The organism is Bradyrhizobium sp. AZCC 1610, assembly GCF_036924515.1.
GTDB lineage: Bacteria > Pseudomonadota > Alphaproteobacteria > Rhizobiales > Xanthobacteraceae > Bradyrhizobium.
The window spans coordinates 5,403,058-5,517,599 of record NZ_JAZHRR010000001.1 but is presented as its reverse complement, the minus strand read 5'-3'; the positions used below and the strand labels follow the sequence as shown (position 1 = coordinate 5,517,599).

The following is a 114,542-nucleotide window of genomic DNA, read 5'->3' as shown; positions in this document are numbered from 1 at the left end:
GATCAGGCCGGCGGAGAGATCGGCGTCGATCGCCATCTGCTTGCCGGGCATCGAGTCCAATTGAAAGCGCGCCGCGACTTCGGCGATGCGGCCCGAACCCTTGGTGATGACGACGAAGTTCACGATCACCAGGATCGCGAACACGATAATTCCGATGACGAAATTGCCGCTCATCACGAAATTGCCGAAGGCTTCGATGACGTGGCCGGCCGCCGCCGTGCCCTCATGGCCATGCGACAGGATCAGCCGGGTGGAGGCCATGTTCAGCGACAGCCGCAGCATGGTCGAGATCAGCAGCACGGTCGGAAACGCCGAGAATTCCAGCGGCGTCTGGATGAACAGGGACGTCATCAGGATCAGGATCGACACCGTGATCGAGATCGCCAGGAACAGGTCGAGCACCACCGCGGGCAGCGGCAGGATCAGCACCACCAGGATGGTGAGGACGCCGAACGCCAGCGCCAGATCGCCGCGCTTTATGATATCTCCGATTTCGCCGAGGCTCGGAAACTTGCCGCTGGCGCCTGCGCCGCCCTGACCCGCCGTGACATCGACCATGGTAGCCGCTTCCCCCCGCGTATGGCGCCGGGCGCCAAACGTCTGCGCGGCGGCCGGAGTGCCACCGTTTCGAAAGTGAGGTACCGCACTGGCGTCCACGGGGTTCCTCCCGTTCTACGCGGCCGACGACACTCGACTTCACCCGGCAATTCTTGCCGGGTGTATGGTTAGCAAAGGGTTAACGGGGGGGGGTGCGCCGGTTATTCCGGGCGCCAGCGCCTGCCGTATGCCTCGTTGGCAGACGGGAGAGAGCACACTCCGCGGCGCGTTTCGCCCAAAGAGGGCGCAGGGAATGCCGGGTGCTTGCTGCACCCGCGGTCTCATGTGCAAGAGATGGAGTGAGATGCGCACACGAGCCATACAGGTACAGCCGGAGCACTCCGGCACTCCCTGCGCGTTTGGCAGCGTCGGTGCGTTAATCGCACGGCCCCCAACCCGCCGTCGGCGAGCGAGGCCATAGCGTTGGCGTCAGCGGCCAACCCGAGTTGGGATCGCGCTCTGACGAGGGCTAATGTGCCAAAAGAACGGGGCGTACCGAAGCGTTCTTAAGGATGTGGCGCGTGGCCCCGCCCAGAAGCATCTCGCGCAGGCGGCTATGGGAATAGGCGCCCATGACCAGCAGGCTGGCTTCATGCTCTGCCCCCGCCGCGAGCAGCGTATCGCCCACCGAGCGCAATTCCGGTGCAACCACCTGCGCGGTCGCACCGATGCCATGACCGCGCAAATAGGCAAGCACCTCGGCCTGCGAGGCTTGGCGATTGCTGGCGTCCCGATCAACGCTTATGACCTGCACTGATTTGGCGAGTTGCATGAACGGTATGGCAGCCGAGACCGCGTGCCAGCATTCCGGGCTCTCGTCCCAGGCGATCATTACGCTGTTGGTCAGATCACTCTGCGGACGAGCCGGCGCCAACAGCACGGGGCGACGGGTCTGCAGCAGCGACTGCTCGGCAATGGCCATGAGCGATTCCATCACGGTGGCGCTTGCGGCGACCATTAGGTCGAAGGCAGCGGCCCGTTGCGCCGCGATTTCCACATACGATCCCTCGGCTTCGCGCCAGGATGCTGCGAGCGGGCTGCCGGGCTCGTCGCTCGCCGATAGCATCGGGATGCCGACTACCGCGCAGGCCTGCGCGAAAACCTCACGCGCCTCCCGCGCTGTTCGCTCCCGTTCCTCGGCGTGCCGGTTTGCCAATGCGACGGTCGCCGTTCGTCCCATTTCGGTGGCCGTTAGGCCGCCACGCGTGACCGGCGGCGGCTCACTGATGAACAGTGCCTGGATGTGAGCCCCCAACGCCTTCGCGGCAGACAGGGCCGTTTCAATTTGACCGGAGTGACTGGCTGAGCCGGGAAGTGGAACCAGGATTCGCTTGATACTCATGAGAGCCTCCTGCGATGCTGCCGTTTGCGACGACAGACGGCAGATGTGCGTTGAGCCGAAAGCGAAATCTCGCAATACCGCTTAATTCATAACTCCCGGAATCACCCCAAAGTTCCGGAGACCCGCATGTGCCGGTTGCCGACTTTGGTCGTCGATGTCCGGTGGGTCCGCATTGGCGTTGGAATGCCTTTCGATGTCCGGTTAGCGGGCATCTTCCGACATAGTTGAGATCCTTTATTACTCGACCAGCCTCCCCAGCTCGGCGCTGCATTCGCAAACTGTAGTCTATTCGCTTGAGCGTCACCATAATTGGTGTCACCGCAAATCAGATCACAGGATCGCTTCGATTCCCTTGCGCCGGATCACATCGAGCAAGACCAGCGCCGGCCCGGTCGGACGTTTGACCCACGTTCAAGCTGCGAGACGTATCCCACCGTCAGGTTGAGGTAGTGCGCAAAAACCGCCTGGCTCAAATTGCGAATACGGTGATAGTACACCAATCATCCGACCGACATCACCCGCAGAGCGCTTGTTAAGTGCTGCCACCGTAACTCGAAGCCCACCCCTTCAATTCATTGAGGAGGTGGGTATCGCTTCGCTCCACCCATCCTACACGCTACCGCCCCAACGGCATCCGATCGATCGTCGTGGTGCCGGCTGCGGAGAACAGCCTGTCCGTTTGCACGAGTTCGAGAGCTTCCACGCAAAAGCTGTCGAAATTGGTCGTGCGATGGCGCGCGATTTCACGGATGAAGGGAAAGGATACCGGACCCGAAAAGCGGATCAGGTTCGCGAAGGCGAGTCTGCGAAACAGGAGATCGCGAAGCAGGCGCGATTCCGTTGCGCGCTGTCGCGTGTGACTGTCCCGGGTCAGGAGCGACAGCTTGCGTCTGAGGTCCGACAGTGAGCCGTCTTCTGGGAATAGCTGCAGAAAAACTGAATTGGGGGAAACACCGAGGCCTCGTGCCCTCAGGCTGAAGGGGCGGAGCGAGCCGATGCAATGGCGGAGTTGGGCGAGCAATTGCGGGCGATCGACGTCCTTCATGTTGTCGAAATTTCGGATCGTCACGTGAAGGGTATTGGTGGGGTAATAGTGGTGTGAAGAATCGCGACGCTTGAGCTCCGTCAGCATCTCGTCGATCCCGGAGGTGGCTTGTTGAGGAAGCCGGGCCACCAAGGTTAGATGCACGGCCGCGGCCGGGCCCGATGGTGGCAGGACATGTTGCTGACGTCGAACCGCAGACAGGCTCAGCGTCGCCATGCCAATCGTCCAAAGCGCGCCGAACCGTAGTGTGTCACGCGCGAAGGCGTTGGGATTCACGATGTGCTCTCCGGCCCACCTTTAGCAGTAGCCGATGGGCTTCGTCTTTGCCGGAGATTCGGTCCGTAGTCAGTAGGGTGGATCAGCCAAAGGCGTAGTCCACCATTTTGCCGTCGGACGGCGGATTACGCTATCGCTAATCCGCCCTACGGTCTCCCTTCTGTTCTTCAGCGTCACGATCGCAACCCCGCGCGCAAATCCGCACGGGCCTTGTCGCTCGGCCGCCGCGACGATCCTTTATGGTCTGGTGGTTGTTTCGTTTCCGCGCGGACGCGCGCTCTTCTTGGGGCGAGGGGAGTTTGGATATTGGGCGAAGGCATCGCGGTTGTCCTTCAGGAACGGGTCGCGGAAGCAGTCGCCGCCAATGCCCGCCGATGCCGCCTTGCATTGCTCCATCGTGTTAAATCCGCAGCCGGTCATGTGGCCGGTGACATCCTGCCGGCAAAACTCGCCCGCGTTCGCCTGATTTCCGGTCATCGCGCCAAGCGCAGCAAAGGCGACCATTGCCGCGACAGGCATGCCAACTTTCAAGAATGCTTTCATCATCGTCTCTTCATGCTGTTGGTCTGGTAGCCCCGGACCTCCAGCTATGTCACCAGACACGGAGGTGCGACCACGTTCAAGCGGTCTTGAAGGCATGACGGTCATGTGAAGCTTTGCTCGCAATGACAAAGCGCCGTAGCCCGGATGAAGCGAGTGCAATCCGGGATAAGTCCGCTGATTGTCCCCGGAATTCGCTTCGCTCCATCCGGGCTACGAAGAGGCGTGTCTCGCCGGCTTCACGGATTCCATCCGCCGCTGCCATACGGTCGGGTGATGACTTCAAGGAGGTGACCGTTGAGATCCTCGAAATAGACCCCGCGTCCGCCGTCGTGGTGATTGATCTCGCCCGGTTGCTTCCGCGCCGGATCGGCCCAGTAGGCGAGCTTGCGTTCGCGAACCCGGCCGAAAATCTCGTCGAATTCGGGTTCGCTGACCAGAAAGGCGTAGTGCTGCGGCGCGATTTCGTCGGTGTTCATGTAATCGAGATAGGCCCCGTTCTCGGTGATGACCATCTCGAATGGCCCCCAGTGCTTCGGGGCTGGAAGGTTCAACATCTCGGTCAGGAATTTCGCCGAGGCCTTGCTGTCGCGTGCCGACAGGATCGTGTGGTTGAAATGGACCGCCATGCCGCTTCTCCCTGGATAAGCGTTCTTGCCCAACGGCTCCAACGCTTAACCAGCGCACCTTCGGTTGAGTTCCATTTTTTTGGAAATGCGCACAAATCGCTTTTGGCTGCCGGGCAGTCGCGCAGGATGGGTAGAGCCAACGGGTCGCGCGAACGCGCGCCCGATGACAGGCTCCGCGAAACCCATTAATCGCGTGCGCGGAGGAGGTGATGGGTATCGCTTCCGCCTTCGCTCGCGGAGCTACGGCGGACAAGTCGCTCCACCCATCCTGCAGGCTTGAGGCGTCAGCGCTCAGTTTCTGGCTGTAGCGCCATTTGTTGACAGGCGGAAGGGTAAACAGGCCCTTAACGGCTGTTCGGCGGCGGATGTTGCCGGTTAGAACCGCTTGATTGGCCACGACGAGAAGCGCACGCTCGCGCTGGTTGCCAAATGCGGTTTCGCTTGTTGCCTTGTTCACCGAGACCTATCCGATCCCGATTGCAGCGGCGAAAATCGCGCGGAGGTCAAGCGCCATATAGCTATCCCCTCGCTTACGAGGTTGAACACGATGTTTACGTTTCGTGCATCGATCACTCTCGCGGTGATGACATTTGTCGTCGCGCTCGCTGCGCTGTTGATTGCCATTCAGGTTCAGTCATTGCACTGGGCCACGCGGGAGGCGGCGTCGGCCTATATGGACGCAGCCAGCACCAAGGCACTGGGTCGGCTGCAGGGCGAACTGAACGCGATTGCATCGCTGGTGAATGTGCTGGCGACCGGCTCGAGCGTGGCCGATTCGGATGAGAGGTCGGAGACAGACCGCGCGATTCCGCTGTTCAAGGCCGCGTTGCGGGAACTGCCGCAGATGGACAGCATCTATGCCGGCTTCGAGAACGGTGCATGGCTGCAGGTGCGGCGGATCAGCGACCTTACCGAAGATCAGCGCGGCCGGTTACGTGCACCGCCGCATTCCGAGCTGGTGATCAGCCTGGTTCGTCCGACCCCCGGTGGCGACCTGCCGATGCGGCGGGTTTTTTGGGATCGACAGGGCAACGAGATCGATGAAATCGATCTGTGGAAATACGGATACGACGCCCGCAAGCGCTCATGGTATTGGCAAACAATGAGAGCGGACCGTCCGTATGTCTCGGCGCCCTATCTCTCCTTCAGCCTTGCCGCCCCGGTGATCACGGTCAGCACACCCTTGCGGGGAAAGGTGCCCGGCGTGCTCGCTGCCGATCTCAAGCTCGATACCTTCAGCGATTTCGTCCAGGCCCAGCGGCCTGGACAGAATGGCACCGTCATGATCTTCGACGAGGCGGGATCGCTGATCGCCCATCGCGATTTTGCGGAGTTCGTCGCGGCTGCGATGACGCATCCTTCCCAATCGCAATTGCCCAGCATCGACGAGGTCAATTCCGGCGTCGCGGCCTCGGCCCTGCGAAGGTCACACAATCTCGACAAGAACGAAGGGATCGTCCGTGATGACGACGGACAGGATTACCTGTTCAGGTTGACGAAGTTTGCCCTCGGCGAAGGCTATAGCGGCAGCATACTCCTGCTGGCAGCCCAGGATGACTTTGTCCAGAACGTTCGGGATCTCCAGTTCAAGGGACTCGTCCTTGCGATCATCGTTGGCGCTGCCTTTATTCCGGCTGTCTGGATATTCGGCAGCAGGATGGCGCAAGCGCTGAAACGAATTACGGAGCAGGCAAGCCAGCTTCAGAGGCTCGCGGAGCCCAGCCTCGCGCCGGTTACCTCGCATATCCGGGAGATTCACGAACTCGGAACCACGGTCAATCTCGCCCAGCGCGCCATCTGGTCGTTCGCGCACTTCGTGCCCAAGGAGATTGTCCGCGGGGTAATCGACAACTCCATCTCTACCAGGCTCGGCGGCGTCAAACAGGAGATTACGCTGGTATTCACGGACGTTCGGGGATTCACGACGATCGCGGAGGCCGCCGACCCCGACATGCTGATGCTGCAGACGTCGCGATATTTCTCGGCGCTAACGGAAGCGTTCCTCGCCGAAGGCGGAACGGTCGACAAGTTTATCGGCGACGCGGTCATGGTGTTCTGGAACGCTCCCAATCCGCAGGCGGACCATGTCGCGCGCGCTTGCCGGGCGGCTCTTGCAGCCAGAGCGGCCGGTGAGAGGCTCAACGCCGAATTCGAGGCCGAAGGCCTGACGCCCTTCTTCACGCGGTTCGGCATTCATGTCGGGGAAGCCGTCGTCGGCAATGTCGGATCGACCGAGCGCATGAACTATACGGCTCTCGGCAACACCGTGAACCTCGCCGCCCGCCTCGAAGGGCTGAACAAGCAGACCGGCACCGCCGTCCTCGTCAGCGAGGACGTGTATTTGCGCGTTCGCGATCAATTCGAGTTCAATGCCCTGGATGCGGTTGTTGCCAAGGGCATGACAAAGGAAACCCGCATCCTTGAACTCGTCGGAGTATCGGCATGAACCTGGCTTGGACCTTGCGCAGGCTCCTCCCGGCGCTGCTCGTTCTCCATGTATCGGCGGCTCACGCCGCCGAGGACACCATCAAGGTCGGCATTCTGCACTCCCAGTCGGGCACCATGGCCATCAGCGAGTCCGTGCTCAAGGACACGGTTCTGATGCTGATCGCGGACCAGAACAGGAAGGGCGGGTTGCTCGGCAGGAAACTCGAACCGGTCATCGTCGACCCGGCGTCGGATTGGGGCGCCTTTACGGACAAGGCATACGAACTGCTCGCAAAGGAAAAGGTCGCGGTCGTATTCGGGTGCTGGACCTCCAGCTCCCGAAAGGCCGTTGTTCCTGTCTTCGAGCGGTTCAACGGTCTGCTCTTCTATCCCGTTCAATACGAAGGCGAGGAAAGCTCGCGCAATGTCTTCTACACCGGCGCTGCGCCAAACCAGCAGGCCATTCCGGCCGTTCGCTATCTGATGAGCAAGGAAGGTGGCGAGATTCGCCGCTGGGTTTTGCTTGGAACCGATTATGTCTATCCGCGGACCACCAACCGGATCCTGAGCGCCTATCTCGCCAACGAAGGCGTGGCCGCCGAGAATATCACGACGATCTACACGCCATTCGGGCATTCCGACTGGCGCGAGATCGTTGCAAGGATCAAGGCTTTCGGTTCGGAAGGAAAACGAACCGCAGTGATCTCAACTATCAACGGAGACGCGAACACGCATTTCTACAGGGAATTCAAGGCCCAACAGGTGAACGCCAACACCCTTCCCGTGATGGCACTCTCGGTCGGCGAACGCGAAATGCGCGACATTGGCGTGAGCGGTCTGGCCGGCCAGCTCGCGGCATGGAATTATTTCCAATCCGTCAGCTCGTCGGAGAACGATACGTTCGTGAAAATGTGGGCGGACTTCAACGGGCAACGGGACAAGACGACAAATGACCCGATGGAAGCCACTTTTATCGGCTTCAGGATGTGGGCCCAGGCCGTGACCCAGGCCGGCACGACCGATGTAAACGCGGTCCGGCAAGCCATGTACGGTCAGAGAGTAAAGGCGCCGAGTGGTTTCGAGGTGGTGATGAACACCAACCATCATCTTTCCAAGCCGGCCATGATCGGCAGGCTCAATTCCGCGGGGACCTTTGATGTGGTCTGGCGATCGATCAACCCGATCAAGGCCTCGGTCTGGAGCAGATATATTCCCGAGAGCGCAAGACTTACTGCCGACTGGACGTTCCCCTGGGTTTGCGGTGGATGCGCCGAGCCGACATTCAAGGAATGGTAGTGCGCTCGGGATAGGCGGGCGCGCATTGGCGCGACCGCGGCAGCGCGTATTTGCATTGATGGTCCGCAGATCGCAGCCGCCATCGATAAACTGGAACTTCGATCTGCGAAAAACGAATCACGCGCATTCAGTGCGTGAGCAGGAACCGAGCAATCTGGAGGAATTCTAGCAACCACCCATCGAACTCCGAAGAAGCCTGCGTTAGAGCGAAGCATCAAAAAATCATACCGGCCAAGCCGGCAGGCCTCGGGGTACCGTGTGACATCTACAGCGTTCCATTCGCTTTCCGCCACCCACCTTCAACTGATGCGAATGATCTGCCTCGGGGCAGTCAGCGGATTTACCCTCTGCCTGCCGACTGGCGTCGCGCTGGCGCAGTCATCGCTCCCTGCGGTCACCGTGGATGCGCCGCAGGAGCGCGCGCGTCCGTCGGCAGCCCGACCATCGCGCCGTGCTGCAACCACGCGCGCCGTGCGTACCAATCGTGCGGCCCGCGCGCCGCAAGCAGCGCCCGCTGCGGCAGCATCGGGCGCCGGCGCCGGCGAGCGCGCCAATGGTCCGGTGCGTGGCTTCGTCGCGACCCGCACCGGCACCGCGACCAAGACCGACACGCCGATTATCGAAACCCCGCAGTCGATTTCCGTCGTCACCACCGACCAGGTCAAAAACCAGGGTGCGGAATCTGTCGGCGCCGCGCTGCGCTATACCGCTGGTGTCAGCGGCGACGTCAATGGCGGCTCCGACACGCGCTTCGGGGGCTTGCAGATCCGCGGGTTCGACATGACCATGCCGGGCCTCTATCTCGATGGCCTCCGGCTGCCCAGCAGCCAATACGTGCACTTCCTCGGCCTCGAGCCCTACGGCGCCGAGCGTCTCGAAGTGCTGAAAGGGCCGTCCTCGGTGATGTACGGCGGCAGCGGCACCGGCGGCATTCTCAACTACGTCAGCAAGCTGCCCACGGCCTACCAGTTCGGCGAGATGTCGGTGTCAGGCGGCAGCTTCAATCGCTACCAGGGCCAGTTCGACGTTGGCGGCCCCGCCAACAAGGAAGGCACCGTGTTGTGGCGCTTGACCGGCGTCGTCCGCGACGGCGAAACCCAGGTCGATTTCACCAAGGACAACCGCGTCTTCGTCGCGCCGGCGGTGACGTTCAAGCCGAACGACGACACCACCATCACGCTGCTGGCCAACTATCAAAAGGAGACAACCGGCTGGGGCCTCCAGTTCCTGCCGGCATCGGGCACCGCGTTTGCCAATAACGGCCGCTTCATCCGGAATACTTTTTTCGGTGGTGAGCCGAATTTCAACCAGTTCGACACCGAACAGGCATCAGTCGGCTACCTGCTTTCGCACGATATCAACGAGGCCCTCACTTTCAGGCAGAACCTGCGCTATTCGTGGATGCACAACGAACAGCGCAGCTTCTACGGCACCGGCTACGCCTCGCCGGCCGACGAGGCCGCAGGCCTGATGTCGCGCTATGGCGCAGGCGGTGCATCGACTATCAACTCCTTCGCCGTCGATAACCAGCTGCAGGGCAAGTTCGTCACCGGCATCCTCAGCCACACCACGTTGTTCGGCATCGACTACCGCAACACCTCGTTCCGGGACGCCGCTTCAGGGTACAGCACCGGCAAGATCAACGTGTTTGCGCCTGTCTATACCAACACATGGACCAATGACGGGCCGTACGACGACAAGGGCGTCAAGCAGTCGCAGATGGGACTCTACGCGCAGGACCAGATCAAGCTCGGCCGGCTCTCGTTCCTGCTGGGCGGCCGGCAGGATTTCGCGACGACCGACCTCGACAATCACCTCAACAGGACTTCCGCCACGACGGACGCTTCGGCATTCACCGGCCGCGCGGCCGTGATGTACAATTTCGACAACGGGATCGCGCCGTATTTCAGCTACGCCGAATCGTTCCTGCCGGTGCTCAACGTCAACGCCGCGGGCGAACTGCTGAAGCCGGAAACCGGCGTCCAGTATGAAGTCGGCGTGAAGTACCAGCCGGTCGGGATCAATGCGCTGATCACACTGGCGGCCTTCGACCTGACGCGGTCCAATGTCGTCACCTTCGGGGCGCCCCCGGCATACATTCCCGAGCAGACCGGGCAGGTGAAATCGCGCGGCGTCGAACTCGAAGGCACCGCGACGCTGGTGGAAGGTTTCAACATCCGTGGCGCGTACTCCTACATCGACGCCGTGGTCACGCAGGATCCCGTGAATGTCGGCAAGGCACCGACCACGGTGCCGCTCAACCGGTTCGCGCTGTGGACCGACTACACGCTGCAGGGCGGCCCGCTCGCCGGCGTGCAGGTAGGTGGCGGCATTCGCTATGTCGGCTCGACCTTCGGCGATGACGCCAACACCTTCAAGGTGCCGGCCTCGACGGCGGTCGATGCACTGCTCGCCTACACCAAGGACAACTACCGCCTGGCGCTGAACGTTACCAACATCGCCGACACCCGCTATGTCGCGGCCTGCTACGGCTACACCAGTTGCTTCTATGCCGAAGGCCGCAAGGCGATCGCGAAGCTGACCTATCGATGGTGAACGGGCCGCGACACACTGCGACGACTTTGATAACTGAGGCAACCCCAACGGGGCGAAGGCCATGAGATCGATCTTCGGGCGACTGCATCGCTGGGCCGGACTTCTCACCGCCGGCTTTCTGCTTTTTTCCGGCATCACCGGCGCGATCATCTCGTGGGATCACGAGCTCGACGACCTCTTGAACAAGCATCTGTTCGATGTGACCAGCAGCGGCCCCGCGATTCCATCTGTCGACCTCGTCAAGCTGATCGAGCAGCGCGATCCGCGCGCCCGCGTCATCCACATGTTCATGACGCCGGAACAAGGCCACTCGCTGTGGTTCTTCGTGCTGCCGCGGATCGACCCGGCCACCGGCAAGCGGTTCAACCTCGACTACACATCAGATATTCCTCGATCCCAACACCGGCGCGGAACTCGGGCGGCGCTACTGGGGGGCGGTTTGGCCGGTGACGCGTGAGAACTTCGTCTCGTTCCTCTACAAGCTGCACTACACCATGCATATTCCGGAGTTCTGGGGCAGTGATCGCTGGGGCATGCGCATACTTGGCGTCATCGCCATCATCTGGACCATCGATTGCTTCGTCGGTTTCTATCTGACGCTGCCGTCCCGTCGCCGCGCCAAAGCAGAGCGCGCGCCTGCCGTTGAGCGCGAACTCGGCCGCGGCTTGTGGGCGCGCTGGGCGCCGGCCTGGAAGATCAAGACCTCGGGCAGCACCTATCGAATCAACTTCGATATCCACCGGGCCTTCAGCCTGTGGACCTGGGCGCTGCTGTTCGTGATCGCCTTTACGGCGTTCTCGCTCAACCTGTATTTCGAGGTGTTCTCGCCCCTGATGAAGACGGTGTCGGACTACACCCCGACGCCGTATGAGCAGCGTCCTTATCGGCATCTCGACGATCCGATCGAGCCGAAGGTCACGTTTGCGGATATCGCCGCGCGTGCGGCGGCCGACGGCAAGAGCCGCGGATGGACCACGCCGGTCGGCTCGATCAATTACGGCCCGGCCCACGGCGTATATGCCGCGGCCTTCTTCCACCCCGGCGACGATCATGGTGCCGGCGGCGTCGGCCCGGCGCAGCTGTATTACGACAGCGAGGACGGCCGCCCGATCGGCGCGAGACTGCCGTGGGTCGGCACACCAGCCGATATCTTCGTGCAGGCGCAATTCCCGCTGCATTCCGGCCGCATCGTCGGCCTGCCCGGCCGCATCCTGATTTCGATCATGGGGCTGGTGGTCGCGGTGCTGTCGGTGACAGGCGTCGTGATCTGGTGGCGCAAGCGCCGTGCTCGTGTCCGGAGGCGCGAGACTGCTGCCACACGTTCGACCGGACAGCTCGCGCCCGCGGAATAGCTCTGTCGAGCGCGTTCCGCGGCCGCGTAGGATGGGTAGAGCGAAAGCGAAACCCATCAATCAGCGTGCGCAGAGAGTGATGGGTATCGCTGCGCTCCACCCATCCTACCTACGTGCTTTACTCGCAGTAAGCCCACCTGCCATAGCCGTCGTCGCATCGCGCCCGCGCACGGTAGGGCACTGGCAGAGGCGGCCTCGGCGCATATTCCGGCGCATAGTCGTATTCCTGCGCGTAGTAGCGCTCGCGAGCGTAGTGACGCTCGCGGTCGACATAGACCGGCTGGGCGGCGTAGGCCGGTCCGTACTCGCCATAGACAGATGCCGGTGCACGGTATGGATAGCCCGGCGTCCCATAAGAGGGCTGCCGATATCCGTAACCGGGTTCCGCGTAAGGTCGATGGGCCGGTCCCGGACGCACATAGACATCAGCGGAAGGCGCGTAGATTCCGCCCGGCGCCACGTAGACGGATGACAGGTCGCTGGCCGCGCCAGCCGCGGAGTACAGCACAACAAAGGCCAGCGTGAGCGATGATCGGTACATGTGTGAAGCCTCCAACAACGCAGAGCCGCGCCAGCCAACATGATTAATTTTCGCTAAACAATTCGCAGGGCGCAATGATATTCTTCGCGAAGAAGTGTGCCATTTCTGGACTGCGCACATCTGCGCATCTGCATCACGAGCAGAGGACGCGCAAGACGTAGTGCAATCTTCGGGGAACAAATCGTCGTTTCGCTTTTCGTCATGACGACTGAAGACACACATGCGCGAGGATCGCCGTCCATGAACGCCTTCACCATCCGAACTATGCGGCCCGACGAAATCTCGCTCGCCATGGAGTGGGCTGCAGCCGAAGGCTGGAATCCGGGTCTCGCCGACGCCGCCTGTTTTGCCTGTGTCGATCCCGAAGGCTTCTTCATCGCAGAGCTCGATGGCGCGCCGGCCGCGACCGTGTCCTGTGTCAACTACGGCGCGCGCTTTGCCTTTCTCGGCTTCTACATCGTACGAGCGGATTTGCGCGGGCAGGGTTATGGGCTGCGCATATGGAATGCGGCCATCTCCCATGCCGGTCCACGCGTGATCGGGCTCGATGGCGTGACAGCGCAGCAGGACAATTACAGAAAGTCCGGGTTTGCGCTCGCTTACGCCAATGTCCGCTACGGCGGCACGGTTGCGGCGCCCGCCGCGCCGCAGGCCGGCGTCATTGCCTTGTCCGATGTCCCGTTCGCGGCTGTCGAGGCGGATGACGCCATCGTGTTTCCGGCGCCGCGGCCGGCGTTCCTGCGGTCCTGGATCGGCGCGGCCGGACATGCCGGTTGTGCGATCGTGCGCGATGGCCGGCTTGCCGGCTGGGGCGTGATCCGTCCGTGCCGGAAGGGTTTTAAGGTCGGCCCGCTGGTGGCCGACGACCGCGCCATCGCCGAAACGGTGCTGTCCGCTTTGCTCGCCAGGGTGGGCGGCGGGGAGATTTTTCTGGACGTGCCTGGCATCAACGGCGAGGCGATCGCGCTGGCGCAGGACTTTGGGCTCGCGCCGGTGTTCGAGACCGCCCGCATGTATACCGGCGCGATTCCGCCGCTGCGGCTGGAGCGGGTGTTCGGCGTCACCAGCTTTGAGCTGGGGTAGATGTGCAGGATGGGTGGACTGAAACCACAACAAATGTTGGATCCCGTCGCAATAAACCATCCGGTTCCAGGGAACGGGAGGCACACTCGCTCGTTAATGCCAATGGATCGTCTCTGTCTGCATATCATCTGTGCGAGCATCGTGCTGCTCGTGACGGCGTTTGCGCTGGGGACGCCTGGATTGAAACCGGACGGTCCGCCAGAGAAAGCACTTTTGCTGCGGGTTGCAAACCGATGAAGCGGCGGACGGTTCCAACGTTGCATCAGAACCGCGCCTCACGCTCTGCCGCCGGCGTCATCCCCTGACGCCCGCCCTCGATACGGCGAATATTTCCCAACTCACCATGAACATCGCCGCGATCAAGGGCCCGATGACAAAACCGTTCAGGCCGAACACTTCGATGCCGCCCAGCGTGGAGATCAGCACGACGTAGTCCGGCAGCTTCGAGCCCTTGCCGACCAGGAAGGGACGCAACAGATTATCCACCAGTCCGATGACGAGCACGCCATACAGGATCAATCCGATCCCCTGCCAGATGGCCCCGGCGGCCAGGAAGTAGATCGCGACCGGAAGCCAGACCAGCGCGGCGCCGATCGCAGGGATCAGCGACAGGAACGCCATCAGCACGGCCCATAGCAGCGCTGCGTGGATTCCGAGGAACCAGAACGCGATGCCGCCGAGCGTGCCTTGCGCCATCGCGACGAGAATGCCGCCCTTCACGGTCGCGCGAACGACGTCGGCGAATCTGGCGAACAGCGCCGCCTTCTGCTCGCCGCGCAGCGGAATGGCATCCCTGATCCGTTCTGCCAGCGCCCTGCCGTCACGCAACAGGAAGAACAGCAGATAAAGCATGATGCCGAGGCGGATCACGAAATCGAACGTGTTCACCCCGATGCTCAGGGCCTGCGGGGCGAGAACCTGCCCGCCCTTCATGAGGCCGGAAGCGAGCTTTTCGCGTAGCGCCGAAAAATCGGCGAGGTTGAGCCGCTCGAGCAATCCGGTGGCCCAGGCCGGCAGGGCGTCGAATATCCGCTGCAGGTAGCTGCCGAAATTGTACTCTCCCGACTGGATCTTTGCGAAAAGGCTTGACGCCTCCTGCACCAGCGACGCTGCGATCATTGTAAGCGGCAGGATGACGATGGCGATAATGATCAGAACGGTGACCGCGGCTGCCAGGCTCGGTCTGCCCTGCATCGATTGCAGCAGCCTTCGATAGACCGGCGCGAAAAGCACCGCCACGACGATCGCCCAGAGAACAGCGCCATAGAACGGGTACAGCACCCAGGCGAACGCCAGCGTGACGGCTGTGAGCAGCAACAGGAAACCTTGATGTTCGATCCTTTGCACGGCGGTCTCGTTTTCCCAGCTTTCGGATTGGACCCGGTTGTAGTGGATCAGGGGCGACGAAAACAGGAAACTTTTGCGCAGCTTGCCGCCTTCGCTTTACCTGTAGCTCATTTCACCGGACCTATTTCACCAGGATCTGGCCGACCATGCCGGCCTCGCGATGGCCGGGGATCAGGCACGAATATTCGAACGTGCCGGCGTGAGTGAACTTCCAGAGGATCTCGGCCGATTTCTTCGGTGCAAGCCGAACGCCGTTCGGTTCGTCATGTTCCATATGCGGGTTCTCCATCATCGCCTTGGCGTGTTTCAGATTTTCTTCCGCGGTGGCGAGCAGGAATTCGTGATCGTCGGCGCCGGTGTTGCGGATCACAAAGCGGATCTGTTCGCCGCGCTTCACCTCGATGCGGGCGGGCGCGTAGGCCATCTCGCTCATCCCGACCTCGATGGTGCGGGAAGGCTGTTTGGAATCGCCGGGCTCGCCCGCCGCATAGCTTTGGTGGGCGTGCTGCTCATGGCTGTGGGCCAGAGGCGGCAGGGCTGAAAGCGCTGTTAGCGCCAGCAGGATCGTCACAATGGTTTTCATTCGATGTTCCTTCTCGTGCTTTTTCCGAATGCGCTGCGCAACGGCGCGAGACGCCGTGAACTGCGCAGACATGATTGAATTCTCTGACGGACCACGGGCATGCGTACGCTGTCGCAAGCGCGGCTGCCGGCGTCGTTACGTCAGGTCAGGCGATGGGAGGGCGGTAGAGCAGAGGGGGCGCCTTGTCCGGCAGGCGCTGAAAATTCTCGGAGACGCAGAGCGAGATCGGCGGCGAGGGCTTTTCAACCGCAGGCGGATCGGCGGCGATCGCCGAAACGCACAGCATGGCGCAGCACGGACCCATAGAGCCCTTGCCGTCATGCTGATGCTTGGCGTGCCCGGGGACGGCGTGGCCGACATCGGCGCGATGCATCGCATGCTGATCCGCTTGCATCTCATGATGCTGGTGCGAGGCCGCATGCTGCGGTTGAGCACCCTCATGCACGTGCATGGTGGCGGCCGTTCCGAACTGGTGCACGAGACATGACGCGGCATCGCCAAGTGCGAGCGCAACACCCGGCGCGAGCACGCAAAACAGATAGAGCAGGGCGGCAAACCACCCCGCCTTGACGCGCTTCCGTCTCGTCAAGCGAACGAACATAGCGACAAGCTAATGCCAAGCGCCGATTGAGCCAAGGCACTGAGGGACGCTGTCCCTCCACATCTGCATGCCCAATATCGCGGCAATGTGGCTTGACGTTAGGCGATTTGCCCCCGAAGTTGCGCGCGCCGTGGCAATTTCTTCTGAAATCACCCGAGATTCCGACCTGTTCGTTCCCGATTCGCGTCGGGCATGGACCCGGCTTGCCGTGGCCGTGCTGATCGGTTCGCTCGGCAGTGTCGGCATGTGGTCGGTGGTGGTCGCGCTCCCCGTGGTGCAGGCGGAGTTTGGGGCGAGCCGGGGCGCTGCCTCGCTGGCCTTCACCATGGTGATGCTCGGATTCGGTTCCGGCGGGGTGCTCACCGGCAAGATCACCGATCGCTACGGCATCGTCACCGCGATCGGGCTCGGCATCGGCATTCTGGGCCTGGGTTACATCGTAGCCGGCATGTCATCCTCGATCTGGCACTTCATCCTGGTGCATTTCGCGATCGGGCTCTCCTCGTCGGCGACCTTCGGCCCGCTGATGGCGGAAGCCTCGCACTGGTTCGACCGTTACCGGGGGTTGGCGGTCGCGATCGCCGCCAGCGGCAACTACATCGGCGGCACGATCTGGCCGCCGCTGGTGAATTTCGGCATCGAGCAGATGGGCTGGCGCAGCAGCCATATCGCGATCGGCATCTTCACGGCGGTGGCGATGACGCTGGCGCTGGTTGGCCTGCGCATGCTGATGGGGGCGGGAGCGCAGCGCGATCACGAGAACGCGGCCCCGCCGCGCGTCGATTTGCGGCTCTCCACCAATGCGCTGACGGTGATCCTGTCGCTCGCCGGCATCGCCTGCTGCGTGGCGATGTCGATGCCGCAGGTTCACATCGTCGCCTATTGCGGCGATCTCGGCTATGGCGTGGCACGCGGCGCCGAAATGCTGTCGCTGATGCTGGGGTTCGGCATCATCAGCCGCATCGGAAGTGGCTTTCTCGCCGACAAGATCGGCGGCATCCGCACGCTCCTGATCGGTTCGGTCGCGCAGGGCACCGCGCTCTTGTTCTACCTGTTCTTCGACGGCCTGACCTCGCTCTATATCATCTCCGCGATGTTCGGCCTGTTCCAGGGCGGCATCGTGCCGAGCTACGCGATCATCGTGCGCGAGGCGATGCCGGCGTCGGAAGCCGCGACACGCGTGGGCATCGTGATCTTCGCTTCCGTGTTCGGCATGTCGTTTGGCGGGTGGATTTCCGGTGCGATCTTCGACGCCACCGGCTCCTACGGCGCCGCGTTCGCCAACGGGCTGGCGTGGAACGCGCTCAACATCGGCATCATGCTGCTGCTGTTGATGCGCGCCCGACAGCGGCTGGCGATGGCGTAGAATCTTTTTTTGACGCGTTTTCTTCACGCGAACCGGAAGCCGCTTCGCTCGAAAACGCTACCCTAAACCGCCTGTACCGCCTTCAGCAGCGAACAGCCCGTGATCGCGGCGGGGACTTTCGTTCCCGATCCGTTGACGGCACGGCGGAGAGGTTCTTTTGGAACCAGGGAACCGCCCAGTCACTTATCCGCTTGTTTCAAAGCGCCTGAATGGAGTCCTATGTTGCTTAACGGCACCTTGTGAAAACTCCAGGTGCAGCGCTAACCCGTCCATGCGGAAACCGGAGCCGAAGGGGGAGACCACACCTGAGGAGCAACAACATGACCCCACACATATCAGAGGAATTTTCCACCAGGTTGATCGACTGGAGTCCCTTCGTGATCATGGGCAACACGATGCCGCCCCGAGATCCTGAAGACGAAGAGGACGAGGACGAAGAGGAAGAGGACCCCGCCGACGAACCGCCGGTCGTGCGTGAGCCGGACGAAGACTAGGGCATGATGCTTTCAGGATTGGGCATAGCCTGAGTTTTTCTCCGGGCGGATAATCTCGATGACGCGCGCGCGCGGCAGGCCGCCTAGTGCGAGTGCAAGTCCAGAAACGGCGTATCGTTGGCGCTGACATAGAAGATGACGACCCTGGTCGTCTCGGTGGTGCTGCGGTTATAGCCGGTCATCGGCACCTTTGGCGGTTCGACCATCGCTTCGCCGGCCTTGACCGTGACCGGCGGGCGGCCGTCGAGCTCGAAGGTGAAGGCGCCTTCCAGCACATAGACCGTCACCGGAAAGCGGTGGGTGTGATAGACGGTCTTGTCGCCCGGCTTGAACGTCGCGGTCATGACCCGCACCGTCTGCTTGTCGCCGGTGGGCAATCCCTCGACGACCTGCTGCAGCACCATGTTGGGCTTGGCGAGATTTGGCGCTGCCGCGCCGTGTTGTTGCGCCAGTGCCGGATTGCTGAAGGCGAGACCGACAAGCAGAGCGCTGCTCGGGAAGAGATGGCTGCGCATACATAGCTCCTTTGTGCGTCAATCGCCGCGTTGTTTCGATGCCAAAGCCTAAGCGGCACGGCCCCACCGCGGGAGCCGCAAGATTGCTAGGCCCGGCTCCAGAAGTGCATAATGGGCGCATGTTTGACTGGAACGATTTGAAGTATTTCCTCGCCGTTGCGCGCCATGGCAGCACGATTGCTGCTGGCAAGGCGCTTGGCACCAGCCAGTCGACCGTGCACCGCCGGCTCGAAGAGCTCGAACGCCGGATCGGGCAGGCGCTGGTGACCCGGGCTGCGAGCGGCTATCGCCTGACCGAATACGGCACCACGCTGTTACCCTTTGCCGAACGCATCGAGGCCGCGGTCGGGGATTTCCAGCGGCGGGCAACCGATGTCGAGCAGGACATGAAGGGCGCGATCCGCGTCACCTGCCCGGAGCCCATCGTTATCCGCATGACGCAGTCGGGCCTGATCGACCGATTTCATGCCCGCCATCCGCATCTGCGCGTCGAATTCATCACCAGCGACCGCTATCTCGACCTGTCGAAGGGGGAGGTGGACATAGCCTTCCGCTCCGGCGATACCGACGACGAGCTGATCGGGCGCAAGATCGCGGATTCGTTCTGGGCCGTCTATGCCAGCCGTGACTATGTCGAGCGTCGCGGCAAGCCCGACCGCGTCGAGGACTTGTCGCAACATCTACTCATAGGCTTCGACGAGACGCTGGCTGGTCACCGCGCCGCAAAGTGGCTAAAGGACGTCGCACCAGAGGCCAGGATGCCCGTGCGCAACAACAGTGTGCTTGGCCTGGTCTCCGCGGTGAAATCCGGCGCAGGGTTAGGGCCGCTGCCGACGGCGCTCGGCGACGCGGAGCCGGATCTGGTCCGCGTGCTCGGCCCTGTTCCGGAACTGACGCGAAGCTGGCGGCTGTTGACGCATCCCGACATCCGCCGCGTGCCGCGTATTGCCGCGTTCTTCGATTACATCATCGAGCAGCGCGACGCGCTGAAATCGATTTTGACCGGATGAGGTCACAGATCGATCGTGATCTCGATCGTCGCCGCCTCGCCGAATCGCGCGCGGACATGCTGGCCGCCGCGCACCGGCAGCATGCCGGTCATCGAGCCGGTGCTAACAGTCTCGCCGGCGCGAAGCCCGTCGCCCCATTGGCGGCGCTGTTCGGCCAGCCACCACAATGGCCGCAGCGGATCGCCCATCACATCGGCGCCGATGCCCTCGCGCCGCAATGTCCCATCGATCTCGAGCCGGACTGGCACGGACGCAAGTCCCTCGCACCAGTTCTCGATCCTGTCGCCAAAGACATAGCGTCCTGACGCGCTGCCGTCGGCGAGAATGGCAGGCAGCGGCGGCAGGGCCTTTCTCGGATAGCGGCATTCCGCCACTTCGATGCCGGCGTGAACCTCGGCGATCGCCTCGATCGTCTCGGCAAGCGTCCAGGGTTCGTCTCGCGGCGGCAGGTCGCGCGCCAGCGTGACGAAGAACTCGCATTCGATCAGCGGGTCGAGCAATTCCGCCGCCTTGAAACGCATGGGCGAGGTGCAGGCGAAGCGGCGGAAGGTCCTGCCATAGATTGGTCCGTCCAGTTGCAGCTTGCCGCGCACGGCGTCCGTCGTGCCGGCAATCTTCCAGCCCAAGGGCTCCCAACCAAGCCGCTCCGCGACGGCCTGATTGACGGCGTAGGCGTCGCTGGTTGTTTCAGGTACGAGATCATCGGGCAGGGTCACCTGGCTGACGTTGCGCCGCGCCCGCACGAGCAGGTTCGCCAGTTCTTCTTGTTTTCCGGAAATTGCCTTCACGTCCGCCTCATCGTCCTTGAAACACCGCGGCGCGCCGCTCGATGAAGGATTGAATGCCTTCTCTTGCGTCGGCGCTGTTCAGCACGCGTTCGCGTACAGTCGGAATATAGGCGATGGCCGCCTTCTCGCCGTGCTCGACATACTTGAGTGCCGCTTCCTTGGTGACCTGAATCCCGAGCGGCGCATTGCGGGCAATGATCGCGGCAAGCGCCATCGCGCGTTCGATCTGCTGGCCTGCCGGCACCACTTCCTGGACCAACCCGATCTCGCGGGCGCGCGAAGCCGTGAATTCATCGCACAGGAACAAATGATACATCGCGTTGCCCCAGCCGGTGCGCGACAGGAAGCGGAAATGCGCCCCGCCGAGCGGCGCGATGCCGCGCTTGGATTCCATCTGGCAAAAGCGAGCGTCATCGGCGGCCACGACGATGTCGCCGGCCAGCATCAGCTCGATGCCGACGGTGAAGACGATGCCCTGCACCGCTGACACGATCGGCTTCTTGCAGCGTTTTCCGAGGCCGAACACGTCGACATTGCCTTCCCTGATATTCCGCTTCTCGGCGGTGGGGCCGAAGAATTTCGGCATGTCGAGGCCGGCCGTGAAATCCTTGCCTTCGGCGCAGATGACGCCGACCCAATAGCTGTCGTTGTCGTGCAGTTCCGTCAGGGCGTCCGACAACTGCTCCATCATGGTTGGCGAGAACGCGTTCTTCTTGGTGGGGTTATCGATGATGATTTTGAAAATGCGATCGTGGGATTCGGTGCGGATTTTTCCTTCGGTGACCATGATGTTCGTTTCCTCTGTCTGGATGTCTCGGATACCATCGTGCGCAGTTATCTCTCGTACTTCACCGCAAGCGCGGTGCGGATCGCCGCGGCGCGTTCCGGCGAAAAGTGCGATGCGCCGTGTTCGAGCAGGTCGACGAACGATAGCACGCCGCCGCGTGAGCCCCAGCTTCCTTCCTCGATGATGCGAAAATTGATCCACCAGGCGGGCGAGGGCGCCTTCATCCCGCAGGCCTCCGCAAGCGCGGCATGGATGTTGCGGATCACGGTAGCGCGGTCCTCGCGCGTCCAGCAGCAGTCCATCACAACGACATCGAGCACCATGACGTCGCTTGGCTTGTCCGACAGCAGTTCGCCGCCGTGCGCGATCATGTCCAGCGGCCGCTCGGCAAAATGCACCTGATAGCCGCGGCGCGCCTCGGGCGCGAGCTTGCCGACCTCCGGAACCAGCACGGCATCCGTCAGCGTCTTCGCCAATACGCGGCGCTGCTCGGCGTTCAGGCGCCCTTGCGGGGTCATCACATGGATAACGGTCATCGTGCATCCTCCCTGCCGGCTCATGCGGACGACTATGACAAATGGCATAATTCGATTGGGCTGGCTATGTCAAGCGTCATATTCTACAATGAGGCGACTCAAGAGGGAGTTCCGATGTCGTCCAATACCCGCGCCAAGATGGTGGCAGGCGCCGCCGACCTGATGAGCCGGCGTGGCGTCAACGCCACCAGCATGCGCGACGTGGTCCGCCATACCGGTACGCCGCGCGGCTCGATCGGCCATCATTTTCCGCGCGGCAAGCAGCAACTGATCGAGGACGCGCTTGTCTTTGCAGGCAAGCAGGTCAGCGGACCCTTGGGTCATCTGACGCGGGAGCAGGGGGCCATCGGCGGGCTTCGCGGCTTTATCGCGTTGTGGCGTCAAACGCTGGGGAAATCGAAATTCCAGGCCGGCTGTCCGGTGCTGGCGGTGGCGGTCGAGCAGTATGTCAACGATGCGACCGGTAGTGACGGCGTGCCGGATGAAGCCGCGCAAAAGCGACTGCTCGATCTCGCGGAGGGGGTGTTCGCCGACTGGCAAGCCATCCTGGTCACCGCGCTGCGGCGCGAGGGCGTGACGGCCGCCCGTGCGCGGCGGCTTGCGGCGCTGGTCGTTGCATCGCTGGAAGGAACGGTCGCGATGTGCCGCGCCGCACGCAGCGCCCAGCCGCTCGACGATGTCAGGCAGGAACTCGAACTGATTCTTTCCGGCGCGCTGGAGAAATAGAATTCTGCTCAGGCGGATGCGGCCAGTGCCTGCCGCATTTCAGCAGGGGTTGCCGGTTCGGCGCCGTGATCGCGCACCAGGCGCACGGCTTCTTCGACCAGCTCCAGATTGGTCGCCTGCGTCCCCAGCGGGGCATCTTCGAGGCCAACGCGGATATGGCCGCCGCATGCGATCGTATCAGTGAACAGCGGGCGAAGATCGGCGCTCACGCCCGCAATCATCCAGGGCGCGCCGGGTGCTTCCTCCTCGAGTAACGCCAGATAGGCCGCGAGTGCATATGGCTTTGGCGGAAAGCCGACCGCGACCAGATTGCAGAACATGAGACGATAGATCGGCACCTTGACGCCGGCTGCGCGCGCGAGCGCTGCGCCGGCACGCAGGAAGCCGGGCTCGTAGATGGCAAAATCGGTATGCAGGCCGTGGCGTGCTGCGAGATCGAGCGCATACCGGATCTGGGATTCAGGATTCATGTAGGTGCTGCCAGGCTGCGTGGCCGCCGTGATTTTTGTCAGGCTCAAATTGACGCTGCCGGGATCGATGACGGCAAAATCCAACAGGCCGCGCGCGGCAAGTTCTTCGATGTCGGCAAATCGGGCCGCGACGTCGGCGAGCGGGCTGCTGTCGATGCCTGTGGTTATGAAAGCCGGATAGGAGGGATAGACCGGCACATCGACCTGGTTGCGAATGCCTTCGATGATGCGGGCATAGACCTGCCAGTCGTAGGTCTGCGGGCCGCCGCCATCATAGGCATGGACGTGAACGATGGTGGCGCCGGCACGCGCGCAGGCGACGCCCTCGGCGATGATGGTCTCGACGGTATCGGGAATGCCGGGTTGGAGCGCGCGGCCCCACGAGCCGTTCAACGCTGCCTCGATCCAGACCTTGCGCACGCTATTACTCTCCTGAAGATTTAGTCCTCCCATCTATAGGGCATGTACTCATGACGAGCGATATCCGATTTTCCCGAAGCTCTGGAGACAACATCAGGTTGGAGGCACCGAAGCCGTTCCAATGAATCAGATTTCGCAGTCGGCTGAATTCAAAGCCTTGCGCAAGCCACCAAACGCGCTTAGCCGACAGGGCTCGGTGTCGCGGGCGGCCTTTCGCCGCTCGGAAACGGTAATTCGCTTGATAGCGATTTTCTTTGGCTTCGACTTAGGAGGGGCGGCGGTAGTGACCTTCTTTGGTTTTGGATCGTGCTTTGATTTTGGGTCGAGCCGATGACGGTTGATCACCCTCGGGGGCTCCGAAGAACCGATACTGATGTCTTCCGGCGGAGAAATGCTTTCGTCGACTAGAGCAGGCTGCGCCGGCGTCTCGCTGCTCGCAGCGGCAATTTCAAGTCGATCAGCCTTCGCCAGCGCAACATGTGAATCGGAAATGCCTACGGTTGTCTCGGCGAGGGGCTGGACGACCACTGCTGCGCTACGCACTGGAGTTCTGAGTTCCATTGCCGCTAGCACGCCTACACCCAATGGGATCAGGAGGCCCAACAACACCATCCTCAGCATGATGCTCCTCCGGCTTATATTTTAGTGCAGGTGAAATTCTCCGATCTAATGAGGCAACTTGGCGGCGGCACACGTAACAAACCGACCCGTTTGCCGACAAGGTTAACCGCAGGCTTAGATGTTCCTCACGCGCGAACGTTGAATGGAGGAACAGGATCGCTTCCGCCTTGCTCCATCAGAACGTCGGCGGCGTGCAGGCCGAGATCACTTCGCAGGCTTTGCCCCCGACGCAGCGAAAACGATGTGGGCGGCGGCTTTCGAAATAATAGGCGTCGCCGGGGTCGAGGATACGGCGCTCGTCGTCGACGGTTACCTCGAGCCGGCCGCTCACCACGATGCCGCCTTCCTCGCCGTCATGGGTCAGTGGCACTCGGCCGGTGTCGCTGCCCGGCTCGTAGCGTTCCTTGAGAATTTGCAGGCTGCGGCCGAACATGGTGTCGCCGACCTGGCGATAGGAAATCGGCTGCTTGCCGATCTCGGTCAGTTCGTCGGAGCGGTAGAACGCCTTGCGCGGGCGCTCCGGCTCGATCGCGAAGAATTCGGCGAGCCCCATCGGCAGGCCGTCGAGGATGCGCTTGAGCGCGCCGACGGAGGGGTTCATCTGGTTCGATTCGATCAGCGAAATCGTCGAATTGGTCACCCCGGAGCGCTTCGCCAGTTCGCGCTGCGACAGCTTGTGACGGGCGCGAACGAAGCGGAGTCGCCCACCGATATCGACGCTCATCGAAAATCCCTGTTGCAAGTGTTTCGGATCGAACAAATATGCCCTGGCCGGGCTAGCAAAATCAATGGGTTGCAGAAGTGAAGAAAAGGACTTGTTGTGCCTTCCCGAGCGTGGCCCGGTGGTACCTTGAGCTGCCAGCACAGGAGCTACGCCGTGACCCTTCATCAGAAGCCGAACACCTTGCAAACCGATTCGTTCTGGATGCCGTTCACGGCCAACCGGCAGTTCAAGAAAGCGCCCCGCCTGTTCGCTTCCGCCGAGGGCATGCATTACACGACGGTCGACGGCCGCAAGGTGATCGACGCTTCAGCCGGCCTCTGGTGCGTCAATGCCGGCCATGGCCGCCGCCAGATCGCAACAGCTGTCGAACGGCAGTTGATGAATCTCGACTTCGCGCCGTCGTTCAATATGGGCCATCCGCTGGCGTTCGATTTCGCCGAGCGGCTCGCCGAGATCGCGCCCAAAGGTCTCGATCGCATCTTCTTCACCAATTCGGGTTCGGAATCGGTCGACACTGCGCTCAAGATCGCGCTTGCCTATCAGCGCGCCATCGGCCAGGGGACGCGGACGCGTCTGATCGGCCGCGAGCGCGGCTATCACGGCGTCGGCTTCGGCGGCATGTCCGTCGGCGGCATGGTGGCGAACCGCCGCGCCTTTGCGACCCATCTGCCTGGTGTCGACCACATCCGTCACACCCATGATCTCGCGCGCAACGCTTTTGCGAAGGATCAGCCGGAGCACGGCGCTGAACTCGCCGACGATCTCGAGCGGATGGTGGCGCTGCATGGTGCCGACACCATCGCCGCCGTCATTGTCGAGCCGGTGCCGGGCTCGACCGCGGTGCTGCCGCCGCCCAAGGGTTATCTGAAGCGCCTGCGCGAAATCTGCGACAAGCACGGCATCCTCCTGATCTTCGACGAGGTCATCACCGGCTTCGGCCGCCTCGGCGCGCCGTTCGCGGCGGATTATTTCGGCGTCACGCCTGATATGATGACGACCGCCAAGGGCATTACCAACGGCACCGTTCCCTGCGGCGCAGTGTTCGCCAGCCGCAAGATCCATGACGGGCTGATGAACGGCCCCGAGGGCACGATCGAGTTGTTCCACGGCTACACGTATTCGGCGCATCCGGTCGCCTGTGCCGCGGGCCTTGCGACGCTCGACATCTACAAGGACGAGGGGCTGCTGACCCGCGGCGCTTCTCTTGCCGAATACTGGCGCGATGCGCTGCATTCGCTCAAAGGTCTGCCGAACGTCATCGACATCCGCAATGTCGGCCTGATGGGTGCGGTCGAGCTGTCGCCGCGCAGCGACGGCGTCGGCGCACGCGGCTATGACGTGATGGTCGATTGCTTCAATCGCGGGCTTTATTTCCGCATGAGCGGCGATTCCTTCGCGATGTCGCCGCCCCTGATCGTCGAGAAAAGCCATATCGACGACATGGTTTCGATCCTGGGCGACGCGATCAAGCGTGTGGCCTGATCCTTGCTCTCAAGGAAAGACAGAAGCCGCGGCGACGGTGCCGCGGCGGATGCGTGAGGGATCGTGAAAGTCATCGTTCTCGGCAGTGGCGTCATCGGCGTCACGACAGCCTATTATCTTGCGCGCGCCGGCCATGAAGTTATTGTCGTCGACCGTCAGGCCGAGCCCGCGCAGGAAACCTCTTTCGCCAATGCCGGCGAAGTCTCGCCCGGCTACTCCTCGCCCTGGGCCGGCCCCGGCGTTCCGGTCAAGGCGATCAAATGGCTGTTGATGCGCCACGGCCCGCTGGTGATCTGGCCGAAGCTCGATCCTGTCATGTGGATCTGGGGGCTGAAGATGCTGCGCAACTGCACGGCAGAGCGCTACGCCATCAACAAGAGCCGGATGATCCCGATCGCCGAATACAGCCGCGATTCCTTGCGCGCACTGCGCGCCGAGACCGGCATCAAGTATGACGAGCGCAGTCAAGGCACGCTGCAGCTGTTTCGTAAGCAGAAGCAGCTTGACGGCATCGGCGACGATATCGCGGTGCTCAAGCAATATGGCGTGCCCTACGAAGTGCTCGATCGCACCGGCTGCATTGGCGCCGAGCCGGCACTCGCCGGCGTGAAGGACAAGTTCGTCGGCGGACTGCGGTTGCCGCAGGACGAGACCGGCGATTGCCACATGTTCACGCAGGCGCTCGCCAAGGAAGCAGCAAAGCTCGGCGTGCAGTTCAAATTCAACACGATCATTGAGCGCCTGGTCGCGGATGGCGACAAGATCACCGGTGTCGTGACCAGCGCGGGGCTGTTGCAGGCCGATACCTATGTCGCGGCGCTGGGAAGCTGGTCGCCGCGACTGCTCAAGCCGATCGGCGTTTCAATTCCGGTCTATCCCGTAAAGGGCTATTCGATCACGGTCCCCATCATCGATCCCGATGGCGCGCCGGTTTCCACCGTGATGGACGAGAGCTACAAGGTCGCGATCACGCGGCTGGGGAATCGCATCCGCGTCGGCGGCACCGCGGAAATCTCAGGCTATTCGGACCGGCTCGATGCGGCGCGGCGCGCGACGCTGGATCACTCCCTGACCGACATGTTTCCGTGCGGCGGCGACCTCGGCAAGGCCACGTTCTGGAGCGGCCTGCGCCCGATGACGCCGGACGGGCCGCCGGTCATTGGCACTACGCGCTACAGCAATCTTCATCTCAACACCGGCCACGGCACGCTCGGCTGGACCATGGCCTGCGGCTCGGGGAGAGTGCTGGCGGACATGATGTCGGGGCGGAAGCCGGACATCGACGTAAGCGAACTCAGCGTGAGCCGGTACGATCACCGGTTCGGGTGACGGCCAGATGGCGTCCGCATTCGTCATGGCGACCGCTGGAATCGCCGTTCGACCCACTGCAAGTCGACCACTCTTGGCCAGAGGCGCGAGACGCGCTGAGTTTCACTCAGTGCAGCGCCTGCTCGCGGGCGCTTAGCGCCTTCTTCACCAGCTCCGGCAAGGTCCTGGCGTAGACCTCAATGAAAGTGGCATCACCATTGGAGCGAGGCGTGCGCGCGGCCTGCGCGGCGAGACGTGCGGCCTTGGCCTCGCACTTCGCGAACAGGTGCCAGAACCATTCCGGCTTTTTGTCCATCAACTCCTTGTGCAGCTTGATGACGGCGGCGCCTACTGCCGCCATGGCATTTACAGCCCCCGCGCTCATGGCGCTTAAGGCAGCCGAGCTCATGATATCTTCTCGGGCCTCGGCGGCAGCGGCTCGTGCTTTTCCGTGTTTCCCTCGGTTCGGCATGCTCGGCTCCTGATGTACCCATACGAACTCAGGGAAGCTTAGGCCGCAGGGATTGACGGCGTCTGAATCGACAATCCTAAGTTCGGATTTTCGATTTCATTCGGGTATGTCTAAATTCTTTCACGATGTTCCCCCGGTACGTGGGACAGCCGGTATGCGGGGTGTCGTCGTTGCCTCTGCATCAATCCTGATCGGGAGGATCAAAGGCGCGGATGGGCGGCAGCGCTCCCTTATACTTCTCGCACTCGACCACCGTCACCTGACCGCAGCAGCCTTGTGCCAGCCGCGATGTGCCGATGTCGCGGGTGAGCACGTTCGGATTGCCATGGACGCAGAGCGGATGCTCCGCCGCGCCGGGCGCCGGATCGTACCAGGCGCCGGTGGACAATTGCAGCACGCCGGGCATGACATCGTCCGAAACAGCGGCGGCGGCCAGGCACGCGCCCCGGTCATTGAACAGGCGGACGATGTCGGCATTGGCGATGCCGCGGCGATCAGCATCAACGGGGTTGAGGCGGACGGCTTCGCGGCCGGCAATTTTCTTGGATTGGCTGTAGGCACCGAAGTCGAGCTGGCTGTGCAGCCGGGTCGACGGCTGGTTCGCGATCAGCGTCAACGGATGGCGCGAATCCGGCGGTTCGGTCGACGGCAGCCATGCAGGGTGGGGCGGGCAATCGTCGTAACCGAAGCTTGCGATGGTCTTCGAATAGATCTCGATCTTGCCGCTTGGTGTCGGCAGTTTGTTGTTGAGGGGATCGTTGCGGAAGGCGCGCAGAAAGCCACCGTCATCGGGGGCTGACGGCAGCGCGAGTTCGCCGCGCCGCCAGAACTCATCGAAGTCAGGTGCATCCCAACCGGTATCGGCAAGCGCCCGCCGCGTCGGCTCGTAAAGATGGGCCAGCCATTGCCTGACGTCGCGTCCTTCCGTGAAGGCCTGTTCGACGCCCAATCGCCGCGACAGCGCGGCAAAAATATCGAAATCGTCGCGCGCTTCGCCGACCGGGTCCATGGCCTTGCGCATCGCGATCAGCCTGGGATCGGTGCCCGCGGCGCCGATATCGTCGCGCTCCAGCGTCATCGTCGCCGGCAGCACGATGTCGGCGAACTTCGCCATCGGCGTCCAGGCGCTTTCGTGCACGACGATGGTTTGCGGGACATTGAAGGCCCGCCGCAGCCGATTGATGTCCTGATGATGGTGGAAGGGGTTGCCGCCCGCCCAATAGACCAGCTTGATGTCGGGATACCGCATCGACCGGCCGTTGTATTCGAACGTCTCGCCTGGACGGAGGAGCATGTCGGCGACGCGTGCGACCGGGATGAAGTCGGCGGTGCCGTTCTTGCCTTGCGATAGCGTCGGAATCGGAACGGCATTGAGCCGGCGGCCGGTGTGGCCGAGCGCACCAAGCGCGTAATTGTATCCGCCGCCGGGCAGACCGATCTGGCCAAGCATGGCCGCGAGCACCGCGCCCATCCACACCGGCTGCTCGCCATATTGCGCCCGCTGCAATGAGTGCGAGACCGTGATCAAGGTGCGCCCGCGCGGCAGTCGGCGGGCGAGGTCGACGATCGTGGCAGCGGGAATGCCGGTGATCTCGGCGGCCCATGCCGCGTCCTTTGTCGTATTGTCGTCGCGGCCGAGCAGGTAGCGTTCGAAGATTTCGAAGCCGGTGCAATAGCGCGCGACAAAGGCGCTGTCACACAGATTTTCGACGAGGAGCGTGTGCGCGAGCGCCAGCATCAGAGCCACGTCGGTGCCGACCCTGATCGGCAGCCAGCGGGCGCCGGCCGCTTCCGGCATGTCGTCGCGCAAGGGCGCGATGCCGTAGAAGACGGCGCCGCGGCGCGCGGCCTTCTCCATCGCGTCGCGCTCGATGTGCCGGCTGATGCCGCCGCTTGCGACGTCCGAGTTCTTCAGCGCCATGCCGCCGAAGGCCAGCACCGTATCGGTATGTTCGGCGACCTGATCCCAGGTCACGTTGTGGCGCGAGATGCTTTCGTAGCCTCCGAGGACATGCGGCAGGATCACGGCCGAAGCGCCGGCGCTGTAGCTGTTCACCGAACGCACATAGCCGCCAAACGCTGTGTTCAGGAAGCGATGAACCTGGCTCTGCGCGTGGTGGAAACGTCCGGCGCTGGACCAGCCATAGGAGCCGCCGTAGACCGCGGCCGCGCCATGCTCGGTTCGGATCCGCGACAATTCGCCGGCAAGAAGATCGAGCACTTCGTCCCAGGGGCACGCGACGAATTTCTGGTCGAAGCTGCGCGCGCCGGGTGCGCGCCGGTCCAGCCATGCCTTGCGCACCATCGGCCGCAGGATACGCGCCTTGTGACGCATCGCCGTGGTGAAGTTTTGCAACATCGGGGAGGGCGCTGGATCCTCCGCGTAAGGCTTGATATCCAGCGTCGCGCCGTTCCATCGGGCCGAGAAGGCGCCCCAATGCGCGCTGTGCGGGCTCCAATCCTCTCGGGCTTGATCCATTTCTTGTCCCACACCGTCGTTCATGACGCCGCCGTCACGCAGTTCACCCACAGCACCACTGCTTTCGCATCTTCCGCGGGATTTGAGAAGCGGTGCGGGCGGCGGCTGGCGAAGCGAAAACTGTCGCCCGTCTTGAGCGACCAGGTCTCGGCATCCACCGTGAGCGTCATCTCGCCTTCCAGCACCAGGCCAGCCTCTTCGCCGTCATGGGTGTAGAGTTCGTCGCCGGTGTTGCCGCCGGGCTCCATGTGCACGAGAAACAGATTCAGGCGGTTTTCCGTTCCCGCCGGGCTCAGCAATTGTTTGGAAATGCCGGTGCGCCACAGTTTCAGTTCGGCGCGGTGCAACTGGCGCGTCACCACGCCGCCGGAAGCGGGATCATCGCTTGGCCGGGAGCCGAACAGCGCGGCGATGCCGACGCCGAGCACGTCCGCCAGCGTCGCGAGCACGCGAAGCGAAGGCGACGACAGCCCGCGCTCGATCTGGCTGAGGAAGCCGATCGACAGATCGGTGCGCGCTGCAATCGTCTCCAGCGACAGCTTGTGTTCCCGGCGCAGCTCGCGAATGCGCCGGCCGACGGCGAGATCCATCGCGGGCTCGGCCGGCCTTGCGACGGCCTTCGCCTTCGGCTTGCGTGCCACCTTTCCCGTGGCCCTTGCCTTGGCTTTGGGCGCCGGCTTCTTAATTCTCTTGCCACCGCTCACGTCAGCCTGCTTCCTTCATGTGCATGAAAATCGCTTGCAATGCCGCGGCAAGTGTGACCACAATTTCATAATGGTGAAAATAGGCCGGAACGGCGTTTCCCGCAACTCTTTGGTCTAACGCGGGCGGCGGTGTTCGATCCAGGAGGTGGTGCCATGGCTCTCAAACGTCTCGTTCAGGCTGCGATGGCGGCCGTAGTTCTCACCGCCGCGATGCCGGCATCCGCGCAAAAGGTGCTGAAAGTGGGCTCGACGCCGACCGGCGTGCCCTTCACCTTCCTCGACACCAAGACCAACAGCATTCAGGGTATCATGGTCGATCTCATCACCGAGATCGGCAAGGACGCCGGCTTCCAGGTCCAGATCGAGCCGATGCAGTTCTCGACGCTGATCGCCTCGCTGACGTCGAACAAGATCGACGTCATCTCGGCGGCGATGTTCGTTACGCCGACGCGGAAGGAAGTGATCGATTTCTCCGAACCGTTCTACAGCTACGGCGAGGGGCTGCTGGTGCCGAAGAGCGACAGCAAGACGTACACCAAGCAGGATGATCTGAAGGGCGAGGTGGTCGGCGCGCAGGTCGGGACGGCTTTCGTCGACGCGCTGAAGAAGTCGGGCCTGTTCAGCGAGGTCAAGGCCTACGACACCATTCCGGACATTTTGCGTGACGTGAATGCCGGGCGTCTCAAGGCCGGCTTCGCCGATTATCCGATCCTTGCCTACAATTTGAAGCAGGGCGGCTTCCCCGAGGCGCGCATCGTCGAGAGCTACAAGCCCACCACTATCGGCTCGGTCGGCATCGGCGTGCGCAAGGGCGATACCGAACTGCTCGCCAAGATCAATGCTTCGCTGGCGAAGCTGAAGGCGAACGGCACCGTCGAAAAAATTCTCGATAAATGGGGCCTGAAGGCACAGGGTGCCTGATGCAGGCGTTCTGGCGCGATACGGTCGAGTTCCTGCCGATCCTGATGAGCGGCGTGGCGCTGACGATCATCGTCACGATCGGTTCGCTGTTGCTGTCAACCGTGCTCGGCCTGATCTGGGCCTTGATGCGGGTATCCGGCATCGGCGTCCTCACGGGGTTCAGCGCCGGGTTGATCAACGTAATCCGCGGCATTCCGATCATCGTGCTGCTGTTCTACCTCTACTTCGTGATGCCGGAACTCGGCGTCACGCTGACGGCGCTGCAGGCCGCGGTTCTCGGGCTCGGCATCGCCTATTCGGCCTATCAGGCCGAGAATTTCCGCGCCGGCATCGAGGCCATCGACAAGGGGCAGATCGAGGCGGCGCAGGCGATCGGCATGGGCTGGTGGCAGACCATGCGCCGCGTGGTGCTGCCGCAGGCGGTGAAAATCGTGCTGCCGCCCTACGGCAACGTCATGATCATGATGCTGAAGGATTCGTCGCAGGCCTCGACCATCACGGTCGCCGAACTCGCCCTTCAAGGCAAGCTGATCGCGTCGTCGACGTTCAAGAACACCAGCGTGTTCACGCTGGTCGCGCTGATGTATCTCACCATGAGCATCCCGCTCATCCTGCTGGTCCGTCACTTCGAAAAACGGGCGGGCCAGAAATGATCGAGCTTTCCAACGTTCACAAGAGTTTTGGCAAGGTCGAGGTGCTGAAGGGCATCACGGCGTCGGTCGAGAAAGGCGAGGTGGTCTGCATCGTCGGCCCATCGGGCTCGGGCAAATCCACCATCCTGCGCTGTATCAACGGGCTCGAAAGCTATGACAGCGGCGATATCAGCGTCGAGGGGGCGCGCGTCGATCGCAACGCGCCCTCGATCGTTTCGATCCGGACGCAGGTCTCGATGGTGTTCCAGCGCTTCAACCTGTTCCCGCACCGGACCGCGCTCGAGAACGTCATCGAGGGGCCACTCTATGTGAAGCAGGAGCCGCGCGCCGAGGCGCTGGAGCGCGGCCGCGACCTGCTGGCGCGGGTGGGGCTGGCGGAGAAGGCCGATGTCCATCCGCCGCAACTGTCCGGCGGACAGCAGCAGCGCGTTGCGATAGCACGTGCGCTCGCCATGCAGCCGAAGGCTATCTTGTTCGACGAGCCGACCTCGGCGCTCGATCCCGAACTGGTCGGCGATGTGCTTTCCGTCATGCGCAAGCTCGCCGATGACGGCATGACCATGGTCGTCGTCACCCATGAAATGGCCTTTGCGAAGGACGTCGCCGATCGTGTGCTGTTCATCGACGGTGGCGTGATCGTCGAGCAGGGGCCGGCGAAAGCCGTCCTCAACCAGCCGCAGCATGCGCGCACGCAGGACTTTTTGCGGCGCGTGCTGCATCCGCTCTAAACTTCGGTCGTTGTCCATGAATGCGCCTGCCTCGCTGCCGTTGCCGCCAAGCCTCTATGCCGATACGGCCGTGGCGCCGACACCGGCGCCGCCACTCGATGCGGACAGAAAAGTTTCGGTCGCGATCATCGGCGGCGGCTTTACGGGACTGTCTACCGCGCTGCATCTGGCCGAGCAGGGCGTTGACGTGACCGTGCTGGAGGCGCAACAGCCGGGCTGGGGCGCATCGGGCAACAATGGCGGCCAGGTCAATCCGGGCCTCAAGCACGACCCTGATAAGATCGAAGCCGATTTTGGCGCCGACCTCGGCGGCCGCATGATCGCCTTCGCCTATGGCACCACGAACTACACGTTCGACCTGATCCGGCGCTACCAGATTCCGTGCGAGGCGCGGCAGAACGGCACGCTGCGCGCGGCATATAATGAAGCAAGCGCGGCGGCGATCGAAAACACGGCGAAGCAGTGCATCCGACGCGGCATGCCGGTGACGCTGCTGAACCGCGAACAGATGCGGGAGATGACCGGCACCGACCGCTATCTCTGCGCCATGCTCGACAATCGCGGTGGCGACCTGCATCCGCTGAGCTACGCACGCGGGTTGGCGCGCGCCGCGATCGCGGCCGGCGCTGCCGTCCATGGCGAGACGCCCGCGCTCTCCCTGTCCCGCGACGGCGCGCATTGGCGGATCGAGACGCCGCGCGGAACCGTGCGCGCCGAAAAAGTGCTGCTGGCGACCAATGGCTTTACGGACGATCTGTGGCCGGGCCTGCGCCGCACCATCGTGCCGGTGTTCTCCTCGATCGCCGCCACCGCGCCGTTGCCCGAGGAGATCGCGCGCACGATCATGCCGACGCGCTCGGTGCTGTACGAGAGCAGCCACATCACCGTCTATTACCGCATCGATCAGCATAACCGTCTACTGATGGGCGGCCGCGGCCCGATGCGCTGGATCAGCAAGCCGTCCGACGTCGCCTATCTCATCCGCTATGCGGAGCGGCTGTGGCCGCAGATGAAGGGCGCGAGCTGGACGCACGGCTGGAACAGCAGGCTCGCGATCACGCCGGATCATTATCCGCATGTGCATGAGCCGGCGGAGAATCTTTTGATCGCGCTCGGCTGCAACGGCCGCGGTGTAGCACTGTCGACCGCGATGGGCGGGCAGCTCGCGCGGCGTCTCGTCGGCGGGAAGAATGCCGAGATCGACATGCCCATCACCGGCATCAAGCCGATGGTGCTGCATGCGTTCTGGCCGCTCGGCGTCACCGCCGCCGTCGTGGCGGGGCGGGTGCGGGACCGCCTCGGGATCTAGCGTTTCGTCGCCCGAAATAGCGACATCACAGTCGGTCGGGGTGGGGAACATCCATCACCGGTGCACGTTCGCTTGCGTAACGCCGATATGTAGGAGGTCAACATGCGCAAGCAGCTATTATTATCGACTGGAATTATCTGCCTGATGCTGGCCCCGGCTGTTTCCTACGGCCAGGCGCCGGGAGCAAGAGGCGAAGAGCAGAAACAGATGCGCCCAAGCGATACCGGCAAGGGTGGTGCTGCATCGCAGGAACGCGGTGCGGAGCGGGCGCAGGAGCGTGGGCGAGGCGCGGAACAAAGGACCCAAGGGGCGGCCGGCCGCGAAGAAAGGGGAGCCGGTTCCCGACAGACCGAGGAACGTGGCAAGGCCGCGCCATCGAGCGAGCGTCCGGCAACCGCAAGCGATGACAAGCGCGGACGCGGCGAGGATGCAAAATCCCGTGAGCGCGCACAGGATTCCCGCCAGGGCGGCCGCGACGCACAAACAGCCCGTGAGGGCAAGGACGCCAAGGACAGCGGCAAGGGCAGCGCCGAGATGGATCGCGATAAAGCGCGCGGCAAGTCCACGGCGGAGCAGGAAAAGTCGAAGGATGGAACCCCGTCCGCTCAGAAGGAGCGCGAGGGCACGACCACGACGCAGAAGGAGCAGGGCCGCGATCAGCGCGACAGCTCGAAGGATGCTGCGGAGCGGGATAAGGATGCGGGCCGGCCATCTACCGCGACGGATACCACGCGCACACCGCCTTCTGGCCAGACCACGCAGAGCCAGACCGGCCAGACGCAGGCCGGCCAGCAGTCGAATATCTCGACCGAAAAGCAGGTACGGATTTCCCAGACCCTGACCCGCGAACGTCTGGCGCCGCCGCAGCGCAACCTCAACATCGCGATCCGGATCGGCGAACCCGTGCCGCGCCATGTGCGGTTCCATCGGCTGCCTCGGGAGATCGTCGCGATCGAACCTGAGTACCGTGATTACGAGTACTTCACGACCGATGACGACATCGTCATCGTCGAGCCGCGCACCAAGCGGATCGTCAGCCAGGTCCCGCGTGACGCCTCCCGTATTCGTGCCGCCGGCGGCGAGAGCAGCACTGGCAGCACGAGCGGTACAGCCGGAGCCGGATACACCAGCTCGACGGCCGCCGCCGGTGGTGCCTCGCCGTGCCGCATCATGCGGCGCGACACCGCCGGCAATGTCACCGAACTGACGCCGCAGACCGTCGGTTCGACGGCACAGCAGGAAGCCATCAGCGTCACGGTCCGTGTCCCCGGTGGCGCCTCGACCGCGCCGATTGCGCTGGGTGCGGGGGACGGACAGATCGTGGTGTCAGGTCAGAGCGGCGCCGATTGCATGGTGACGATCGAGCCGCAGCCTCGGTAGGCAAGCGGACGCGCTGACGTTGAGCAAGAGAAAGTGCGGCATCACTGCCGCACTTTCTTTGTGTTTCGTGCGACGTGGTGCTGCTCGATTCAGCCTTCCGCGACCGCCTCGCTCCAGGCGTGGAAGGGCTCGGTGGCGCCGCTGTTGGTGTCGCCGTCGCGCAGCACGATGCTGGGGCAAGCGAATTTCATCGGCAGGGTCTGGATAATGGTGCCACCTGGACGCACGGCTAGAACAGCTCGCTCGCGATCAAGTCGGATCATTATCCGCATGTCTACGAGCCGGCGGACAACCTTCTGATCTCGCCGCCTCTACTCGCGAGCGGCGTGGTGAACGTGGAGAATTTCTACCGTGTCACCCGATACCCGATAGAAGACTTTGTATGGATATCGGATCAGCGGTGCCACACGAACTCCCGGCCGCTCGGAAACTTCTTGTGCGCTCTCTGGCCATCGGGCGACGCGCGCAATGACCGCGTGAAGCCGATTTTGGAACGCATCCGAAATAGCGGGGTAATGGTTGACAATGTAATCGAAGATGCCATCGAGGTCAGCAAGTGCCTCGGTGGTATACACCACTCTCATGCAGGGCGGAGTTTCTGAAAAACCTGTTTGACCTGGTCGTCGGTAGCGAAGCGGCCTTCGTCCGCTGCTTTCAAGCCCCTGTCGATTCCCTCAAGTTCCTTCGGTGTTGCGTGATACGTGCCCGTGGCCAGGCCCGCTTCAATCTCCAACGCGATCTCTGCGAGTTCGACCTGAGCTGCCTCAGGCCAAGCCTCGACACGGCGCAACGCGTCCTGAAGAACCTTGGTTGTCATGTCAGCAAATATAGCATGCTGTTCGTCCAATTAAAGAGGGGGCCGCGTTAGCGCGAATCTGCGTGTTTTGGGCCTCACGCCTCCGCGACCGCCTCGCTCCACGGTTGGAATACCTCGGTGGCGCCGCTGTTGGTGTCGCCGTCGCGCAGCACGATGCTGGGGCAAGCGAATTTCATCGGCAGGGTCTGGATGCGCGCTTCTTCATAGTCGAAACGTGAGCTCAACGCCTCGCGCGCGGCTTGGGGCAAGCGCTTGTCGCCGATCACAACGGCGCCTTCACTCGCGTCGATGCGCGGCTGATGGATCGCGGCGTCGAGGTCCATCTCGTAATCCATCACGAACGACAGCAGCTGGCTCACCGCCGGCAGGATGCGCCGCCCGCCGGAAGCGCCAATTGCAGCGCGGCGGCCATCGTTCGCCTGCGCCAGCACCGGCGTGTAATTGGTCAGGCAGCGCTTGCCCGGCGCCAGCGAGTTCGGCGTGCCCGGCGTCGGGTCGAACCACATGATGCCGTTGTTCATGGTGATGCCGGTCTGGCCCGAGACGAACTTGGAGCCGAACGTGGACAGCAGGGTCTGCGTCACCGCGGCCATGTTACCGTCGCGGTCGACCGCCGAGAAATGCGTGGTGCAGGCCGGCGCCAGCGCTTCCGCGCCGAGCGCGCGCCTGCCGTCTTCATCGCCCATGTCCTTCAGCCGCTCGCGATACGCCGACTGCAGCGCCGAGGCATAGGCGACGTAGGCTGCCGCATCCGGTCCGCCGCGCGCCGGCTTGAGATTCTCCTGCAGCAGACCAAGCGTGCGCGAAAGCGTTGGACCTGCGGTGAGTTCTGGCGTCGCGAACACCTTGCCGCCGCGATAGGGAATTGCCAGCGGCTCACGCAGATGCGCGCGGAACGGCTTGAGGTCCGCAACCGACAGCGCGCCGCCGGCGGCCTGGATGTCGGCAGCGAGGCTGTTCGCCAGATCGCCCTCGTAAAAATCGCGCGGGCCGGCGCTGGCGAGCTGCGCCATCGTGGCCTTGAGCTGGTCCTGCGGCATGCGGACTTTGGACCTGATGCCCCATTGCGGATTCGGCGGCAGGCCATCCAGCAGATAAGCGGCGGCGCTCGCGGGGTAACGCCGCAGATCCGCAGCCACACTCGAAATCATCAGCGTGGTCCACCAGTCGACCAAGAGGCCTTCGCCGGCGAGTTTGACGCTCGGCGCCAGCAATTCCTTCCACGGCAATTTGGCGTGGCGGCGATGCGCTTCCTCCATGCCGGCCACCACGCCGGGCACGGCAATCGAGCCAGGACCGTGAAGGTTGCGGTCGTTCTTGACGCGCGGCCAGGGAAAAATATCCGATGCCGCGCCGCCGCCGGTCAGCGGATAATCCGCAGGGTTGAGGCTTGCCGGCGCGCGCATGCCGTAGTCGATCACCTCATAGCGGTCGTCGCGCGCCCGGTAGAGCACCATCGCGCCACCGCCGCCGAGCCCGCTCATCCAGGGCTCCAGCACGCCCAGCGCAAACGTCGTCGCGATGACAGCGTCGACGCAGTCGCCGCCCGCGGCCAGCACCTCGGCGCCGACTTGTGCAGCCTTGCTGGATTGTGCCGCGACGATACCGCCCTTGGAGGTGACCGCGGGTTTGCGGATCGCTTGTGTGTTGGAGAACTGGTCGTGCATCGGATGGCCTTCGATATCGGGTGGAAGTTTGCGGGTGGCGGGCGTGGTCGGGGTGAGCTTCATTACACCCTAAAAAACCTGGGCGAGCCATGACAGAATAACATGCAAGGCGAGCACATCTGCTCGTCTTCAAGGTTGGCGCCGGACGGCCGACAATGGCACATTGCGGAGGATTGTCGCATCACCAAAGGGGCATGCCGGCTTGACCGCGGACGCATTCATTCATTTGCCCGAGCTTCGGACCCGGGTAACGCATCCCGAAAAATCGCTGCTGCGCCTGACACCGGAGATGTTTTCGATGTGGGAGCAGCGTGCGCGGGCCGCGGGATGGCCGGCGGGCTGGCGGCTGTCGGATGAGGTGATCGAGGCGTCACGGCTTGCGGTGCTCGGCGATCACAAGGTCGGCCGCGACCTCTGGATCTACTCCTACGGCTCGCTGATGTGGGACCCCGGATTTCATTTCACTGAGGTCCGGCTCGCCGACGTCGAGGGCTATCAGCGCCGCTTCACGCTGAAGATCAATCTCGGCCGGGGCTCGCGTGATCATCCGGCGCTGATGCTTTCGCTGGAGCCGCAGGAAGGATGTTGCCGCGGGCTGGCGTTCCGCATCGCCGCCTCCTCCGTCCATACTGAGACCGCGATCCTGTGGCGCCGCGAGATGCTGCGCGGCGGCTATGCGCCGGCGGTGGTGCCGATGCTCACGCCGCAGGGGCCGATCGAGGCGCTTGCCTTCGTCTCGAACCCTTCGCATCCGAGCTATGTCGGCGAACTGCCGCTTGCCGAGACCGCAGCGATGATCGCAAGCGGGAAGGGCATCCTCGGCACCAACAGGGAATACCTCGTGCAATTGGCGACGCAACTCGAGGCGTTGGGGATCGAGGATCCCTACGTCGCGCAGCTCCACGCCGAGATCGGCGCCACGCCGGATATGTGATGCGGTCAACCCGCGGACGCGTCGACGTGGCCGCTTTCAAACAATGTTTGAGCGCCCGTTTCCACAGCCAACCCGGCATCCTGACGCAAGTGCATGGCGGGAATAATTCGGTATAGTCGACCCGCCCGCGCCAATGTCGTCCAAGAAACAACAACGGGGAGGCCGCGCATGACCGACGGCATCAAGTCGCACTACGAGGTCGTCGTCGTTGGCGCGGGCGTGTCAGGCATCTACCAGATCAAGCGGCTGGCCGATCTCGGGGTGGATGCCCTTGTGCTGGATGCCGCCCCCGATCTCGGCGGAACATGGTACTGGAACCGGTACCCGGGCGCGCGTTTTGATTCCGAGAGCTATACCTACGGCTATTCTTTCTCCAAGGAGCTTCTCAACGAGTGGCACTGGAAGGAACGCTTCTCGGCGCAGCCGGAGAACCTGCGCTATCTGAACTACGTCGCGGACAAGTTCGGCTTGCGCAAATACATGCGGTTCAACCGCAAGGTGGAGGCGGCGGCTTTCGACGAGGCCGGTCATCTGTGGCGGCTCAGGCTCGACGACGGCTTTGAGCTGACCTGCCGATTCGTCATTCTCGCGATCGGGTTGCTGTCGAGGCCGACGCTGCCGCGGCTGGAAGGCATCGAGTCGTTCAAGGGCCGCTCGTTCCACACGCTCTATTGGCCGCACGAACCGGTCGAACTGGCCGGCAAGAAGGTCGGCATCATCGGCACCGGTGCGACCGCCATCCAGGTGATCGGCGAGATCGCCGACAAGGTCGGCGAACTCACGGTGTTTCAGCGCCGTCCGAACTGGAGCGCGCCGCTCAACAACAGCCCGATTTCTGAAGCGGACATGGCCGACATTCGCGCGCGCTACGACGATATTTTTGCCGCCTGCAGGCGCACGCCCGGCGGCTTCGAGCATGAGCCGGACCGGCGCGGCTTCTACGAGGTCACGGCTGAGGAACGGATCGCGCTGTGGGACAAGCTCTACGACGAGCCCGGCTTCGGAATCTGGCTGAGCAACTTTCGCGAGATCTTTACCGATGAGGCGGCCAACGCCGAGTTTTCCGCCTACGTCGCCGACCGCATCCGCCGGCGCGTCAAGGACCCGGTGACGGCGGAGAAGCTGATCCCTAGGGATCATGGCTTTGGCGTGCAGCGGGTGCCGCTGGAGACCAATTACTACGAGGCCTATAACCGCGACAATGTGCATCTCGTCGACATCAGCGAGACGCCGATCGAGCGGGTGACCGAGACCGGCCTGCGCACCAGCGCGCGCGACTACGATCTCGATATCATCGTCTATTCCACCGGCTTCGATGCCATCACCGGCTCATTCGATGCGATCGACATCACCGGCGTTGGCGGAATGAAGCTGGCCGACCAGTGGCGCGACGGCCCCTCGACCTTTCTCGGCATGATGGCGCACGGTTTTCCGAACCTGTTGATGCCGACCGGGCCGCAGAGCGGTTCGGCCTCGACGAATTTTCCGCGCGGCATCGAGAACGGCGTCGGCTGGTGCATGGGCCTGCTCGAGTACATCTGGCGCCGCGGCTACACGCGGGCGGAGCCAACCGCCGAAGCGCAGGCGCGCTGGACCGCGCATGTGACGAAGATGTACGCCATCATGCTGATGCGCAAAGCCAAGTCATGGTTCACCGGCTACAATTCCAACGTCCCCGGCCACGAACACGGCAAGACCCGCTACCTCGTCTATAATGGCGGCACGCCGAAATACGTCGCCGCTATCACCGACGTCGCCGCGAAGGGCTATGAGGGCATCGTGTTCGAGGCGGACGCGCGGGTTTCGGCGAGGTCCGCGACCGCGGCAGAATAAGGCGCGCGGAGAGGCGGCGGCGCCTTGCACCGATCAATGCGCCCGCAGCAGGCGCCTGGGATGAACACCGTCGACATATCCCATGAACGGCGGATGGATCGAATAACCGATCAGCTCGCGGGCGCGCTCCGGCAATTGGCACGCCACTTCGGCGGGGACGGCGAGCGCCATGTTCTCGAGTTGCCGCACCCAGCCCACGCAATATTGCGGCGTGACGATCAGGCGCGGCCGGTCTGACCGGTTGGCGCCGCCGCGGTGCCACAGCGTTCCCTTGGTGATGGCCAGCGATCCCGACGGCATGATCAGCTTGACGGCGTCCGGCCTGTCGCCCTCTTCGTGATCGGCCTCGTTGATGAAATGCGCGGGCTGCACCGCGCCTTCGATATACTGTCCATCCCACAGATGGCTTCCTGGAATGATCTCGGTGGCGCCATTTTGTTCGGTCGTATCGTCGATCGCCCAGAACGTAGAGATGCCGAGGGCAGGGCGGGGCCGCGGAATCCTGGCGCCGCTATCGTCGAAGTGCCAGGGCTGCACGGTCTCGCCGGGATGCAGATTGATCGCGAGCATGGCGGACAACAGGCAGCTCTCGCCGAGTTCATCTTCGGCAAAGGCCATGGCGAGCGGATGGATCGCGAGCTCCGCGAAAACAGGCGATTTCGCCAGCAGGGCATACACGCGGTTGGTTTTGGTGCCTTCAAAATCGTTGCGGCCGAACAGATCGCGCGCCAGATGCGGCGCCAGCGCCGCGCGGATTTCAGCGACGCGATCGGGCGGAAGAACGCGTTCGAAGATCAGGTAACCGCTGCGGTCGAACTCTTCCTTCAAGGCGGCGAATGATCGCCCCTTCAGCCAGGGTGATGCTTGCTCCGCTGTCGTTGCCATCGGCGCACTCCCTTGCGAACCCGGTTAAGCCGGGGTTGTTGCGCCACATCATACGTAATTGAGAGCATTTTTCACGAGGTATTTAAGCTCGCGGCGCAAACCTGTAGCGGAACGTGCAGCTCGGCGCGCCCTGCATCAGGGTCTGGTCGCGCGTGAGGCTGACCTCGCTGCCACCGGCTGCAACGATATCGAAATCGGTGGCGCAGACCAGCAGCGCGCCGAGCTCGGGCTCACCGAGCGCACGAAAGAATTCCGCAAAGCGGCAGTGCGTGACGTCGAATTCCAGCGCCTCCTTGTCGTGTCGTTGCATCTCCACCGTCACTTCTCGTTCGGTGACTTCGATCAGCGCGGTCTGCATCGCCGCCCATTTGCGCCGCGCGCTGCCTTCGACACTTTCGCCTATGGCGGCGAACAATTGCTTCGACCAGTCGCGCAGGGCCTGCCTCGCTATCGCGTCAGCCTTTTGCTGGCCCAGTTCCGCGCGCAGCGCCCGCAGCATCGGGACCAGCACTTGGGCCTGGATCCGCGTCTTGTCCAAAAGCGACAGGCGGGGATCGACCATATACTCGTCGAGTACGTTCATCGCCGGTTCCTCCCATGTTGCGACGCGCGGGCCTCTTCAACCTCGCCCCGCTTGCGGGAAGAGGTCGGATTGCGGAGCAATCCGGGTGAGGGGATACAGGTCTCACGTCGTTCAGGACTCGCGGATAGAGCCCCTCACCCCGACCCTCTCCTCGCAAGAGCGGGGAGAGGGAGTGGAGGAATCAGTCGCGCAGCTCAGTCATGAAGACCTTTTGCGCGATCTGCCAGCGGCCATCGATCTTCAACACGGCGACAATAAGCGAAATTCATTGAGCAGTTGACGTAGAAAATCTATTGCATGACAGTCTGCCGGGTCCCTTGCAAAACGCCCGCCGTGCTGTTGACGCATCCTGGGCTTGCCGGATGCGGCGAACATCGCCGGCTGCTCAGGCGGCTGCAAGGAGGTGGCGTGATCGTCATCGGCGGCGGCGAATGAAACTCCATCGGGATTGAGGATGGTTGCCAGCGAAACCTATGCCGAGTTCCTGCGCGAGCAGCTCGCGCCGCTCGGGCGTATCACCCTGCGGGGCATGTTCGGCAAGACCGGCGTGTTCTGCGACGGGGTGATGTTGGGGGTGGTGACGGAGAACACGCTTTATTTCCGGGTGGATGATGAGAACCGGGAGGCGTTCAGGGAAGCGGAGGCGTTTCCGCCGCTCAACTACGCTAAGAAGGGCCAGACCATAGACCTCGCATTCTGGCGCGTGCCGGAGCGGTTGTTCGACGAACCCGATGAACTCATCGTGTGGGCGCGCGCAGCGCTGGCGGCGGCACACCGGGTTGCGGAGAAGAGGCCGGCGCCAAAACAGCCCAAAGCGTCACGGCAACGCAAGCGCTCGTGAGCAACCGGACCTGAAATACTCAGGTCAAGTCGCCCAACTATTGCTTGCCTTGCCCGCTACCCCGCGGCAGCGTTGACCGCGATCGGCGAGGCATCCTGGCCACTCGCTTCCAACTTCCGGGGCAATCCCGCAAAACCGCGCAGCGCTTCGGCCATCTTCGCACGTCCGCTGACGCCGGTGATCACCACATCCACCATCATCAGGGACGTGTGGATGTGGCCCCGCGCCTGCAATTGTTCGACCGGGACACCGGCGGCTGAAAGCGCCTCAGCATATTCGGTGCCCTCGTCACGCAGCGGATCGAACTCGCAGGTCGCCACGAACGCCGGGGGCAGGCCCGCCAGATTGCCGCGCAGTGGCGAGGCGCGCGGATCGGTGCGGTCGGCGGGCGAACAATAGATGTCCCAGAACCAGAACATCAGCGATCGCGTCAGGAAATAACCGACCGCATTGTCGGTGTAGGACGGGCGGTCGAACCTGCAATCGGTGACCGGGCACACCAGGAGCTGGCCCGCGATCTGCGGGCCGCCGCGGTCGCGCGCCAACTGACAGGTGACGGCGGCGATGTTGGCGCCGGCGCTCCAGCCCGCGACCAGCACCGGTCCCGATTTGCCGCCAAGTTCGGCCGCATGTTCGGCGATCCAGCGCGTCGCCGCATAGCCATCCTCGGCCGCCGCCGGGAAGCGATGCTCGGGCGCGTGACGGTAGCCGACGCTGACGACGATCATTCCGCTCCGGCGGCAGATGTCGCGGCAGAACGGATCGTCGGATTGCTCGTCACCGAATACCCAGCCGCCGCCGTGGAAATAGACCACGATCGGATGCGGCCCTGATGTTTCCGGCCGATAGAGACGGTAGGACAATAGACCATCGGCGCCGTGCAGCACGCCGTCGCCGACATCGCCGACCGGGCGGCCGGCGGGACGTCCCTTATTGAATTCGGTGACGAAGTCGCGCGCGCCCTGCGCGCCAAGCTGTTCGATTTGCGGCAGGTTCATCTCCGCCAGCATGCCCAGCACCAGCCGCACGTCCGGCTGCAGGCGAACCACCTCGCCATCGTTGCATTGCTCTGCAACGTTCGGGCCCGATAGTTTGAAGCCAAGCATGCCGCGGCCGACGACCTCGTTGCAGATGCTGCGATAGGGGCCGACGCCGCCGGTATAAGGCATCACGCCCTGCGCCTTGCCGGGAACGTTGGCGCCCGTGTACCAGGTGTTGGCGAGCCGATGCAGAGTGATCATCGAGCAGTCGGCCATGTGCTGCGCCCAGCCGGCCTGCGCCGTCTCGGTTGCGTCGATGGTCGTGAAGCCGGCCTCGCGCATTGCCGCCAGTCGGTCGACCACCCAGTCGACATGCTGCTCGATCGAGACCGCCATGTTCGACAGCACCGACGGGCTGCCCGGGCCCGTGATCAGGAACAGGTTGGGAAAGCCTGAGACCGTGAGCCCGAGATAGGTCTGCGGGCCGTTGGCCCAGACGTCGGACAGCGATTTGCCGTCGCGACCTGTGATCGGATGCACCGCCTTGATGGCGCCGGTCATGGCGTCAAAGCCGGTCGCGAACACGATCATATCGACGTCGAAGGTGCGCTTGTCGGTCGTGATGCCGGAAGCCGTGATCTCTGTGATCGGCTCCTGCCGCAGGTTTACCAGCGTGACGTTGGGACGGTTGTAGGTGGCGTAGTAGTTGGTATCGAGGCAGGGACGCTTGGCGCCGAACGGATGGTCGTGCGGGGTCAACGCTTCGGCTATCTCCGGGTCCTTGACGACGTCGCGGATTTTCTCGCGGACCAGATCGGCGAGCAGCGTATTGCCGTCGACATCGACGCCCTGGTCGGCCCAAAGCTGGGTCAGGATGTAGACGAGATCGCCGGTGGCCCAGGCCTGCTCGAAGCGCTCGCGGCGTTCGGCATCGCTCAATTGCCAGCTCACCGCCATCTGTTGCGGATACGGGACGCCTGCGAGCGACCAGCGCGCCTGCTCGCGATAGCCGGCGCGGTCGCCTTCCAGCATCGCGCGGCGGTCCGCCGGCGCAGCACCGTTATGGGCAGGCAAAGCGAAGTTCGGAGTGCGCTGGAATACGGTGAGATGCGCTGCCTGCTCCGCGAGCAACGGGATCGACTGGATGCCCGATGATCCGGTGCCGATGACGGCGATGCGCTTGCCGGCGAGCTTGACCTCTTCATGCGGCCAGCGGCCGGTGAAATAGACCTCGCCCTTGAAGTCCTTGACGCCATCGATCTCCGGCGGCTTGGGCGCGGAGAGGCAGCCGGTAGCCATGATGTAGTGGCGGCAGGAAACATCAGCGCCATTGTCTGTGGTGAGCAGCCAGCGTTCCGCGCTCTGATCCCAGTTCGCCGCCGTGACTTTGGTGCGAAAGCGGATGTCGCGCCGCAGCTCGTATCGGTCGGCGACGAAGCCGAGATAGCGCAGGATTTCGGGTTGCGTTGCGTATTTCTCCGACCATTGCCACGCGCTCTCCAGTTCGGAATCGAACGTGTAGCTGTAGTCGATGGTCTGGATGTCGCAGCGCGCGCCGGGATAGCGATTCCAGTACCAGGTGCCGCCGACATCGCCGGCCTCCTCGATCACGACAGCAGTGAAGCCGGCCTTGCGCAGGCGATGCAGGAGATAGAGGCCGGCAAATCCGGCGCCGACGACGGCAACATCGACCTGTTGCGTCGTACCGCTGTTTGTCGTTTCAGAAGAACGTGCTGCGACCGCTGCGTCTGGCATGCCACTCCTCCCGTGCGTTTTATAATTTTGGGTAGGCTACTGCCGCGTGTTCGGTTTGTCATCAGGACAAATTCAATCATTGAGTGTTTGCTCCAAACGCGCTGCCGACGCGCCTGATCGGCGGTTTCACGAATTTCGCCGTGCGAAGCAGCGACTTACCCGCAGAGGCTCTGCGCTCTCTCGACGTCGTCCCTGCCTAGTGCGCAATTGCACACGGGCGCAGGGACCCATACCGCGTGATCTCTCGATAAGGCAGTGTGGCAGACGCCTTTCGCAAAACTTCCGCCGGTGGTTATGGGTCCCTGCGTTCGCAGGGACGACACTGAGTGTGCCGCGCGCTCGTTCGCTACGCGCGCTTGCGCCGTTCGCTCGCGCGGCGGCGCTCGTTGCCGATGGCCGCCCAGTTCGGGCTGAAATTGAGCGTGAAGTCGCGAAAGCTCTCCACGGCGGGCGAGAGCGATGCGCTATGTCGCACGAACATCGCGATCTTCCATTTGACAGCCGGCTGCAGCAGCGGCAGGAACGTCAATCCGAAGCCGCGCACCAGCGGCTCGGCCATCGAGGGGCAGATCACGGCGCCCTGTCTCACCCGCAGCATCGACAGCGCCGTGTTCACCCGGTGCACCGGCACTAACTCCCTGGGGTGATGCCGGGGCGGCACGTTGCTCAACACATTGATGGCGACGTTGGGCATGTAGTTGAGCAGCGGCCGCTCGCGCAGATCCTTCCAACTGACCGACTTGCCTTTTGCCAGCGGGTCATCGCTGCGCAAGGCCACCCAAAGCGGGTCGGCGCAAATCACGTGTACTTCCACCGACTGATCCGGGACGACGCCCGCAGGCCCGAACCCGATGTCGGTAGAGCCGTTCTGCAGGCCCGCCAGCACCTCCTGGATCGGCACGTCGTCGAAGCGGACGTCCACGCCGGGATGGCTGTTGTTGTACCCGGCGATCAGTTCCGGAAGCAGCGTGCAGGATAGCGTTTCGGGCGCCGCGACGCGCACCAGCCCGCGGCGCAACTCCTTGAGATTGGTCAAATTGTCGAGCGCCTCGTCCAGGCTCGAAAGCACGCGCCGTGCCATCGGCGCAAAGGTCTCGCCGACCGCAGACGCGGAAACTTTTCGGGTCGTGCGGTCCAGCAGGCGGACGCCGACGCGGCTCTCCAGTTCCTTGATCAATCCTGAGAGCGCGGCCTGCGACAGGTGCATGGCCTTGGCGGCTTCCGAGAAGCTCGCGGCCTCCAGCACGGCCACATAGGCGCGCAACTGCCGCAGTGTCACATCCATCCCCATGCCGCGCCTCCGAGCTTTCACCGCTTTCCGTATTCATAGGCTACGCTTATCAATCGGTCAAAAAATACACATTGTTCGATAGAAGGCGCGTCTCTATCGTTGCGGTATCGACAAGACGAAGGGCCAAGCGATCCAGCAATGCGATCGCGCCAACGCGGCTCGATAAAAATGGGACGGACGCGCCGGGCTGCAGCGCTTTTCACGCGGCCCTTTATTCCCAAGAGGCATCTATGAAAGTCACACGCCGAACTCTGCTGGGGACCATCGCCGCCGGTTTCGCCGCAGGTCCGCACCTTCCCGCGTTCGCCGAGGGCGATTGGCCGTCCCGGCTTGTGCGGCTGGTGTCGCCCTATGGGGCCGGCGGCGCAAACGACATCTCGTTGCGTATCCTGGCCGAACAGTTCGGGCGCAACTTCAATCAACAATTCATTGTCGAGAACAAGCCGGGGGCGGGCACCCGCATCGCCAACGAACTGGTCGCGCGCGCGGCGCCGGACGGATACACCTTCCTCTACGCGGCCGCGCCCTATGCCACCGCCGAAGCGTTGTATGGAAGACTGAAATACGAGCGCAAGGATCTGCAGCCGGTGGCGATGACCGTCATGGCGCCGCTCTTCCTGATCGTCAACGCGAAGGCGAGCTTCAAGAATCTGCAGGAGATGATCGGGTACGGCAAAGCGCAGCCCGACGGCCTCACCTTCGCTTCTCCGGGCGCGGGTTCTCAGCCGCATCTGGCGGCCGAGTTGTTGTTGAGGGATGCGGGCATCAAGGGCCTCAACGTCCAGTACCGCGGCGATGCGATGGCCTACACCGAACTGCTCGCCGGCCGCGTCGATGCCACGTTGACCGCGATCAGCACGGCGTTGCCGCATATCCAGAGTGGCGATTTCCGCGTGCTCGGCGTGGCTTCCGCCGATCGCAGCGCCATCTACCCCGCGGCGCCGACCTTGCGCGAGCAGGGCTTTCCCAACGTCGTCGCTTCGGGATGGTTCGGCTTCATGGCGCCGTCAGCCACGCCGCGGCCGATCGTCGAGCGGATGCAGCAGGAGATCACTCGCGCGCTGGCCGATCCCGAGGTGAAGCAGAAGCTGCTCGCCCAGGGGCTCGAAGCACACAGCCGCACGGCCGCCGAGTTCGGCAAGTTCATCGACGACGAGACGCGCAAATGGGGCGAGGTGATCCGCGCGGCAGGCCTCAAGGGAGAATAGGCAAGTTATGCCATGAGGGACGATGCTCGCAGCATGGCGAATGTCAGGAGAATAACTTGCGGTCACGAATCTTTCGTTCGTCGGTATAGTACTCGCTCCACCACGCCTTCTCGCCACGCTTTCGCGGCGGCCTGGCCAATTGCAGTTTTTTCCTGGCCTTCCTGGCGTTGGCTTGCGCAACACGGAAATGATAGTGATCGAAGATTCTGAGCGCTTCGATCATATAGGACACGGCAATACGCCGGTCCTTTATCAAAAGGAGATTTTCGCCATTCGATGTGTCGGCCGCAGAAGAAAAATTGTAGGAGCCGAAGTAAACTCTCGCGGTGGGCTTGTCGAAATCAATCACCACGAACTTGTGGTGCATTCGATTTCCTCCGCCTCCTTTTGGTTCGGACTTGAAGGGCTCCGGCACGTTTTTCGAAAGCGCCGCTGGAAAGACCGGCTCGACCTTCCCGTCCGGCTTTTGAAAATCCAGGCCTCCGACTTTTTTGTCAGAGATGCCATAGAGAAAGATGCCTTTGGCCTTGGCCAGTTTCTTGACCGCCTCGCGAACAGGTCCTTCGGTCTGAAACAGAAATGCCAGGGAAAACAGCACGCTCGATTCCGCCGACTTCATGTCTTCCGCAATGCCGTCGAGCAGCGCGTTGCTGCTGACGTGTGGTGAGAAGGAAACTTCTGCGTTGATATTGTCCAGCCCGAGACTGGTCCACTCGGCTGGTCTCGTGGCGCCGAAGTCCGCGGCCGCGTCGTTCTCCCAGTAGCTCTCAAACGCATCAAGAAAGGGCTTGATGGCGGATTCGCCGGTCAGGACAACGGCGTTGTTGGACTGAACATAGAACCCTCGCCACGAGAAATTCGTCGAGCCGCAGACGGCTTTCTTCAGATTTGGTCCATCGACGACGATGGTCTTGTTGTGCTGAAGCGCGCCCATCTTCTGGCGCTTCACGTTGTCTTCTCCGGCTGTTTCCTTCAATCGCCTTGCGGCCTGCGACTCTCCCGATTCTGCAGGTCCGTGTTCCCCCGCATTGTCGATGATGATTTTCAGGCGAGAGCCCAGCTTCTCCAATCGGGACACCACTTCAATTTCGCTTAGATCGTATGCAACAACCCGAACCGCTGCGTCTTCATCCTCAATCGCCTGATCCAGAACCTCGAGAATTGCATGGCGGGCTTCAAAGCCCATCCAGGCGAGCGCCTCATCCTTCTTGGGGTGGGTGGGTTTGAACTTGAGGCCGTCTTTGGCTTTTGCGGGCAGGAGCTTGGAAATCGTCTCGTATCTGTCGACGAACGCCTGCGACAATACGAAGCCGCGTGTGTAAGTGACATTGAGTTGATCCGGATAGGTTTCCCGGCGCAGTTCAATGGCCGCCTCCTGCGGCTCGCCAAAACTCAGTTCGTCCAGCTTGTTCATGAAAACCGGGGTAACCCGGTAAACGAATTCTCCCGCCAATTCGGCGTTTCGAGGAAAATGCACCCAGCGAAATTTCTGTATGGGCGACTGCATCGTGGTCAGCCGATTTGGATTGGTCTTTCCGCCAGCGCCGGGAAACGCGATCCGGTTCTTCAAGGCAAAGAACCTGTTGCCGAGCGGCTCCTTGTATTCGATGGCAAAACCGACGAAATCGAGCGGCGGCTCATCGTCCTTCCAATCCATGGCGAGCAGAGCCATGCCATCGCCGCGATGAACCTTGAGGGTAAAGAGCGCGTCGGCGTTGCTTCCCGTGACCTGAAATTCAGACATTGGCTGATACCCCAAGTTGAAGCTTAATGCAACTTTAGGGCGATCCAGATCCTGTCCGCAATGGCGAAGTAAGGGCCGGAGCAGCTATCTTTGAATTGTCACAGAAACGGCAGTGGCCAAGCCGATATCGAGCCACTATTGGTAGTAACGGGGTAGCACTCTGGAATCGGGCCCGGCGAGAGATCGTGAGTTTCTTCGAGCGTCTAAAGACAGAAGCGTCCGCGGAGTGGCGGGCCTACACCGAACATCCCTTCACGGACGGGTTGGCGGACGGCTCGCTCGCCGAAGCGGCGTTTCGTCACTACCTCGTCCAGGACTACCTGTTCCTGATCGAATTTGCCCGCGCCTACGCGCTCGCCGTCTACAAGTCGCTCAAGCTCGCCGACATGCGTGAAGCGGCGGCAGGCCTCTCGGCGATCCTCGACGTCGAGATGAACCTGCATGTGAAGCTCTGCGCCGGCTGGGGCCTGTCGCCGGGCGATCTCGAACGAGCGCCTCCGGCGGTCGAGATGCTGGCCTATACACGCTACGTGCTCGACGCGGGGATGCGCGGCGATCTGCTGGCGCTCAAGGTGGCGCTGGCCCCCTGCGTGATCGGCTACGCGGAGATCGCGACGCGGCTCGCCTCAAGGCCCAATGCGGTCGCTGCGACGAATCCCTATCGTGTCTGGATCGCCGAGTATGCCGGTGCGCCATACCAGGAGGTCGCGGCGAATGCGCGGGCGCACCTGGATGGTCTCGCCGATCGCTACGTCACACCGGCCCGCGAGGCCGAGCTGATCGCAATCTTCAAGGAAGCCACCCGGCTCGAGGCAGATTTCTGGGAAATGGGCTGGCGCGCGGGCCAGCCCGTTGAATAGTCATCGACGGCGTACCGGGCCGGCAAACCCCGCGAACACGTTTGCCGGCACCTCGCGTGCAGGGAACAGCAAGCTCAGTTCGCATACAGGCCTTCGACGATCGGCAATCGCGCGGCGCGCAGTGCCGGAAACAGTCCGCCGATCAGGCCTACGATCAGCGCAAGCGCAACACCCTCGGCGATCAGCCAGGGACTGAGCTTGAAGTCGAACACCACCTGCGTGAAGTTGCCGCCAAGGGTCGAAGCCGTGACGCCGTCGAAAATCAGGTAGGTGGCGGCGGCACCTAACAGGCCGCCGATGACGGCGAGCAACAGCGATTCGGCCAGCGTCCCGACAAAAGCGGGGAAGCCGCCGAAGCCGATGGCGCGCAGCGTTGCGATTTCCGTCGCGCGGGCTGCGACCGACGAATACATGGTGTTGAGCGCGCCGGCGACCGCCCCCAGCGCCATTGCGATCGCGAGCGGCCAGCCGAGCTTCTGAATCAGATCAGAGGTCTGCGACGCCTGTTCGGCAAAGTAGGCTGCTTCGGATTTGACATCGAGCTTCAGCCGCGGATCGTTGTCGCTATAGCTTTTGAGCCCATCCAGTGCGGCCGGCCCGGTGAGGCGTGCGCGCACGGTCTGGACGATGTTGTTGCGGTTGAACAGGCTCTGCACCACGTTGAGATCGGCCCAGATCTCGGATTCGAACACGCTGCCGCCGGCCTCGAATACGCCGACGACGTTCCAGCGCGTGGCGCCGAACGACACGGTAGAGCCGATGTCGAATCCCTCGAATTCCTGCAGCAATGCCTTGCCGACCACCACCTCATTACTGCCGCGGTTGAACATGCGGCCGGCGGTGATGGTAATGCCCTTGCGCAACTCGCTGCCCTGTTCGCCGATCCCGCGCAGCGGCAGATTGGCCTTGGTTTTGGTCGAACGCTTTATGCCGTCGACCACAAGATAAAGTTCCGGCGAGATCAGGGGCTTGCCGTCGCTGCCGCGTGCGATGCCAGGCCCGTCCTCGATCAGCCGCACTTGATCGCGGCTCACCGTGCTGTTGATTTCGGCCTGCGAGCCGGCCCGCAGCACGATCGCGATGTCGTCGGCTCCGGATCCCGCGATGGTGCGCTGGAATCCGTTGGCCATCGCCAGGAAGGCGAGCAGCACGATCACCACCAGCGCGATCGCAATCACCGTCGAGAGCGAGAGCCAGCGCCGCTGTCCAATGCTTTTGAGATTGATGGCGGTGACGGCCGCCACCTGAAGCCAAAGCGAGCGCATGCTTATCCCCGTCCGAGTGCGGTTGCGATTTTGAGCCGCATGGCGTTGAGCGCCGGAATGATCCCCGTGATCAGCCCAAGCGCAATCATCAGCGCCAATCCCTGCAGCGCGATGGTCGGCGATACCGCAAAAGCGGGCGCGATGTTGGAGAGGCTGGTGCGGAGCGCCATGGCAATCAGCGCCGCGATCGCCAGTCCGGGAATGCCGCCGAGCAGCGCAAGCAACACGGATTCGCCGAGCACCATCTTCAGGATCCGCGGACCTGAGAAGCCGAGCGTCTTCAGCACGCCGATCTCACGCGTCCGCTCCCGGATCGACAGCGCCATCGTATTGCCGACGATCATCAGGATGGTGATGAACGCGGCGCCGACGACCAGCAGCACGATCAGCGCGATATTGCCGAACTGCGCCGCGAAGGCCTTCCCGAACGCCTTTTCGGTATCGGTCGAAGTCTCGGCGGTGGAATTGGCAAACATCGCGTCGATCGCCTTTGCCACGCGATCATTGTTTTCGGGCGAGGTGGTCTGCAGGATCATCCAGCCGATGGTGTCCTTGCCGAAACTGCGGGTTTCGTCGAAATAGGGGTACTGGAACAGGAGAAAGTTGGTGTCGACGTGCTCGGCCTTGCCCTTGACGATGCCGGCAATGGTGAGATCCCAGGTGTGGCCGCCGCTCTTCTGGCTGAAGATGTTGCTGTTAAGAGGGATGCGATCGCCGATCTTCCAGCCCCACTTCTGCGCCAGGCTTTCGCCGACCACCGCGCTGCCGCGGTCACGCATGAAGGCCTGAAGCTGTTCGGGCGGGACTTCGAATTCGCTGCGATACACGTCGAAATAGGTGTTCGGCTCGATCGCGAGCGCCATGATGAAGTTCTTCGGGTCCTGATAATAGCCGCCGAACCAGTTGGCGAAGGTCACCTGCCGTACCCCTTCCACCGCGCGCACGCGAGTGAAGTAGGCGATCGGCATCGGCTGGGTGAAGTTGATCTTGTTGACGGTGATCATCCTATCAGCGGCGGCGGCATCCTCGCCGGCGGTGAAGGCGCGGTAGAATCCGGCGAGCACGCCGAAGATCATGAAGGCGATCAGGATCGACACGATCATCAGGCTGGCGCGCAATTTGCGGCGGAACAGGTTTTTCCGTACCAGGTCGAAGTCGTTCACGCGGCAAGCTCCCGTTCGACGAACCGGCCCTTGTCGAGATGCAGGACGCGCTTGGCATAGTTTGCCGCCGCAGGGTCATGCGTCACCATCACGATGGTCTTGCCAAGTTCGCCATTGAGCAGTTGCAGGATCGAAAGGATCTCGTCGGCGGATTGCCGATCGAGATCGCCGGTCGGTTCGTCGCACAGCAGCAGGTTCGGATCGGAGACGATGGCGCGCGCAATCGCCACGCGCTGCTGCTGGCCGCCCGACATTTCGCGCGGACGGTGCTTGATACGGTCGGCGAGCCCGACCACGGAAAGCGCGGTGTGAACGCGCGCCGCGCGCTCCTTGCTCCGCAATTTGGTGAGCAACAGCGGCAGTTCGACGTTCTGCGCCGCGGTCAGCATCGGCATCAGATTGTAGAACTGGAAGATGAAGCCGATATTGGCGGCCCGCCAGGCGGCAAGTTCGCCCTCGGAGAGGCCGTCGATGCGCTGATCCGCGACCGCGATCTCACCTGCGTCGGCGCGATCGATGCCCCCGAGCAGATTGAGCAGCGTCGTCTTGCCCGAACCGGACGGCCCCATGACGGCAATGAAATCGCCGCGGGGGATCGCCAGATCGAGATGATCGAAAATCGAGATCGTCTCCTTTCCCTTGGTGAAACGCTTAGCTACGCCGGTAAGGCGAACCATCGGATGTTCGGCTGTCACACTTGTCTCCTTCTCAAGGAATCCGGCTGGAGGCTATTTCGCGGCGGTGGCTTCAGCGGCGCCATTTGCTTTGGCGTCGCGCAGAAAGTTCACCTTCACCGCCATGTCGGGCAGAATGCGCGGGTCCTTCTTGGTGAAGCGGATCCGAACCTTCACCGTGGCCTTCTCGCGGTTCGCCGTCGGAACGATGGCAATCACCGAAGCGGGAATGGTCCAGTCCGGATAGGCATCCAGCATCGCGTTCACGGCGCCTCCGGGACTGACCCGGCCAATGAAGGCTTCGTTGACGTCGACTTCGATTTCGATCGAATCCATGTCGACGATGGTGCAGATACCGGTGCGCGTGTAGCCGCCGACCGACATCGGTGAAATCATCTCGCCCGGCTGGGCGCTGCGGTCGATGACGACACCGGCGAACGGCGCCCGGATTTGATGCTTGTCGAGCATCGAGGCGCTGCGCTTGGCGTCGATCTTTGCGGTCTCGAATTGCGACTGCGCCTGGCGCAATTGCGCGCTGAGCACGCCGACCCGGGCCTGCGCCTTGGTCAGATCGGCCTCGGTGGCAAAATTCTTTTGCGATAGCGTTTGCACACGCGACATGATCCGCGTCGCGTCCTCCAGATCGGCCGTGATCGCGGCGACCGCGGCATCGGCCGTCTCGGCGCGCGAGCGGGCCAGCTCATAATCCTTTTCGGCAAGCACGCTATCGAGCCGCGCCACGATCTGACCCTCGGTCACTGTCATGCCTTCGTCGATGAAGACCTCGACCACTTTTCCGGTGATCTCGGCCGCAACGGTTGCCTTGCGGCGCGCCACCACGTAGCCGGAAGCCGCCAGATTGCCGGCCGCCTTGTTATTCGTTGCAGGCTGCTGAGGCTGCGGCTGCGCGGCGGGCTGCGGTGTGGTCTGCGATGCGGTCTCTTTGGGCGGGTCCTGCCTGCGGAACTCGAAAGCGGCAAAGGCGAATCCGACGACGCAGGCGACGATGGCCGCCGAGATCGGCAGCCAGCGGCGATTAGACCGTTCCGCCTTATTGGCGCCGCGATCAATGGTGAGCGATCTCAGTAATTCGCTCTTGTCTTTGGTCATTGTTCATTTCCATCCGGCTGCTTGCTGCAACTTCCGCGCGGGCGGCATTATTCTCGCGCTGGTGGTCTCGCTCACAGCCGGTCTACATCTCTAGCCATAGCAGGGGCGGGCCCTCAGCTTTCGGTGAGGCGGCGACCCCAGCTCGGTTGCAAATCCCGTTCAGCTCTCGCGAGCGCCAGGCGGCGCCCGTTTTTCGACGAGGCGAATAGCGGGAATTTAAAGCTTAATAGCGGCGGAAGCAATTGCTGGAACCAGCAAGAGTTGCATGTGACCAGATGCCGCCATTTTGGGTAATGCCGTGGTTCATCCAATCGCAATCGCCACTTTGCCGAAATGCGCGCCGCTTTCCATATGGGCAAACGCCGCTTTCGCCTGGTCGAACGAAAAGGTTTTGTCGATCACCGGCTTCATGCGACGAACCGCGATGGGATGGACTGGCACGGTCAGACGCACCGGTGGCAAGTTCGCGGCGTGACATTTGACGAGGCCTTCCGACCCGGTACGGGCGGCGCGGCTCAGATTTTGTCAGGCAACGGGATCCAGGCGACCGCGCACAGCGCTGACGGAATTCGCCGTGGGCTGCCGCAACGCGTGCACGAGTCGCTGGTCAGGATGGAGCGCGTTCGATCACGGGGTTTCTGCAGGAGGTGTGACGACTTTCGCTCGCAACGCTGCGAGCGGCTTGTCGAGGTCGAGTTCGGAGCCATAGAGACTTGTCGAGGTGAGACCCGCCCTGAACGCCAGCGTGGTTCGCCGTGGGGCACATATAAAACCCATCAGCGCCAGGGGCAGGCAGAACAGCGTCGCAGCCCAGTGGCGGTAGCGCCCGGCGGCAAACTCCCAGGCCGCCATCTGCATCTCTCCCGTCATCGTGCAGGGATAGCCGGTGAGAATGTGGTGAAGATCGTGCCGCGTGACGGCGTCTCGCCGCCACTTCCAGTTTGGAAATTCAATCGACGCCGGGCCTATCCTGCAAATCCATGTCGCAGCGCGTGCCGGGTCAGCCTCTATGCCATTCGCCGTATAATAAGCGGCGAGGGCTTCAGCGGCCGTGGTCACGATCGGATTCCAGAAATTTCCGCCTGGCCGGGCGCGCAGATTGAAAGCGAGCGGGCGTGTACCGGGCTTATTCCAGGGCGCGGCGGCAGCTCTGCAGGCACCTGAACATTCCACGCCAAGCCAAGGGCGCGCAGCAGCCTCACGAACTCCCAGCCGAGATCGATCTGGCCGGGATAGAGACCGTGCCGCGCAGAGCCCGGAAAGGCGTGGTGGTTATTGTGCCAGCTCTCTCCCATCGTCGGAATGGCCATCAACGACACGTTATGGGCTTGCACCACCGCGCCGTCGACTGTCCAGTCTTGCTCTCCCTGCGTGTGCGCGAAATGGGATATTCCCCAATGCATCGTCGTGCAGGCTGCGACGCGTACAAAGACGCCCCACACCACAAACGGCCACCCGCCCAGCCAATACAAAGCGAGAGCGATCGGAATCTGCTGCAACATCCAGGTGCGATCGAGGAACCGATAGAAGGGATCGTCGCCAATTCCCGGGCCGGGATCGAAACCTGGAGGGCGCTTCAGAACCAGGCGGCCATGGAGATAGAGCAGGCCATCCAGCCAGAAGCCTGCCCGGTGCGCGAGGAATGGATGACAATCGGCTTGCCGCTGTGCCCAATCCCGGCTGTCGTGCACGCGAATGGTCCACAACGGCCCACCCATGCCTACCGCCGTACCGAGCCAGACCAGCGTCCGCTCCAGCCATTTGGGACACTCGAAGCTGCGGTGAATGAGGCGCCGGTGGAAGCCGACGGAGTGGCCGGTGCAAAGCGTGATACCGGCCGTGATCAGAAAGACGGCCAAGGCGCTCCACGAGAATGTAAGCGGACCGAGGACGATGGCCCCAAGCAGCATTGCGCCATTCCACAAAGAGCGCGGTGCATCCCAAACAACCGTGCCCTCGACAGGCGACGCCGTGTCCAGATTGGTTAGAGAATTGACTTTGTAAAAATCGTGCTGCTCCTCGCTCATCATTTCAGTCTTTCCTGGTACCAAGAAAAATTGGTGTGACGGCTTCGCCGATCAACCTTCCTACTGGGGAAGCATGAACAAAACGTGAAAACGAACGGCGCGTAGTCGCAGGATTGATTCGTCACCTCCCGGGAAATTCTGCACGGGACACTTTTGTGCGGTCTACTGATGCCCTACTTGGGCAACGCGCCGTCTTCACGGGCCCTTCGGATTGGACGCTAATCGCACTTCAGTCGATCTCAATCGCCACCTTCCCGAAATGCGCGCCGCTCTCCATGTGTGCAAACGCGTCCCTGGCTTGATCGAAACGGAACGTCCTGTCGATCACCGGCTTCATGCGACTTGCCGCGATGGCATCCACCATCGCCTGGAGATCCTCGATCGATCCGACTGTGACACCCTGCAGCCGCTGCTGCTGCATGACCATCAACGGCAGCCGCAGGTCGGACGGCGGCGGCCCGGCGAGCACGCCGATAAAGGCGATGGTGCCGCCGATCCTGGTCGCCCTGATCGATTCGTTCAGCGTGCCGACCCCGCCCACCTCGACGACCAGGTCGACGCCGTGGCCGCTCCACTCGCGGGCTTTCTTTCCCCAATCGGGCGTCGCCCTGTAGTTCAAGGTAAAGTCGGCGCCGAGCGTCTTGAGACGTTCGATCTTGGCGTCGCTGGACGAGGTCGCGATGACGCGCGCGCCGCACATTTTGGCAAACTGAAGTGCGAGCAGGGATACTCCGCCGGTGCCCTGCGTCAGAACGGTCTGGCCGGGTTTCACGCCGCCGAGCTTGACGATCGCGCTCCAGGCCGTGAGCCCGGCGCAGGGAAGTGCTGCGGCTTCGATGTCGCTGAGGTGCTCCGGCGTTCTGACCAGCGCGTGCTTCGGAAAGATCCGATACTCGCTAAGGACGCCGTCCACCGCGCCGCCGAGGGCTGCGCGCATCTTTGCTTCGCTGGGCTCGCCGCCGATCCAGCTTTCGAAGAAACTGCCGATGACGCGGTCGCCGGCTGCGAATTCCCGCACACTCGGGCCGACCCGCTCGATCACACCTGCACCGTCCGAAACCGGCACAAGCGGAAACTTCTGACGCGAGCCGTAACCGCCCTTGACGGTGAGAAGATCGCGATAGTTCAGCGTCGCCGCCGTGAGCCGAACCAGCACCTGGCCGTCACCGGGCTCCGGCATGGGCTTGTCGACGAGGGCAAGTCCATCGATTCCGTCCGGTCCCTGTAGCTCATAGCACTTCAACGGGGGTCTCCTTCGGCGCAGCCGGGTAAGCGCCATATTGCCGCAAATGCTCCGGTTTGGCCACGCCTGTGGATCAGAATCGCGCGGCCATCTCGGCCAGCCGCCGATGCGCGCCTTCGCGTGCGGTGTGGATCGGTTCGAGCGGCCCGGTGGTTGGTCCGATCGGCACGAAACGCACGTCGCTGACGCCGATGAAGCGCAGCGCCTCGCGCAGATAGGGTGTCGCCATGTCGATGCGGCCGCGATTCATGCCGGTGATGAAATCGCTGCCGCTCGCCAGGATCACGATTGTCGGCCGGTCCTTGAACAGCGGCAGATAGCCTTGCGCCGGATCGTAGCGAAACGCCAGCCCGGGCTGCGTGATGACGTCGATCCATTGCTTCAGCTTGTAGGGAATACCGAAATTCCACATCGGCGTCGAAATCAACACGCGGTCGGCGAGCGCGAACCGGAGCGCGATGCGCTCGGTGACCGCAAAGGCATCGCGCTGTGAATCGGTGAAGGCCCGTCCATTGATGCGGGCGTATTTGGCCTCCAGTACATAACCCTCGAATTCCGGCAGGTGATCCCGCCACAGGTTCATCACGTCGATGTCCCAGTCCGGCCGCGCTTCTCGGAAGCGGTCGACAAAGGCCCGCGCCCCGGCGGAGGATTCCGAGTCCGCCCGCGGCGAGCAGCTCAGGTGAAAGAGTTTTGGCATGGCCGCACTCTGTTCATCCCAATCCCCTGATGACCGCATCGGCGTTGGTGACGACGGCGACGTTCTGCATCGCAAAGTTGATGGAGGCGTTGTGCCAGTCCGCGTTCATCGTCGAGCAACAGTCTTCAGGGACGATCATGAAGTAGCCCTTGTCGGCACCGGTGCGGGCGGTGTGCTCGATCGACATGTTGGTCCAGGCGCCGGTATTGATGATCATGTCGCGGCCGGTCGCCTTCAGGATGGTCTCCAGCCTTGTGCCTTCCCAGGCGCTCATGCGCATCTTCTCGACGATGAAGTCGCCGGCGCGGGGCTCCAGTCCCGAGACCGGCGCCGCACCCCAACTTCCGCGCACCATTGCGCCGCTGTCGACCAGGCCTTCGAACAACGGTGCGTTGAGCGTGACGCCGGGCGCGCCGGGTTCGACGATGAACCAGACATGGATGATGACGACGCCGCGCGCCCGCGCGGCTTCTGAGAGGCGGCGGACGTTGTCGACCACCCGCTGCTGGCGTGCATGGCCGGGCGAGCCGGAATCGGCGAACGCGCCGCCCTCCATGATCACATCGTTCTGCAGATCCTGAATGATCATCGCGCAGCGCCGCGGATCAAGCTGCATGTCGCCGCCGGTAAGTTGAGGCGAGGCGGGCTGCGCGGATGAGGTATCGGGGCCGGTCGAAGCGCGGCCGCTCATATAGGGTTCGTGGTGCGGCCCGGCTTTGACCGGGATCGCATAGACCGAGTGGGTGGCGGTCAGATAGAGCGTGCGGAAATCAGCGCTGCCCCAGGTGAGATTGGCGACGAGCTCGGGAACGCGCACCTTGCCGAGCAATTCGCCGGCGGGGGAATAGACCCAGACGCCGCCGGGCGCGGTGACCCAGATATTGCCGCGCTGGTCGCACTTCATGCCGTCGGGCAGGCCGGGCTCGAGCTCGGAGCGGATGCCGCTGGCGAAGATTCGCGCATTGGAAAGCGAACCATCGGCCTCGACGTCGAAGGCGCGGATCAGCGCCTGCGTGGTATCGTTGACGTAGAGCAGACGTTCATCGGGCGAGAAGCAGAGGCCGTTGGGCTGGTCGAAGAGATGGCGGTCGACCACGAGTTTCGGCGGACGGCCGCCCGGCGGGACGCGGTAAACGCCCTGGAAGCCGAGCTGACGTGGCCGCTCGACGCCGTAGACCGGCATGCGGCCGTACCAGGGGTCGCTGAAGTAGATCGCGCCGCTGGAATGCACACAGACATCGTTCGGGCTGTTGAGCTCCTGATTCTCGAAATGCGAGGCAATCACCTCGCGCCTTCCGTCGGGGCGTTCGCGGATCAACGACGAGGTGGCATGCTCGCAGACGATCAGGTTGAGCTCTGCGTCATAGGTCATGCCGTTGCATTTGTTCGAAGGGCGCTTGACCTCGACGACGCCGCGCTTGGCATCCCATCGCCGGCGCACGTCGGCGGGCATATCCGAAAACAGCAGATAGTGATGGACCGGATGCCAGATCGGCCCCTCCGTGAAATCAAAACCCGTACCTACCTGGCCGACCGGTGCGTAGGGGTCGATCAGGGTTTCGAATTCCGGGCGCAGCGTGACGTGCGTCATCGGTCCGTCCTTTCAGCGCTCAGGCCGGGAACCAGTTGCGCTGCGGCAGGCTCTGAACCACAGGGCCGGGTACCTGATCGTGCAGCCGGCCGACCACCATGCCGCCTTCGACCTTGGCCGGCCGGTCGTGGACCGGGAGCAAATAGCGCGAATTGCTCAGGAGTTTTTTGATCGCGGCCTTCTCCGCCCGCTTGCTGGTGCCGTGATTGCCCGTCGTGCGCGGTTCGGCGTCGTGGATCTCGTTGAAGGGCGTGACGATCTGGTCGTTGATGTCGTAGATCACGTCGCCGCAGATGGTGGCGATGCCGTCGGCGGTATGAACGTGGATGTTCATCGAGCCTTCGGTATGGGCGTTGGCGGCGTCGCAATAGACGCCCGGCATCAATTCGACAGGGCCGGTGAGCTCGAGATCGAGGAAGCGCAGCGCGCTCTTGGTGTGCAGGCGGTCGATCAGGTGCTTGATGTCGGGCGCCGGATATTGCGGATGCATCAGGCCGGAGACGGAATATTCCAGTTCCTTGCGGTTGAGCACGACCGTGGTGTTCATGGGAAACAGGTCGTCCTTGCCGGCGTGGTCGATATGCAGGTGGGTGTGGCAGACGTAGCGGACGTCGCCCATGCGCACGCCGTGGCGCGCGAGCTGGTTCTCGATCATGTTCTCGTGGAATTGAAGCCCGCGCATGCCCAGCGTTTCCATGATCTGGTTGGAGCGATAGCCGGTATCGACCACGACAGGATAGGGACCGCCGACGATCAGAAAACCCAGCGTCAGGACACGGCGGGTCCGGCCGCAATCGCGGCCGAGCACCAGAAAGCTCGATTCCAGTTCGATATCCCCATAGTCCAGGATCTTGATTTCAAGCGGCATATGCTCCCTCCCACATTCTTTTCATCGGCGGATCCGCGTGCGCCGTCATCGGTCAAGCCGGTAGACGCGCGAGGCTGTCGTTCGCAGAACGGCATCGCGTTGGTCCGCTCGAAGCGAGGTAGTCGCGGCGAGATAGGCATCGACCAGTTCGCGATAGGTCGTCCAAAGCTTTTCGATCGGGAAGTTCGAGCCGAACAGGCAGCGCTCGGCGCCGAAGATCGCGACCGTGTCGGTGAGAACACCGGCTACATGCGCGGGGTCGTTGCGGTGAATGAAGGTGCCGAGGCCGGAAAGTTTTGAAACGACATTCGGGCAGGCCGCAAGCCGGCTCATGCCGGCGCGCCAGGCGGCTCGGCCCTGCGGCGAAAGGTCTTCCAGCATGCCGGCGTGCTGCAGGATGAAGGTCACATCGGGGCAGGCTTCGGCGAGGCCTGCGGCGTCGACCATCTGCGGCGCGAACACCTGGAGGTCGAAGCTGAAGTCATACTCGGCGAGCCGGGCGACGTTGCGGCGGATAGTTGGATCGGCGCAGAGGTCAGGCTGCGCCGCAAAGCGATAGAGCGGGTTTTCGTGCCAGTGCAGTTGCATGCGCACGCCGCGCACCAGCGGATAGCGCGCGAGACGATCCAGTTGCGGGCGAACGTCATCGACGTTGAAGTCGGCATAGGAGACGATGGCGTGCGGCCAGCCGTGGTTATCAGCGGTTTCCTGCACCCAGGCGGTCTCGTCCTCGAAGCGGTCATTGGTCCAGTTGGTCTGCACATAGACCGAGCGCGCTACGTCGGAGCCTGCGAGATCATCGAGATATTCCTGGATCGGATAGTCGCGCCGGATCGGCTCGTAGGGGCCAAAGATCCGCGGCTGCATCGGGCCGCTCAACCAGGGCAGGTCGGCCTGACGCCAGATATGATGATGGGCATCGACGATTTCGGTCACGCGGCCTTCCTTTGTCCGAGCGAGAGCACATGCGAAACGATCGCGGCGGTGGATCCGCCGTCGACCAGATCATCCACGAAGCGGCGGATCGCGATCAGCGCTTCGGTCTGCGGCTGAAAGCTGGGACCGGCGGCGAGCGGCGTCAGCCAGCTCAGGCGCCAGGCGCGTCGAGATAATTTTGCAACGGCATCACGCAAGGCAGAGGGATCGCCGCGTTCCAGTCCGTCGGAGACGATGACGACCGCGGCGCCTCGCGCATAGCTGCCGAACCGGGGCACCGCCAGGAAGGCCTGCAACGCATCGCCGATCCGGGTGCCGCCGTCCCAATCGCTGACCAGATGGGCGGCGGCAGACAGCGCCTGCTCGCGGCGCTTGAGACGGAGCGCGCGAGTGACGCGGGTGAGACGGGTGCCGAAGGTGAACACCTCGACATTGGGAGCTGCGTGCGACAGCGCATGCGCCAGCTTCATATTGTCGTCGGTGCGGCCCTTCATCGAACCGGAGACGTCGATCAGCAACAAAACCTTACGCGGGCGGGTGCGCCGTCTCAGCCGTCCGAGCCGCAGCACCTCGCCGTCGTTGCGCACGCTCTCGCGCAAGGTACGGCGAAGATCCGCCCACGGCCCACGGCGGGCGCGCATGCGCCGGTGGCCTCGTCGCCGTGGCAGGCGCGCGGGTGCCTCGCGCGAAAGCTTTCGCAACGCATCGCCAGTCGCGCTTGCCGCGAAGCGGCGCTCGACCAGTGCCTCGGCGCGGGCCGCGGCAAGTCCTGATTCGTTGGCCTCATCCGCCAGCAGCGTTTCGTCTTCCCCGCGACCTTCCTCCTGCAGGCGAACCACTTCCTCATCTTCCGCGCCCGCGCGATCCACCGCTTCGCTGCCGAGGAAATGGATGTCGAACAGCCGGTCGTAGGTGGCGCGCCGCTCGGGCGGCGGGGCGAGCGTCGCCAATCCCGCGAGGCGGATGGCCTCCATGCTGCGCGGCCCCAGTAGCTCGATGGCGGCGAGATACGCCGTCGTTTGTTCCGGCGCCACGGCAAAGCCGTTGGCGCGCAGCAGCGCAACAAAGGACACGAACACGCGGATAGCGCGCGGTAGCTGAAGTTCATCGCTCACGCGGCAGCCTCCGCAATGAGGGCGTCGAGCCGGCCGGAGATGAAGGTGAGGTCCTCCTCATCCTTCAGCGCAACGCCGATCGAGCGCTTGAACGCGTCGGGCCAACGCGCGCCGCGCTCGTGCAGCAGCGTGGCCGCTTCGGCCCAGTCCACGGCTTCCGCAATGCCCGGCGCCTTGCTCAGCGGCTCGCGCCGCAGCCGCCCGACAGCGGCGACGACGGCGCGTGCGGTTGCTTCGGCGACGCTCGATGCCCGCATCATCACGATGCGCGCCTCGCGCTCGGCGGTGGGGTATTCGATCCAATGATAGACGCAGCGGCGGCGCAGCGCTTCGTGCAGGTCGCGGGTGCGGTTCGAGGTCAGCACGACGACGGGGCGCTCGGTGGCGCGGACCGTGCCGCGCTCAGGAATGGAGATCTGGAAGTCGGAGAGGAATTCGAGCAGGAACGCCTCGAACTCCTGGTCGGCACGGTCGATTTCATCGATCAGCAGGACGGTGGAATCAGGCGCGCGCAAGGAAGCAAGCATCGGCCGCTCGATCAGAAAAGTCTCGCCATAGATGTCGATCGTTTCCTCGCCGGCCTGGCGAATCGCGAGCATCTGGCGCGGATAGTTCCACTCGTAGAGCGCGGCTGATGCGTCGATGCCCTCATAGCATTGCAGGCGGATCAGGCGGCGGCCGAGCACGGCGGCGATGGCTTTTGCGGCTTCGGTCTTGCCGACGCCCGGCGCGCCTTCCAGCAGCAGTGGCTTGCCGAGCGCAAGCCCGAGATACGCAGCCGTCGCGAGGCCTTCGTCTGCCAAATAATATGCCGTCCGCAACGCCCGTTCGAGCGCCTCCGGGCTGTCGATGCCGACGATGTTGCCGCGTACCACCATGGAAAGACCTCAGCGCTTCGCCTGCGGCCGCGCGCCGCCCTGCGCCTTGATCGCCCGCAAGACTTTTTCCGGCGTGATCGGCAGTTCATCCATCCGTACGCCGACGGCATTGAAGATGGCATTGGCGACCGCGGGCAGCACCGGATTTGCGCACATCTCCCCGGGTCCTTTGGCTCCGAACGGCCCGTCGGCGGCGGGGCGTTCCAGCACCGCGATATCGTGCGGGCAGACGTCGCCGGGGCCGGGCATCAGATATTCGACGAAGTCGCGCGGGCCGTGAGCGGGGTCGGGATAATAAGGCTCGGGCGTTTCAAACAGCGCGTGGCTGATCCCCATCCACGCGCCGCCGACGAGTTGCTGCTCCACCAACCGCGGATTGAGCGCGCGGCCGAGTTCATACGCACTGTCCATGCGCACCATCGCGACTTCACCGGTCTCATCGTCCACCTCGACCTCGGCGACCAGGCATGCATGCGCGTAGCAGGTGGCGGGTGACATCTCGCCGGTTTCGGGATTGACCTCGGAAAGCGGCACCAGAAAGATGCCGCGTCCCGATATCGTCTTGCCTTGCTTGAATTGCGCGGCGATCGCGACGTCCTTGGTGGAGATCGAGCGGTGCGGCGCGCCCTTGACGTGGATGTTGCCGCGCCCGTCGGTATCGAGATCGGCGGCGTTGACCTCCAGCTCCTCGGCGGCCGCTTCCATCATCACACCGCGCGCCTCTTTGGCCGCCGCCATGACAGCATTGCCGACGCGATGCGTGCCGCGCGACGCGAACGAGCCCATGCAGTGCGGCCCGGTGTCGGAATCCGCAGTATCGACATAGACGTCTTCGACCGGCACGCCTAGCGTCTCCGCACAGATCTGCCGCGTCACCGATTTCATGCCCTGGCCGAGATCGATCGACGACAACGATACCGTGAACTTGCCGCTGGGGTTGGAATGAACCAGCGCCTGGCTGGGGTCGCCGCCGAGATTCATGCCGATGGGATAGTTGATCGAGGCGATGCCGCGTCCACGATGCTTTGCCATGGTCAGCGTCTCCTGGTGCCGAAGACGGAAGAGAAGCGGGTGGCGCCATGCGAGGGCGATGGAGCCTGCGGTCGCGGGGGAGGGGGCGGTGTCGGCGCGGGCGGCGGTTGCTGGGTCGTTGCAGCGGGCGCGCGATCGTAAGTGGTTCGCTGCTGCACAGCCGCAGCGCGTTGGGGGACAGGTTCGAGCGGCGTCGGCGATATCGTCGCCCGGCTGCCGCCGCCGTCCTTGCGCGAGGACATGCGCTTGACCTCTTCGCGAAGCGGCCACTTGGCCTTTTCCGCGGCGACCTGGACGCATTCGATCAGCGCGGTGTTCTTCGCCTCGCGCCGGTGCGCCTTCATGTCGCCGTCGCGATAGGCGTTGAGAATCCGAAACTCCATCGGGTCGATGCCGACGAGATGGGCGAGCTTGTCCATCTGGCATTCGAGCGCAAAGTCCATCGCCGTGACGCCGAAGCCGCGCATGGCGGTCGCGGGCGTCCGGTTGGTGAACACGCAGTAGATATCGCCATGGACGTTGGGGATCGTATAGGGCCCGGGCAGGTGCGCCGCGCATTTGACCACGGCGTAGCTTGAGAGCCGGGTATAGGCGCCGCTGTCGAAATAGGCGCGAATCTTGCGCGCGACGATGCGTCCGTCGCGCATCACGCCGTCCTTGATGTAGATGCGTTCGGCGCCGCGCGGCGAGCCGAACTGCATCTCCTCCTCGCGGCCGAGCTGATAGCGCACCGGACGCCCGGTCAGCATCGCGCCGAGAATGGCGAGCGGTTCGGTGAGCGTGTCCACCTTGCCGCCGAAACCGCCGCCTACGGTTCCGCCAATGAAGTGGAAGGTGTTGGAGGGTACGTCGAGGATTTTTGCGCAGGTATCGAGCGAGAAGAACAAAGCCTGCGTCGAGGTGTAGACGACGTAGCGACCGTTGGTATCGGGCGCCGCAATCGAGCCATTGGTCTCGGTCGGCGCATGCTCGATCGGCGACATCTGGTAACCCTGTTCGAGCACATGATCGGCCTCGGCGAGGCCGCGCTCGACGTCGCCGAACCGCAGCTTCTGATGATCGTAGATATCGTGATAGATGAAGGTGTTCTTGGGATAGACCTCGTTGACGACGGGCGCGCCCGGCTTTAGCGCTTCCTCGACGTCGAACACCGCGGGCAGCGGCTCGTAATCGACCCGCACTTTGGCGAGCGCCTCATACGCCTCCCGCGGACTGTCGGCGACGATAGCCACGATCGGCTCGCCCTTGTAGCGCACCTTGTCGACGGCGAGCGACGGCTCGTCGTCCTTGCCGAAATTGATCAGGCTGAGGAGCGTGTTGAGATTGATTGGAACGTCGGCCCCGCGAATGATGCGGCGCACGCCGGGCGAACGTTCCGCTTCCATCGTGTCGATGCGGCGCAGGCGAGCATGGGCGTGCGGGCTGCGTAGTACTTTAAGATGGAGCATGCCCTGCAGCTTGTGGTCGTCGAAATAGGTCGAGGTGCCCGTGACATGGCCGAGCATGTCCTGGCGCTGCGTGCCCTTTCCGATCTCCTTCAGATTGTCGTCGCGCTCGTCGGCGAAGATGTCCTTGCGCAATTCCAGCATGGTCGTTCCCTTTAGGCGCGGGCGCGTCCGCTCGTGGCGGCGGCGAGGACGGCGTTGATGATCGGCTCGTAGCCGGTGCAGCGGCAGATATTGCCCGAAATCGCCTCTACGACTTCGGCGCGGGTCGGCGACGGATTGCGATCGAGCAGCGCCTTCGCCGCCATCAGCATGCCCGGCGTGCAGTATCCGCACTGCGCCGCGAATTGCTCCATGAAGGCGCGCTGCAGCGGATGCAGATTGGGCCCGTCCTTCAGCCCGTCGAGCGTTTCGATCGAGCGGCCGTTCACGGTTTCCGCCAGCGTCAGGCAGGAGAGATGGAGTTCGCCGTCGATCAGCACGCTGCAGGCGCCGCAGCCGCCCTGGCCGCAGCCGAATTTCGGCGTCATGTCGCCGATCAATTCGCGAAGCGCGACCAGGAGATTGACGCCGCCGTCGACGAACACAGCGACATCGCGGCCATTGTGACGAAACTGGAGCGGGGTCTTGGTCATGATGCTTACTCCAGGCCGGACAGCAGGCGGCGCAGATGGACGCCGACGATCTCGCGGCGATACCAGGCGCTGCCAAGGGCGTTGTCTGTGGGCGATACGCCCTCCGTGGCGGCTGCGGTGGCGGCGCTGATCGCCGCATCGTCCAGCGGGCGTCCCTCCAGCGCGCGCTCGGCGGCCCTTGCGCGAATTTGCGTGGCGGCCATCGAGCCGAGCGCGATGCGGGCACCGGATACGCGACCACCGCTGACAGGCAGATGCGCGGCAATCGTGATCACCGAACCGCCTTTTGGCTTGATACGGGCGATCTTGCGATAGCGGAAGGCGTCGGCGCTCGCGGGGCGCTGACAGGAGACGGCCAGCACCAATGCGCCGCTCTGCCGTTCGCGGGATTGCAGGAATTCCTCGATTGCCATGTCGCGGGCACCCAGCCCGCCCTGGACGGAGACAGTCGCGTCGAGCGCCAGCAGCGCCACGGCGAAGTCGCCGTAGGGGCTGGGCGCGAACAGGTTGCCGCCCACCGTGCCCATGTTGCGCACCGCCGGCCCGCCGATCGAGCGCGCGGGCGCGTGCAGAAACGCAAGATCGCGTTCGGCCAAGATCCTGGAGAAGGTGACGCCGGCCCCGATCGTGATCCGCGAACTCGCCACATCGACGCGTGCCAGCGCCTGGTCGGTCGCGCGCACCACGGTCGAGATCGAGACGTCGCCTTCGTTGAGAGCGCGCATCACCAGCGTGCCGCCGCCGAGATAGCGCGCGCTGCGGTCGGACGACAATGCCGATGCCGCCTCGCCAAAACTCGCGAATGTCTTCACCGTGACGGGCATGGCTTTGCCTCCGCGTTCATGCGGCCTCCCTCAGGTGCCGGCGAATGGAATCGAAGCCGGCTTGATAGATCTGTTCCGCGACCATCTGCGTCAGCCGCTCGGCATCCGCGGGTCGCGTGGTGAACCTGGATTCCCAGTGCCAGAAGGTGCGGTCGCCGTCGGTGACCGGCAGCAGGCGGACATGGGCCACATAGTTGAACATCGGGATCGGCGTATCGAGCAGGCAGTAGCTGAAGGTCTGTTCGAGGTCCGACAGCGCCAGCAGTTGCTCGCGCAGCTCCGAGCCGTCCTGCAGCTTGAAGCGTCTGATACAGCCGATCTTGTCCGACGCCTGCGCACGCTCGATGGTGCTGGTGGCCACCGCGGGGTGCCAGCGGTCGTGGCCGTTGAAATCGCGCAGCACATTCCAAACCGCGCCGGTCGGCGCGTCGAGGATGGTGCTTTTGACGATATGCGGCACGCTAGCCTCCGAAGGCGCGCTTGAGCGCATCAAAGCCGCCCTGAAACACGCCGGTCCCGATATTGTTGACGAGTTCGATCTCGCGCTCGGGCGCGCAATCGAACTCGGCGGTCCATTCGAGAAAGGTCTGGTCGCCGTCGGTTACCGGCGTGAGCCGCAGGGTCGCTACGTAGTTCTCCACCCCCATCGGCGACTCCAGGATCGAGTAGGTGCAGAACATGTCGTAGTCGGAGAGGCCGAGCAGTTTCTCGCGGATGCGGTCGCCGTTGCGCAGGCGAAAATCGCGCACGCATCCGATCTTGTCGGCGGGCTCGCCGCCCTCGATGCGGCTCTCCGCAATCGCAGGATGCCAGTTGGGCAGGCCGTTGAAGTCGCGCACCCGCGCCCAGACGCGGTCGTTGCGGGCGTTGACGACGGTGGAGATGTAGACCCGGGCCATGGTGTGCTCTTAGCCTTTCTTGCGCGGTCCACGTTCGGCAGGCGGCTCGCCTGTGGCCGGGGTAGAAGGAGCCGCGTCGGGCTTGCCCGGACTGCTCCTGCGTGACGTTGACTCCTTGATGCCCTGCATGTCGCGCGCTTCGCGGATCAGGCCGGGCATCCTGGCAAGGCTCCCGCCCTCGACGCCGATATCGGCGAGGAGCGAGTCGATCAGCGGCGCCTGCACCCGGTAACGCAGCGCCGAGTCGATCACCTCGTCGGTGGCGCTGCGGCCGCCATTGCCCCCGCCGCCACCGCCGTTGAGCCCGTCCACCTGAAGGATGCGGATGCCTTCGATCTTCTCCATCGGCTTGACGCTCTCGCGCACGATGCCTTCGATGCGGTCGAGCAGCTTGCGGCGGAACAGCGAGTAGCGCGCCTGGTCGGTGAGCACGTTTTCGGCTTCGTTGAGCAGCCGCTGCGCCTCGGCCTCGACGGCGGCGCGGACGCGCTCGGCGTCGGCCCCGATACGGGTTTCCTCGGCCCGCTTCTCCGCCAGCAGCACCTCGATGGTCTTCTGGCGCCTGGCGATCTCGCTGTCGCGGGCGGTGACCACGCGCTCGGCCGCCTCGGTCGCCCCCGCGCGCGCATCCTCGGCGGCCACCTTGGCGGCCGATTCCTCGAGAGACTTCTGGTAAAGGGCGATGGCCTTTTCCATCAGCGCCGTCTCGACGTCCTTCTCGCGATTGACCTCCAGCTTGCGCAGATCGCGCTCGCGGCCGATACGCGCTTCGTCGAGGCCGCGGTCGGAGGCGATACGGGCCCGCTCGACTTCCTCGCGGGAGGCGATCTCGGCCTCCTGCAGCGCCTGGACGCGGGCGACTTCGAGTTGCTCGATCGCGCGCCGGCGGGCGAGCCGCGCGGCTTCGAGCGCCTGCTCGCGGGAGACATCGGTGGTTTCGACTTCCTTGCGCGCGTTGATCTCGGCCTGCTTGACCTGCCGGTCGGCGTCGATCCGCTCAGAACGCTTGGCGGCAAGCGCAATCACGCGCTCCTCGTCGGCGATCTCGACCGCCTTCTTCTGGTCGATATTGAGCACCTCGCGGGTCTTCGACGAAGCGATGCGTTCGGCTTCGAGCGCCAGCTCGACCTCGACGCGCCGCCGCTCGATCGCATCGCGCCGCTTGAGTTCGGCGGCCTCGATCGATTCGGTGCGGTCGATCTCGAGCCCCCTGGTTTCCTTCTCGGCCCGGATGCGCTGGGCGGCGATCACCTTCTCCTGGGCGATGCGCGCGGCCTCGATGGCTTCGCGCGAGGCGATGTCGGCCTCCTCGATGGCGCGGTTGCGCGCAATTTCGAGCGAGCGAACGCGCTCTTCCTGGGCGATGCGGGAAGATTCCGTCGCCTCGCGCGCGGTGATCCCTGCGACTTCGAGCGCCTGGTTGCGCTCGATTTCCAGCTTGCGCGTGGCGTGCTCGGCGCCGATCCGCTCGGCTGCGAGCATCCGCTCCCGCGCGATCCGCGCCGCTTCCACCGCCTTCTGCGCCTCGATCTCCGCTTCCTGAATGGTGCGAACCTGCGCAATCTCCAACGCGCGGGTGCGCTCGTCGGAGGCGATACGTTCGACGTTGACGATCGTGGTCTGGGCGATGCGGGCCTTTTCGGTCGCCTCGCGCGCCGCTATTTCGGCTTCCTCGACCGCGCGGTTGCGTTCGATCTCCCGCCTTCGGGTTTCCTCCTCGTTGGAGATCCGCGCATCGGTGACGGAGCGATCCTGCTGAATGCGCGCCTTCTCGACCGCCTCGCGTGCCGTGATCTCGGCTTCCTCGATCGTCCGCGTGCGCTCGATGTCGCGCTGCCGCACTTCACGCTCAGAGGCGATGCGGGCGGTATCGACCGCACGCTGATTGGCGATCTTCGCTTTTTCGATTTCCTCGCGCGCCAGCAATTCCCTTTCCTCGACTGCGCGCGTGCGCTCGATCTCGCGGTGCCTTGTTTCGCGTTCGGAGGAGATGCGGGCTTCGGCGATCGCCTGCTCGTTGGCGATGCGCGCCTTCTCGATCGTTTCTCGGGCGGAAATTTGCGCCTGCTCGGCCTCGGTCTCGCGCAATGCGCGCTCGCGCGCCACTTCGGTGCGCTGCAGGGCGCGGCGCATCTCGATGTCGCGTTCCTGTTCGAGGCGGGCGGTCTCGCTCTCGCGCTCGATATCGAGCGCCTGGCGTTCGGCGTCAAGGTTGCGGGTGCGGATCTTGATCATCGAATCCTGTTCGATGTCGTTGCGCAGCTTGCGCTTGGCCTCGATGTCCTCCATCAGGCGGGTCAGGCCCTCGGCGTCGAACCGGTTTGACGGATTGAAATATTCCAGGTCGGTCTGATCGAGATCGGTGATGGCGACCGACTCCAGCTCAAGCCCGTTCTGGGCGAGCGCCTCGGCGGCGGCGGCCTTGAGCCGCATGACATACTCGCCGCGCTGCTCGTGCATCTGCTCCATGGTCATCTCGGCGGCGACCGAACGGATCGCAGAGATGAACTTGCCGGAGAGCAGGGCGTGCAACTGCTCGGGTTCGAGCGTGCGCCGTCCGAGCGTGGCGGCGGCGATCGCGACCGCCTCGCGCGTCGCCCGCACGCGGACGTAAAAGTCAGCCTCGATGTCGACACGCATGCGGTCGCGGGTGATCACCGCATCGTGCTTGGCCCGCACGACCCCCATCGGCAGCACGTTCATGTTGACCGGCGTAAAGTCGTGAATGAACGGCAGCACGAAGGCGCCACCGTTGATTACGACGCGTTCGCCGAGCAGACCGGTGCGGACGAAAGACACTTCTTTCGACGAACGGTGGTAGAGCCAGTTCACGATGTAGACGACGATGGCGATCACGACGATCGCGACGATCAGCCAGAGAATCAATTCGCCAACCAGAGTCCCCGACATCTCTTCCTCCCTTTGGTCTCGGCGTTTACCGCGCGCCGATCGCCTTGAATTTACGAACCTGTTCCGTCAGTGCCCGCTCCACCGGCAGGCGCTCCATCGAGGAGGCGCCGTAGAAGCCGTGGCACTTGCGCGTGTGTTTCATGATGAAGTCGGCATCATCAGGTTCGGCGATGGGACCGCCATGGGCCAGAACCAGTATGTCCGGATTGACGCACAGCGCTGCTGCTGCCCAGGTGTCGATCCGTTCCGGACAGTCTTCGAGCTTCTGCGCGGTGTGGGCACCGATCGCGCCGCCGGTGGTCAGGCCGAGATGGCAGACGATGATGTCGGCGCCGGCGATCGCCATCGCGGTCGCCTGGCTCTCGCTGAACACATAGGGCGTCGTCAGCATGTCCTTGTCGCGCGCTTTGGCGATCATGTCGATCTCCAGCGCGTAGGACATTCCGGTTTCCTCGAGATTGGCGCGGAAGACTCCGTCGATCAGCCCGACCGTCGGAAAGTTCTGCACGCCGGCAAAACCCAACGCCTTCAACTGATCCAGGAAAAGGTCCATGTCGCGGAACGGGTCGGTGCCGTTGACGCCGGCCAGCACCGGCGTCTTCGTGACGACCGGGAGCACTTCTCCGGCCATCTCCACCACGATCGCGTTGGCATCGCCATAGGGCATCATTCCGGCGAGCGAGCCGCGGCCAGCCATTCGGTAACGGCCGGAATTATAGATGACAATCAGGTCGACGCCGCCGGCTTCCTCGCATTTGGCGGACAGGCCGGTGCCGGCGCCGCCGCCGACGATCGGCTCGCCCCTGGCGGCCATGTTGCGAAACTTCTTCAGGATGGCTGAACGTTCGAACTTCGCCATGGTCACCTCGCGACTTTCCGACGGGTCCCCGGGCGTCCGACCAGAGGACGGAGCGCGTTGACGATGGCGGATGCAAATTCGGGTTCGTTGATGTGGCGCTTGACGCGGACAAGCTGGCGATTGCTGGTCTGGCGCACGCTGCGCTCCAGTGCAGTAAACAGCGCCGCATCCGCTTCCGGATCCCAGAACGGCTGGCCAGGCGCGTCGAGCGCGGAGACGCCGCCTTCGGGCAGGAAGAAGCGCACCGGCCCATCCATCCGGTTGAGCTTGTCGCCGATCCAGCGCCCGATACGGTCGTTTTCCTCCGGCGTGGTGCGCATCAAGGTCACCTGCGGATTGTGAACGTGGAACTTGCGCTGGCGATAGCGCTCGGGGATCGTGTCGGGTGCGCCGAAATTGACCATGTCGAGGGCGCCGGCAGATCCGATGAAGGGCAGGCGGCTGCGGATGATCGCGCCAAAGCGGTCGTCGGTGGCAGGGAACACCCCGCCCATCAGCAGATCGCAGACTTCCGTCGTCGTGAGATCAATGACGGCGGCGAGCATGCCGGAATCGACCAGCTTTTCCATCGAGCGGCCGCCAACGCCGGTGGCATGGAAGACGAGACACTCGAAATCGTTGCGCAGCTCGGCCGCGATCTTCTGCACGGCCGGTGTCGTCACGCCGAACATGGTGATGCCGACCGCCGGCAACTCGGCGGGCGCGTTGCGTTCGGGCCTGGCCTGACGGTCCAGACGCGCCTTCACCATCCCGGCGATGGCGTTGGCGCCGTTCGCAAGCACGGCACGCGAGATCGAGTTGAGGCCCTGCACGTCGGTGACCGAATACATCATCGTGATATCGGCAGGGCCTACGTAGGGGCCGACATCTCCCGACGCGACGGAGGAGATGATGAGCTTCGGCACGCCGACGGGGAGGGTGCGCATGGCGGGCGCGACCAGCGAGGCGCCTCCGGAACCGCCCGCCGAAATGATGCCTGCGACATTGCCCTGACGGCGCAGCCAATTGGCGAAGGCGTCCGCCATCGCCGTCACGGACGCGCCGCGGTCGGATCCGAACACGCTCGACCCGCCACGGCCGTGGTTCAGCGCGATTTCCTGCGCGGAGACGTCGCAGGTGGAGAGCTTGCCGCTGGTTGATACGTCGACCAGCCGCGTCCGCAAGCCCTGTCCGGCGATCACGTCGCGAATGAAGCGCAGTTCCTCGCCTTTGGTATCGAGCGTGCCGGCGACAAGCACGACGGGTGGTCCGGACGCGCTTTGTACGACGGCGCCGGCCTGACGCTTTTGCCGGGCAGCGTCTTCGATCCGCATAACGCCCGTCGACAGCGTACGCGCTGCGGCCTCGATGCGCGCAATGGGGGCCGGCTGCGACCAGCGCGTCGGCAGCGTGGGGTTGGAAATGTAGATCCGGATCGGCGCCGTGCTCGGGGCGCGTGGCGGCGCGGGACGCGCCTCGGCGCCTGCGCTCGCATCGGCGGCTTCGAGATCCATTCCCGGCTCGGCATGGACGCCAACGACTCCAACACCGAGCAGACGCTGTTGCAGTTCCCGATCCGCCGCGAGGCGCGCGGAGTCGATGATGCGATTGATGCGGCCGTTGACCATGATCGCGACGTTCTTGGAGATCGCGGTGGCGACGCCGATATTCTGCTCGATCACGAGCACCGACATGTCACCGTCTTCGCCGAGGCGCACCAGCATTTCCTCGACCTGCGCGACGATGACAGGCGCAAGGCCTTCGGTCGGCTCGTCCATGATGAGCAGATGCGGATTGGTGAGAAGTGCGCGGGAGATCGCCAGCATCTGCTGCTCGCCGCCCGAGAGCTGAGCGCCGCCATGGTCCTTGCGTTCGGCAAGACGGGGAAATGTCTCGTAGATGCGATCGATGGTCCAGGCGCCGCGGCGCATCCCGGCGGCGAGGCTCAAATGCTCGGCAACGCTGAGCGAGCGCCACAGCCGTCTGCCTTGCGGGACATAGCCGACACCTGCCTGCGCGATCCGCGCCGGGCTGAGGCGGGTGACATCCTCGCCGCGAACGCGAACCGAGCCGCCGCTCGCCCGCAACAGACCCATGATGGTCTTGCACAGGGTGGTTTTGCCCATGCCGTTGCGGCCGACCACCGAGAACACGCCTGAATCCAGCGTCAGATCGACGCCCTGCAGGGCATGGGAGTGACCGTAATAGACGTCGAGGCCCCTGACTTCGAGGGCAGGTGGGGAACGGCGGATCTCACTCATGCCCGGCCCCCAGATACAGTTCCTGGACCTCGGGATCGGCCTCGATCTCGTGTGGCAGGCCTTCCTTGAAGATACGGCCGTTGTGCATCATCGTGACACTTTCGACGACGCGCAGCGCGACATCCATGTCGTGCTCGATGATGATGTAACCGATATGGGCGGGCAGGGACGTCAGGATTTCGACCAGTTCGCGCCGCTCGGTAGGGGATAGCCCTGCTGCCGGCTCGTCGAACAGGATGAAGCGCGGGGCGCCGGCGAGTGCGAGCGCGATCTCGAGCTGTCGCTGCTGACCATGCGCAAGTTCCGCGACCAACTGTTCCCTGACCGGCGTCAGATGCACCGCCTGGATCAGCGCTTCGGCTGCATGCATCAGTGCGTCGTTCGCGCCCGGACGCAGCGGAGAGAAGCGCCCGCGGGAAACGCCGCGGCAGGCGAGATAGACGTTGTCCCTCACGGTGAGGCCGGGAAACAGCGCTGATATCTGGTAGGTGCGGCGCAGGCCGCGCCTGATACGCTCATAGGGTGGGAAGTGAGTGATGTCCTCGCCGAAGAAGCGGATGGTGCCGGACGACGGCGGAAAGTCGCCGGTCACGCAGTTGAATAGTGTGGTCTTGCCGGCGCCGTTGGAGCCGAGCACGGCGCGGCGTTCTCCCGGGCGAACCGTGATGGTGACGTCGGTCAGCGCCGCGAGCGCGCCGAACAGCCGGGTCACGCCGCGCAGCTCTAGCGCAGCGCCGGAACCGACGGCCGAGAAGCGTTGCGCGGCGCTATCCATGACGGTGACCTCCGCCCGGGCGTTTGTCGGTAGCGGTTGCGCGGCGGCGCCACCGCTCCCAGAGTCCGATCACGCCATCTGACGACCAGAACACGATGGCGAGGAAGCCAAGGCCGATCAGCAACCGGAAGCGATTGCCGTCGAGCCCGAACTTGACCAGCAGATCGAGCGCGAAGGTGCGCAGGATGACAAAGATGAAGGCGCCGATGAAGGGGCCAATGGGGCGGGTGATGCCGCCGACCACGGCAATAATCAGGATATCGATGCAGGCGCCGACGCTGACCGAGCCGGGCGAGATCTGCCGGTAGTTCCAGACCTGCAGGACGCCGCCGAGCGCGGCGATAAAGGATGCGAAGGCGTAGGCCGCCACGCGGTGCGCGTTGACATTGAAGCCGAGCGCCGCCATGCGGCGGGGATTGTCACGCACGCCCTGCAGCGCGAGGCCGAACGGCGCGCGCGAGACATATTGAACGGCGAAATAGCAAAACGCTGCGACGCCCAGCGTGACGTAATAGTAGGGGACGTCGGAGCGCCAGTCGACGCCCCAGAATTTCGGCGTGGCGATGGTGTTGATGCCGGTGTGGCCGCCGAAGATCGGCCAGTTCTGGTTGGTGAAATAGTAGAAGGCCGCACCGATCGCGAGCGTGATCATGATGGTGTAGATGCCCTCGGTGCGCACCGCGAGTGTGCCGCCGAGCGTGCCGAAGATGGTCGCGAGCACCAGCGCCATCGGCGTGGCGAGCCACCACGGCCAGCCGAGGCTGATATTGGTGTTGGCGCTCATGCCGAACACCGCAACCATGTAGGCGGCAAAGCCGGCGATGGTGAGCTGCATCAGGCTGACCATGCCGCCATAGCCCGCCAGGAACATCAGGCTGAGGGCGATGGTTCCGAGGATCAGCGTTGTGGCGAAGATCTCGATCAGGAAGAAACCGCTGGCGATGAACGGCATGACCAAGAGGATCGCCGCCACCAGCCAGACAGCGGGCTTGTTGAATTCCGGCCATGCCAGCAACGTCGCGCGCGCCGCTTCTGCCGGCTGACTGGTCTCCTGATGCGCGCTCTGGACCAACGACATGTCAGCGCCTCGCCAACAGGCCCTGCGGCCGCAGCGCCAGCACCAGCACCATGATGAGGAAGGTCACCACGATCGCGTAGGTCGGGATGTAGACGGAGCCAAGCTGCTCGGCGAGGCCGATGATGACGGCGCCCAGCGCCGCACCGGGGATCGATCCCATGCCTCCGACAATGACGACTACGAGGGAAGCCAGCAGAAAGCGGGTATCTTCGCCGGGCGAAATCGACTGAAAGGTTCCGCCGACGACGCCCGCGATGCCGGCAAGGCCTGCGCCGAGCGCGAACACGACGACGAAGACGAGCTGGATCGGCACGCCGGTCGCGGCGAGCATGTCGCGGTCATCGACGCCGGCGCGCACCATCATCCCGACGCGGGTTCGGTTGAGCGCCAGCCACATCGCGATGCCGATCACGACCGCGGCTGCGAAGATCACGAGCCGCACCATTGGGTACCGCAGATAGACCGCCTCGCCCGACGATCTGACCGCGGTGACCAGCGGCAATTCGATCGGGCCAACCAGCCAGTTCGGGGTCTGGATCTGATAGAAATCGCCGCCGAATACCCACAGCATCAGATCCGCAAACACGATCGAGAGCCCGATCGTGACCATGGTCTGGCGCAAATCCTGCCCCTCCATGCGGCGGAAAACGACGATTTGCAGGACGACGCCGACCAGCGCCACGCCGATGAACGCGATGATGAAGCCGAGTACCCAGGAGCCGGTCCAGGTACTGATGGCGTAGCCAATATAGCCGCCGAACAGATAGAGCGAGCCATGTGCCAGATTGACGTTGCGCATCAGGCCGAAAATCAGGGTGAAGCCGCTTGCCACCAGGAAGTAGAGGCTGCCGAGCGTGATGCCGTTGAAGACGGCGTTGAGAAAGACCCGCTTCCTGCCGATCGCTTCTTCGAGGCCGGGTGGCCACACGGCAAGGATCAGCCACAGCATCACCGCGACCGCGATCAGCAGGATCAGCGCCCATGCCGGATGGCGTTCGATGAATCCTGTCACGGTAGCAGCCCGGCCGTCGCCATACCGTCCTCCCAGACGCCGCGGCCGTTTCGGCTCGCGTTTTCGGGCCATACTAATGGCGCCGCGGACCTTGCACTTGATTGTCAGTATCTTTTCGCGCCTGATACGCTCAGGGGCGCAAGACTTTGGCGGCGCGGCGGTATTCGGTCGGCGCCATCCCGACATTGGCGGCGAAGAAACGCGTGAAACCGCTCTGGGAGGAGAAGCCGAGATCGAAGCCGATATCGGCGATCGGCACTTCGGTCGCGACGAGCGCGTCCAAAGCCTGTTCCATGATGAGTGTATTGAGATAGAGGTTCGGAGTGACGCCGGTCTGGGTGCGGAACAGCCGGTAGAAGTGCGGACGCGACAGCCCGGCCTCCCGTGCGATCGAATCCAGTTCGATCTCGGCGCCCGGACTTTCGGACATCAGCTTGATGGATTTGCGGACGCGAAAGTCGGTGACGGCGGCGGCGGTGCGCGTCTCCTGCACCGGCTCGGACTTCTGCCAGCTCTCCTCATGGCAACCGTCGATCAGCTGCCTGAGTTCGCAATCGAGGCTGCTTAACGACGGCGCGCCGCAGACCAGCGCTGCGGTTCGCCGAATATGTCTGTCGAGGGGAACCGTACGCTTGAAACAGGTGCGGCCGAACCGCAGGCTGTGGGCTCGCGCCGCATCGGGAGCGAACCATTCGGCGTTGACGTAGAGGACGAAGAAGATCGCTCCATTCTCCATATCCGTCGGAACAAAATTGTGTGGTTCCCAAGGGTTGATGGCAACAATGGAGTCTTCTGTGAGAAGCCATCGCTCATCGCACACATCAATGCGGGCTGGCGTTCCACCGACATGAAAAATCAGATGCCCTTCGCGATGCGCGTGCATGTTGAAGGGGCGGTTCAACTGATAGACCGTCGCGCGACCGAACCGGCCGTGGAAGACGGCGAGAGCCTTGCTCATGCCTTCCCTCCCGCGGGGATGTTCTTGTCTTTTTCAACCAGCGTTCAACATCCGCCGCGAGAATGCAAGGGAAGATCACATTCCGTCCGGGCCCCGGCATGACCGGGGCCCGTTCGCAAATGCGAAGAACTCAGTACTTCTTGCACTCCGGAACCGTTCGGCCCGGCAGGCCGATCTTGGAGAATACCGCCGGGTCGTAGCCCAGCGTCTGGTTCACGTTCGGAATGACCTTCACGACCTTGCTGAACAAGGCGCCCTTGCCGTCATCCACCACTTCGGTGACGAAGTTGGTGCCGATGGCCTGGCGGTTGGAGTCGAGCTTGATCTTGCCGTTGGGCGCGTCGAGCTCGATCTTGGCGAGGGCTTCCTTGAGTTTCGCCTGATTGTTGCTGAGATCGCCGTTGACCTGACGCAGCGCGAGGATGAGCGCCATCGTCGAGCCGTAGTAGTTGGTGGCGAGCAGCGACGGGCTCGGGAACCGCTTGTTCGGCGGGAAGGCGTCCTGATAGGCCTTCACGAACTTCTGCCAGCCTGGATCCTCCCAAGTGTCGGCCTGGCCGCTGGCGGCAATGGTGCCGAGCAGCGCATTCTTGGCGTTGCCCTTGGCGGAGAGGATGGTCTGGTCGACCATGATCGAGCCGCCCATCAGATGCGCCTTGCCGCCGGCCTGCTGGTACTGGTTCAGGAAATTGACGGCGTCCGCGCCGCCAAGGCCGAGATAGATCGCGTCGACGTCGTCGGGCAGCGCGGCAATGACGGAAGCAAAGTCCTTGGTGCCGAGCGGCACCCATTGCCGGTTCGTGACCTGCCCGCCGGCGCCGCAGAATTCGAGCACGAGCCCGAACACCTGCGTGTAGATGAATGAATAGTCTTCGCCGACGGTTGCGATCTTTCGATATCCCTTGGTCTCATAGGCGTATTTGCCGAGGCCGACCTGCCACTGCGCGCCGTCCATATTGAAGCGGAAGAAGTTCGGCGCCGGGTCGACGTAAGTGGTTTCCTGTGCACCCGAGGCGGCGTTGACGAAGGTCAGCTCGGGGCGCGTCTTGGCGAAGTTCTTCACCGCGATGCCTTCGTCGCCGGACAGCGGCGAGAGCAGGATCTGGACCTTGTCCTGCTCGATCAGTTTGCGCACGGCGCGAATGGCGGAGTCGGGCGTGGCATCCGTCGACGCGATGATGAATTCGAGTTCCTTGTCGCCGATCTTCTTGCCGAGCGTATTGATCGCCGTTTGATGGCCGCGTATTCCGTCCTCGCCGAGCACCGTATAGGTGCCTTCGAGTGTCGCGGTGACGCCGACCTTGATCTTCTCTTGAGCTAAGGCGGCGCCGGAAAGCAACAGGCTGCTCAGCGCGACCAGTCCCGCACAGCTTTTAAACATCGAACCCCTCCCTTGTATCGCCAGTTTTTAGGTCGTTCCAAAATCGCCATGCCGTTGATGGAGCCGTTGATGGCCGGTTGCCCATCGTGAGCCGGAATGCATTCGGGATCGCCGGGCGAAAACCTAGCTGATGACTGGGCCGATGCGCGCAACTTCACCTGCCGCAGCTTGACCGGTAGTCTCATTTTGCATGCTGCGCCGCGACGAGATTTGCGGTGATTTGGGATCGATGATTCAAGATTATGCGCTCCAGGGACGAAGCAATAAGTCCCTGATTTCACAGACGGGTGCCACAGGACTCGGACCTGCAACCGGAGCGCCGGTTGAGGCTTCAGTTTAAAATCCTCGCGAGAAGCGCGAGCGGAACCGGGGGAGGCATCATCATGGCCGATCTGCACACGACGAGACGCCGGTTTATCCTGACCGGCCTTGGTGCGGGCCGCGCGATGGTGAAGATATTCTTGGCAGCCGCCCTGACCTGGTGCGCCGGTACCATGGCCGCCACGGGAGCTGATCTCTATCGTACGAAGGTCACCGTGACGGGCCAGGGCGAGGCGAACCGCATCATTGGCTTTGCCGCCAGTCTGGAGGACGTCCTCATCAAGGTATCCGGTGCACAGAAACTCTCAGGCGACCGGCGGTTGGCGGCCTACAAATCGAAGGCAAAAAGTTTCGTCACGGCATTCAGCTATCGCGACCAGTTTTCGGGCAAGCCCATTCGGGACGAGCAGGGCACCCGCGACCGGCCCTACGACCTGACCGTCGATTTTGAAGAAAGGAAGATCGACGACATCCTCAAGACGCTTGGCCTCAAGCCCTGGCTTTCCCAACGTCCGCTCCTCGCAGTCTTTGTCGAGATGGAGCAAGGCCCGCGGAACTATATCGTGACATCAGATGGAACCCAGTCCGACCTGCAGCGTGACTCCTTACTCGCTGCAGCCGACAGGCGAGGGATGGGCATTGTGCTGCCGAGCGCGGCGGCGTTGGCGAAATCGAACATCACCGGCGCGGCATTCGGGACGCCGCCGTTCCCGGCGCTGGCGCCGGTTGCGGCCGAGCTGGCTGGCGAAGTCGTTTTGGTCGGGCGATTGGTCTGGAACGACCGGGAACTCGGCTGGGCCACGCAGTGGCAGATGGACTGGGGCGGCCGGACGCACCGTTGGCAAATTCGCGGCGTCACCTTCGATGAAGCCTTCCGGCGCGGCATCGGCGGCGCAGCCCAGGTTTTGTCGGGCAATGGCAATCTTGTAACCAGGCCGCCGTCAGCGGGAGGAAGCAGGCTTCGGCTTTAACCGACAGCATTGATGCGAAACTGGTGCGGTGGTGCTCCAGCTTTCGGCCGTCAGCCAGCGATTAGTCAGCTGTCAAAAAGTCTCGGTAATCTTGCTCAGGCGAGGGGGGTGATCCGGGTCAAATCCGCAGGCGCGCGCCGTCTGCTCGATCATCCGATAGGCCGGAACGAGCATGGTGATCGGGTCGGTGGCGGGATCATCCTCGGCCAACCAGGGCAGCGAGCCATGCGGTCCGCCGCATAGATGCAGCGCGATCTTTTGCTCGCGCAATTCTACTGCCAGGGCGTCCACCGTGGCCGCCGTTTCATCCATGAGGCGCATCATGACAACCGGCGTGCGCGATGACAACGCGGCGCGCGGCCCATGCTGAAGTTCGGCGGCGCTCAGACCAATGGAAGGCAGGCGCAGGATTTCCGAAAGTTTGAGCGCGATCTCCCGCGCCGAGCCCAGGCCCAGGCCCCGCGCCGCCACAAACACAGCTGACGCCTTGGCGAGATCATCGGCAATCTCGGACCAGTCGAGCGCCAGCGCGCGGTGCAGGCGCTCGGGCAGCCTGTCGAGGGCTGACCGCAGCGCACGATCTTCCGCCAGCTCGGCAACAAGTCCGGCGCCAGCGGCCATCGAGCCGATCACGGTCTTGGTCGCCGCTACGGAGTGCTCTCTGCCGGCTTCGATCGGAACGACGAACTCCGCTTCGTCAGCCACCGGCGACGACGTCGCATTGACGATGGCGATGGTGCGGGCGCCCACGGCGCGCGCCGACCTGGTCGCCGCGATAAGATCCGGGCTGCGCCCGGATTGCGAGATCACGATGAACAGCGCATGGCGCAGCATCAACGGCGTACGAAATGCCGTGATCACCGAAGGAGCGCTGGCTGAAACGGGAAGGCGAAGCCGCGTCTCGACAAGGTATCTCAAGAAAACTCCGGCATGCCCAGAGCTCCCCCGGCCGCACACGACGCACAGGGGAGCGGAGCCAAGCCCAATTCGCTGTGCGATGTCGCGCGTGGCGGGGCGGCTACGAACGATTTTGGCGACAACATCCGCGCTTTCCCCGATTTCGCTCGCCATCGCGGATGTCGTCACGGCTCAACCGCTCCACCTTGCGTGCGCGCCGCCGCTCCCTTGGGATGCCGGTCACGATCCCCGGCGAGCTCGGCAAACACGCGCCGAAGGTTGCCGTCACAGCTTTTTAGAATGGTCTCGGCATCAACCCTGTCGACACCCAACGCCAGAAGGCCTGCCGTCTTGATGTCTCCATCGGCCTGCTCAAGCCAGCGTGCCGCGTGCGACGGATCACAGTGCGCGATTTGCGCTACCATGGCCTCGGCGCGCCGCTTCAGCTTGGCATTGGTCGGCTGCATGTTCACCATCATGCCGCGGTACACCCGGCCGAGGCGCAGCATGATCCCTGAGGAGATCAGGTTGAGCACAACCTTCTGCGCGGTGCCCGCCTTCATCCGCGTGGAGCCGGCGATCAGCTCGCGGCCGGTCTCGATCAAGATCGGAAACTTTGCCGATGCCAGCAGTGCGGTGCCGGGATTGTTGGCGACACCGATCGTCACTGCACTGAAAGCGCCTGCCTGCTGCAGCGCCGCGACCGTGAATGGCGTTGTCCCGCTGGCGGCAACGGCGATCACCACGTCGTGCGGCGTGAGCTGCGCGGCATTGATCTGCGTGATCGCATCGTCGACATCATCCTCCGCACCCTCGATGCTGGTGACGAACGCGCTGTCTCCGCCGGCGACGATGAAGCGGACGCGCTCGCTGGGCCAGGCGAAGGTCGGCATCAGCTCGGCGCCGTCCTGGACCGCCACGCGGCCCGAGGTGCCGGCGCCGACATACACAATGCGTCCGCGATCGCCCAGCGCCGCCTTGGCCGCTTCGGTCGCCGCAGTGATCGCGGGTAGGGCACGGCCGATCGCCGCGACTGCCGCAAGCTGGCCCTCCCACATCGCTTCCATCGCTGACGTCAGCGGCCATGCATCAAGATCGGCAAAGCGGGGATCGACTTCTTCGGTGGCCATATAGTTGATCCCATCAAACGCGGAACTTTGAAGCCTGTTCACGGTCAGTTTCTCTCTTGGGCAGTTCTTTCCTGGGCAGCTCAAGCCGCCCTCGCGCCACCAGTAACGCGCCGGCCGCCGCATCGGCGTCAGGACACCTCAGCCGGGCGCGCAGGTCAGGCGTCAGCCAGGGCGTGATGGCATCCGCGAGACCGCCCACCAGCGAGAGCCGGTCAATTCCTCTCGCCAGGAACAGATCGAGCAGATCGCCAATGGCATCGGCCGCGCGTTCGACAATGCGACGGCCGACCGGATCGCCCTGATTGGCGTGCCGCATCACGATCGGTGCGAACGCAGCGTAGTCTGTGGCCCTGGCTTCTTCAGACCAAGCCACCGCCTGATAAGGATCGTGATCGAATGCGCCCAGCACCTCTGAGAGCAATGGGGTCAGCTCGCCGCGGCGATCCGCGGCCCGCAGCGCCAGTCGAACAACCTGCAGGCCGATGTCGGCACCGCTGCCTTCGTCCGACACGGGAAAGCCGTAACCGGCGAGACGGATTTCGCAGCCGTCGATCAGGCCGACACCCACCGAGCCTGTGCCGGCGACCACGATGGCCCCGTCCGCGCCGCTATGGGCGCCGAGACAGGCCGCCAGGCCGTCGCTGATGAAGATGACGGACGCAAAGGGATGCGCGATCTTGTTGAGCGCCGCTTCCGCGCCCCGGCGACCAAGACCGGCAAGGCCAATTCCGGCGTGCATCTGCGCGAAATCCTCGCGCGTCAGGCCGGCCTGTGCGGCGGCCGCTTCGGTGGCCTCCATGATGGACCGCCAGGCCTTCTCGAAGCCAATCCGCGTCGTGGCAGGCCCCGAGCTCGCTGCACCGAGTACCCTGCCGTTTTCGTCCTCGATCCGGGCGCGGCAACGGGTTCCGCCGCCATCAATGCCGAGATACGTGGTACCTTTTGTTGCCATGGAAAGTTAACGCGAAGGTTTCGCTCCGGGTCCTCCCAAAGCTCCATGGTGTACATATGAAGTCTGCAGGGGGACTCGCCTCACGAGTCCGTGACCGCCATTCTCGGATCAATACAGATGGGCCACGCTGGTTCTTCCTCTCTTACGATTGCCGCGCAGCACATCTTTGATGGTGCCGACATGCGCGGGCCGGGGTCAGTCAGGATCTCGCTGGGGCGGATTGAAAGCGTCACCTTCGGCGAGGCGGAGGCGCGCGGTTCAATCCAACTTCCCGCAGACGCGATCCTTGCACCCGGATTCATCGACATCCAGGTGAACGGAGGCGGGGGCGTTCTTCTCAACGACCAGCCAACGGAGGCTGGCGTTCGACGTATCGTTGAGGCGCACCGCAAGGAGGGAACCACGGGCTGCTTGCCGACCCTCATCACCGATCGCAGCGAGGTCATCGAGCGATTGGCTGCAGTCGCCCAGGCTTGCCTGAAGATTCCCGGCGTTCTCGGCTTTCATCTGGAAGGACCGGCCCTTAACAGGTCGCGCAAGGGCATTCATCCGGAAGCCGAGATCCGCGTGCCCGATCGGCGCGATCTCGCCGCGATCAAAAGTTTTGGGGACCGCGGCCGCTCCATTGTGACCTTGGCCCCGGAATGCGTGCCCGCGTCCATGATCGATGAACTGATCGGCGCCGGATTGCGTATCGCGGCCGGCCACAGCGACGCCACCGCAGCCGAAATCGGGCAGGCGGTCGATCGCGGTGTCTCGGGGGTGACCCATCTATTCAATGCCATGTCGCAGTTGAACGCACGGGAGCCGGGCTTGGTGGGCGCCGCGCTGGGGGATGACCGGCTGTTTGCAGGGATAATCTGCGACGGCATCCACGTTGACCGCGCCGGTTTGCGTATTGCCTTCCGCTGCAAGGGACGCGATCGATTGATGCTGGTCACCGATGCCATGCCATTGGCGGGCACGAACGGCCGGCAATTCATGCTGCAAGGAAGGCAGATCACGTTGCACGAAAATCGCCTGACTGGTCCCGATGGCACACTCGCGGGCGCTCACCTGACCATGATCGAGGCGGTGCGCAACGCTGTTGCGCTGCTCGGAATCTCCCTTGTCGATGCCCTCATCATGGCCTCTCGGACATCAGCGGCATTTCTGGGCCTTGAGTCCGAGCTTGGACGGATCGCGCCCGGATACCGCGCGGATCTTGTCGCCTTCAATCCGAACTTTAAAGTCGTCGGCACATGGATAGGCGGTGTCGGTGCGATGGGCGAGGCGAGCGAGGCTTTTCACCGAGGTTAGATGCCCAACCATCCCATCATCGTGCAAAAATACGGCGGTGTCTGCCTTGAAACACCGGCGAAAATTCGCGCGGTTGCGCGCAGTCTCGCCGACCTGCATGGCCGTGGTCATCGTGTCGTGGCGATCGTCTCCGCCATGGGCACGACCACCGACCAATTGATCCAGATGGCCTATCAGGTAAGTCCTGCTCCCAATCGCCGTGAACTCGACATGCTGCTAACGACCGGTGAACGCATCAGCATGTCCCTGATGAGCATGGCGCTTTCCGATCTCGGCGTGCCCGCGATCAGCTTCACCGGCAGCCAGGCCGGCGTGATGACCGACGACTCCCATTCCTCCGCACGCATTCTGGATGTACGGCCCATTCGCGTGCGTGAGGAGCTTGATCGTGGGCGCGTTGTGGTGCTGGCAGGATTTCAGGGCGTGAACCCGGTGACCAGGGAAATCACCACGCTCGGCCGGGGCGGCAGCGACACCACGGCCGTTGCGATGGCCGCGGCGCTGAAGGCCGAACGCTGTGAAATCATCAAGGAGGTCGATGGAATTTGTTCGGCCGATCCGCGCATCGTGCCGGATGCAAAGCCCCTGCGGCGAGTGGACTTCGCATCCCTGTCCGAAATGTGCTTCTGGGGTGCAAAGATCCTGCATTTTCGCAGCGTAGAGCTGGCGCAAAGTCAGGATGTGCCTCTGGTTCTCAAGCAGTGGGATGGCGTTGAACACAGCACGCAAGTGATGAAAGAGGTTGCAGGCATGGAAAACGGAAAGATTCTGGCCGTCAACTCGATGGCTCGCATTGAGCATGTGGAAATCGATTCCAAGGATCTCAATCACGGTTTCGAGAAATTCGCGCAGCATCTCAAGCAAAACAGCCTGTCCTGGCCGCAGCTCCTTGCATCACACTTCACCGTGGGAAAAACCAGCATGACCGTGGCCTGTGATTCAGAGTGGCTCGACGCCCTGTTGCGCACGCTGGAGCAAAGCAAGGATCTGCGCAGGCAGCGCGCGGCTTCAAGCTCGGTCAGTCTCACCTGCTTCGGCGGCGTTTCGTCGGAATTGCCGTTCAGGGCGTTGCAGGTCCTCGGACATCACGGGATTGTCCCCGACATGTACGTGTTGTCGCCGCATTCGGTCAGTCTGTTTGTCGCTGTGGAGAACCGGGAGGCCGCGGTTAAGGCGTTGCATTCGCTTGTCCAGCAAACATAGGTTCGAGAAGCGGCAGGGATCGCTTCCGCTTACGTTATTCGCGTGTTCCAGCCCACAAATGGGCTGCCAAATCGAAAGGGCCGCCTCGCAGGTCGGCACTTTCGATATGCAATCGCCAGAGGTGGCTACGGCGCCAACCTGTAGTTGATGCGCAGTTGCGGAAAAATTTAGGCGTTCTTTTCCTGTTGAACTGATAAACGAAACGATGCAGAATGTTTCTACTCTCTTGAGAAGAATCTCGAGCACGACACTTCCAAGCTAATGCTTGAGGGGCCGAAATCCGGTAATCTCGGATGGTCGGTCTCGCAGTGGCTCCGAGACGATCATGATGACGTTATCGCGGCTCTCTGACGGCAACGGAACCAGCGGGCTGTGCATGCGGGCCGTTGGTCTGATACGGGCGCGCTGCCTGATCCATATCGCTTTGACTGGATCGTCATTCCTGCTCTTCGATATTGCCGCATTTGCTCAGACGCCGGCGAGCCCCCCACCGGCCGTATCCGTCGTTGCGGTCAGCATGGAAGACGTCGCACAGAGCGTCGAGTTCATCGGCCGCGTCGAAGCCATACAGCAGGTCGACGTGCGAGCGCGCGTGCAAGGATTCCTGGAGAAAGTAGCATTCACGGAAGGGCAGGACGTCAAGGCGGACGATCTGCTTTTCACGATCGAGCGGGATCAATACGAGGCCGCGCTCCTGCAGGCCAACTCACAGCAAGCCAGCGCAGAAGCGAACCTGCGAAATGCGCAACTGACTCTGGAACGACGTCAGCAGCTCTACGAGCGAGAGTCGGGAACCCGCGCTGACCTCGATCTGGCTATTGCCAATCGCGACACAGCGGCTGCCTCTGTCGAGTCTGCCAAGGCGGCAGTACGCACGGCCGAACTCAATCTGGGCTACACACGCATCGTCTCGCCAATCGCCGGCAGAATCGGAAAGCCGAGCCTCACAAGAGGCAATGTCGTCGGTCCCGAGTCTGGTACGCTCGCACGGGTGGTTCAGCTTGATCCGATACGGGTCCTGTTTTCGATCAGCGAGCGAGACTTCATCAGCGTGGTCCAGCAAGACCGCGGAGCAGCGCTCGAGCAGATCAATGCGAGTTTCGTTCCTACACTCCGGCTGCCCAACGGCACGGTTTACGCCGACCAGGGCAGGATTGATTTCGTCGGCAACGAGATCGACCAGGCGACCGGCACGTTGCCGGTTCGCGCAGCATTTGCGAATCCGGCCGGTTTGTTATTGCCCGGCGGAACGGTCTCGGTGAGGGTTCGGCCAGCGGAAGCCAAGCGCATGCCGCTGGTGCCCGTGCAGGCGGTTCAGGAAAATCGACAGGGCAAGTTTGTTCTGGTCGTGGGTGCTGACAACCGCGTCGAGCAGCGTCCAGTCAAGGCTACCCAGCAAGTCGGCCAGAACTGGGCCGTCGATGACGGCCTGAAAGCTGGAGAAAGCGTGATCGTGGAAGGCCTGCAAAAGGTACGCCCAGGGGCACAGGTTCAGGCCGTGCCTGCCGCTTCCGCCAACGCTCAATGACGCCATGTCCCACTTCTTCATCGACAGACCGAACTTCGCCATCGTCATTTCGATCGTGATGGTGCTGGCCGGGCTGCTGGCGATGACCATGATTCCGGTCGCTCAATACCCGGATATTACCCCTCCACAGGTTCAGGTGTCCGCCACCTATTCCGGCGCCAACGCACAGGATGTCGCCAATTCAGTGGCGGCGCCGGTCGAGGCTGAAGTCAATGGCGTCGACAACATGCTCTATATGGAATCGACCAGCTCGAATAATGGCATCTATTCGTTATCGGTGAGTTTTGCTGTCGGTACCAATCCCGATATTGCGGCAGTGAACGTTCAGAACCGCGTCTCTCTCGCGCTGCCCCGGGTGCCTAGCGAGGTCACACAGCTCGGCATCTCGAGCAAGAAGAGATCGTCAAACATCCTGCTCGGCGTGAATATCTATTCCCCGAACGGGACACACGATGCCATCTTTCTCAGCAACTATGCCACGATCAATATCCGCGATGCTCTGGCGCGCGTGAACGGCGTCGGCGAGGCCACGGTTCTCGGCGCCCTCGACTACAGCATGCGGATGTGGATGGATCCGGTCCGGATGAACGCGCTTGGTATCACGAGCACGGACGTCACCACCGCGATAAGCCAGCAGAATCTGCAGGCGGCCGCCGGCCAGATCGGCAGCGCTCCCGTGGGCACGGACCAGCAGCAGCAGTTGACCATTGTCGCCAAAGGCCGCCTGCAAACACCGGCTGAATTCGAGAATATCATTGTGCGCACCAACCCTCAGGGGGCGGTCGTGCGCATAAAGGACATCGCCCGCGTCGAGCTGGGAGCCGATAGCTACGATGTTCAGTCGAAACTCGGCGGGAAGCCCACGGCATTTGTGGTCATATACCAGGCGCCGGGCGCCAACGCGTTGCAAGTCGCAAAGGCGGTGCGCGCAGAGCTCGATCGCCTGTCGCAGCGGTTTCCGCCTGACGTCGTTCACAGCATCATCTTTGACACGACCGATTTCGTGTCAGCTACGATCGAAGAAATCCTGCACACGCTTGCGATCACGTTCGCGCTCGTCGTCGCCGTCGTCTATCTCTTCCTTCAGGACTGGCGAGCAACGCTGATCCCGACGTTGACCATTCCGGTGTCATTGGTCGGCGTGATGGCCATTTTGTACGTCCTGGGTTATTCGGCTAACACGATCTCGCTCTTTGCGATCGTACTGGCCATTACCCTCGTCGTCGATGACTCGATCGTCGTCGTCGAAAACGTGCAGCGCGTCATGGAAGAAGACCCCTCGCTTTCCGCGCGCGAGGCCACGCGCATCGCGATGGGGCAGATCACCGGTGCAATCATCGCCACCACTCTTGTTCTGGCCGCGATCTTCGTGCCCGTCGCATTTCTGGGAGGCATTACCGGGCAGCTTTACCGGCAGTTCTCCGTCACGATCGCTTTTTCCGTAGCCCTGTCTGGCGTGAACGCGCTGACCTTGAGTCCGGCGCTTTGTGCGCTGATCCTGCGCCGCCCCCGTCATGCCAGTCGCGGCCCGTTCGGACTGTTCAACCGGCTTCTCAACGGCGTCCGCGACAGGTACGGATCCGTGGTGGGATGGCTCGGCGCGCGCCTGATCGTCATGTCCGTCTTGATCCTCGGTGTTGGCGCGGGCGTATACTTCGGGCTGACCCGGCTGCCGGGCGGTTTTCTCCCGGAAGAGGATCAAGGCTATTTCTTCGTCAACGTTCAACTGCCTGATGCGGCATCGCTCAATCGCACAGAGAGTGTGCTTGGCCAGGTGCGAGACCTGTTGAACGGATCGGAGAGCGTGAAAAACATCATCACCGTGGCTGGCTTCAGCCTATTGGGCCAGGCACAGGCATCAAACACCGGCATGGCCATCGTGGTGCTCAAACCCTGGAGGGAGCGCACGCGCCCGGACCAAACCGTCCAAGGCATGATTGCAAGCCTGACGCCGCGCTTCGCGGCAGTTGCCGCAGCAGACATCATTGCGTTTAACCCGCCGTCCATTCCCGGGCTTGGTACGGCCGGCGGATTCGACATGCGATTGCAGGGCCTGGAAGGTCAGTCGCCGCAGGCGATGGTGGCCGCAGCCAATGGTTTTCTCTATGCAGCCAACCAGGCGCCGGAGATCGCGAGGGCCTTCACCACCTTCTCGGCCAGCGTTCCGCAGATCCACGTGGATGTTGATCGGACCAAGAGCCAGTTGCTCAACGTCCCGGTATCGCAGATTTTTGCGACCTTGCAGGCCCATTTGGGCTCGCAATATGTAAACGACTTCAATCTATCCAGTCGAGTCTATCGCGTCAGAGTGCAGGACGAGGGCAGGTTCCGCTACCGGCGCGATCAGATCAACGATCTCCACGTTCGCAGCACGACGGGAGAGATGGTGCCCCTGCGCACGCTCGTCACATTGACAACGACGTTCGGTCCACAGCTTGTCACTCGGTTCAATCTATTCCCGTCCGTCACTATCAATGGCTCGGCGGCACCGAGCGCGAGTTCGGGGCAGGCGCTTTCCGCGATGGAGCGCGTCGCCAATAATGAGCTGCCGGAAGGTTTCGGCGTTGCCTGGTCTGGAATTTCATTCCAGGAAAAGCTCGTGAGCGGTCAGGCGGTTCTGGTCTACGCACTGGCTCTGCTGTTCGCCTATCTCTTCCTCGTGGCCCAGTACGAGAGCTGGTCGCTGCCGTTGTCGGTGGTTTTCTCGGTGTTGTTTGCCGTCGCCGGTGCCGTCCTCGCTCTCTGGATCGCTCGCCTTGACAACAACATCTATGCACAGATCGGGTTGGTCCTGCTGGTGGGCCTCGCCGCGAAGAATGCGATTCTGATTGTTGAGTTCGCCAAGGAGCAGCATGAAGCCGGCTTGTCTCCGCACGACGCGGCGATTGCCGCCGCCAAGCAGCGTTTCCGGCCGGTGCTGATGACCGCTCTTGCATTCATCTTCGGCGTGTTGCCCCTCGTGGTCGCCACCGGCGCCGGTGCCGGCAGCAGACGAGCGCTCGGCACACCGGTCTGGGGCGGCATGCTCGCAGCGACGTTCATCGGCATTATCTTCATTCCACCTCTCTACGTGCTGTTCGAGGCTTTGCGTGAACGTTTTGCTCGCAAAAGTGCGCCGGAACTCGCGGCGTCGCCTCCCGCCGAATAGCTTTGCTCTCTCCCGCGGCGGCTCGCTGCCACTGCTTTGACGGCGGGTCATGAGCAGGAGGATGAACGACACGATCATTGATTTTGCAGCATTTCCGTTGGAGACTGATCGTGTTCGTTGCGTCCTGGTGAGATCGTTTCTGGTGCGAAACTGGTGCGGTACACTTGGAACGTCTGTAGGACCATGGGTTTGTTCATGAGAACGAACGCGAACGTTGAACTCGACGCCGGCACCAAGACGTTTGCCTCGGGCCTCTTGCCGGATTTGATAGCTGCGCTCCGCCGAAGCCGTAAAGGCGATCTGGTGGCCGTGATCAGCGGCGATCCAGGCATCGGCCCCGAGCTCGAGGCATGGTGTCGTTTCACCCGCAACAGTTTGGTTGACACAGCAGTCGAAAAAGATCGCACCCGTTGGGTGCTCCGGTACGGAGAGGCCCCCGAGAATGTCGGAGAAGATCGGCCTGTCGGCTCTCGCCTATGGCTTTACACCAACTTCGACTGCAACCTGAGCTGCGACTATTGTTGCGTACGCTCGTCACCCAAAGCTCCGCGGCGGGCTCTCGGTATCGAGCGGGTGCGACAGATCGCTACCGAGGCAGCGGAACTCGGCGTAGGTGAAATCTTTGTGACCGGCGGCGAGCCATTCATGCTGCCGAATATTGGCGAGATCCTTGCCGCGTGCGCTGCGGCGGCGCCGACGACAGTTCTCACCAACGGCATGCTGTTTGCCGGGAGTCGGCTCGCAACGCTGCGATCGTTGCCGCGCGAGCGCGTAATGTTCCAGATTAGCCTCGATAGTCCCACGCCAGAGCGCCACGACAGCCATCGTGGAAAGGGGACATGGGCACGCGCCTGGACGGGAATCGAACGGGCCCGCGCTGAAGGATTCCGGGTGCGTTTGGCGGCTACAGTGTCGACTGACGCAGAGGCCGATGAGTTCCGCAGCTTCCTTGACGCTCATCATATTAGCGAGGAGAACCGGGTGATCAGGCGGATTGCGCTGCGAGGCTCCGCCACGCAGGGCATCGCTTTGGCAAGGACGGATCTGGTTCCCGAGATGACGATTACGGCGGAGGGCGTTTTTTGGCACCCGGTTGGAGCCGAGGATGACGACCTGCTGGTCAGCCGTGAAATCTTTCCGCTCGCCGAATCGTTCGCAGCCGTGCGCCGCGCCTTCGATCGCGAATCCGAGCATCAGCGCAGGTTGGCGATGATCTTCAATTGCGCCTGACAAAGGCGCGGAGCGCACTCAACGCCGGATCGGGGCCTTGGCTCGGCTGCTAGGTCAAAGGCCGCGTTAGGAAACCTTGCTGCGTCGACGCTTCCCGTAATTGCGCATACGGTTCAAGCTGCGGTGCTATCCATTGGCGCAACCCTTCCGCTTCTAGCACAGGACGATGGGCCGGGTTATCGTAGCTCATCCCAAATAATGCTTTGGCAAACTGCTGCTCCAACGCGGGGTCGAGATCGGACCGAGCGGTGAACATGCAGTGGTTATAGGGCTGCGAGGTCCAGATCTCGGTCAGCGCACCTTGCGGCACTAGACGCTCGGTACGCACCGCGTTCCAGAATGGGCTGCCGATTGCGCCGGCATCGGCACGGCCGTCGAGAACCGCGCGAACGACCTCGGACTCGCTTGTACCCGTGTCACCGTGCTTGCCAAGGTCGGTGTTGAAGCGCAGCGTTTGGTAGTCCTTCCCCTCAACCAGTCCCTCGCGCTGCAGAAAATAAACCGGGAGGATTGCCGCATGGCCGCTGTCGCGGCTGCCGAGAGCGAGGGTGCGGTCTTTAAGATCGGCAAGCGTAGCAACAGGCCCCCCGGTTACCGCGACGATCTTGGTCATCCAGCCCACATCCGTATCGCGCATCGCGATCGGTCGGCAGCGATGGTCGCTCCAGGCATCGGCCTGGATATAGGCGAGGTTCGTATTCCATCCGATGTCGATGCGCGGCAGCTGTTCGCTCGGCGAGGCCAGGAGGGCAGTGACCTGCGCCTCGTAACTTTGAAACAGCACCACCTCGACGGCGAGGCCCGCTTCCTCGTGAAAGTAGCGTCGCATGCCCTCCCAGATACCAACCACCTTCGGGTCATATGCGACGGCGCCTACCCAGATCGTCCGGCTCATGATTGCATCTCGCTTTTCGAGCTCAATATTCCAAATGCGATCATTATAGTTTGCCAGTGGTCCTTTGATCCTAACGCTCGCAAACGTGGTTCCGAATGGAATGCGAATGTTAGGATCGGACCACTAGAACAGCGGGATTCCCAAGATGGCTTTGCCGATGAACTCGCGCAGAACATCGCCCGTCGGTGCCATAACGGCGCCGGCATGGGCATCACGGAACAATCGCTCGATGGCCAAATGTCTGGAAAACGCAGCGCCTCCGCACACCCGCATCGCCGCCGAGGTGACGGCGATAGCAACATCACCTGCCGACGCCTTGCTCTCAAGCACGCGCAGCATGGTGGTATCTCGGGGGCGCTCAAGATGATCGATCAGATCGTCGATGCGCGCCGCGAGCCCATCAGTGTCGATCTGCATCGTCGCAAGCTGAGCGCGAAGCGTCGGCAGGCTCTCTCCGAGAGTCTGGCCCAAATGCTCGAAGCGCGCGCTCTTGAGATGAGCCGCCGTCCCCGCCACCGCGGCCCGGCAAAGGCCAAGCGCGACCGCCGATGTTCCGAGGTTGAACAGTGGAAGCACAATCTCCAGCATCGCCTTGAAGCCGGCGCCGTCGTCGGTCAGCTGGCGACCAGGCCCCACCTCGCAACCCTCGAGGATCATCGGCGCGGAAGCGTTGGCGCGCATCCCGAAACCATCCCATGGGCCGGCGACCGATAGTCCGGGCGTACCACTGGAGAAAAGGTAAAGCGTTGAATCGGTTGGACCCTGACCTTCAGGAGCCAGGGCCGAGACGACATAGCTTTGCGCGTGACCGGCGCTTGTCACCCACGATTTCCTGGCCGTGATGCACACGTTGGCTCCGTTGCGTTCAGCTCGCGAGACAGGCGCCCAGAAGTGGCTGCGCGAACCGGCTTCGCTGAATGCCAGAGTGGTCAGGTGCCGGCCGGCCGAAATGTCTTTTAGCGTCGGCGCGACCGCGGCACCCGGACGGGCCGCCGCGATCGTTGCGGTGGCGCTCATGTGCATCAAATAAACCATCGCGGCGGACGCGTCCGCTTCCGCGAGCGTTGCGATAACGGCAGCGAAGGTCCGCGGCCCCAGCTCCGAGCCACCCACCTCGGTGGGCAGCATGATCCCCAGCAATCCGGCCTGACCGAGCGCCGCGACTGCTTGGGACGAAAATCGAGCGTCCCTGTCGTCTTGCCTGGCCGCCGGCGCGAGAATGCGATCGGCAATCTCCTTGGCATTCGAAACCGCGGTCTCATGATTCATGACAGCCCTCCGGTGTGTTCCGAATTGAACTGGCAGGATGCAGTCGGCTGTATGCTATTGCAGCCGACGTCGCCGTCGGGTCCGGAACGACACCCGGCATGCGGAATGATCGCTTCTGTATGCTTGCTGTTCGTTTCCTCCGCGCCAATCTACGGTTGGGACGTGGTTATGGGTATCCCCCATCATTACGCCGTTCAAAGCCATCTTGTTACATCACCCGGAGTCTATTTTTTTCTGACGCCGGTGATACTTTTGGCTTCTCCCGGCGGCGGCCTGGCGAGACAATCGCCGCAGGCAGAGGCCGGCACTTGCCCGCTGTCGCGGACAACGATAGCAGCGACCGGCCACGGCGTAACGAGGTTTGTTCGGCGATGGCGGTCAATGATGCCGTGAGCGTCGCGGCGATCGGGATCATTTGTAAAGCGCCGCAGCCTGGCCGCGCAAAGACGCGGCTTGCGACGGCCGTCGGCGCGGTTGCCGCTTCGGAGCTCTCGGCCTGTTTTCTGCGTGACGTCGCCGCAGCCATCGATGCGGTCCCGGAGACCCTCGGCAGGCGCGGGTATGGCGTCTATGCGCCCGCGGGAGTCGAACACATCATGCGGGACCTGCTTCCGGCAACATTCGGGCTGCTGCTGCAGGTTGGCGACGATCTCGGCGATGTCCTGTTCGGTGCCGCGCTCGATCTCCTGAGCGACGGACATGACTGTGTTTTGCTTGTCAATGGCGACAGCCCGACCCTTCCTGCCCGTTTCCTGGTGCAGGCCATTGAGACCCTTCGCGAGCCAGGTGACCGGATGGTGCTCGGACCGGCGAGCGATGGCGGCTACTATCTCATCGGCTTGAAGCACGCGCACAGGCGGCTGTTCACGGAGATTGCCTGGGGAACCGAAACCGTGGCTCGCAGCACATGCGAGCGCGCTGCCGAAATCGGGCTTGCGATGGCGCTGCTTCCGGAATGGTACGATATCGACGACATTGAAGCGCTAGGTTGGCTCAAGGACGAACTGGCCGGCAATTCGACGCGCTTTCGCGGCGGTGGCCTTGCCCCGGCAAGCCGGGCCTTTCTCGATGCCGCGCCGCAGATAAGCCCATGAAGCCAATGCCGGGGGCCATTGCCAGTCAATTCGGTCGACTGGTCCGCTCCGCCAACAACCTGCCTCCGCTTCATCTGTTGGCCGGCATCGGCGTTGTCCTGGTCTGTCTGACCCTGGTGACCCCCTGTGCCTTCAAGGCTGGCGGTGACAACGCCTTCATGGCTCTGACCATCCTCGCAGGTCTGCTGACGATCGCAGCAGCTCGCTTTGCCGAGCGCGTACCGGCCGATCGCGCGCTATGGCTCATTCTTGGACTTGGCATCGTGCTGAGAGCCTATGTGCTGCTATTCGATCCGCTTCTGTCCAGCGACATCTATCGCTATGTCTGGGACGGCAGGGTTCAGGCCGCTGGCATCAATCCCTACCGCTACTTCCCGGCCGATGAGGCGCTGGCGTTTCTGCGCGACGGGGCGATCTTTCCCAACATCAATCGGGCCGATACTGCCGTCACCATCTATCCTCCGGTGGCGCAATTTTTCTTCCTCATCGTCACGCGGATCGGTGAAAGCGTGACTGTGATGCGTCTCGCACTGCTGGGGTGCGAGTCCGTCACCGTTACGCTGATCATGCTCCTGCTGCGGCGTATGAACCACCCGGTGACGCGCGTGATCGCCTATCTCTGGCACCCGCTTCCGTTGTGGGAGATTGCCAACAGCGGCCATGTCGACGCGCTGATGGTTGCGCTGATGCTGCTCGGCCTGTGGATTGCCCTGACCGGCCATGCTCTCCGCGGGGCCGTCCTGATCGCGTTTTCGGTGCTGGTCAAGCCATATGCTGCGCCGGTGCTGGCTGGGATCTGGCGCCCGTGGGACCTTAAAATGCCGCTCGTCGTGATCGCTGCCGTCGCGCTTTGCTATCTTCCCTATGTATCGGTCGGTTGGGGCGTTCTCGGATTCCTGACCAAAGGCTATCTGATGGAGGAGGGTATCAGTGCCGGCAACGATCTCTGGCTGTTGTCGCTCTGGCGCCTTGCGTTCGGCGAGCATCAAGGTGACGTTGTCGCCTACGCCGTACTGGCCGCGCTGGTCATGATGTTCAAGGGGCTCTCGGTGGCCCGCAGTTCTCATCACGGCATCGCGTCCAGCCTCGCCGGCATCAACATGCTGTTACTCCTTGCTCTGCTGTTGTTGTCGCCCAACTATCCTTGGTATTTTCTGGTCATAATGCCGTTTGTCGCCCTGTGTGGATCCGCGTCCACCTGGGTCGTTTCGATCGGAGCGCTCTTGCTGTCGGAACAACTCGACTGGGATTTCTACATTCCAAGAATGGTGACCAAGTCAATTTTGTTCGGAGGTCTTTTCCTGGCTTGGGCCTTGGCGGCCTGGAGGACTAGGATGCAGCGCATCGCAGACACAGGGTGATCGCAATGAGCCTTTCCGGCGAAGCGCCAGGCACCCGCGCGCCATTCGATCCGCGCCACTATCACGAGTCGGTCACGGGCGAGCGCACCGAGATCGCCCGGCGTCCGCCGGTCTGCCTGTATCTGGAAGTGACCAATCGCTGCAACCTGCTGTGCACCACCTGTCCTCGCACCTACGAGGAGCTCGAGCCGCCGGCGGACATGAGCTGGGATCTGTTTGCGTCGATTGTCGACCAGGTTCCCGATCTCGCGCGGGCGGTTCTGCACGGGGTTGGCGAGCCGATGCTGGTCGCGAACCTGCCCCGGATGGTCAGATACCTGAAGGACCGCGGCGTTTACGTTCTGTTCAACACCAATGGAACGGTCCTCAGCGAGCGTCACGGCCGTGCGCTGATCGACGCTGGGCTTGATGAGCTGCGTGTGTCGCTCGACGCGTCAAACCGCGAGAGTTTCAAGGCCATCCGTGGCAGAGATTATTTCGGCCGCATCATCCGGAACGTGCGCGCGTTTCGTGAGCTGCAGGAGCGAGAGGGACACACCCGGCCGCAGGTTTCCGTTTGGCTAACTGGCCTGAGAGAGACTGTTGAGCAACTCCCGGCATTTGTGAAAGTTGCGGCGGAGATCGGTGTCAAAGAGGTTTATCTGCAACGGCTCGTATTCTTCACTGAAACCGCCCATGGCATGGCACGGCCGGATCAGGCCCTGTTCGAGCGCCTGACCAACGAAGAAGCGGCCTATCTGAAGCAGGCCGAGGATCTGGCGCGTTCCCTCGGCGTGACCTTCAGCGCGTCGGGCGCAGCAACCGAACCGGGATTAAGTCTAAAGGGCAGTGGTGACGGTTCACCGTGGTCGCTCTGCCGGCGGCCATGGTCGTTGATGTATTTCACGGCCAATGGCCGCGCCTTGCCGTGCTGTATCGCGCCATTCTCGCAGCACGGCTACGACAACTATACGCTTGGCCATGCAGGGCAGCAGTCGTTGCGGGACATCTGGAACGGGCCCGCGTATCGGGACTTTCGTGCGGCGCTCCTTTCGAGCAATCCGCCAAAAAGCTGCGCCAATTGCGGCCTGCGCTGGAGCCTGTGAGCGAGGTAACCCACGAGATCGGCGGCAAGCGGCCTGCGTCGCGCCGCCCGCCCGTCGTTTCGGCGATCATTCCATGTCTCGACGAGGAAACGGCAATTGGCCAGGTCGTGGCCGCGGTGCTGGCGCAGAGTGTGAGCGAAGTCATCGTTGTCGACGGGGCCTCGCGGGACCGTACGGCCGAGCGGGCAAAGGCCGCCGGGGCTCGCGTGATTGTCGAGCCGCAACGCGGCTACGGTCGCGCCATCCAGGCAGGCATCGCTGCCGTGCGCGATGACGCCGACATTCTGGTTTTCCTCGACGGCGACGGTAGCGATCCTGCAGAATTCATCTCTGATCTGGTGTCGCCGATCGTCGCTGGGCAGGCTGCCTTCGTTCTCGGCTCGCGCGTTCGCGGTTCATGCGAGTCCGGCAGCATGGCGCCACAGCAAGTCGTCGCGGCTCATGTCGGCAGGCTGCTCCTGCGCCTCGTCTATGGCGCAAGCTTCACCGACCTGTCGCCGTTTCGCGCCATCCGGCGGGATGAACTCAGACGTCTCGGCATGAACGAGGCGACATATGGCTGGAACCTGGAAATGCTGATGCGGGTCGCGGCTGCCCGCTTGCCGGCTCTCGAGATCGCCGTCGGGCAGCGGCGCCGGATCGGCGGGGTATCGAAGGTCTCCGGCAATCCCATCGCCGGCATCAAGGCGGCATGGTCGATTTCGACAACGTTTGTTCGCCTCGCGCTTGAGCTGCGACACCAGCAACTTCGCGGACCATAGCTGCGGCGCTACGAACTCGGCTCGAACGGACCCGGTTCGGAGAAGCCCTCGATCGATTCGACCTTTGCGTAGTTCTCGGCGATGCTCTCGGGTGTCAGATGTGGATCGTGGAAGCCAGGTCCCATGACGATAGCGATACGTTGGATTGCTCCGACTCCCACGTTGTAGATGTGGTTCGTCTCCGAACACTTATCGCTTGCCAGCCAGACGATCGCTGGCGCAACAGCCTCAACCGGCATGGCGGCTCTTCCATCTGCTTCAGACAAGCGGGATCCTGCGGCGGGGTGCATCCTCGTGTACCCGACTGGTGAAATGGTGTTCACGAGAATCCCATGCTCGGCACCTTCTATTGCAAGAATGCGCATCAATCCGACTACTGCGCACTTGGCCGCCGCATAGGTGGCTTGGCCACGTAGTCCGAACAGGCCGCTGACTGACGTCGTGAGGATGATCTTCCCATAGCGCTGTGCGACCATATATGGCCAGGCAGCCTTCACCGTGTTGACCGGCCCGCCGAGGTGTACGCGCCAATAGTGATCGAAATCGTCAAGGGTAGCGTCCTCGAATGGCTGGCTTCCGCAGATACCAGCGTTGTTCACGAGAAGGTCTATTCTCCCGAAATGCTCGATGGTCGTCGCGATCAGGTCACTGCCGCCTTCAGGGGTGGAAACATCGCTGTCGTCAGCGATTGCCTTGCCTCCACGTGACCGAATGAGGTCGGCCACCTGTGCCGCTATCGTGGAGTCCTTCCCGAACCCCGATACGTCGGTCCCCAGGTCGTTCACCACGACCCGGGCACCGCGTTCGGCGAGAAGCTCGACGTATGCCCGCCCCAGCCCGCGGCCTGCGCCAGTCACAACCGCGACCGTCCCCTCCAACGAAATTCGCTCAGTCATCTCGCTATCCTCAAGCCTGCGAATCCGCTAAATGACGACACGCCCTAAATCGCGGCGTCTCTGTTCACTCAAGGTGGCCAGGATGGATGCTGGCCAGCACCAGCGGATCAGCGAGTGCCGGCACGATCCCCACAAGCAACAATATCCCTGGGGGATTTTCGATCCGCTTTCTCCGGTGGAGAGAGCACCGCCAGGTATCCGCCATCGCCTGCGAGCCGATATGTCGCGATCTCGCGATAGCCAACGGCGGCCAGTTCGCAACGCAACAGCTCAATTGGCGTGCCATGCTTTGACGTCGGACCCTCGATGTCGACAATTCCGACCCGCGCGCCCGGCTTCAAGGCCGGCGCGAGATTGTAGAGGAAGGCATAGGGCTGGGCTATTTCGTGATACATGTGCACGAGGATGGCGGCATCCAGCGAGGAATCGGGCAGGCGCGGGTCGTGTGGTTCACCCAGCGCGAACGTGACGTTTGTCAGCCTCAGCCGTTTCGTTCGCTTGGCGAGCCCGATGAGGTAGTCCCGCTTGACGTCCTGGGCGACGACGGGGCCGACGAGGTGCGAGAGCCGGACCGTGTGGTAGCCGCTGCCCGCGCCAATGTCACCGACCGTCATGCCCGGCTTTAGTTCGAGAAGACGGGCGATCTCACCGGCCTCATTCAGGGAGTCGCGATGCTTCTCGGCGGTGTGGCGGCTTGGGCTGACGATCTGCGCAACCGGACGCTGAGGTGAGGGAAACTCCTTTGCAGCGACTCCAGGCGGAGCCCGATAGCCGATATCGGCGGCATATGCGCGAGCTGCGCCCAGCGCCGCAAGAAATATCGCCGCGCTCACCAGTGCCGCCATTTGCCTGCCAGGCATCAGGCGCGGTCGTCCGGTTCTTGTGAACTCAAGGCTCAGTATCATCTCTCTTGCGCAAAGCGATCGCGACTAGCCTGCGATATGCAGGAACCAACCGACAAGACCTTTCTTGTCGCGCACGGCTGGAACTTTGCGGCGCAACCAGGCATCAAGGCCAAGACTGCGGCCGGCGCCCTCTAGCACAAACAGGAACATCAGCATGGCCAGGAACATGTACGACCACGGCCACTCGGCCGGATCGCCCGGCCGATAGATGCCGAGCCAGAGTTGCAGCGTATAGGCGACGGCCAGCACGCCCACGAATCGTACCGCGAGCCCGAGGATCATCGACGCGGCAAACACGAGCTCGGCAAGAAAAACAATTGGCCCAAAGAAATTCATGTTGGGCAACACGATATCCTTCACGAAGGTGCCGTGAAACTCGAACGCTGCGCGGGTCGTTTCCTGTTCGGTCCAGTATTGCAGACCGCCGGACACCGGTAGCGGGAGTTTCCACAACATGCCTTCGAACCACATGCAGCCGATCAGGACCCGGACCAGCCAGATTCCAAGATGTCGCCCGCTACGTTGCGCCGAATCCTCCCGCCAATTCTGGAAGGCCACTGCAATGCCGGCGAGCAGCAGCGCCCAGAACAGCGCCAGGATCAGAAAGCGCCAGTTTCCGAGCTGAAGATAGTCGCCGGTAGTCGCGGTCAGGAACTGCCAGACATCGGTGAAGGGATTTTTGGGCATACGCGCGTGCTCCAAAGAATTGAACAGTTGCTCCGCGTATCGGTAGGTGACGAGGCGCACCGCCGCGCGGGCGATCGAAGGGGCGCCTACCCAAGGCTACTACGCAGTAGAACATGCGGCTGTTACGCTGCATCAAAAGCTTCGGCAGGCCTGAGTACGGCTCATGTTGAGCTCTTTAGGTTTGGACGCTCTTGCGTTGACCGAACCGAGGCTGGGTTGCCGGATGACGTTCGCGCAGAATACCGGAAATCGAGCATCATGTACTGTTGGAGGTTGCCGGCGAGCAGCCGAAATTGCAGCCTCTCGAGACTTCATCGCCTATCAAATGCATCTCGGCGACGGCTGCACTCCGGCCGGTGAGGGATACGACCACTCCTGCCTTCTGATGCGCCGTCGCCGCCGAATCTACGATTAAAGGGCAGGGGGCCTGGCGAGCAGGTTATGCAGCACTAATCTGCTGCTAAGGGATAGCAGCACGTCGATGCGAAAAGGGGCGTTTCGTAGCTCAGTAAACCACCGATTTGGCTGGTGGGCCCGGCAGGACTCGAACCTGCAACCAGACCGTTATGAGCGGGAGGACAATGGTCGGCTTCGTTGATTCTTCTACATTTTCGTTCGAGTTCGGTTGCGTTCGCTGCGGTTTGTTCAAATCGTTTCTGGTGCGAAACTGGTGCGGTCCGCAGTCCCGCCTCGGATGTGTGAATCTGGGGTGGGCGAACAATGCGTGGTGTAGGAAGCCTTCGCTATCGCGCGCGAGACGCAAGTCGCCTGCGCAAGCCAGGCCTCTTCTGTTCCTGACCCCAAAGCGGTCATTGCTCGGCCAACAGTGCTCTCCAGGCAATTACTCCCGCACAACCCAATTACCTCGAACGACGCTACTTTGTATTGGAAACCTTTGTCTTACGCACGACTTCGAGAAACGCGCGGATGATCCGGCTGGTTTCGCGCTTCCGCAAGATCACAACATGCGCATAGGTGAAAATTCCCGCATTACTGATTGGGATGAGGCGCAGAGAAGAGTCTGGAACGAACTCGGCTTCCGAGACGTAGCTTATACCCAACCCGCGAATGACGGCTTCGCGGATCGCCTCGCGGCTTCCGATCTCCATGACGATGCGCGGCTTGATCTTTGCCTTAGCGAGCGCTTGCTCGAACGCGCGTCGCGTCGTAGAGCCGGTCTCACGGATAATTAGTGGTTCGCCTTCGAGTTCGGAGATCTTGACGCTCTTCTGCTTCGCCAGCGGATGATCGGTGCGCACAAAGACGCCGACTGGATGGCGTCTATATGGAAGAGTGAGAAGACGATCGTCCTCATCAATGTGCGCTAGCACCGCGATGTCGCTCTTGTAGTCAAGAAGGTCATCGAGAACCTCGTGCGAGTTGCCGAGCTTCACGGCGAGTTCGATCCCCGGATAGGCGCGATTGAAGGCCGCAAGCATCTCAGTGACGTGATAGGGGCCGACCGCGCCAATCGAAAGCCGACCGGTCTTGAGCTCGCGCGACTGCTCCAGGAATGCGACCGCTTCTTCTTCCTCGGCAAACAGGCGCGACGTAATCGCCAGTAGTTGCCGTCCCGTGTCGGTCAACTCGCGGCGGCGGCCCTTCTTGATGAAGAGCTCGACGCCATACTCCCGCTCCAGCGCGCCGACCTGGGCTGTCAGCGTCGGCTGCGTGATGTGAACTGCATCCGACGCGGCATTGAAGCCGCCTGCAGTCGCCACAGCATGGAAAGAGCGAAGCTGGGTGTATCGCATAGAACAAATCTATCTATTTCTCAGAAAAAATCAATTTGTCGATGTAACAGCGTTCAGCAATGGTCCGGACCACAACGAGCGCTCATGAGAAGCGCGGAAGCAGCAGCGCTTCAGGCGCGATCAAGGGTGGAACGTTATGCGGTGGGCCTACTGGAATCCCGTGAAAGTTCGCTTCGGCGCAGGGACATTCGATGAAGTCGGAGGCCTGATCGGCAAGCGCCGCTATGCCCTCGTGACCTATAATCAACCGATTTTCAACGACCTGGCGGCGCGCCTTGCAAAGGTCGCGGGCGAGCCGGTTGCCGTCATCGACAACATCGAGACCAACCCGGACTGCGCCGATCTGGTGAATTCCTGCCGCGTCTTCGGCGCTGCAACGCAAGCGCCTGAAGTCATCGTTGCCCTCGGTGGCGGCTCGATGATGGATGCGGCCAAGGTGCTGGCTGCAAGCAAGGGCGACTTCGAGAATGTCCGCCGCCATCTTACCGAGAGGGCCCCGCTGGACACGTCGGCGATCGTGCCGATCATTGCGGTGCCGACTACTTCCGGAACCGGCAGCGAAGTCACCCATTGGGCAACCGTGTGGGATTCGGCCAACGGAAGCAAGTATTCGCTGGCGCATCCGTTGCTCTATCCCGAAGCCGCCGTGCTCGATCCGCAGCTTATCCTTGGGGCGCCGCGAGGGCTGACCCTGGCGACCGGTCTCGACTCCCTGTCACATGCGCTGGAGAGCATCTGGAACGTCAACGCCAACCCGGTCTCGGCCGGCTTCGCGGTCGAGGCCGCGCGCGAGATCATCGAAACGCTGCCGCGCCTGCTCGACAATCTCGGCGATATCGATCTGCGCACCCGTCAGGCGCGCGGCAGCCTGCTCGCCGGCTTCGCTTTCTCGCAGACCAAGACGGCTTTGGCCCACAACATCTCCTACGACATTACGCTGAAGATCGGACTGATCCACGGCATCGCCTGTTCGTTCTCGCTGCCGATCGTGATGGGGTGGGCAATAGGCAACAGCCCCGACTGCGACGCCGCACTGCGCCGCATCTTTGGCCCGGACCTCAGCGAAGGTGTTCGCAAGCTGCGGTCTTTCCTCGAGGGGATCGGCGTCAAGACTGATCCTGTCACCTACGGCGTTTCGCCGGCGGAATGGACACGCCTGGTCGAGAAGGCGCTGGAAGGCGAGCGCGGCAGGAATTTCATTGGAAGGCAGACGGTCAAGGCAGCGTAGTGAAACAGACCTAGAGGCGAGCGCGCCCATCACAAACCACCGGCAATGGTCAAAAAGACCAACGGAATCACAGGAGGAAAACATGAACATCACGCGTCGGAAAATGCTCGTCGGGTCCGTTGCTGCGGCCGGCGCCTTGGTCGCCATGCCGAATGTGTTGCGTGCAGAGGGTGTGATCCGCGTCGGTCTCATTCCATCAGAAGATTCCCGCGCGATGCTGGCGTCGAGCCAGCAGCTGCTCGATGCGCTCGAAAAGAATCTCGGCATGAAGGTGCAGGGGTTCGTTGCCGCCGACTACAACGGCGTCATCGAGGCGATGCGCGCCGGTCACATCGAGGTGGCCTATCTCGGCCCGTTCTCCTATGTGCTCGGCGCCTCCGTGGCCAACATCGAGGCGTTTGCTACCGCCGAGACACAAAAGTCCGGCCGCACCTTCTATCACAGCCAGATCATCACGCGGAAAGACAGTGGCATCAAGGATATCAACGATCTCAAGGGCAGGACCTTCGCGTTCGTCGATCCGTCTTCGACCTCCGGTCATTTGTTCCCGAAAGCTGGCCTGATCAAGCTCGGCATCGACCCGGAGAAATTCTTTGGCCGCGTTCTTTTCACCGGCTCGCACGATGCCAACGCACTGGCGGTCGCCAACAAGCGTGTCGACGCGGCCACCATCGCCGACCGCATCTTCGACGCCGCAGTGCAGAAGAATCTCGTCAAGCGCGAGGACATCCACGTCGTGTGGAGTTCTGACCCGATCCCGGAATCGCCGACGGTGTGGCGCAAGAATCTGACACCGGAACTGAAGGCGAAGATCAAGGCTGCGTTCTTGAACATCAAGGACATCACCTGGGCCGATCAGGGCAAACTCAATCGCTTCGTCGAGACCAATGATGCGGCTTACGATGTGATCCGCGACACCGCTAAGGCGCTCAATCTCGATCTCAAGAAAATGAAATGAGTCCACTGTACTAACACGCCGTACCAACCCTCCGGCATAGGACTACCCAGATGATCAAGATCGAAGGTTTGAAGAAATCTTACGGCGGGAAGCCGGTGCTCCAGGGCATCGACCTCGAGGTGAAATCCGGCGAGTTCCTCATCGTCCTCGGCCCCAGCGGCGCCGGAAAATCCACCATGCTCCGTTGCATCAACGGCCTGACACCGCCGGACGCCGGCCGGATCGTCATCGACGGCACGATCTTCGACTCCAAACGTGCGGCCGGCGGGCGGTTGCGCCCGGTCGCGATGATATTTCAGCACCACAACCTGGTGAAGCGACTGACCGTGCTCAAGAACATCCTGGTCGGCCGCATGGCCGGGATGTCCTCGATCCTCTCCGCACTGCAAATCTTCCCGACGAAGGACGTCGAGATCGCAATGGAATGTCTTCAGCGCGTCGAGCTGACACACAAGGCAATGGCGCGCGCCGACCAGCTCTCCGGCGGCGAGCAGCAGCGCATCGGCATTGCCCGTGCGCTGGCCCAACGCCCGGCGGTCATCCTGTGCGACGAGCCGGTGGCCAGCCTCGACCCGAAAACCTCGCGTGTCGTGCTCGGCTATCTCAAGGCGATCTGCAAGGAAGAAGGCATCGCCGTCATCTGCAATCTGCATCAGGTCGACTACGCAGTCGAATTTGGCGAGCGCATCGTCGGTCTCTCGGGCGGCAAAGTGGTGTTCGACGATACGCCGGACCACCTCACTGTCGACGTCGTGCACCAGATCTATCCGGGATTGGAAGATCCGGGCGTCGCCCGCGTGTTGCGGCCGAACGCCGGCCCACGCCTGGTGTCGAATTCGCTCGATCCCATCGCCCTTGCGGCATCCGCCTGAGCAGGAGACGACCATGTCCGGCTACCAACTCGTTCTTCGTCCGCCTCAGGGCCGCTTCGGCTGGTGGGGCACCGGCATCCTCGGTCTGTTGATCGTGGGCTTCCTCTATTGGGCTGCAGTCGGATCGCAGATCAACGCGGCCAATCTCTGGAACGGCATCCCTTATATGTGGGACTTTCTGGTCCGCATGATGCCGCCGAATCCGGAGTTCATTGAGAAGCTCTGGCGGCCCGCGCTGGAAAGCCTGCAGGTCGCGATCTGGGGAACGTTGCTCGGCGTGGCGATCTCGCTGCCGATCAGCTTTTTTGCGGCCCGCAACCTTTCACCGCATCCGGCGATTTATCACTTCACCCGCCAAGTGCTGAACTGCATGCGCGGCATCAACGAGATTATCCTGGCGCTGATCTTCGTCGCCGCCATCGGCCTCGGCCCGTTCGCCGGCGTGCTCGCTCTCGCCATCCACGGCGCGGGTATGCTCGGCAAGTTCTTTGCCGAAGCCATGGAAGACATCGACGAAGGTCCGCTCGAAGCGTTCCGCTCGGCCGCCGCTGGCCCGTTCAAGACCTTCTTCTTCGGTGTGCTGCCGCAAGTGCTGCCGGCCTGGCTCGGTACCATCTTCTACCGTCTCGAGACCAACGTGCGCCAATCCACCGTGCTCGGCATGGTCGGCGCGGGCGGCATCGGCTTCGAACTCGTGTCCTCGATGAAGCTGTTCCAATATCAGGACACGGCGACCTGCATCCTGGTCATCCTTGCGATGGTGTTGGTCACCGACCTCCTTTCCTCCCGCGTCCGCTCGATGATCCGCTGACGCAACTCGGCCGGCGCCGTGCCGGCCACTTTATCCGCCTCTCGGTATTGCCGGGAAAAAGGTACCCCTTAGAGCGTCACCGCGTGGCGCAACACTGGAAAGGATGAGCCATGCTCACACGTACTCCCGCTTCCGTGACGACGAATGGCCGCAGCTATCGCGTCCCCAATACCCCGACCGTCGTCATTTGTATCGACGGTTCCGAGCCCGGCTATATCGAGCGCGCTATCGAGAAGGGACTCTGCCCCAACCTCGAACGGATACTGAAGACCGGCACGAACACGCTCGCGCTGTCGGTGATCCCGAGTTTCACAAACCCGAACAACCTGTCGATCATCACCGGCCGGCCGCCGGCCGTGCACGGCATCGCCGGCAACTTCTTCTATGACCGCGAGGCAAAGCAGGAAGTAATGATGAACGACGCCCGCTTCCTGCGTGCACCCACGATCCTCGCCGAGTTCCAGAAGGCCGGCAGCAAGGTCGCCATGGTGACCGCGAAGGACAAGTTGCGCACGCTGCTGGGAAAGGGCCTCGACTTCCAAAAGGGCACGGCCATCGCGTTCTCGTCGGAGAAGGCCGACAAGGCCAACATGGCCGAAAACGGCATCGAAAATGTGCTCGAATTCGTCGGCATGAAAGTGCCGGAAGTCTATTCGGCCGATCTGTCGGAGTTCGTCTTCGCGGCCGGCGTCAAGCTGCTCAAGACCTTTCGGCCGGACGTGATGTATCTTTCGACCACGGACTACGTGCAGCACAAGGCGGCGCCGGGTTCTGCGATCGCCGACAGCTTCTACAAGATGTTCGACCGCTACGTCGGAGAGCTCGATGCGCTGGGCTGCGTGCTGGTGATGACCGCCGATCACGGCATGAACGACAAACATTTGCCAAACGGCGAGCCGGATGTCATCTACCTGCAGGAGATCCTTGACGGGAAATTCGGTGCCGGGACGACGCGCGTGATTTTGCCGATCACAGACCCGTACGTCGCGCATCATGGTGCGCTCGGCTCATTCGCGACTGTCTACGTCGATAACGACAAGCGGCAAGCCGTGCTCGATCACATCAAGACGATCGTGGGGGTCGAGGTTGCGATCCCGGCGGACGAGGCCTGTAAGCGGTTCGAGCTTCCGGCCGACCGTATTGGCGACGTCGTCGTGCTGTCGTCGAAACACAAGGTGCTCGGCACCTCCGCCGCCAAGCACGATCTGTCGGGACTCACTGAGCCGCTGCGTTCGCACGGCGGTCTCACGGAGCAGACCGTGCCGATGATCGCGAATCGAAAGATCGTGGTTCCTGCCGGCCGTACGCTGCGCAATTTCGACGTCTTCGACGTCGCGTTGAATCTCGTAGCCTGAGGATCGATGCCATGAACGTGCCTTTCAGTTACGCGGCAAAGCGAGAGGCGATGCGGATTGCCGGCAAACACGTCACGACCGATGACGTGATCGAGGTCCGTAATCCCTACGACGGATCGCTCGTCGGCACCGTGCCGGCAGCGCGCCCCGAACACGTGCGCGAAGCGTTTGGCAAGGCGAAAGCGTTCAAGCCGAAACTGTCGCGCTTCGAGCGTCAGCAAATTCTGCAGAAGGCTGCTGAACTGCTGCGCGGTCGGCGCGCATCCTTCGCGCGTATCATTTCGGCGGAGTCCGGCCTCTGCTGGAAGGACGCGATCTACGAGTCGACGCGCGCCTACGACGTCTGGTCGTTCGCCGCACAACTCGCGGTCAAGGACGACGGCGAGTCCTATGCGTGCGACATCTCGCCGAACGGCAAGGCGCGCCGTATCCACACGCTGCGGACCCCGTTGCTGGGCGTCATCTCGGCGATCACGCCATTCAATCATCCGCTCAACATGGTGAGCCACAAGCTCGCGCCTGCGATCGCAACGAACAACCGGGTCGTTCTCAAGCCGACTGAGCTGACTCCACTGACCGCACTTGCACTCGCGGACGTGCTCTACGAAGCGGGACTGCCGCCTGAGATGCTCTCCGTGGTCACGGGTAATCCGTCCACGATGGGCGATGCGATGATCACGGATCCGGACGCAGACCTGGTTACTTTCACGGGCTCCGTACGCGTCGGCAAGCACATCGCCCGCACCGCAGGCTACAAGCGTATCGTGCTCGAACTCGGCGGCAACGATCCGCTGATCGTCATGGAGGACGCCGACCTCGACAAGGCGGCCGAGCTGGCCGTGCAGGGCGCGACGAAGAATTCGGGCCAACGCTGCACGGCGGTGAAGCGCATTCTCGTCGTCGAGAAGATCGCCGATGAATTCTCGAAATGCGTGCTCGAAAAGGCCAGGAAGCTGAAATGCGGCGACCCGGCCGATCCGGAAACCGATGTTGGCACGGTCATCAATGAGCGATCCGCTGTGCTGTTCGAAAACCGTGTCAATGACGCGGTGACGAAGGGCGCCGAGCTGCTTCACGGCAACGATCGCCAGGGCGCCCTCTATGCCCCAACCGTCGTCGACCGCGTGCCGTACGATTGCGAACTCGTGCATGAGGAGACGTTTGGACCAGTGATCCCGATAATTCGCTGTCCGAACGACATCGCAGAGGTGATCCGCATTTCCAATTCGACAGCCTACGGGCTGTCTTCCGGAGTTTGCACAAATCGCCTCGATTACATTACGCGCTTCATCAACGAACTTGAGGTCGGCACCGTGAACGTGTGGGAGGTGCCGGGCTATCGCACCGAGATGTCGCCGTTCGGCGGCATCAAGGACTCCGGGCAGGGCTACAAGGAGGGCGTTGTGGAGGCCATGAAAGGGTTCACCAACGTCCGGACGTACTCGCTGCCCTGGCAGAGTTAAGTTGTTGCGGAGCCGCTCATGCTTTTTGAGACTTGGCTCAATCCCGATTGAAGGAGGTCGGAGCAATTCAGTTGTGGGTAAGGATTTTTGCCTGCAATCGCGCCGAAGAGCCCGTTGTCGGGCAGGCCCATTGGCGTTTTTCAAGTTGCGCGATCATTGAATAGTGCCCCTGATTTGCCCGACGTGTCAAAATGTTCTCGCGGGATTGCAAGCATCCAGGCCAGCGACCATTGCTACTTTGCATGGGGTTGTTTTCGATATTTTGGTTGGGACCGCGAACCACGTCGGCCTTGCGGCTGTCTTTCCCGTTGATGATCGCAGGATGGCTTGCTGAGCCGTAGCTCGCGGATGCGCTCGCCTTCGCCCAAGTGGGCTTCGGCGCGGCAGCCTCACTCGCTTCGCGAGCGAAGGCTGGTGGGCCCGGCAGATATCAAATTTCTCTACAATATCTTGCACTTAGCACGAAGGTGGTAACCAAAAAGCCCCATTGAAGCGATTGCGCTTTTTAACGTGGCATTACCACCAAGATGCGCGAGGATGTTTCCAACATCAATCGGCGATCACCGGATGATGCGGCGCGCTCGATCACATCCCGGCGGCTTGCAGCATCGCAATGGTCTTGGCGAGCGTCAGGGCGGGATAATTGTTCATTACTTCCTGCACCAGCTCGCGCTCCCACGGCGTCAGGCCGGCGAGCAGCGCCGCGTCGGCGCTCACCAGCGCGACCTCGCCGGGGAACGCCAGTACGGCGCCGGCACCGATCAGAAATTTCCGTCGTGACTGCAGCAAAAAAAATCCTCCAAGATTGCACACGCATCTGGAGGACTGGCGACCTACTGTTGCCCATTCGGGCCACATCGTCGTGCCACCGTTGCCGGTCTAAGGCTGGTTGGCGGGGCCGTCAGGCCCTCTCAGGATGCTAGGCGTTTCCGCCTGTTTCAATATGGGGTTTTCGGTCCTAATGTCGAGGCCGCGAGCGCTGATTTTTGCAGCGCTCTGCTAGGATCGCCGGATGACGAATCCCCCGGCGGTCGGCGAAGTTCGCGCATTCACCGGGTCTCGCTGGCCGAGGCTCCGACCGCTTTGGCCAACTCCGCCAGCAATTCAGTGTTGCACTTCCACCCGTTATCTTTCAGCCACTCGATTGCCTCGGGTAGGGTTTCCGTTGTGAATTGGAACGACTGGCCATCTCCGCACGCGAGAGCGCCGCCGCATATATAGCCATCCTCGATCCTAACTACTTCCTCGGGATCGATGTCTGGAGGCAGAATCTGGTTACCTTCCTCATCGGATTGCATTTCACCGAGTACTTCATACTGGCAAATTTCGAGCACTGCGTTGTTGTCGGCTTCCTTGTCCAGCCGCAAGTATTCGGTCCATGTACTGGCGATGGTCGAGCTTCTTGGGATGCCAGAATTTTCGGATACTCGGTTTCCATCAGACTGCTCCCAAGCGTCGCGATGCCATTTCTAAGAGCTGGCGCCTAGGTGATAGTCTGTCGCCGCACCACTTTTGGCCTGTAATCGCGCCGAGGCAACGCCATGGGCGGTTCTGCAAACTGCGCGATGATGGAATAGTGCTGGTGATTTGCCCGACGTGTCAAATGTCTTGGCGGGTAAAGCATCCATGCCGGCGATCCCCTGCTACTTTGCATGGGGTTGTTTTCGATATTTTAGTTGGGGGCGAGAACCGCGTCGGCTTTGCAGTCGGGAAGCGTGGCTTGCCGAGCCGTAGCTCGCGGCCAAATAGCCCGCCTTCGCCCTTCGGGCTCCGGCGCGGCAGCCTTCTCTCGCTTCGCGAGCGAAGGCTGGTGGGCCCGGCAGGACTCGAACCTGCAACCAGACCGTTATGAGCGGCCGGCTCTAACCATTGAGCTACAGGCCCCGCCGCGGCGGCCGGGAGAAGCGGCCGGCAACGGTGCCGCCATCGTTTACAGGCATGACAGCGATACGGCAATGCCGCCCTTGGGAGCCAAGAACGGGCTTTCATCAAGCCCCGCGCTTGCCTACAACCTCCGTTGCATCATTCGTCACCGAACGCTTGAGGCTAGAAATGAAACTCGCTGGAATCGTCTGGGCCGGTTTGCTTTTGCTCGCGGGCGGCGCCGCGGCGCAGGAGGGAGGCAAGGCCATTACCAAGACCACAATCAGCCTGGGAACCGCGACGCCGGGCGGCGGCTTTCCCGTCTACGGCAATGCCTTCGCGGAGGTGATGAACGCCGCCGACCCGGCACTCTCGATCGAGCCGCGCAACACCAAGGGCTCCAACGAAAACATCCCGCTGCTGGAATCCGATCAGCTCGACATCGCGCTGGTGGCCGGCGAGCCGTCCTATGAGGCCTTCATGGGCATCGGGCGGGCGGCAACGAAACTGAAGATCCTCACCGCGATGTATTCCAGCCCCGGCATGTTCGTGGTGCGGGCGGACAGTCCCTACAAGACGATCAGGGATCTGGTCGGCCAGCCGGTCGCGTTCGGCGCGAAGGGCTCCGGCCTGCCGATCCTGTCGCGCTATATGCTCGACGGCATCGGGCTGAAGCAGGATGAGGACTTCAAGTCGATCTATCTTGATCGCGCCGGCGACGGCCCCGCCATGGTGCAGGACGGCCGTGCCGCCGCGCTGTGGGGCGCGGGCATCGGCTGGCCGGGATTTGCCGCGATGGTGCAGGCGCCGGGCGGCGCCCGCTTCATCGCGCCCGACGCCAGCGAGATCGCGCGCGTCCGCGCCAAGCACGCTTTTCTCAAGCCGCTGACGGTCCCCGCCAACAGCTATCCCAACCAGCCGGCGGCCATCGATTCCGTCGGCTCATGGAGTTTTGTGCTGGCGCGCGAGAGCCTGCCCGACGACGTCGCCTACCGGCTGGCACGCACGCTGCACGGCGCCGAGGGCGCGCTTTGCAAGAAGCTGCCGCAGGCCTGCGAGACCACGGCCGCGAACACGATTGCGGCTGCGCCGAATGCAGCGCTGATCCATCCCGGCGTGATGAAGTATTTCCGCGAGGCGGGGGTGGTGAAGTAGCTTCGCTTTCCCTGCCCGTTCCCCGGACGCTGCGCAGCACCTAAAGCGCGTTCACGAGCGTCTTCGACGCGCTATGGTGATGCGCTGCTGATCCGGGGTCCATGTTGCTGGCGGCATGGTAGGTCCCGGCTCTGCGGCGCGTCATTTCATGCCGCGCCGCGTCCGGGACACGATACTTGATTATTTCTTCGCCATCGCACACGCCGGATCCGGCGGGCCGAACGCTTCATCGCCCGGGATCTTGGCGAGGATCTGATAATAGTCCCACGGATATTTCGATTCCTCCGGCTTCTTGACCTGCACCAGCCACAGGTCATGCACCATCAG

105 protein-coding genes, 1 tRNA gene, 2 pseudogenes and 1 riboswitch (2 of these 109 only partly in view) are annotated in these 114,542 nt (G+C 62.8%); of the genes and pseudogenes, 39 read left to right on the top strand and 69 right to left on the bottom strand.

Annotated elements, in window-relative coordinates:
- The 5 genes from flhA to V1279_RS27155 all read right to left on the bottom strand — a co-directional run.
- On the bottom strand, positions 1 to 657 hold the 5' end (the start) of the coding sequence (flhA, locus tag V1279_RS27175) for a flagellar biosynthesis protein FlhA (RefSeq protein ID WP_334442234.1). Its footprint begins 1,578 nt before the window's first position; the window shows 657 of its 2,235 coding nt (coding positions 1–657); its start codon is at positions 655 to 657; its stop codon lies beyond the left edge, outside the window.
- A gap of 409 nt (positions 658 to 1,066) precedes the next feature.
- Positions 1,067 to 1,939, bottom strand: a complete 873-nt coding sequence (locus V1279_RS27170) for a universal stress protein (protein ID WP_334442232.1) — start codon at positions 1,937 to 1,939, stop codon at positions 1,067 to 1,069.
- Between the two features lie 616 nt (positions 1,940 to 2,555).
- Positions 2,556 to 3,260 (bottom strand): hypothetical protein, encoded by a 705-nt coding sequence (locus tag V1279_RS27165; RefSeq protein WP_334442229.1) that lies wholly within the window; start codon positions 3,258 to 3,260, stop codon positions 2,556 to 2,558.
- A 237-nt stretch (positions 3,261 to 3,497) separates the two neighbouring features.
- Positions 3,498 to 3,908 (bottom strand): DUF3551 domain-containing protein, encoded by a 411-nt coding sequence (locus V1279_RS27160; protein ID WP_334442227.1) that lies wholly within the window; start codon positions 3,906 to 3,908, stop codon positions 3,498 to 3,500.
- Positions 3,909 to 4,039: 131 nt separating this feature from the next.
- A complete protein-coding gene (locus V1279_RS27155; protein WP_334442225.1) occupies positions 4,040 to 4,429 on the bottom strand; it encodes a VOC family protein in 390 nt (129 codons plus the stop codon).
- A gap of 547 nt (positions 4,430 to 4,976) precedes the next feature.
- Here V1279_RS27155 and V1279_RS27150 point away from each other — a divergent pair.
- The 4 genes and pseudogenes from V1279_RS27150 (at position 4,977) to fsrB (ending at position 12,060) form a co-directional block, all read left to right on the top strand.
- Entirely contained in the window at positions 4,977 to 6,875 is a 1,899-nt protein-coding gene (locus tag V1279_RS27150) for an adenylate/guanylate cyclase domain-containing protein (protein ID WP_334442223.1), read from the top strand.
- Positions 6,872 to 8,152, top strand: coding sequence for an urea ABC transporter substrate-binding protein (urtA, locus tag V1279_RS27145; RefSeq protein ID WP_334442220.1), 1,281 nt, complete (start codon positions 6,872 to 6,874; stop codon positions 8,150 to 8,152). Before V1279_RS27150 ends, urtA begins: the two co-directional genes overlap by 4 nt.
- A 312-nt stretch (positions 8,153 to 8,464) precedes the next feature.
- The gene (locus tag V1279_RS27140) at positions 8,465 to 10,708 is read left to right on the top strand and encodes a TonB-dependent siderophore receptor (protein ID WP_442894918.1); all 2,244 of its coding nucleotides are present in this window, start codon (positions 8,465 to 8,467) and stop codon (positions 10,706 to 10,708) included.
- A gap of 61 nt (positions 10,709 to 10,769) precedes the next feature.
- A pseudogene (gene fsrB / locus V1279_RS27135) lies at positions 10,770 to 12,060 on the top strand (siderophore utilization protein FsrB).
- A 118-nt stretch (positions 12,061 to 12,178) separates the two neighbouring features.
- Here fsrB and V1279_RS27130 read toward each other — a convergent pair.
- Positions 12,179 to 12,601, bottom strand: a complete 423-nt coding sequence (locus V1279_RS27130) for a hypothetical protein (RefSeq protein WP_334442217.1) — start codon at positions 12,599 to 12,601, stop codon at positions 12,179 to 12,181.
- A gap of 240 nt (positions 12,602 to 12,841) precedes the next feature.
- Between V1279_RS27130 and V1279_RS27125 the strand changes: the two genes are divergently transcribed.
- A complete protein-coding gene (locus V1279_RS27125) occupies positions 12,842 to 13,684 on the top strand; it encodes a GNAT family N-acetyltransferase (protein ID WP_334442214.1) in 843 nt (280 codons plus the stop codon).
- 294 nt (positions 13,685 to 13,978) lie between these two features.
- Here V1279_RS27125 and V1279_RS27120 read toward each other — a convergent pair whose 3' ends face one another.
- The 3 genes from V1279_RS27120 to V1279_RS27110 form a co-directional block, all read right to left on the bottom strand.
- The gene (locus tag V1279_RS27120) at positions 13,979 to 15,031 is read right to left on the bottom strand and encodes an AI-2E family transporter (RefSeq protein WP_334442211.1); all 1,053 of its coding nucleotides are present in this window, start codon (positions 15,029 to 15,031) and stop codon (positions 13,979 to 13,981) included.
- 121 nt (positions 15,032 to 15,152) lie between these two features.
- On the bottom strand, positions 15,153 to 15,614 hold the full coding sequence (locus tag V1279_RS27115; protein ID WP_334442209.1) for a cupredoxin domain-containing protein: 462 nt from the start codon (positions 15,612 to 15,614) through the stop codon (positions 15,153 to 15,155).
- Positions 15,615 to 15,759: 145 nt separating this feature from the next.
- Complete coding sequence (locus tag V1279_RS27110) at positions 15,760 to 16,203, bottom strand: hypothetical protein (protein WP_334442207.1); 444 nt, start codon at positions 16,201 to 16,203, stop codon at positions 15,760 to 15,762.
- Between the two features lie 178 nt (positions 16,204 to 16,381).
- On the opposite strand from V1279_RS27110, the gene V1279_RS27105 reads away from it, so the two are divergent.
- Both V1279_RS27105 and V1279_RS27100 read left to right on the top strand, forming a co-directional pair.
- Positions 16,382 to 17,581 carry an MFS transporter gene (locus tag V1279_RS27105; protein WP_442894917.1) on the top strand — a complete coding sequence of 400 codons (1,200 nt, stop codon included), beginning with the start codon at positions 16,382 to 16,384 and terminating at the stop codon, positions 17,579 to 17,581.
- A 320-nt stretch (positions 17,582 to 17,901) separates the two neighbouring features.
- Positions 17,902 to 18,075 carry a hypothetical protein gene (locus tag V1279_RS27100; RefSeq protein ID WP_334442201.1) on the top strand — a complete coding sequence of 58 codons (174 nt, stop codon included), beginning with the start codon at positions 17,902 to 17,904 and terminating at the stop codon, positions 18,073 to 18,075.
- 83 nt (positions 18,076 to 18,158) lie between these two features.
- On the opposite strand, the gene V1279_RS27095 is transcribed toward V1279_RS27100, so the two are convergent.
- The gene (locus V1279_RS27095) at positions 18,159 to 18,590 is read right to left on the bottom strand and encodes a cupin domain-containing protein (RefSeq protein ID WP_334442198.1); all 432 of its coding nucleotides are present in this window, start codon (positions 18,588 to 18,590) and stop codon (positions 18,159 to 18,161) included.
- Between the two features lie 119 nt (positions 18,591 to 18,709).
- On the opposite strand from V1279_RS27095, the gene V1279_RS27090 reads away from it, so the two are divergent.
- The gene (locus V1279_RS27090) at positions 18,710 to 19,600 is read left to right on the top strand and encodes a LysR family transcriptional regulator (protein ID WP_334442196.1); all 891 of its coding nucleotides are present in this window, start codon (positions 18,710 to 18,712) and stop codon (positions 19,598 to 19,600) included.
- Positions 19,601 to 19,602: 2 nt separating this feature from the next.
- On the opposite strand, the gene V1279_RS27085 is transcribed toward V1279_RS27090, so the two are convergent.
- The 3 genes from V1279_RS27085 to V1279_RS27075 are packed head-to-tail and all read right to left on the bottom strand — an operon-like array spanning position 19,603 to position 21,711.
- Positions 19,603 to 20,388: a 2-keto-4-pentenoate hydratase gene (locus tag V1279_RS27085; protein ID WP_334442193.1), complete on the bottom strand. Its 786-nt coding sequence runs from the start codon at positions 20,386 to 20,388 to the stop codon at positions 19,603 to 19,605.
- A gap of 7 nt (positions 20,389 to 20,395) precedes the next feature.
- The gene (locus V1279_RS27080) at positions 20,396 to 21,175 is read right to left on the bottom strand and encodes a crotonase/enoyl-CoA hydratase family protein (RefSeq protein ID WP_334442190.1); all 780 of its coding nucleotides are present in this window, start codon (positions 21,173 to 21,175) and stop codon (positions 20,396 to 20,398) included.
- Positions 21,176 to 21,222: 47 nt separating this feature from the next.
- Positions 21,223 to 21,711 carry a tautomerase family protein gene (locus V1279_RS27075; protein WP_334442188.1) on the bottom strand — a complete coding sequence of 163 codons (489 nt, stop codon included), beginning with the start codon at positions 21,709 to 21,711 and terminating at the stop codon, positions 21,223 to 21,225.
- Positions 21,712 to 21,825: 114 nt separating this feature from the next.
- Between V1279_RS27075 and V1279_RS27070 the strand changes: the two genes are divergently transcribed.
- Positions 21,826 to 22,437: a TetR/AcrR family transcriptional regulator gene (locus tag V1279_RS27070; RefSeq protein ID WP_334442185.1), complete on the top strand. Its 612-nt coding sequence runs from the start codon at positions 21,826 to 21,828 to the stop codon at positions 22,435 to 22,437.
- A gap of 8 nt (positions 22,438 to 22,445) precedes the next feature.
- Here the strand turns inward: V1279_RS27070 and V1279_RS27065 are convergent, their stop codons facing one another.
- From V1279_RS27065 to V1279_RS27055, 3 genes are all read right to left on the bottom strand, one after another.
- On the bottom strand, positions 22,446 to 23,327 hold the full coding sequence (locus V1279_RS27065) for a 3-keto-5-aminohexanoate cleavage protein (RefSeq protein ID WP_334442182.1): 882 nt from the start codon (positions 23,325 to 23,327) through the stop codon (positions 22,446 to 22,448).
- Between the two features lie 126 nt (positions 23,328 to 23,453).
- On the bottom strand, positions 23,454 to 23,948 hold the full coding sequence (locus V1279_RS27060; RefSeq protein WP_334442179.1) for a hypothetical protein: 495 nt from the start codon (positions 23,946 to 23,948) through the stop codon (positions 23,454 to 23,456).
- A gap of 175 nt (positions 23,949 to 24,123) precedes the next feature.
- Positions 24,124 to 24,672 (bottom strand): cupin domain-containing protein, encoded by a 549-nt coding sequence (locus V1279_RS27055; RefSeq protein WP_334355980.1) that lies wholly within the window; start codon positions 24,670 to 24,672, stop codon positions 24,124 to 24,126.
- Positions 24,673 to 24,825: 153 nt separating this feature from the next.
- Between V1279_RS27055 and V1279_RS27050 the strand changes: the two genes are divergently transcribed.
- The gene (locus V1279_RS27050) at positions 24,826 to 26,154 is read left to right on the top strand and encodes an aspartate aminotransferase family protein (protein ID WP_334442177.1); all 1,329 of its coding nucleotides are present in this window, start codon (positions 24,826 to 24,828) and stop codon (positions 26,152 to 26,154) included.
- 63 nt (positions 26,155 to 26,217) lie between these two features.
- Entirely contained in the window at positions 26,218 to 27,483 is a 1,266-nt protein-coding gene (locus V1279_RS27045; protein WP_334442175.1) for a D-amino acid dehydrogenase, read from the top strand.
- A gap of 106 nt (positions 27,484 to 27,589) precedes the next feature.
- On the opposite strand, the gene V1279_RS27040 is transcribed toward V1279_RS27045, so the two are convergent.
- The 3 genes from V1279_RS27040 to V1279_RS27030 all read right to left on the bottom strand — a co-directional run bounded on the left by V1279_RS27040 (position 27,590) and on the right by V1279_RS27030 (position 31,117).
- Entirely contained in the window at positions 27,590 to 27,871 is a 282-nt protein-coding gene (locus V1279_RS27040) for a hypothetical protein (protein WP_334442173.1), read from the bottom strand.
- Positions 27,872 to 28,115: 244 nt separating this feature from the next.
- Positions 28,116 to 30,437 carry a molybdopterin guanine dinucleotide-containing S/N-oxide reductase gene (locus V1279_RS27035; protein WP_334446590.1) on the bottom strand — a complete coding sequence of 774 codons (2,322 nt, stop codon included), beginning with the start codon at positions 30,435 to 30,437 and terminating at the stop codon, positions 28,116 to 28,118.
- Positions 30,434 to 31,117 carry a cupin domain-containing protein gene (locus V1279_RS27030; protein WP_334442170.1) on the bottom strand — a complete coding sequence of 228 codons (684 nt, stop codon included), beginning with the start codon at positions 31,115 to 31,117 and terminating at the stop codon, positions 30,434 to 30,436. Before V1279_RS27030 ends, V1279_RS27035 begins: the two co-directional genes overlap by 4 nt.
- 153 nt (positions 31,118 to 31,270) lie before the next feature.
- Here V1279_RS27030 and V1279_RS27025 point away from each other — a divergent pair, with 153 nt between their 5' ends.
- The 5 genes from V1279_RS27025 to V1279_RS27005 all read left to right on the top strand — a co-directional run bounded on the left by V1279_RS27025 (position 31,271) and on the right by V1279_RS27005 (position 36,108).
- The gene (locus V1279_RS27025) at positions 31,271 to 32,038 is read left to right on the top strand and encodes an ABC transporter substrate-binding protein (RefSeq protein ID WP_334442169.1); all 768 of its coding nucleotides are present in this window, start codon (positions 31,271 to 31,273) and stop codon (positions 32,036 to 32,038) included.
- The gene (locus tag V1279_RS27020; protein ID WP_334442166.1) at positions 32,038 to 32,691 is read left to right on the top strand and encodes an amino acid ABC transporter permease; all 654 of its coding nucleotides are present in this window, start codon (positions 32,038 to 32,040) and stop codon (positions 32,689 to 32,691) included. Before V1279_RS27025 ends, V1279_RS27020 begins: the two co-directional genes overlap by 1 nt.
- Entirely contained in the window at positions 32,688 to 33,419 is a 732-nt protein-coding gene (locus V1279_RS27015; RefSeq protein WP_334442164.1) for an amino acid ABC transporter ATP-binding protein, read from the top strand. Before V1279_RS27020 ends, V1279_RS27015 begins: the two co-directional genes overlap by 4 nt.
- Positions 33,420 to 33,435: 16 nt before the next feature.
- On the top strand, positions 33,436 to 34,728 hold the full coding sequence (locus V1279_RS27010) for an NAD(P)/FAD-dependent oxidoreductase (RefSeq protein ID WP_334442162.1): 1,293 nt from the start codon (positions 33,436 to 33,438) through the stop codon (positions 34,726 to 34,728).
- Positions 34,729 to 34,830: 102 nt separating this feature from the next.
- Positions 34,831 to 36,108, top strand: a complete 1,278-nt coding sequence (locus V1279_RS27005) for a DUF1236 domain-containing protein (protein WP_334442160.1) — start codon at positions 34,831 to 34,833, stop codon at positions 36,106 to 36,108.
- 89 nt (positions 36,109 to 36,197) lie between these two features.
- On the opposite strand, the gene V1279_RS27000 is transcribed toward V1279_RS27005, so the two are convergent.
- The 4 genes from V1279_RS27000 to V1279_RS26990 all read right to left on the bottom strand — a co-directional run bounded on the left by V1279_RS27000 (position 36,198) and on the right by V1279_RS26990 (position 38,592).
- Entirely contained in the window at positions 36,198 to 36,371 is a 174-nt protein-coding gene (locus tag V1279_RS27000; protein WP_334442158.1) for a hypothetical protein, read from the bottom strand.
- Positions 36,372 to 36,419: 48 nt separating this feature from the next.
- The gene (locus V1279_RS37995; protein WP_442894823.1) at positions 36,420 to 36,692 is read right to left on the bottom strand and encodes a type II toxin-antitoxin system RelE/ParE family toxin; all 273 of its coding nucleotides are present in this window, start codon (positions 36,690 to 36,692) and stop codon (positions 36,420 to 36,422) included.
- Positions 36,689 to 36,925 carry a hypothetical protein gene (locus V1279_RS26995; protein ID WP_334442155.1) on the bottom strand — a complete coding sequence of 79 codons (237 nt, stop codon included), beginning with the start codon at positions 36,923 to 36,925 and terminating at the stop codon, positions 36,689 to 36,691. Before V1279_RS26995 ends, V1279_RS37995 begins: the two co-directional genes overlap by 4 nt.
- 74 nt (positions 36,926 to 36,999) lie before the next feature.
- Positions 37,000 to 38,592: a gamma-glutamyltransferase family protein gene (locus V1279_RS26990; protein ID WP_334446588.1), complete on the bottom strand. Its 1,593-nt coding sequence runs from the start codon at positions 38,590 to 38,592 to the stop codon at positions 37,000 to 37,002.
- A gap of 202 nt (positions 38,593 to 38,794) precedes the next feature.
- Between V1279_RS26990 and V1279_RS26985 the strand changes: the two genes are divergently transcribed.
- A complete protein-coding gene (locus tag V1279_RS26985) occupies positions 38,795 to 39,526 on the top strand; it encodes a gamma-glutamylcyclotransferase (protein WP_334442154.1) in 732 nt (243 codons plus the stop codon).
- 168 nt (positions 39,527 to 39,694) lie between these two features.
- Positions 39,695 to 41,359, top strand: a complete 1,665-nt coding sequence (locus V1279_RS26980) for a flavin-containing monooxygenase (protein WP_334442152.1) — start codon at positions 39,695 to 39,697, stop codon at positions 41,357 to 41,359.
- A 33-nt stretch (positions 41,360 to 41,392) separates the two neighbouring features.
- On the opposite strand, the gene V1279_RS26975 is transcribed toward V1279_RS26980, so the two are convergent.
- Positions 41,393 to 42,244: a phytanoyl-CoA dioxygenase family protein gene (locus V1279_RS26975; protein ID WP_334442149.1), complete on the bottom strand. Its 852-nt coding sequence runs from the start codon at positions 42,242 to 42,244 to the stop codon at positions 41,393 to 41,395.
- An 82-nt stretch (positions 42,245 to 42,326) separates the two neighbouring features.
- Entirely contained in the window at positions 42,327 to 42,827 is a 501-nt protein-coding gene (locus tag V1279_RS26970) for an L-2-amino-thiazoline-4-carboxylic acid hydrolase (RefSeq protein ID WP_334442147.1), read from the bottom strand.
- A gap of 454 nt (positions 42,828 to 43,281) precedes the next feature.
- Here V1279_RS26970 and V1279_RS26965 point away from each other — a divergent pair, with 454 nt between their 5' ends.
- Positions 43,282 to 43,668, top strand: coding sequence for a TfoX/Sxy family protein (locus tag V1279_RS26965; RefSeq protein ID WP_334442145.1), 387 nt, complete (start codon positions 43,282 to 43,284; stop codon positions 43,666 to 43,668).
- 56 nt (positions 43,669 to 43,724) lie between these two features.
- Here the strand turns inward: V1279_RS26965 and V1279_RS26960 are convergent, their stop codons facing one another.
- Positions 43,725 to 46,403, bottom strand: a complete 2,679-nt coding sequence (locus V1279_RS26960; protein WP_334442144.1) for a flavin-containing monooxygenase — start codon at positions 46,401 to 46,403, stop codon at positions 43,725 to 43,727.
- Between the two features lie 346 nt (positions 46,404 to 46,749).
- Complete coding sequence (locus tag V1279_RS26955; RefSeq protein ID WP_334442142.1) at positions 46,750 to 47,694, bottom strand: LysR family transcriptional regulator; 945 nt, start codon at positions 47,692 to 47,694, stop codon at positions 46,750 to 46,752.
- A gap of 230 nt (positions 47,695 to 47,924) precedes the next feature.
- On the opposite strand from V1279_RS26955, the gene V1279_RS26950 reads away from it, so the two are divergent.
- Complete coding sequence (locus tag V1279_RS26950) at positions 47,925 to 48,902, top strand: Bug family tripartite tricarboxylate transporter substrate binding protein (RefSeq protein ID WP_334442140.1); 978 nt, start codon at positions 47,925 to 47,927, stop codon at positions 48,900 to 48,902.
- Positions 48,903 to 48,945: 43 nt separating this feature from the next.
- On the opposite strand, the gene V1279_RS26945 is transcribed toward V1279_RS26950, so the two are convergent.
- Positions 48,946 to 50,646 (bottom strand): phospholipase D-like domain-containing protein, encoded by a 1,701-nt coding sequence (locus V1279_RS26945; protein ID WP_334442137.1) that lies wholly within the window; start codon positions 50,644 to 50,646, stop codon positions 48,946 to 48,948.
- Between the two features lie 185 nt (positions 50,647 to 50,831).
- Between V1279_RS26945 and tenA the strand changes: the two genes are divergently transcribed.
- Positions 50,832 to 51,506, top strand: coding sequence for a thiaminase II (gene tenA, locus V1279_RS26940; RefSeq protein WP_334442134.1), 675 nt, complete (start codon positions 50,832 to 50,834; stop codon positions 51,504 to 51,506).
- 74 nt (positions 51,507 to 51,580) lie between these two features.
- Here the strand turns inward: tenA and V1279_RS26935 are convergent, their stop codons facing one another.
- The 5 genes from V1279_RS26935 to V1279_RS26915 form a co-directional block, all read right to left on the bottom strand.
- Positions 51,581 to 52,771 carry an ABC transporter permease gene (locus V1279_RS26935; protein WP_334442132.1) on the bottom strand — a complete coding sequence of 397 codons (1,191 nt, stop codon included), beginning with the start codon at positions 52,769 to 52,771 and terminating at the stop codon, positions 51,581 to 51,583.
- Between the two features lie 2 nt (positions 52,772 to 52,773).
- The gene (locus tag V1279_RS26930) at positions 52,774 to 53,934 is read right to left on the bottom strand and encodes an ABC transporter permease (protein WP_334442130.1); all 1,161 of its coding nucleotides are present in this window, start codon (positions 53,932 to 53,934) and stop codon (positions 52,774 to 52,776) included.
- Positions 53,931 to 54,611, bottom strand: coding sequence for an ABC transporter ATP-binding protein (locus tag V1279_RS26925; RefSeq protein ID WP_334446586.1), 681 nt, complete (start codon positions 54,609 to 54,611; stop codon positions 53,931 to 53,933). The genes V1279_RS26930 and V1279_RS26925 overlap by 4 nt, the downstream gene beginning before the upstream one ends.
- A gap of 51 nt (positions 54,612 to 54,662) precedes the next feature.
- Positions 54,663 to 55,718: an efflux RND transporter periplasmic adaptor subunit gene (locus V1279_RS26920; protein ID WP_334442127.1), complete on the bottom strand. Its 1,056-nt coding sequence runs from the start codon at positions 55,716 to 55,718 to the stop codon at positions 54,663 to 54,665.
- A 303-nt stretch (positions 55,719 to 56,021) separates the two neighbouring features.
- Positions 56,022 to 56,129: a zinc-binding dehydrogenase gene (locus V1279_RS26915; RefSeq protein ID WP_334442125.1), complete on the bottom strand. Its 108-nt coding sequence runs from the start codon at positions 56,127 to 56,129 to the stop codon at positions 56,022 to 56,024.
- A 27-nt stretch (positions 56,130 to 56,156) separates the two neighbouring features.
- On the opposite strand from V1279_RS26915, the pseudogene V1279_RS26910 reads away from it, so the two are divergent.
- Positions 56,157 to 56,255, top strand: a pseudogene (locus tag V1279_RS26910) (DUF2066 domain-containing protein); the annotation flags it as partial.
- Positions 56,256 to 56,345: 90 nt separating this feature from the next.
- Here V1279_RS26910 and V1279_RS26905 read toward each other — a convergent pair.
- The 23 genes from V1279_RS26905 to V1279_RS26795 form a co-directional block, all read right to left on the bottom strand.
- Positions 56,346 to 56,777: a hypothetical protein gene (locus V1279_RS26905; RefSeq protein ID WP_334446782.1), complete on the bottom strand. Its 432-nt coding sequence runs from the start codon at positions 56,775 to 56,777 to the stop codon at positions 56,346 to 56,348.
- Positions 56,774 to 57,748: an acyl-CoA desaturase gene (locus tag V1279_RS26900; protein WP_334442123.1), complete on the bottom strand. Its 975-nt coding sequence runs from the start codon at positions 57,746 to 57,748 to the stop codon at positions 56,774 to 56,776. Before V1279_RS26900 ends, V1279_RS26905 begins: the two co-directional genes overlap by 4 nt.
- Before the next feature lie 226 nt (positions 57,749 to 57,974).
- A complete protein-coding gene (locus V1279_RS26895) occupies positions 57,975 to 58,988 on the bottom strand; it encodes a zinc-dependent alcohol dehydrogenase family protein (RefSeq protein ID WP_334442122.1) in 1,014 nt (337 codons plus the stop codon).
- Positions 58,989 to 59,061: 73 nt separating this feature from the next.
- Positions 59,062 to 59,688 carry an FMN-dependent NADH-azoreductase gene (locus V1279_RS26890; protein WP_334442120.1) on the bottom strand — a complete coding sequence of 209 codons (627 nt, stop codon included), beginning with the start codon at positions 59,686 to 59,688 and terminating at the stop codon, positions 59,062 to 59,064.
- 13 nt (positions 59,689 to 59,701) lie between these two features.
- Positions 59,702 to 61,279 (bottom strand): isochorismatase family protein, encoded by a 1,578-nt coding sequence (locus tag V1279_RS26885; protein ID WP_334442118.1) that lies wholly within the window; start codon positions 61,277 to 61,279, stop codon positions 59,702 to 59,704.
- A 19-nt stretch (positions 61,280 to 61,298) separates the two neighbouring features.
- On the bottom strand, positions 61,299 to 62,147 hold the full coding sequence (locus V1279_RS26880) for an MBL fold metallo-hydrolase (RefSeq protein ID WP_334442116.1): 849 nt from the start codon (positions 62,145 to 62,147) through the stop codon (positions 61,299 to 61,301).
- A gap of 45 nt (positions 62,148 to 62,192) precedes the next feature.
- Positions 62,193 to 63,083: an amidohydrolase family protein gene (locus tag V1279_RS26875; protein WP_334442114.1), complete on the bottom strand. Its 891-nt coding sequence runs from the start codon at positions 63,081 to 63,083 to the stop codon at positions 62,193 to 62,195.
- Positions 63,080 to 64,198: a VWA domain-containing protein gene (locus V1279_RS26870; RefSeq protein WP_334442112.1), complete on the bottom strand. Its 1,119-nt coding sequence runs from the start codon at positions 64,196 to 64,198 to the stop codon at positions 63,080 to 63,082. The genes V1279_RS26875 and V1279_RS26870 overlap by 4 nt, the downstream gene beginning before the upstream one ends.
- Positions 64,195 to 65,076, bottom strand: coding sequence for an AAA family ATPase (locus V1279_RS26865; protein ID WP_334442109.1), 882 nt, complete (start codon positions 65,074 to 65,076; stop codon positions 64,195 to 64,197). The genes V1279_RS26870 and V1279_RS26865 overlap by 4 nt, the downstream gene beginning before the upstream one ends.
- A gap of 9 nt (positions 65,077 to 65,085) precedes the next feature.
- Positions 65,086 to 66,108 carry a xanthine dehydrogenase family protein molybdopterin-binding subunit gene (locus tag V1279_RS26860; RefSeq protein WP_334442106.1) on the bottom strand — a complete coding sequence of 341 codons (1,023 nt, stop codon included), beginning with the start codon at positions 66,106 to 66,108 and terminating at the stop codon, positions 65,086 to 65,088.
- Between the two features lie 2 nt (positions 66,109 to 66,110).
- The gene (locus V1279_RS26855) at positions 66,111 to 67,697 is read right to left on the bottom strand and encodes a xanthine dehydrogenase family protein molybdopterin-binding subunit (protein ID WP_334442103.1); all 1,587 of its coding nucleotides are present in this window, start codon (positions 67,695 to 67,697) and stop codon (positions 66,111 to 66,113) included.
- Between the two features lie 11 nt (positions 67,698 to 67,708).
- Positions 67,709 to 68,188 carry a (2Fe-2S)-binding protein gene (locus V1279_RS26850; protein WP_334442101.1) on the bottom strand — a complete coding sequence of 160 codons (480 nt, stop codon included), beginning with the start codon at positions 68,186 to 68,188 and terminating at the stop codon, positions 67,709 to 67,711.
- 5 nt (positions 68,189 to 68,193) lie between these two features.
- Positions 68,194 to 69,012, bottom strand: a complete 819-nt coding sequence (locus V1279_RS26845) for an FAD binding domain-containing protein (RefSeq protein ID WP_334442098.1) — start codon at positions 69,010 to 69,012, stop codon at positions 68,194 to 68,196.
- A gap of 16 nt (positions 69,013 to 69,028) precedes the next feature.
- A complete protein-coding gene (locus V1279_RS26840; protein WP_334442097.1) occupies positions 69,029 to 69,472 on the bottom strand; it encodes an SRPBCC family protein in 444 nt (147 codons plus the stop codon).
- Between the two features lies 1 nt (position 69,473).
- On the bottom strand, positions 69,474 to 69,911 hold the full coding sequence (locus V1279_RS26835) for an SRPBCC family protein (RefSeq protein WP_334442096.1): 438 nt from the start codon (positions 69,909 to 69,911) through the stop codon (positions 69,474 to 69,476).
- Positions 69,912 to 69,920: 9 nt separating this feature from the next.
- A complete protein-coding gene (locus V1279_RS26830) occupies positions 69,921 to 72,821 on the bottom strand; it encodes a flotillin family protein (protein WP_334442093.1) in 2,901 nt (966 codons plus the stop codon).
- 25 nt (positions 72,822 to 72,846) lie between these two features.
- Positions 72,847 to 73,680: a phosphoenolpyruvate hydrolase family protein gene (locus V1279_RS26825; protein ID WP_334442091.1), complete on the bottom strand. Its 834-nt coding sequence runs from the start codon at positions 73,678 to 73,680 to the stop codon at positions 72,847 to 72,849.
- 2 nt (positions 73,681 to 73,682) lie between these two features.
- Entirely contained in the window at positions 73,683 to 75,920 is a 2,238-nt protein-coding gene (locus V1279_RS26820; RefSeq protein ID WP_334442088.1) for an ABC transporter permease, read from the bottom strand.
- Entirely contained in the window at positions 75,913 to 76,695 is a 783-nt protein-coding gene (locus V1279_RS26815; protein ID WP_334442085.1) for an ABC transporter ATP-binding protein, read from the bottom strand. Before V1279_RS26815 ends, V1279_RS26820 begins: the two co-directional genes overlap by 8 nt.
- Entirely contained in the window at positions 76,688 to 77,773 is a 1,086-nt protein-coding gene (locus tag V1279_RS26810; protein WP_334442083.1) for a branched-chain amino acid ABC transporter permease, read from the bottom strand. Before V1279_RS26810 ends, V1279_RS26815 begins: the two co-directional genes overlap by 8 nt.
- A gap of 1 nt (position 77,774) precedes the next feature.
- Entirely contained in the window at positions 77,775 to 78,785 is a 1,011-nt protein-coding gene (locus V1279_RS26805; RefSeq protein ID WP_334442081.1) for a branched-chain amino acid ABC transporter permease, read from the bottom strand.
- Positions 78,786 to 78,915: 130 nt separating this feature from the next.
- Positions 78,916 to 79,743, bottom strand: coding sequence for a helix-turn-helix transcriptional regulator (locus V1279_RS26800; protein ID WP_334442078.1), 828 nt, complete (start codon positions 79,741 to 79,743; stop codon positions 78,916 to 78,918).
- A 130-nt stretch (positions 79,744 to 79,873) separates the two neighbouring features.
- Positions 79,874 to 81,124, bottom strand: coding sequence for an ABC transporter substrate-binding protein (locus V1279_RS26795; protein ID WP_334442075.1), 1,251 nt, complete (start codon positions 81,122 to 81,124; stop codon positions 79,874 to 79,876).
- 383 nt (positions 81,125 to 81,507) lie between these two features.
- Here V1279_RS26795 and V1279_RS26790 point away from each other — a divergent pair, with 383 nt between their 5' ends.
- Positions 81,508 to 82,416 carry a DUF2066 domain-containing protein gene (locus V1279_RS26790; RefSeq protein WP_334442072.1) on the top strand — a complete coding sequence of 303 codons (909 nt, stop codon included), beginning with the start codon at positions 81,508 to 81,510 and terminating at the stop codon, positions 82,414 to 82,416.
- Between the two features lie 72 nt (positions 82,417 to 82,488).
- On the opposite strand, the gene V1279_RS26785 is transcribed toward V1279_RS26790, so the two are convergent.
- Genes V1279_RS26785 through V1279_RS26775 form a run of 3 tightly spaced genes read right to left on the bottom strand, consistent with a single transcriptional unit; the run spans position 82,489 to position 85,395 of the window.
- A complete protein-coding gene (locus V1279_RS26785; protein WP_334442069.1) occupies positions 82,489 to 83,487 on the bottom strand; it encodes an SIS domain-containing protein in 999 nt (332 codons plus the stop codon).
- Positions 83,488 to 83,498: 11 nt separating this feature from the next.
- The gene (locus tag V1279_RS26780; protein ID WP_334442067.1) at positions 83,499 to 84,443 is read right to left on the bottom strand and encodes an N-acetylmuramic acid 6-phosphate etherase; all 945 of its coding nucleotides are present in this window, start codon (positions 84,441 to 84,443) and stop codon (positions 83,499 to 83,501) included.
- Between the two features lie 13 nt (positions 84,444 to 84,456).
- Positions 84,457 to 85,395, bottom strand: a complete 939-nt coding sequence (locus V1279_RS26775) for a BadF/BadG/BcrA/BcrD ATPase family protein (RefSeq protein WP_334442065.1) — start codon at positions 85,393 to 85,395, stop codon at positions 84,457 to 84,459.
- Positions 85,396 to 85,512: 117 nt separating this feature from the next.
- Between V1279_RS26775 and nagA the strand changes: the two genes are divergently transcribed.
- The 5 genes from nagA (at position 85,513) to V1279_RS26750 (ending at position 93,803) form a co-directional block, all read left to right on the top strand.
- A complete protein-coding gene (gene nagA / locus V1279_RS26770; RefSeq protein ID WP_442894916.1) occupies positions 85,513 to 86,694 on the top strand; it encodes an N-acetylglucosamine-6-phosphate deacetylase in 1,182 nt (393 codons plus the stop codon).
- Positions 86,695 to 87,897: an aspartate kinase gene (locus tag V1279_RS26765; protein ID WP_334442059.1), complete on the top strand. Its 1,203-nt coding sequence runs from the start codon at positions 86,695 to 86,697 to the stop codon at positions 87,895 to 87,897.
- A gap of 325 nt (positions 87,898 to 88,222) precedes the next feature.
- Positions 88,223 to 89,425, top strand: a complete 1,203-nt coding sequence (locus V1279_RS26760) for an efflux RND transporter periplasmic adaptor subunit (RefSeq protein ID WP_334442057.1) — start codon at positions 88,223 to 88,225, stop codon at positions 89,423 to 89,425.
- Positions 89,426 to 89,429: 4 nt separating this feature from the next.
- Positions 89,430 to 92,573 (top strand): efflux RND transporter permease subunit, encoded by a 3,144-nt coding sequence (locus V1279_RS26755; RefSeq protein WP_334442055.1) that lies wholly within the window; start codon positions 89,430 to 89,432, stop codon positions 92,571 to 92,573.
- 195 nt (positions 92,574 to 92,768) lie between these two features.
- A complete protein-coding gene (locus V1279_RS26750; RefSeq protein WP_334442053.1) occupies positions 92,769 to 93,803 on the top strand; it encodes an Rv1681 family radical SAM protein in 1,035 nt (344 codons plus the stop codon).
- 49 nt (positions 93,804 to 93,852) lie between these two features.
- Here V1279_RS26750 and V1279_RS26745 read toward each other — a convergent pair whose 3' ends face one another.
- Entirely contained in the window at positions 93,853 to 94,698 is an 846-nt protein-coding gene (locus V1279_RS26745; protein ID WP_334442050.1) for a phosphate/phosphite/phosphonate ABC transporter substrate-binding protein, read from the bottom strand.
- A 123-nt stretch (positions 94,699 to 94,821) separates the two neighbouring features.
- A complete protein-coding gene (locus V1279_RS26740) occupies positions 94,822 to 95,967 on the bottom strand; it encodes an acyl-CoA dehydrogenase family protein (RefSeq protein ID WP_334442049.1) in 1,146 nt (381 codons plus the stop codon).
- A 98-nt stretch (positions 95,968 to 96,065) separates the two neighbouring features.
- Here V1279_RS26740 and V1279_RS26735 point away from each other — a divergent pair, with 98 nt between their 5' ends.
- From V1279_RS26735 to V1279_RS26720, 4 genes are read left to right on the top strand one after another with little or no spacing between them, the layout of a single operon-like run.
- Positions 96,066 to 97,061: a TIGR04282 family arsenosugar biosynthesis glycosyltransferase gene (locus V1279_RS26735; protein ID WP_334442046.1), complete on the top strand. Its 996-nt coding sequence runs from the start codon at positions 96,066 to 96,068 to the stop codon at positions 97,059 to 97,061.
- Positions 97,058 to 98,422 (top strand): hypothetical protein, encoded by a 1,365-nt coding sequence (locus V1279_RS26730; protein ID WP_334442044.1) that lies wholly within the window; start codon positions 97,058 to 97,060, stop codon positions 98,420 to 98,422. The genes V1279_RS26735 and V1279_RS26730 overlap by 4 nt, the downstream gene beginning before the upstream one ends.
- 5 nt (positions 98,423 to 98,427) lie before the next feature.
- Positions 98,428 to 99,507, top strand: a complete 1,080-nt coding sequence (locus tag V1279_RS26725; protein ID WP_334442042.1) for a radical SAM protein — start codon at positions 98,428 to 98,430, stop codon at positions 99,505 to 99,507.
- Positions 99,504 to 100,268 (top strand): glycosyltransferase family 2 protein, encoded by a 765-nt coding sequence (locus tag V1279_RS26720; RefSeq protein ID WP_334442040.1) that lies wholly within the window; start codon positions 99,504 to 99,506, stop codon positions 100,266 to 100,268. Before V1279_RS26725 ends, V1279_RS26720 begins: the two co-directional genes overlap by 4 nt.
- Positions 100,269 to 100,276: 8 nt before the next feature.
- Here the strand turns inward: V1279_RS26720 and V1279_RS26715 are convergent, their stop codons facing one another.
- The 4 genes from V1279_RS26715 to V1279_RS26700 form a co-directional block, all read right to left on the bottom strand.
- Positions 100,277 to 101,164, bottom strand: a complete 888-nt coding sequence (locus tag V1279_RS26715; protein WP_334442037.1) for an SDR family NAD(P)-dependent oxidoreductase — start codon at positions 101,162 to 101,164, stop codon at positions 100,277 to 100,279.
- Positions 101,165 to 101,271: 107 nt separating this feature from the next.
- A complete protein-coding gene (locus V1279_RS26710; RefSeq protein WP_334442034.1) occupies positions 101,272 to 102,024 on the bottom strand; it encodes a class I SAM-dependent methyltransferase in 753 nt (250 codons plus the stop codon).
- Positions 102,025 to 102,093: 69 nt separating this feature from the next.
- Positions 102,094 to 102,756, bottom strand: a complete 663-nt coding sequence (locus V1279_RS26705; protein WP_334442031.1) for a DoxX family protein — start codon at positions 102,754 to 102,756, stop codon at positions 102,094 to 102,096.
- Between the two features lie 875 nt (positions 102,757 to 103,631).
- Positions 103,632 to 104,510 carry a LysR substrate-binding domain-containing protein gene (locus V1279_RS26700; protein ID WP_334442027.1) on the bottom strand — a complete coding sequence of 293 codons (879 nt, stop codon included), beginning with the start codon at positions 104,508 to 104,510 and terminating at the stop codon, positions 103,632 to 103,634.
- Between the two features lie 136 nt (positions 104,511 to 104,646).
- Here V1279_RS26700 and psrA point away from each other — a divergent pair, with 136 nt between their 5' ends.
- From psrA to phnY, 6 genes are all read left to right on the top strand, one after another.
- Complete coding sequence (gene psrA / locus V1279_RS26695) at positions 104,647 to 105,738, top strand: iron-containing alcohol dehydrogenase PsrA (protein ID WP_334442025.1); 1,092 nt, start codon at positions 104,647 to 104,649, stop codon at positions 105,736 to 105,738.
- A gap of 82 nt (positions 105,739 to 105,820) precedes the next feature.
- Positions 105,821 to 106,696, top strand: a complete 876-nt coding sequence (gene phnD, locus V1279_RS26690) for a phosphonate ABC transporter substrate-binding protein (RefSeq protein ID WP_334442023.1) — start codon at positions 105,821 to 105,823, stop codon at positions 106,694 to 106,696.
- A gap of 50 nt (positions 106,697 to 106,746) precedes the next feature.
- Positions 106,747 to 107,568, top strand: coding sequence for a phosphonate ABC transporter ATP-binding protein (gene phnC / locus V1279_RS26685; RefSeq protein WP_334442021.1), 822 nt, complete (start codon positions 106,747 to 106,749; stop codon positions 107,566 to 107,568).
- A gap of 13 nt (positions 107,569 to 107,581) precedes the next feature.
- Entirely contained in the window at positions 107,582 to 108,379 is a 798-nt protein-coding gene (phnE, locus tag V1279_RS26680) for a phosphonate ABC transporter, permease protein PhnE (protein WP_334442019.1), read from the top strand.
- 110 nt (positions 108,380 to 108,489) lie between these two features.
- Positions 108,490 to 109,734: a phosphonoacetate hydrolase gene (gene phnA / locus V1279_RS26675; RefSeq protein ID WP_334442017.1), complete on the top strand. Its 1,245-nt coding sequence runs from the start codon at positions 108,490 to 108,492 to the stop codon at positions 109,732 to 109,734.
- A gap of 11 nt (positions 109,735 to 109,745) precedes the next feature.
- The gene (gene phnY, locus V1279_RS26670; protein WP_334442014.1) at positions 109,746 to 111,197 is read left to right on the top strand and encodes a phosphonoacetaldehyde dehydrogenase; all 1,452 of its coding nucleotides are present in this window, start codon (positions 109,746 to 109,748) and stop codon (positions 111,195 to 111,197) included.
- A 585-nt stretch (positions 111,198 to 111,782) separates the two neighbouring features.
- Here phnY and V1279_RS26665 read toward each other — a convergent pair.
- The 3 genes from V1279_RS26665 to V1279_RS26655 form a co-directional block, all read right to left on the bottom strand.
- Positions 111,783 to 111,986, bottom strand: a complete 204-nt coding sequence (locus V1279_RS26665) for a hypothetical protein (protein WP_334442011.1) — start codon at positions 111,984 to 111,986, stop codon at positions 111,783 to 111,785.
- A 36-nt stretch (positions 111,987 to 112,022) separates the two neighbouring features.
- Positions 112,023 to 112,122, bottom strand: a riboswitch (SAM-I-IV-variant riboswitch).
- 124 nt (positions 112,123 to 112,246) lie between these two features.
- The gene (locus tag V1279_RS26660; RefSeq protein WP_334442008.1) at positions 112,247 to 112,564 is read right to left on the bottom strand and encodes a hypothetical protein; all 318 of its coding nucleotides are present in this window, start codon (positions 112,562 to 112,564) and stop codon (positions 112,247 to 112,249) included.
- A 441-nt stretch (positions 112,565 to 113,005) separates the two neighbouring features.
- Positions 113,006 to 113,081: transfer RNA gene (locus V1279_RS26655), tRNA-Ile, on the bottom strand.
- 168 nt (positions 113,082 to 113,249) lie between these two features.
- On the opposite strand from V1279_RS26655, the gene V1279_RS26650 reads away from it, so the two are divergent.
- On the top strand, positions 113,250 to 114,215 hold the full coding sequence (locus V1279_RS26650; protein ID WP_334442005.1) for a TAXI family TRAP transporter solute-binding subunit: 966 nt from the start codon (positions 113,250 to 113,252) through the stop codon (positions 114,213 to 114,215).
- A 180-nt stretch (positions 114,216 to 114,395) separates the two neighbouring features.
- On the opposite strand, the gene V1279_RS26645 is transcribed toward V1279_RS26650, so the two are convergent.
- Positions 114,396 to 114,542 carry the 3' portion of an ABC transporter substrate-binding protein gene (locus tag V1279_RS26645; protein WP_442894822.1) on the bottom strand. Its footprint extends 1,068 nt past the window's final position, so 147 of the gene's 1,215 nt are visible here — the last part of the coding sequence; its start codon lies off the right edge, out of view; the stop codon is at positions 114,396 to 114,398.

Bases quoted from the DNA above. Each gene is read 5' to 3' on its own strand.
- V1279_RS26885 (WP_334442118.1), bottom strand. From the start codon at position 61,279: ATGACGCACGTCACGCTGCGCCCGGAATTCGAAACCCTGATCGACCCC.
- V1279_RS27170 (WP_334442232.1), bottom strand. From the start codon at position 1,939: ATGAGTATCAAGCGAATCCTGGTTCCACTTCCCGGCTCAGCCAGTCAC.
- phnD (WP_334442023.1), top strand. From the start codon at position 105,821: ATGAACATCACGCGTCGGAAAATGCTCGTCGGGTCCGTTGCTGCGGCC.
- V1279_RS27080 (WP_334442190.1), bottom strand. From the start codon at position 21,175: ATGGTCACCGAAGGAAAAATCCGCACCGAATCCCACGATCGCATTTTC.
- V1279_RS27005 (WP_334442160.1), top strand. From the start codon at position 34,831: ATGCGCAAGCAGCTATTATTATCGACTGGAATTATCTGCCTGATGCTG.
- V1279_RS26810 (WP_334442083.1), bottom strand. From the start codon at position 77,773: ATGTCGTTGGTCCAGAGCGCGCATCAGGAGACCAGTCAGCCGGCAGAA.
- V1279_RS27160 (WP_334442227.1), bottom strand. From the start codon at position 3,908: ATGACCGTCATGCCTTCAAGACCGCTTGAACGTGGTCGCACCTCCGTG.
- V1279_RS26950 (WP_334442140.1), top strand. From the start codon at position 47,925: ATGAAAGTCACACGCCGAACTCTGCTGGGGACCATCGCCGCCGGTTTC.
- V1279_RS26995 (WP_334442155.1), bottom strand. From the start codon at position 36,925: ATGACAACCAAGGTTCTTCAGGACGCGTTGCGCCGTGTCGAGGCTTGG.
- V1279_RS26900 (WP_334442123.1), bottom strand. From the start codon at position 57,748: ATGATGAGCGAGGAGCAGCACGATTTTTACAAAGTCAATTCTCTAACC.
- V1279_RS26865 (WP_334442109.1), bottom strand. From the start codon at position 65,076: ATGGTGGTACGCGGCAACATCGTCGGCATCGACAGCCCGGAGGCGCTC.
- V1279_RS26795 (WP_334442075.1), bottom strand. From the start codon at position 81,124: ATGTTTAAAAGCTGTGCGGGACTGGTCGCGCTGAGCAGCCTGTTGCTT.
- V1279_RS27100 (WP_334442201.1), top strand. From the start codon at position 17,902: ATGACCCCACACATATCAGAGGAATTTTCCACCAGGTTGATCGACTGG.
- urtA (WP_334442220.1), top strand. From the start codon at position 6,872: ATGAACCTGGCTTGGACCTTGCGCAGGCTCCTCCCGGCGCTGCTCGTT.
- V1279_RS26850 (WP_334442101.1), bottom strand. From the start codon at position 68,188: ATGACCAAGACCCCGCTCCAGTTTCGTCACAATGGCCGCGATGTCGCT.
- V1279_RS26725 (WP_334442042.1), top strand. From the start codon at position 98,428: ATGAGCCTTTCCGGCGAAGCGCCAGGCACCCGCGCGCCATTCGATCCG.
- V1279_RS26975 (WP_334442149.1), bottom strand. From the start codon at position 42,244: ATGGCAACGACAGCGGAGCAAGCATCACCCTGGCTGAAGGGGCGATCA.
- V1279_RS26775 (WP_334442065.1), bottom strand. From the start codon at position 85,395: ATGGCAACAAAAGGTACCACGTATCTCGGCATTGATGGCGGCGGAACC.
- V1279_RS26835 (WP_334442096.1), bottom strand. From the start codon at position 69,911: ATGGCCCGGGTCTACATCTCCACCGTCGTCAACGCCCGCAACGACCGC.
- V1279_RS26750 (WP_334442053.1), top strand. From the start codon at position 92,769: ATGAGAACGAACGCGAACGTTGAACTCGACGCCGGCACCAAGACGTTT.
- V1279_RS26860 (WP_334442106.1), bottom strand. From the start codon at position 66,108: ATGGCAAAGCATCGTGGACGCGGCATCGCCTCGATCAACTATCCCATC.
- V1279_RS26960 (WP_334442144.1), bottom strand. From the start codon at position 46,403: ATGCCAGACGCAGCGGTCGCAGCACGTTCTTCTGAAACGACAAACAGC.
- V1279_RS26845 (WP_334442098.1), bottom strand. From the start codon at position 69,012: ATGCCCGTCACGGTGAAGACATTCGCGAGTTTTGGCGAGGCGGCATCG.
- V1279_RS26765 (WP_334442059.1), top strand. From the start codon at position 86,695: ATGCCCAACCATCCCATCATCGTGCAAAAATACGGCGGTGTCTGCCTT.
- V1279_RS26790 (WP_334442072.1), top strand. From the start codon at position 81,508: ATGGCCGATCTGCACACGACGAGACGCCGGTTTATCCTGACCGGCCTT.
- V1279_RS26820 (WP_334442088.1), bottom strand. From the start codon at position 75,920: ATGAGTGAGATCCGCCGTTCCCCACCTGCCCTCGAAGTCAGGGGCCTC.
- V1279_RS27060 (WP_334442179.1), bottom strand. From the start codon at position 23,948: ATGCTGAGGATGGTGTTGTTGGGCCTCCTGATCCCATTGGGTGTAGGC.
- V1279_RS26785 (WP_334442069.1), bottom strand. From the start codon at position 83,487: ATGGCGAGCGAAATCGGGGAAAGCGCGGATGTTGTCGCCAAAATCGTT.
- V1279_RS26650 (WP_334442005.1), top strand. From the start codon at position 113,250: ATGAAACTCGCTGGAATCGTCTGGGCCGGTTTGCTTTTGCTCGCGGGC.
- psrA (WP_334442025.1), top strand. From the start codon at position 104,647: ATGCGGTGGGCCTACTGGAATCCCGTGAAAGTTCGCTTCGGCGCAGGG.
- V1279_RS27095 (WP_334442198.1), bottom strand. From the start codon at position 18,590: ATGCGCAGCCATCTCTTCCCGAGCAGCGCTCTGCTTGTCGGTCTCGCC.
- V1279_RS26915 (WP_334442125.1), bottom strand. From the start codon at position 56,129: ATGAAGCCGGTGATCGACAAAACCTTTTCGTTCGACCAGGCGAAAGCG.
- V1279_RS26970 (WP_334442147.1), bottom strand. From the start codon at position 42,827: ATGAACGTACTCGACGAGTATATGGTCGATCCCCGCCTGTCGCTTTTG.
- V1279_RS27130 (WP_334442217.1), bottom strand. From the start codon at position 12,601: ATGTACCGATCATCGCTCACGCTGGCCTTTGTTGTGCTGTACTCCGCG.
- V1279_RS26735 (WP_334442046.1), top strand. From the start codon at position 96,066: ATGCGGAATGATCGCTTCTGTATGCTTGCTGTTCGTTTCCTCCGCGCC.
- V1279_RS26710 (WP_334442034.1), bottom strand. From the start codon at position 102,024: ATGCCTGGCAGGCAAATGGCGGCACTGGTGAGCGCGGCGATATTTCTT.
- V1279_RS26920 (WP_334442127.1), bottom strand. From the start codon at position 55,718: ATGACCAAAGACAAGAGCGAATTACTGAGATCGCTCACCATTGATCGC.
- V1279_RS26815 (WP_334442085.1), bottom strand. From the start codon at position 76,695: ATGGATAGCGCCGCGCAACGCTTCTCGGCCGTCGGTTCCGGCGCTGCG.
- V1279_RS26965 (WP_334442145.1), top strand. From the start codon at position 43,282: ATGGTTGCCAGCGAAACCTATGCCGAGTTCCTGCGCGAGCAGCTCGCG.
- V1279_RS26700 (WP_334442027.1), bottom strand. From the start codon at position 104,510: ATGCGATACACCCAGCTTCGCTCTTTCCATGCTGTGGCGACTGCAGGC.
- V1279_RS26745 (WP_334442050.1), bottom strand. From the start codon at position 94,698: ATGAGCCGGACGATCTGGGTAGGCGCCGTCGCATATGACCCGAAGGTG.
- V1279_RS26955 (WP_334442142.1), bottom strand. From the start codon at position 47,694: ATGGGGATGGATGTGACACTGCGGCAGTTGCGCGCCTATGTGGCCGTG.
- V1279_RS27020 (WP_334442166.1), top strand. From the start codon at position 32,038: ATGCAGGCGTTCTGGCGCGATACGGTCGAGTTCCTGCCGATCCTGATG.
- V1279_RS26755 (WP_334442055.1), top strand. From the start codon at position 89,430: ATGTCCCACTTCTTCATCGACAGACCGAACTTCGCCATCGTCATTTCG.
- V1279_RS27015 (WP_334442164.1), top strand. From the start codon at position 32,688: ATGATCGAGCTTTCCAACGTTCACAAGAGTTTTGGCAAGGTCGAGGTG.
- V1279_RS26705 (WP_334442031.1), bottom strand. From the start codon at position 102,756: ATGCCCAAAAATCCCTTCACCGATGTCTGGCAGTTCCTGACCGCGACT.
- V1279_RS26925 (WP_334446586.1), bottom strand. From the start codon at position 54,611: ATGGTTCGCCTTACCGGCGTAGCTAAGCGTTTCACCAAGGGAAAGGAG.
- phnA (WP_334442017.1), top strand. From the start codon at position 108,490: ATGCTCACACGTACTCCCGCTTCCGTGACGACGAATGGCCGCAGCTAT.
- V1279_RS26980 (WP_334442152.1), top strand. From the start codon at position 39,695: ATGACCGACGGCATCAAGTCGCACTACGAGGTCGTCGTCGTTGGCGCG.
- V1279_RS26890 (WP_334442120.1), bottom strand. From the start codon at position 59,688: ATGCCAAAACTCTTTCACCTGAGCTGCTCGCCGCGGGCGGACTCGGAA.
- V1279_RS26825 (WP_334442091.1), bottom strand. From the start codon at position 73,680: ATGGCGAAGTTCGAACGTTCAGCCATCCTGAAGAAGTTTCGCAACATG.
- V1279_RS27040 (WP_334442173.1), bottom strand. From the start codon at position 27,871: ATGAGCTCGGCTGCCTTAAGCGCCATGAGCGCGGGGGCTGTAAATGCC.
- V1279_RS27010 (WP_334442162.1), top strand. From the start codon at position 33,436: ATGAATGCGCCTGCCTCGCTGCCGTTGCCGCCAAGCCTCTATGCCGAT.
- V1279_RS26945 (WP_334442137.1), bottom strand. From the start codon at position 50,646: ATGTCTGAATTTCAGGTCACGGGAAGCAACGCCGACGCGCTCTTTACC.
- V1279_RS26855 (WP_334442103.1), bottom strand. From the start codon at position 67,697: ATGCTGGAATTGCGCAAGGACATCTTCGCCGACGAGCGCGACGACAAT.
- V1279_RS37995 (WP_442894823.1), bottom strand. From the start codon at position 36,692: ATGAGAGTGGTGTATACCACCGAGGCACTTGCTGACCTCGATGGCATC.
- V1279_RS27035 (WP_334446590.1), bottom strand. From the start codon at position 30,437: ATGAACGACGGTGTGGGACAAGAAATGGATCAAGCCCGAGAGGATTGG.
- V1279_RS27155 (WP_334442225.1), bottom strand. From the start codon at position 4,429: ATGGCGGTCCATTTCAACCACACGATCCTGTCGGCACGCGACAGCAAG.
- phnC (WP_334442021.1), top strand. From the start codon at position 106,747: ATGATCAAGATCGAAGGTTTGAAGAAATCTTACGGCGGGAAGCCGGTG.
- phnE (WP_334442019.1), top strand. From the start codon at position 107,582: ATGTCCGGCTACCAACTCGTTCTTCGTCCGCCTCAGGGCCGCTTCGGC.
- V1279_RS27025 (WP_334442169.1), top strand. From the start codon at position 31,271: ATGGCTCTCAAACGTCTCGTTCAGGCTGCGATGGCGGCCGTAGTTCTC.
- V1279_RS27125 (WP_334442214.1), top strand. From the start codon at position 12,842: ATGAACGCCTTCACCATCCGAACTATGCGGCCCGACGAAATCTCGCTC.
- V1279_RS26715 (WP_334442037.1), bottom strand. From the start codon at position 101,164: ATGACTGAGCGAATTTCGTTGGAGGGGACGGTCGCGGTTGTGACTGGC.
- V1279_RS26800 (WP_334442078.1), bottom strand. From the start codon at position 79,743: ATGAGCAAGGCTCTCGCCGTCTTCCACGGCCGGTTCGGTCGCGCGACG.
- V1279_RS26880 (WP_334442116.1), bottom strand. From the start codon at position 62,147: ATGCCGCTTGAAATCAAGATCCTGGACTATGGGGATATCGAACTGGAA.
- V1279_RS26990 (WP_334446588.1), bottom strand. From the start codon at position 38,592: ATGCACGACCAGTTCTCCAACACACAAGCGATCCGCAAACCCGCGGTC.
- V1279_RS26830 (WP_334442093.1), bottom strand. From the start codon at position 72,821: ATGTCGGGGACTCTGGTTGGCGAATTGATTCTCTGGCTGATCGTCGCG.
- V1279_RS27000 (WP_334442158.1), bottom strand. From the start codon at position 36,371: ATGATCCGACTTGATCGCGAGCGAGCTGTTCTAGCCGTGCGTCCAGGT.
- V1279_RS26730 (WP_334442044.1), top strand. From the start codon at position 97,058: ATGAAGCCAATGCCGGGGGCCATTGCCAGTCAATTCGGTCGACTGGTC.
- V1279_RS27090 (WP_334442196.1), top strand. From the start codon at position 18,710: ATGTTTGACTGGAACGATTTGAAGTATTTCCTCGCCGTTGCGCGCCAT.
- V1279_RS26935 (WP_334442132.1), bottom strand. From the start codon at position 52,771: ATGCGCTCGCTTTGGCTTCAGGTGGCGGCCGTCACCGCCATCAATCTC.
- V1279_RS26760 (WP_334442057.1), top strand. From the start codon at position 88,223: ATGATGACGTTATCGCGGCTCTCTGACGGCAACGGAACCAGCGGGCTG.
- V1279_RS27115 (WP_334442209.1), bottom strand. From the start codon at position 15,614: ATGAAAACCATTGTGACGATCCTGCTGGCGCTAACAGCGCTTTCAGCC.
- V1279_RS27140 (WP_442894918.1), top strand. From the start codon at position 8,465: ATGATCTGCCTCGGGGCAGTCAGCGGATTTACCCTCTGCCTGCCGACT.
- V1279_RS27075 (WP_334442188.1), bottom strand. From the start codon at position 21,711: ATGACCGTTATCCATGTGATGACCCCGCAAGGGCGCCTGAACGCCGAG.
- V1279_RS26740 (WP_334442049.1), bottom strand. From the start codon at position 95,967: ATGAATCATGAGACCGCGGTTTCGAATGCCAAGGAGATTGCCGATCGC.
- V1279_RS27070 (WP_334442185.1), top strand. From the start codon at position 21,826: ATGTCGTCCAATACCCGCGCCAAGATGGTGGCAGGCGCCGCCGACCTG.
- nagA (WP_442894916.1), top strand. From the start codon at position 85,513: ATGGGCCACGCTGGTTCTTCCTCTCTTACGATTGCCGCGCAGCACATC.
- V1279_RS27150 (WP_334442223.1), top strand. From the start codon at position 4,977: ATGTTTACGTTTCGTGCATCGATCACTCTCGCGGTGATGACATTTGTC.
- V1279_RS26780 (WP_334442067.1), bottom strand. From the start codon at position 84,443: ATGGCCACCGAAGAAGTCGATCCCCGCTTTGCCGATCTTGATGCATGG.
- phnY (WP_334442014.1), top strand. From the start codon at position 109,746: ATGAACGTGCCTTTCAGTTACGCGGCAAAGCGAGAGGCGATGCGGATT.
- V1279_RS27055 (WP_334355980.1), bottom strand. From the start codon at position 24,672: ATGAGCGTCGATATCGGTGGGCGACTCCGCTTCGTTCGCGCCCGTCAC.